102 protein-coding genes, 1 riboswitch and 1 other annotated feature (2 of these 104 cut by a window edge) are annotated in these 115343 nt (G+C 44.3%); of the genes, 82 read left to right on the plus strand and 20 right to left on the minus strand.

What is annotated here, in order from left to right; genetic code table 11:
• Both IGK85_RS01410 and rpmB read right to left on the minus strand, forming a co-directional pair.
• A protein-coding gene (locus IGK85_RS01410) for a YfhO family protein (RefSeq protein WP_008376355.1) crosses the window boundary here: on the minus strand, positions 1-2439 show its 5' portion. It extends 210 nt beyond the left edge of the window; only the first 2439 of its 2649 coding nucleotides appear in the window; the start codon lies at positions 2437-2439; its stop codon lies off the left edge, out of view.
• 162 nt (positions 2440-2601) lie between these two features.
• On the minus strand, positions 2602-2790 hold the full coding sequence (rpmB, locus tag IGK85_RS01415) for a 50S ribosomal protein L28 (RefSeq protein ID WP_005232504.1): 189 nt from the start codon (positions 2788-2790) through the stop codon (positions 2602-2604).
• 266 nt (positions 2791-3056) lie between these two features.
• Here rpmB and IGK85_RS01420 point away from each other — a divergent pair, with 266 nt between their 5' ends.
• The 14 genes from IGK85_RS01420 to ftsY all read left to right on the plus strand — a co-directional run bounded on the left by IGK85_RS01420 (position 3057) and on the right by ftsY (position 21298).
• On the plus strand, positions 3057-3419 hold the full coding sequence (locus tag IGK85_RS01420; RefSeq protein ID WP_005227125.1) for an Asp23/Gls24 family envelope stress response protein: 363 nt from the start codon (positions 3057-3059) through the stop codon (positions 3417-3419).
• A gap of 46 nt (positions 3420-3465) precedes the next feature.
• Positions 3466-5148: a DAK2 domain-containing protein gene (locus IGK85_RS01425; RefSeq protein WP_005232500.1), complete on the plus strand. Its 1683-nt coding sequence runs from the start codon at positions 3466-3468 to the stop codon at positions 5146-5148.
• A gap of 111 nt (positions 5149-5259) precedes the next feature.
• Positions 5260-7290, plus strand: coding sequence for an ATP-dependent DNA helicase RecG (gene recG / locus IGK85_RS01430; RefSeq protein WP_008376351.1), 2031 nt, complete (start codon positions 5260-5262; stop codon positions 7288-7290).
• Positions 7291-7335: 45 nt separating this feature from the next.
• On the plus strand, positions 7336-8355 hold the full coding sequence (plsX, locus tag IGK85_RS01435; protein ID WP_005232496.1) for a phosphate acyltransferase PlsX: 1020 nt from the start codon (positions 7336-7338) through the stop codon (positions 8353-8355).
• A gap of 110 nt (positions 8356-8465) precedes the next feature.
• The gene (gene acpP / locus IGK85_RS01440) at positions 8466-8708 is read left to right on the plus strand and encodes an acyl carrier protein (RefSeq protein ID WP_005227129.1); all 243 of its coding nucleotides are present in this window, start codon (positions 8466-8468) and stop codon (positions 8706-8708) included.
• 322 nt (positions 8709-9030) lie between these two features.
• A complete protein-coding gene (locus tag IGK85_RS01445) occupies positions 9031-10038 on the plus strand; it encodes an ABC transporter ATP-binding protein (RefSeq protein ID WP_005232494.1) in 1008 nt (335 codons plus the stop codon).
• The gene (locus IGK85_RS01450) at positions 10039-10983 is read left to right on the plus strand and encodes an ABC transporter ATP-binding protein (protein WP_005232492.1); all 945 of its coding nucleotides are present in this window, start codon (positions 10039-10041) and stop codon (positions 10981-10983) included. It abuts the gene before it with no gap.
• A complete protein-coding gene (gene opp4B / locus IGK85_RS01455; protein WP_005227132.1) occupies positions 10983-11939 on the plus strand; it encodes an oligopeptide ABC transporter permease in 957 nt (318 codons plus the stop codon). Before IGK85_RS01450 ends, opp4B begins: the two co-directional genes overlap by 1 nt.
• A gap of 63 nt (positions 11940-12002) precedes the next feature.
• Positions 12003-12872 carry an ABC transporter permease gene (locus IGK85_RS01460; RefSeq protein ID WP_153883525.1) on the plus strand — a complete coding sequence of 290 codons (870 nt, stop codon included), beginning with the start codon at positions 12003-12005 and terminating at the stop codon, positions 12870-12872.
• Positions 12873-12888: 16 nt separating this feature from the next.
• Positions 12889-14673 carry an oligopeptide ABC transporter substrate-binding protein gene (locus IGK85_RS01465; protein WP_008376345.1) on the plus strand — a complete coding sequence of 595 codons (1785 nt, stop codon included), beginning with the start codon at positions 12889-12891 and terminating at the stop codon, positions 14671-14673.
• Between the two features lie 213 nt (positions 14674-14886).
• Positions 14887-15579, plus strand: a complete 693-nt coding sequence (rnc, locus tag IGK85_RS01470; RefSeq protein ID WP_005227136.1) for a ribonuclease III — start codon at positions 14887-14889, stop codon at positions 15577-15579.
• Positions 15580-15594: 15 nt separating this feature from the next.
• Entirely contained in the window at positions 15595-19173 is a 3579-nt protein-coding gene (gene smc / locus IGK85_RS01475) for a chromosome segregation protein SMC (protein ID WP_008376343.1), read from the plus strand.
• Positions 19174-19185: 12 nt separating this feature from the next.
• Positions 19186-20004, plus strand: coding sequence for a Cof-type HAD-IIB family hydrolase (locus IGK85_RS01480; protein ID WP_008376341.1), 819 nt, complete (start codon positions 19186-19188; stop codon positions 20002-20004).
• Position 20005: 1 nt separating this feature from the next.
• Complete coding sequence (gene ftsY / locus IGK85_RS01485) at positions 20006-21298, plus strand: signal recognition particle-docking protein FtsY (protein WP_008376340.1); 1293 nt, start codon at positions 20006-20008, stop codon at positions 21296-21298.
• A 282-nt stretch (positions 21299-21580) separates the two neighbouring features.
• Here ftsY and IGK85_RS01490 read toward each other — a convergent pair whose 3' ends face one another.
• Positions 21581-21949 carry a BlaI/MecI/CopY family transcriptional regulator gene (locus IGK85_RS01490; RefSeq protein ID WP_005227140.1) on the minus strand — a complete coding sequence of 123 codons (369 nt, stop codon included), beginning with the start codon at positions 21947-21949 and terminating at the stop codon, positions 21581-21583.
• 244 nt (positions 21950-22193) lie between these two features.
• Here IGK85_RS01490 and gshAB point away from each other — a divergent pair, with 244 nt between their 5' ends.
• Complete coding sequence (gshAB, locus tag IGK85_RS01495; protein WP_008376336.1) at positions 22194-24458, plus strand: bifunctional glutamate--cysteine ligase GshA/glutathione synthetase GshB; 2265 nt, start codon at positions 22194-22196, stop codon at positions 24456-24458.
• A 71-nt stretch (positions 24459-24529) separates the two neighbouring features.
• On the opposite strand, the gene IGK85_RS01500 is transcribed toward gshAB, so the two are convergent.
• Positions 24530-24949 (minus strand): hypothetical protein, encoded by a 420-nt coding sequence (locus tag IGK85_RS01500; protein WP_005232469.1) that lies wholly within the window; start codon positions 24947-24949, stop codon positions 24530-24532.
• 14 nt (positions 24950-24963) lie between these two features.
• Positions 24964-25416 (minus strand): YueI family protein, encoded by a 453-nt coding sequence (locus tag IGK85_RS01505; protein WP_005232467.1) that lies wholly within the window; start codon positions 25414-25416, stop codon positions 24964-24966.
• Positions 25417-25523: 107 nt separating this feature from the next.
• Between IGK85_RS01505 and IGK85_RS01510 the strand changes: the two genes are divergently transcribed.
• From IGK85_RS01510 to IGK85_RS01535, 6 genes are all read left to right on the plus strand, one after another.
• A complete protein-coding gene (locus IGK85_RS01510) occupies positions 25524-26093 on the plus strand; it encodes a GNAT family N-acetyltransferase (protein WP_008376331.1) in 570 nt (189 codons plus the stop codon).
• Positions 26094-26108: 15 nt separating this feature from the next.
• Complete coding sequence (locus IGK85_RS01515) at positions 26109-26486, plus strand: iron-sulfur cluster biosynthesis family protein (RefSeq protein ID WP_005232463.1); 378 nt, start codon at positions 26109-26111, stop codon at positions 26484-26486.
• A gap of 1 nt (position 26487) precedes the next feature.
• Entirely contained in the window at positions 26488-27381 is an 894-nt protein-coding gene (locus IGK85_RS01520; protein WP_005232461.1) for a metallophosphoesterase, read from the plus strand.
• An 85-nt stretch (positions 27382-27466) separates the two neighbouring features.
• Positions 27467-27688: a DUF2829 domain-containing protein gene (locus IGK85_RS01525; protein ID WP_005227147.1), complete on the plus strand. Its 222-nt coding sequence runs from the start codon at positions 27467-27469 to the stop codon at positions 27686-27688.
• On the plus strand, positions 27685-28434 hold the full coding sequence (locus tag IGK85_RS01530; protein WP_005232459.1) for a 3-oxoacyl-ACP reductase: 750 nt from the start codon (positions 27685-27687) through the stop codon (positions 28432-28434). Before IGK85_RS01525 ends, IGK85_RS01530 begins: the two co-directional genes overlap by 4 nt.
• Positions 28435-28464: 30 nt before the next feature.
• Positions 28465-29031, plus strand: coding sequence for a nucleotidyltransferase family protein (locus IGK85_RS01535; protein ID WP_008376325.1), 567 nt, complete (start codon positions 28465-28467; stop codon positions 29029-29031).
• A 91-nt stretch (positions 29032-29122) separates the two neighbouring features.
• On the opposite strand, the gene IGK85_RS01540 is transcribed toward IGK85_RS01535, so the two are convergent.
• From IGK85_RS01540 to acnA, 4 genes are all read right to left on the minus strand, one after another.
• Positions 29123-29662: a biotin transporter BioY gene (locus IGK85_RS01540; RefSeq protein WP_008376323.1), complete on the minus strand. Its 540-nt coding sequence runs from the start codon at positions 29660-29662 to the stop codon at positions 29123-29125.
• A 105-nt stretch (positions 29663-29767) separates the two neighbouring features.
• Positions 29768-30622 (minus strand): helix-turn-helix domain-containing protein, encoded by an 855-nt coding sequence (locus tag IGK85_RS01545; RefSeq protein WP_008376321.1) that lies wholly within the window; start codon positions 30620-30622, stop codon positions 29768-29770.
• Positions 30623-30726: 104 nt separating this feature from the next.
• Complete coding sequence (gene icd / locus IGK85_RS01550; protein ID WP_008376319.1) at positions 30727-31977, minus strand: NADP-dependent isocitrate dehydrogenase; 1251 nt, start codon at positions 31975-31977, stop codon at positions 30727-30729.
• A complete protein-coding gene (gene acnA / locus IGK85_RS01555; RefSeq protein WP_005232449.1) occupies positions 31970-34666 on the minus strand; it encodes an aconitate hydratase AcnA in 2697 nt (898 codons plus the stop codon). Before acnA ends, icd begins: the two co-directional genes overlap by 8 nt.
• 235 nt (positions 34667-34901) lie before the next feature.
• On the opposite strand from acnA, the gene IGK85_RS01560 reads away from it, so the two are divergent.
• The 4 genes from IGK85_RS01560 (at position 34902) to spx (ending at position 39105) form a co-directional block, all read left to right on the plus strand.
• Positions 34902-36263 (plus strand): citrate/2-methylcitrate synthase, encoded by a 1362-nt coding sequence (locus IGK85_RS01560; RefSeq protein WP_008376316.1) that lies wholly within the window; start codon positions 34902-34904, stop codon positions 36261-36263.
• Between the two features lie 232 nt (positions 36264-36495).
• Entirely contained in the window at positions 36496-37917 is a 1422-nt protein-coding gene (locus tag IGK85_RS01565) for a peptidoglycan DD-metalloendopeptidase family protein (protein WP_008376314.1), read from the plus strand.
• 286 nt (positions 37918-38203) lie between these two features.
• Positions 38204-38605, plus strand: coding sequence for an Asp23/Gls24 family envelope stress response protein (locus IGK85_RS01570; RefSeq protein WP_008376312.1), 402 nt, complete (start codon positions 38204-38206; stop codon positions 38603-38605).
• A 50-nt stretch (positions 38606-38655) separates the two neighbouring features.
• Complete coding sequence (gene spx, locus IGK85_RS01575; protein WP_008376310.1) at positions 38656-39105, plus strand: transcriptional regulator Spx; 450 nt, start codon at positions 38656-38658, stop codon at positions 39103-39105.
• A gap of 149 nt (positions 39106-39254) precedes the next feature.
• Here the strand turns inward: spx and rpsD are convergent, their stop codons facing one another.
• Positions 39255-39866: a 30S ribosomal protein S4 gene (rpsD, locus tag IGK85_RS01580; protein ID WP_005227158.1), complete on the minus strand. Its 612-nt coding sequence runs from the start codon at positions 39864-39866 to the stop codon at positions 39255-39257.
• Positions 39867-40234: 368 nt separating this feature from the next.
• On the opposite strand from rpsD, the gene IGK85_RS01585 reads away from it, so the two are divergent.
• The 24 genes from IGK85_RS01585 to IGK85_RS01700 all read left to right on the plus strand — a co-directional run bounded on the left by IGK85_RS01585 (position 40235) and on the right by IGK85_RS01700 (position 66753).
• Positions 40235-41032 (plus strand): formate/nitrite transporter family protein, encoded by a 798-nt coding sequence (locus IGK85_RS01585; protein WP_005227159.1) that lies wholly within the window; start codon positions 40235-40237, stop codon positions 41030-41032.
• Between the two features lie 218 nt (positions 41033-41250).
• Positions 41251-42027: a Cof-type HAD-IIB family hydrolase gene (locus IGK85_RS01590; protein ID WP_005227160.1), complete on the plus strand. Its 777-nt coding sequence runs from the start codon at positions 41251-41253 to the stop codon at positions 42025-42027.
• 118 nt (positions 42028-42145) lie between these two features.
• Positions 42146-42568 carry a methylglyoxal synthase gene (locus IGK85_RS01595; protein ID WP_008376307.1) on the plus strand — a complete coding sequence of 141 codons (423 nt, stop codon included), beginning with the start codon at positions 42146-42148 and terminating at the stop codon, positions 42566-42568.
• 37 nt (positions 42569-42605) lie between these two features.
• A complete protein-coding gene (pepT, locus tag IGK85_RS01600) occupies positions 42606-43841 on the plus strand; it encodes a peptidase T (RefSeq protein WP_008376304.1) in 1236 nt (411 codons plus the stop codon).
• A 149-nt stretch (positions 43842-43990) separates the two neighbouring features.
• A complete protein-coding gene (locus IGK85_RS01605) occupies positions 43991-44788 on the plus strand; it encodes a TIGR00282 family metallophosphoesterase (RefSeq protein ID WP_008376301.1) in 798 nt (265 codons plus the stop codon).
• Positions 44789-44795: 7 nt separating this feature from the next.
• On the plus strand, positions 44796-45185 hold the full coding sequence (locus IGK85_RS01610; RefSeq protein ID WP_008376299.1) for a YlbF family regulator: 390 nt from the start codon (positions 44796-44798) through the stop codon (positions 45183-45185).
• Complete coding sequence (mutS, locus tag IGK85_RS01615; protein WP_008376296.1) at positions 45169-47721, plus strand: DNA mismatch repair protein MutS; 2553 nt, start codon at positions 45169-45171, stop codon at positions 47719-47721. The genes IGK85_RS01610 and mutS overlap by 17 nt, the downstream gene beginning before the upstream one ends.
• A gap of 15 nt (positions 47722-47736) precedes the next feature.
• Complete coding sequence (mutL, locus tag IGK85_RS01620) at positions 47737-49845, plus strand: DNA mismatch repair endonuclease MutL (RefSeq protein WP_008376294.1); 2109 nt, start codon at positions 47737-47739, stop codon at positions 49843-49845.
• Positions 49842-50402, plus strand: coding sequence for a Maf family protein (locus IGK85_RS01625; RefSeq protein WP_008376292.1), 561 nt, complete (start codon positions 49842-49844; stop codon positions 50400-50402). The genes mutL and IGK85_RS01625 overlap by 4 nt, the downstream gene beginning before the upstream one ends.
• Positions 50403-50404: 2 nt before the next feature.
• Positions 50405-50803 carry a GFA family protein gene (locus IGK85_RS01630; RefSeq protein WP_008376290.1) on the plus strand — a complete coding sequence of 133 codons (399 nt, stop codon included), beginning with the start codon at positions 50405-50407 and terminating at the stop codon, positions 50801-50803.
• An 88-nt stretch (positions 50804-50891) separates the two neighbouring features.
• Positions 50892-51323, plus strand: a complete 432-nt coding sequence (gene msrB / locus IGK85_RS01635; protein WP_008376288.1) for a peptide-methionine (R)-S-oxide reductase MsrB — start codon at positions 50892-50894, stop codon at positions 51321-51323.
• 182 nt (positions 51324-51505) lie between these two features.
• Complete coding sequence (gene ruvA / locus IGK85_RS01640) at positions 51506-52096, plus strand: Holliday junction branch migration protein RuvA (protein WP_005232405.1); 591 nt, start codon at positions 51506-51508, stop codon at positions 52094-52096.
• A 14-nt stretch (positions 52097-52110) separates the two neighbouring features.
• On the plus strand, positions 52111-53112 hold the full coding sequence (gene ruvB, locus IGK85_RS01645; RefSeq protein ID WP_005227171.1) for a Holliday junction branch migration DNA helicase RuvB: 1002 nt from the start codon (positions 52111-52113) through the stop codon (positions 53110-53112).
• Positions 53113-53464: 352 nt separating this feature from the next.
• Positions 53465-54376: an ABC transporter permease gene (locus IGK85_RS01650; RefSeq protein ID WP_005232388.1), complete on the plus strand. Its 912-nt coding sequence runs from the start codon at positions 53465-53467 to the stop codon at positions 54374-54376.
• An 11-nt stretch (positions 54377-54387) separates the two neighbouring features.
• A complete protein-coding gene (locus tag IGK85_RS01655; RefSeq protein ID WP_005227173.1) occupies positions 54388-55269 on the plus strand; it encodes a carbohydrate ABC transporter permease in 882 nt (293 codons plus the stop codon).
• A 14-nt stretch (positions 55270-55283) separates the two neighbouring features.
• On the plus strand, positions 55284-56885 hold the full coding sequence (locus tag IGK85_RS01660; RefSeq protein WP_008376282.1) for a sugar ABC transporter substrate-binding protein: 1602 nt from the start codon (positions 55284-55286) through the stop codon (positions 56883-56885).
• A gap of 274 nt (positions 56886-57159) precedes the next feature.
• Positions 57160-57303, plus strand: a complete 144-nt coding sequence (locus IGK85_RS01665) for a hypothetical protein (RefSeq protein WP_429972127.1) — start codon at positions 57160-57162, stop codon at positions 57301-57303.
• 13 nt (positions 57304-57316) lie between these two features.
• Positions 57317-57919, plus strand: coding sequence for a DUF624 domain-containing protein (locus IGK85_RS01670; RefSeq protein ID WP_008376280.1), 603 nt, complete (start codon positions 57317-57319; stop codon positions 57917-57919).
• Positions 57912-58826 carry an acetylxylan esterase gene (locus tag IGK85_RS01675; RefSeq protein ID WP_008376278.1) on the plus strand — a complete coding sequence of 305 codons (915 nt, stop codon included), beginning with the start codon at positions 57912-57914 and terminating at the stop codon, positions 58824-58826. The genes IGK85_RS01670 and IGK85_RS01675 overlap by 8 nt, the downstream gene beginning before the upstream one ends.
• Entirely contained in the window at positions 58823-59602 is a 780-nt protein-coding gene (locus IGK85_RS01680; protein ID WP_008376277.1) for an endonuclease/exonuclease/phosphatase family protein, read from the plus strand. Before IGK85_RS01675 ends, IGK85_RS01680 begins: the two co-directional genes overlap by 4 nt.
• 6 nt (positions 59603-59608) lie before the next feature.
• On the plus strand, positions 59609-61759 hold the full coding sequence (locus IGK85_RS01685; protein WP_008376275.1) for a glycoside hydrolase family 3 N-terminal domain-containing protein: 2151 nt from the start codon (positions 59609-59611) through the stop codon (positions 61757-61759).
• A gap of 15 nt (positions 61760-61774) precedes the next feature.
• On the plus strand, positions 61775-65065 hold the full coding sequence (locus IGK85_RS01690) for a GH36-type glycosyl hydrolase domain-containing protein (protein WP_008376273.1): 3291 nt from the start codon (positions 61775-61777) through the stop codon (positions 65063-65065).
• A gap of 13 nt (positions 65066-65078) precedes the next feature.
• Complete coding sequence (locus IGK85_RS01695) at positions 65079-66038, plus strand: LacI family DNA-binding transcriptional regulator (protein WP_005227180.1); 960 nt, start codon at positions 65079-65081, stop codon at positions 66036-66038.
• A gap of 457 nt (positions 66039-66495) precedes the next feature.
• Positions 66496-66753 (plus strand): hypothetical protein, encoded by a 258-nt coding sequence (locus IGK85_RS01700; RefSeq protein ID WP_008376271.1) that lies wholly within the window; start codon positions 66496-66498, stop codon positions 66751-66753.
• A gap of 24 nt (positions 66754-66777) precedes the next feature.
• Here the strand turns inward: IGK85_RS01700 and IGK85_RS01705 are convergent, their stop codons facing one another.
• The gene (locus tag IGK85_RS01705) at positions 66778-67671 is read right to left on the minus strand and encodes a hypothetical protein (protein ID WP_008376269.1); all 894 of its coding nucleotides are present in this window, start codon (positions 67669-67671) and stop codon (positions 66778-66780) included.
• Positions 67672-68136: 465 nt separating this feature from the next.
• On the opposite strand from IGK85_RS01705, the gene IGK85_RS01710 reads away from it, so the two are divergent.
• From IGK85_RS01710 to IGK85_RS01770, 13 genes are all read left to right on the plus strand, one after another.
• Complete coding sequence (locus IGK85_RS01710; protein WP_035006360.1) at positions 68137-68526, plus strand: hypothetical protein; 390 nt, start codon at positions 68137-68139, stop codon at positions 68524-68526.
• Between the two features lie 1026 nt (positions 68527-69552).
• Positions 69553-74421, plus strand: coding sequence for a hypothetical protein (locus IGK85_RS01715; RefSeq protein WP_008376262.1), 4869 nt, complete (start codon positions 69553-69555; stop codon positions 74419-74421).
• Between the two features lie 14 nt (positions 74422-74435).
• Positions 74436-74804: an LPXTG cell wall anchor domain-containing protein gene (locus IGK85_RS01720; protein WP_008376260.1), complete on the plus strand. Its 369-nt coding sequence runs from the start codon at positions 74436-74438 to the stop codon at positions 74802-74804.
• Positions 74737-75450 (plus strand): WxL domain-containing protein, encoded by a 714-nt coding sequence (locus tag IGK85_RS01725; RefSeq protein WP_016609549.1) that lies wholly within the window; start codon positions 74737-74739, stop codon positions 75448-75450. Before IGK85_RS01720 ends, IGK85_RS01725 begins: the two co-directional genes overlap by 68 nt.
• Before the next feature lie 45 nt (positions 75451-75495).
• Entirely contained in the window at positions 75496-76296 is an 801-nt protein-coding gene (locus tag IGK85_RS01730; protein ID WP_008376256.1) for a WxL domain-containing protein, read from the plus strand.
• A gap of 11 nt (positions 76297-76307) precedes the next feature.
• The gene (locus tag IGK85_RS01735; RefSeq protein ID WP_005232357.1) at positions 76308-77048 is read left to right on the plus strand and encodes a WxL domain-containing protein; all 741 of its coding nucleotides are present in this window, start codon (positions 76308-76310) and stop codon (positions 77046-77048) included.
• Positions 77049-77115: 67 nt separating this feature from the next.
• Entirely contained in the window at positions 77116-78198 is a 1083-nt protein-coding gene (locus IGK85_RS01740; RefSeq protein ID WP_008376254.1) for a DUF916 and DUF3324 domain-containing protein, read from the plus strand.
• On the plus strand, positions 78188-78988 hold the full coding sequence (locus IGK85_RS01745; protein ID WP_008376252.1) for a class A sortase: 801 nt from the start codon (positions 78188-78190) through the stop codon (positions 78986-78988). Before IGK85_RS01740 ends, IGK85_RS01745 begins: the two co-directional genes overlap by 11 nt.
• 44 nt (positions 78989-79032) lie before the next feature.
• Positions 79033-79524 carry a hypothetical protein gene (locus tag IGK85_RS01750; RefSeq protein WP_008376250.1) on the plus strand — a complete coding sequence of 164 codons (492 nt, stop codon included), beginning with the start codon at positions 79033-79035 and terminating at the stop codon, positions 79522-79524.
• On the plus strand, positions 79502-80962 hold the full coding sequence (locus tag IGK85_RS01755; protein WP_008376248.1) for a helix-turn-helix domain-containing protein: 1461 nt from the start codon (positions 79502-79504) through the stop codon (positions 80960-80962). The genes IGK85_RS01750 and IGK85_RS01755 overlap by 23 nt, the downstream gene beginning before the upstream one ends.
• Before the next feature lie 208 nt (positions 80963-81170).
• Entirely contained in the window at positions 81171-81740 is a 570-nt protein-coding gene (locus IGK85_RS01760) for a TetR/AcrR family transcriptional regulator (protein WP_016611448.1), read from the plus strand.
• 3 nt (positions 81741-81743) lie between these two features.
• The gene (locus tag IGK85_RS01765) at positions 81744-82202 is read left to right on the plus strand and encodes a low molecular weight protein-tyrosine-phosphatase (RefSeq protein ID WP_005232347.1); all 459 of its coding nucleotides are present in this window, start codon (positions 81744-81746) and stop codon (positions 82200-82202) included.
• Positions 82203-82309: 107 nt separating this feature from the next.
• Entirely contained in the window at positions 82310-82663 is a 354-nt protein-coding gene (locus tag IGK85_RS01770) for a hypothetical protein (protein ID WP_005232346.1), read from the plus strand.
• 63 nt (positions 82664-82726) lie between these two features.
• On the opposite strand, the gene IGK85_RS01775 is transcribed toward IGK85_RS01770, so the two are convergent.
• From IGK85_RS01775 to IGK85_RS01800, 6 genes are all read right to left on the minus strand, one after another.
• Positions 82727-83086 (minus strand): iron chaperone, encoded by a 360-nt coding sequence (locus tag IGK85_RS01775; protein WP_008376242.1) that lies wholly within the window; start codon positions 83084-83086, stop codon positions 82727-82729.
• Positions 83087-83446: 360 nt separating this feature from the next.
• Positions 83447-84952: a helix-turn-helix domain-containing protein gene (locus IGK85_RS01780; RefSeq protein WP_005232342.1), complete on the minus strand. Its 1506-nt coding sequence runs from the start codon at positions 84950-84952 to the stop codon at positions 83447-83449.
• Between the two features lie 118 nt (positions 84953-85070).
• On the minus strand, positions 85071-86423 hold the full coding sequence (gene brnQ / locus IGK85_RS01785) for a branched-chain amino acid transport system II carrier protein (RefSeq protein ID WP_008376239.1): 1353 nt from the start codon (positions 86421-86423) through the stop codon (positions 85071-85073).
• 204 nt (positions 86424-86627) lie between these two features.
• Positions 86628-87362, minus strand: a complete 735-nt coding sequence (locus tag IGK85_RS01790; protein ID WP_005227196.1) for an amino acid ABC transporter ATP-binding protein — start codon at positions 87360-87362, stop codon at positions 86628-86630.
• An 11-nt stretch (positions 87363-87373) separates the two neighbouring features.
• Complete coding sequence (locus tag IGK85_RS01795) at positions 87374-88963, minus strand: ABC transporter permease subunit (protein ID WP_008376235.1); 1590 nt, start codon at positions 88961-88963, stop codon at positions 87374-87376.
• A 115-nt stretch (positions 88964-89078) separates the two neighbouring features.
• Positions 89079-89252: riboswitch (Lysine riboswitch) on the minus strand.
• Between the two features lie 147 nt (positions 89253-89399).
• Complete coding sequence (locus IGK85_RS01800; protein ID WP_005232333.1) at positions 89400-89702, minus strand: hypothetical protein; 303 nt, start codon at positions 89700-89702, stop codon at positions 89400-89402.
• A 315-nt stretch (positions 89703-90017) separates the two neighbouring features.
• On the opposite strand from IGK85_RS01800, the gene IGK85_RS01805 reads away from it, so the two are divergent.
• Together IGK85_RS01805 and IGK85_RS01810 are read left to right on the plus strand one after the other, a co-directional pair.
• Positions 90018-90935, plus strand: a complete 918-nt coding sequence (locus tag IGK85_RS01805; protein WP_008376231.1) for an ABC transporter ATP-binding protein — start codon at positions 90018-90020, stop codon at positions 90933-90935.
• Position 90936: 1 nt separating this feature from the next.
• On the plus strand, positions 90937-91698 hold the full coding sequence (locus IGK85_RS01810) for an ABC transporter permease (RefSeq protein WP_008376229.1): 762 nt from the start codon (positions 90937-90939) through the stop codon (positions 91696-91698).
• Between the two features lie 73 nt (positions 91699-91771).
• On the opposite strand, the gene IGK85_RS01815 is transcribed toward IGK85_RS01810, so the two are convergent.
• Both IGK85_RS01815 and IGK85_RS01820 read right to left on the minus strand, forming a co-directional pair.
• On the minus strand, positions 91772-92677 hold the full coding sequence (locus IGK85_RS01815; protein WP_008376227.1) for a sensor histidine kinase: 906 nt from the start codon (positions 92675-92677) through the stop codon (positions 91772-91774).
• 14 nt (positions 92678-92691) lie between these two features.
• Positions 92692-93360: a response regulator transcription factor gene (locus IGK85_RS01820; protein WP_005232327.1), complete on the minus strand. Its 669-nt coding sequence runs from the start codon at positions 93358-93360 to the stop codon at positions 92692-92694.
• Positions 93361-93517: 157 nt separating this feature from the next.
• Here IGK85_RS01820 and IGK85_RS01825 point away from each other — a divergent pair, with 157 nt between their 5' ends.
• From IGK85_RS01825 to IGK85_RS01855, 7 genes are all read left to right on the plus strand, one after another.
• Positions 93518-94210: an NAD-dependent protein deacylase gene (locus tag IGK85_RS01825; protein ID WP_429972128.1), complete on the plus strand. Its 693-nt coding sequence runs from the start codon at positions 93518-93520 to the stop codon at positions 94208-94210.
• A 13-nt stretch (positions 94211-94223) separates the two neighbouring features.
• Complete coding sequence (locus IGK85_RS01830; protein ID WP_008376222.1) at positions 94224-95072, plus strand: chorismate mutase; 849 nt, start codon at positions 94224-94226, stop codon at positions 95070-95072.
• Positions 95069-95593 (plus strand): transcription repressor NadR, encoded by a 525-nt coding sequence (locus tag IGK85_RS01835; RefSeq protein ID WP_016611442.1) that lies wholly within the window; start codon positions 95069-95071, stop codon positions 95591-95593. Before IGK85_RS01830 ends, IGK85_RS01835 begins: the two co-directional genes overlap by 4 nt.
• A gap of 120 nt (positions 95594-95713) precedes the next feature.
• Positions 95714-95952, plus strand: a binding site (T-box leader).
• Between the two features lie 361 nt (positions 95953-96313).
• Positions 96314-97390 carry a methionine ABC transporter ATP-binding protein gene (locus tag IGK85_RS01840; protein ID WP_008376218.1) on the plus strand — a complete coding sequence of 359 codons (1077 nt, stop codon included), beginning with the start codon at positions 96314-96316 and terminating at the stop codon, positions 97388-97390.
• The gene (locus IGK85_RS01845; protein ID WP_008376215.1) at positions 97391-98071 is read left to right on the plus strand and encodes a methionine ABC transporter permease; all 681 of its coding nucleotides are present in this window, start codon (positions 97391-97393) and stop codon (positions 98069-98071) included.
• A gap of 52 nt (positions 98072-98123) precedes the next feature.
• On the plus strand, positions 98124-98963 hold the full coding sequence (locus tag IGK85_RS01850) for a MetQ/NlpA family ABC transporter substrate-binding protein (protein WP_008376213.1): 840 nt from the start codon (positions 98124-98126) through the stop codon (positions 98961-98963).
• 62 nt (positions 98964-99025) lie between these two features.
• Positions 99026-100234: a M20 family metallopeptidase gene (locus IGK85_RS01855; RefSeq protein ID WP_008376211.1), complete on the plus strand. Its 1209-nt coding sequence runs from the start codon at positions 99026-99028 to the stop codon at positions 100232-100234.
• Positions 100235-100327: 93 nt separating this feature from the next.
• Here the strand turns inward: IGK85_RS01855 and def are convergent, their stop codons facing one another.
• Positions 100328-100891 (minus strand): peptide deformylase, encoded by a 564-nt coding sequence (gene def, locus IGK85_RS01860; RefSeq protein WP_008376209.1) that lies wholly within the window; start codon positions 100889-100891, stop codon positions 100328-100330.
• 246 nt (positions 100892-101137) lie between these two features.
• On the opposite strand from def, the gene IGK85_RS01865 reads away from it, so the two are divergent.
• The 11 genes from IGK85_RS01865 to argB form a co-directional block, all read left to right on the plus strand.
• Positions 101138-102202 (plus strand): DUF871 domain-containing protein, encoded by a 1065-nt coding sequence (locus IGK85_RS01865; RefSeq protein ID WP_008376208.1) that lies wholly within the window; start codon positions 101138-101140, stop codon positions 102200-102202.
• A complete protein-coding gene (gene murQ / locus IGK85_RS01870) occupies positions 102195-103103 on the plus strand; it encodes an N-acetylmuramic acid 6-phosphate etherase (protein ID WP_429972129.1) in 909 nt (302 codons plus the stop codon). Before IGK85_RS01865 ends, murQ begins: the two co-directional genes overlap by 8 nt.
• Entirely contained in the window at positions 103103-105115 is a 2013-nt protein-coding gene (locus IGK85_RS01875; RefSeq protein ID WP_008376202.1) for a glucose PTS transporter subunit IIA, read from the plus strand. The genes murQ and IGK85_RS01875 overlap by 1 nt, the downstream gene beginning before the upstream one ends.
• A gap of 128 nt (positions 105116-105243) precedes the next feature.
• Positions 105244-106275: an LPXTG cell wall anchor domain-containing protein gene (locus tag IGK85_RS01880; RefSeq protein WP_008376200.1), complete on the plus strand. Its 1032-nt coding sequence runs from the start codon at positions 105244-105246 to the stop codon at positions 106273-106275.
• Positions 106276-106541: 266 nt separating this feature from the next.
• Positions 106542-107210 (plus strand): TetR/AcrR family transcriptional regulator, encoded by a 669-nt coding sequence (locus IGK85_RS01885; RefSeq protein ID WP_005232294.1) that lies wholly within the window; start codon positions 106542-106544, stop codon positions 107208-107210.
• On the plus strand, positions 107203-108930 hold the full coding sequence (locus tag IGK85_RS01890; protein WP_008376197.1) for an ABC transporter ATP-binding protein: 1728 nt from the start codon (positions 107203-107205) through the stop codon (positions 108928-108930). Before IGK85_RS01885 ends, IGK85_RS01890 begins: the two co-directional genes overlap by 8 nt.
• Entirely contained in the window at positions 108927-110807 is a 1881-nt protein-coding gene (locus tag IGK85_RS01895; protein ID WP_005232291.1) for an ABC transporter ATP-binding protein, read from the plus strand. The genes IGK85_RS01890 and IGK85_RS01895 overlap by 4 nt, the downstream gene beginning before the upstream one ends.
• 204 nt (positions 110808-111011) lie before the next feature.
• Complete coding sequence (locus IGK85_RS01900; RefSeq protein WP_087664812.1) at positions 111012-112157, plus strand: acetylornithine transaminase; 1146 nt, start codon at positions 111012-111014, stop codon at positions 112155-112157.
• 146 nt (positions 112158-112303) lie between these two features.
• Positions 112304-113326 carry an N-acetyl-gamma-glutamyl-phosphate reductase gene (argC, locus tag IGK85_RS01905; protein WP_008376191.1) on the plus strand — a complete coding sequence of 341 codons (1023 nt, stop codon included), beginning with the start codon at positions 112304-112306 and terminating at the stop codon, positions 113324-113326.
• A 78-nt stretch (positions 113327-113404) separates the two neighbouring features.
• On the plus strand, positions 113405-114595 hold the full coding sequence (gene argJ / locus IGK85_RS01910) for a bifunctional glutamate N-acetyltransferase/amino-acid acetyltransferase ArgJ (protein ID WP_008376190.1): 1191 nt from the start codon (positions 113405-113407) through the stop codon (positions 114593-114595).
• Between the two features lie 35 nt (positions 114596-114630).
• Positions 114631-115343, plus strand: partial view of an acetylglutamate kinase gene (gene argB / locus IGK85_RS01915; RefSeq protein ID WP_429972130.1) — the 5' portion only. It continues 49 nt past the right edge of the window; 713 of the gene's 762 nt are visible here — the first part of the coding sequence; its start codon is at positions 114631-114633; its stop codon lies beyond the right edge, outside the window.

Here is a 115343-nt window from a genome sequence, read left to right on the forward strand (position 1 = left end):
AAAGGCCGTGATTGGGACTTCTTTGCCGTCAAGCGTAGCAGTCCAGCCCTTGTCATAAGGGATGGTTGTTACAAGCTGCTGCTCTTTTTCAGTCGTGATGTCGGCTTTGGCACTGCGTTTGCCGACAGTCATAGCGACCCCTCGTTCTTGGATCGCATCAATTGCTTGTTGGTAGGCGTTGGTATCCAAGGTCACAACTTGCGGGTTTTGGAAGGAGATTTCAGGCGTTCCGTAGAAGCTGACGGTGAATTGAACCGTCGTATCGGTCTCATAATGTCCTAAGTCGTAGTATTGACCGTTGATACTGATTTGCGTTTCTCGCTGCTGACCGTTGACTGTCACGGTGGCAGATGAGCTTTCCAATTCTCCGAAGTTGGCAGGGAAGAGACTCAAGTACGCTTGCGAGTTCGCCGGAACCTCCACTTGCCAAGTCACTTCTTTTGCGACATTGCTTTCTTGCTCAGTAAATTTCATATACATGCCGTCATTGGTGATATCTGTATTTTTACTATGGATCACCGTGATCGGCTGAAAGGCAAAATACTCTAAATTTAAATCGGCCAAGCCATTGAAAAGATTTTTCTGGCTCGTCAAGTTGTCGTTTTGCGGCTGTTCAATCGATTCGATGGTCGGTTCAGCCAAGAAACCTAGAGGTAACGCATTTTGATTTTCATAGAGCTTGTATTCACCAGATTCTCCGACTCGTTGAAAGCCGTATTTGGTGAGATTTGGCTTGGAGATATTGTATTTGATTCCTGTAAAAGCATCCATCAGCAAGGTATTATTCGGATAGCGGATATTTAAATTGGTGCCGCGAGACCGAAAGCCCAGATTATCCAGGTAGCTTGAGGAATTGCGGTTACGAATTGAAGAAAACATGCTGACCCCGCTGTAGCCATAATTGATACTGTCGTTGGAAGAAACAGGATCAAGGTTTTCTAATCGGAAAAAGGTATCATTGTCTTCGTTGGCTTGAGTGACTAGTTTTTTGATGTCCGGATAAGGTTCTGTATACAAACTACGAGAAGCATAGTTCCAATCATTCAAAATTCCGCGAACCATGCCGCTCGTATTGACGGCCATTTCTCCGCAGACGAAGATCAGCATCAAGATCGTCACTCGTTTTTGTGTTAAAAGACCTAATTGCCCGAACCCAATACATAACAAGTAAAGAACAAAGAATACGATCGTTAGCGCAAAGGAAGTAGCGGAAACATATTCATAGGTTCCGGCTCCTTTCAATGCGTAGGAGAGGGCAAATACCACGATCGTAGAAAGACCAATAATGAGAAACAATCCGCGATCTTTTTGCTGCAGTTGCTCCCATCCGTATCCCGCCAGCATGATCACTAAGAAGGAGAACAAATAGGCATAGCGGAAAAGGAACATATTTGGGGCATGCATCCCATGCCAAAAAAGATTCATCGGCACGATATAAAAACTGGCGATCAAAACAGCAAACATGCCAGCGTATAAGAATTTATCTTTCAAGCGGATTTTCTTCGAAACAAAATATAAAATACACAACAGCAACGGCAATAAGCCGATATAGATGAAGGGAATGGAGCCGTATTTTGTCGTATCGTAAACACCGATCATGTTTTTCATCACGAGATCAAAGACATCGGTGGCTTCGGTTTTAAAGGAAGAAATCGTCGTCAATTCTTCCCCGTTCGACCGCAAATCTAATAAGGCAGGTAAGATGATCACCATTGAGGCGCCGCCAGCTAACAAAGAGGTGATGCCGTAAGGAATGATCGCCCCGCGAGCTTGCTTCCAGTTGCGACCCAATTGAACCAAGAAATACATCACGGAAAAGAGACCGATCATAAAGCCCATGTAAAAACTGGATAAAAATAACAGCAGATAACTGATAAATAACACGACTGGTTTTTTCTTTTTCACTAACCGGTCAATACCTAAAATCACTAGCGGTAGATAGATCATGGCATCAAGCCACATGATCAGCTCCGAATGGGCGGTGATGAAGGACATCAAGGCATAACAGACTGCTAAGGTCACATGCTGCCAACGTTGGATCTTAAAGGTTTGGCTGGCATAAAACCAAAACGCCAATCCTGCACTGCCGATTTTGATCAAGGTTAAAAAGTACAGGGCATCTGGCATTAGCTGATTTGGGAAAAATAAGACGAGGGGAGTGAAGATTCCCCCTAAATAATAGGAGATCAATGCCAGATAATTTAAGCCTAAAGAGGCGTTCCATGTATAAAAGATACTTTGCTTGCCTAAGAGCATATTGCGAAAGCTGGCATGAAAGTTTGAGAATTGCGAAAAGGCATCACTGGCTAAGACACTGCGGCTGCTGCCGGGGTAGATACCGATGGTCAAATAGATCACTGCCATGATAAGAAACGGCAAGAAGAAACTAGCAAGCATATAAGGCCAATGTTGTTTGGCAAATGTTTTTATTTTCGTCACAAGAAGTCACCTGTTCTTTATCAATTTTTTCTTAGTTTACCACAGGTGAATCGATTAAAAAAACAAAGACCTATTTTCTTTAATGAAAACCTAAGTGAAAGCGCACCAAAGAAAAAAGGGTACAAAAAAAGCCGTTCAAAACGAACGGCCGAAAAGGTCTAATTATACGCGCTCAACTTTTCCAGATTTCAAAGCACGAGTTGACACCCAAACTTTTTTAGGTTTTCCGTCAATCATAACGCGAACTTTTTGCAAGTTAGGTTTCACAGTACGTTTTGTCGCATTCATTGCGTGAGAACGATTGTTTCCACTTGCAGTTTTACGTCCAGTAAAGTAACAAACTTTAGCCATGTGGTTATTTCCTCCTTTGCCTTGATGTTGGAGCGCTATTTCAGCTCATACCATCTGAATTTATCACAGAAAGGTGAAAAAAGCAAGAGTAATTTTCAAGAAACATTGACTTTTCCCAGTAAACATTGTAAATTAAACAAGGTCGAAATGCAAGACGTTTGGTCAGAAAGCCCCTTTTCATATGTCTCATCCTTTTATTTGCGGTACAGCTATGATAAAATATGTAAGAAGAAAGATGGGTCATGCCCATTGAAGGAGGCTATAAAATGGCTGTAAAAATTCAAACCTCATCAGGTATTATTGAAATCAGCAATGAAGTCATTGCAACAGTGGTCGGAGGCGCAGCAACAGATGTGTTCGGCATTGTTGGTATGGCTAGCAAGAAACAAATCAAAGATAACATCAATGAAATTTTACGAAAAGAAAATTATTCTCGCGGTGTCGTTGTCCGCCAAGAAGAAAACGGCATTGCAGTGGATGTATACACGATTGTTAGCTATGGAACAAAAATTTCCGAAGTTTCCCGCAATGTGCAGGAAAAAGTGAAATACAACTTAGAAACGATGCTAGGTGTATCTGCGAACTCGGTAAATGTATTTGTTCAAGGCGTACGTGTACTGCCAGATTAGGCAAGGGATCCGTTCATGGCGGATGATTTTAAGGAGGACTATCTAAGTGAAGGTAACGAATATCAGCGCAAGTCAGTTTCAAGAAATGGTGCAGGCAGGCGCGGCTCGTCTACAAGTTAATGCAGAGTTTGTCAACTCATTGAATGTGTTTCCTGTTCCAGATGGAGACACCGGGACAAACATGAATCTATCCATGACCAGTGGAGCAAAAGCTGTCGCAGATGCGACTTCAGAAAACGTCGGCGATCTTGCCGCTACACTTTCAAAAGGACTATTGATGGGCGCACGTGGGAATTCCGGCGTCATTTTGTCTCAATTATTCCGCGGTTTTTCTAAAGCTATCCCGACCGCAGAAACACTCACTGCACCAGAATTGGCTCAAGCCTTTACTCATGGAGTAGAAACCGCCTATAAAGCAGTCATGAAACCTGTGGAAGGAACCATCTTGACTGTGGCACGCATCTCAGCTGAATATGGCGAGAAAAAAGCACAAACTACCGATGATTGTATCGAAGTGATGAAAGCCGTGGTTCACGGCGCAAAACGTTCATTGGCGAAAACCCCTGATCTATTGCCCGTCTTAAAAGAAGTCGGCGTGGTAGATAGCGGCGGTCAAGGATTGTTGTTTATCTATGAAGGCTTCTTAAATGCATTGACTGGGGAATACCCAGCCGATGAAATCTTCGAACCTTCCCCAGCGGCTATGGACGAAATGGTCAATGCCGAACATCATCGCAGCGTTCAAGGGCACTTAGCGACAGAAGACATCACCTTTGGTTACTGTACAGAAATCATGGTGAAGATCGGTGAAGGTCCGACTGTAGATAGTGAATTTGATTATGAAACATTCCGTAATTACTTAAACGAGTTAGGGGATTCCTTATTAGTGGTCAATGACGATGAGATCATCAAAGTCCATGTCCATACGGAACATCCCGGCGAAGTTATGAATTATGGTCAAAAATTCGGTTCGTTGGTGAAAATCAAAGTCGATAACATGCGTCTTCAGCATGAAACGATCTTGGAACACGATCAGCAAGAAGCAAAAACTGCACCAGTAAAACGTCCGCGGACACCATTTGCGATCATCGCGATCGCGGCTGGCGAAGGCTTGAAAGAATTGTTTACTAGCCTAGGCGCTTCTTATGTCATCAGTGGTGGCCAAACGATGAACCCAAGTACAGAAGACATTTTGGTGGCAATCAATGAAGTCAATGCTGATCAAGTGATCGTATTACCGAACAACAAAAATATCTTTATGGCTGCGCAGCAAGCAGCGGAAGTTTCCGAGATTCCAGTAGCGGTTGTTGAAACACGGACGATCTCTCAAGGGATGACGGCGATGCTAGCCTTCCACGAGCAATCCACACTAGCTGAAAACCAGCAAGCGATGACTGATGTCTTAGCAAGTGTTGTCAGTGGCTCAGTGACCCATGCGATCCGTAATACATCAATTGATGGCATCGAAATCACAGAAGGCGACTTCTTAGGAATGGTGGACGGCAAAATCGTTGTTTCTGTTCCCGATCGTTTCTCTGCTTCTATGACTACCTTAGAAAAAATGATCACAGAAGATACTGAGATCGTCACCATCATTATCGGTGAAGAAGGCAAAGCCAAAGAAGCAGCGAAAATCGAAGAAGCGATCGTTGAACTGCATCCTGAGATCGAAGTAGAGATCCATCAAGGAGATCAGCCGGTTTATCCATATCTTTTCTCAGCAGAATAAACAAATTAGGCGGCGGGGGCAAAAATCATAGATGATTTTTGGCTCCGTCTTTTTCTATGAATGCAGGAACCTCTGCAATAAACAAAATCACTTTGGAAAAGGAGGGTACCTATGCTAAATCAGCCACTTACGGTATTAAAGGGTGTCGGGGAAAAACGCGCCCAAGACTTGGCAAGTTTAGGGATCGAAACCATCGAAGACCTGCTGAAGTATTATCCGTTTCGTTATGAAGACATTCAAGAACGGCAATTAGCGGAGATTCAAGACCAAGAAAAAGTAACGATCAAGGGGATCGTCGTTTCCCCGCCAGTCGTCAATCGCTTTGGCTATAAAAAAAGTCGGTTGCAATTTCGCATGATGCAAGACCACGATGTCTTTAATGTCTCCTTTTTCAATCAGCCTTATTTGAAGGACAAAGTAGAGGTCTCAGAAGAGATCGCCGTCTATGGCAAATGGGACGCCAAACGCAAAGGACTGACGGGGATGAAGATTCTTGGTAGTAAAAGTGGCGAAGACTTTGCACCGATCTATCATGTCAATAAAGCCGTGCGTCAAAGTGTGTTGATCGAACTGATCAAACAGGCATTTCTTGATTTTGGTGATCAGATCACAGAGATCTTGCCTTTGTCATTGATCGAAAAATATCGCTTGTTGGATCGGAAATCCGCGATGTTTGCAATGCATTTTCCCAAAGATCCCCAAGAGAGCCATCAAGCGAAGCGTCGGGTGATTTTTGAAGAGTTCTTTTTGTTCCAAATGCAGATCCAAGGACTGAAGAAAAGCGAAAAAGCCGAGAAAAACGGCTTGGCGATCGATTATGATGTGCAACGCTTGAAAGAATTTACTCGTAAACTGCCCTTTGAATTGACGAATGCGCAAAAGCGCGTGACCAATGAAATCTGCCATGACCTGAAAAGTCCGCAGCACATGCAGCGGCTCTTACAAGGAGATGTAGGGAGCGGGAAAACAGTCGTTGCGGCGATCGCCCTCTATGCTACGATGACGGCTGGCTTTCAGGGCGCACTGATGGTGCCGACTGAAATTTTGGCCCAACAGCACCTAGAAAGCTTGAATCAACTCTTTGACCCCTTAGAAGTGACCACCGCTCTTTTGACAGGCTCGACCAAACCAAAAGAACGGCGGGTCATCTTAGAGCAATTAGCAGCCGGGGAGATCGACATCATCGTTGGGACCCATGCACTGATTCAAGAAGGGGTAGACTTTGCACATCTTGGCTTAGTCATCACCGATGAACAACACCGTTTTGGGGTCAATCAGCGAAAAGTATTAAGGGAAAAAGGCTATCTGCCTGATGTGCTCTTTATGACCGCCACACCGATCCCACGTACACTAGCGATCACCGCCTATGGCGAAATGGATGTTTCGGTGATCGATGAAATGCCGGCAGGACGGATTCCTGTAGAGACTCGCTGGGTCCGGCCACCGCAGTTTGAATCGATCTTAGAGTGGGCGCAAAAAGAATTGGCACAGGGGCATCAGATGTATGTCATCTGTCCTTTGATCGAAGAATCCGAAATGCTGGATGTCAAGAACGCCACGGAGATTTATGAGCAGCTGCAGAGTTATTTTTCCCCAACCTATCAAGTAGGGATGTTGCACGGGAAAATGAAGAATCAAGAAAAAGACACTATTATGGAAGCATTCAAAGAAAATCAACTGCAGATCTTGGTTTCCACGACGGTCATCGAAGTAGGGGTCAATGTTCCCAATGCGACAGTGATGCTGATCATCGATGCTGATCGTTTCGGATTAGCCCAGCTCCACCAATTACGTGGACGGGTAGGACGCGGCGCCGATGCTTCTTACTGTATTTTGATCGCGAACCCGAAAAATGAGACGGGGGTCGAACGAATGAAAATCATGACAGAAACCACCAACGGCTTTGTAGTCAGCGAAAAAGACCTGCAGTTGCGGGGGCCAGGAGAAGTCTTCGGCAATCGACAATCGGGCTTGCCAGAGTTTGCGGCTGCCGATTTGGTCGCGGATGCCCATATTCTAGAAGTGGCACAAGTCGAAGCTACCCAGCTTTGGCAAAAAAACGGCTGGCAGCTGTTGCCAGAATTTTCGGCATTGGCGAACTATTTGGCAGCAAAAAAAGCAGACAAACAATTTTTTGATTAAAGAATATGCTATACTGATTGGGAAAATGAAGGGAGTGGCAGCGAGATGCGGATTGCTGTTGATGCAATGGGCGGAGACAACGCCCCAAAAGCGATCGTAGAAGGAGTCATGCTGGCGAAAAAAGACTTTCCAGAGATTGAATTCCTCCTTTACGGAAAAGAAAATGAAATCAAAAAATACATGACGGATGATAAAAATGTCACTATCATCCACACAGATGAAAAAATCAATAGTGATGACGAACCCGTCAAAGCAATCAGACGGAAAAAAACCGCTTCAATGGTCTTAGCGGCACAAGCAGTGAAAAATGGCGAAGCAGATGCAATTTTTTCAGCTGGAAATACCGGTGCCTTGTTAGCGGCTGGTTTGTTTATTGTCGGTCGGATCAAAGGAATCGATCGTCCAGGATTGATGTCCACAATGCCAGTGATCGGCAAAGATGCTGGCTTTGATATGCTGGATCTAGGTGCCAATGCCGACAATAAACCAGAACATTTGGCAAACTATGCCGTCTTAGGATCCTTTTACGCCCAAAAAGTTCGTGGGATCAATCGACCACGGGTCGGCTTGTTAAATAACGGAACGGAAGAAACCAAAGGTAGTGAATTAACGAAAAAAGCCTTTGAACTGCTGTCAGCGGATCCTACGATCCACTTTATCGGCAATGTCGAAGCCCGGGAATTACTGGATGGTGCAGCTGACGTCGTCGTGACAGATGGCTTTACTGGGAACGCTGTTTTGAAATCGATCGAAGGAACCGCCTTGAACTTGATGGCGTTGTTGAAACAATCGATTCTTGATTCAGGTACCAAAGGAAAATTAGGCGCATTGTTACTGAAAGATGCATTGCGGAAAGTGAAAAATGAAATGGATTATGCGAAACATGGCGGGGCCGTATTGTTTGGTTTGAAAGCACCAGTCATCAAAACCCATGGTGCGACAGGACCAGAAGCGGTAGCGTACACCATCAAGCAGATCCATACGATGCTAGCAACAGATGTCGTGGCACAATTGGTCGCCCACTTTGAAGAAATGCCGGCTGCAAAAGACGAAACGCAATCATAATGCAATCATTGTAATGAAATTGCAAAAAAATCTAGACAAAAAGCATAGAAAGCAGTACAATGTTTGTTAGCCATTCTATGTTTTGTGCAAACGCGTGGAGGTGAAGCCAGTTGACACGAGATGAAGTATTCAAGAAAGTTGCGGTCGTGATCGCCAATCATTTTGAAATTGACGCAGAGAACGTAACGGATACGATGAGCATTAAAGACGACTTGAACGCTGATTCGATCAGTGTGATGGAATTCGTCCTTGAACTAGAAGATGAATTTGGTACCGAGATTTCTGATGAAGATGCCGAGCAGATCGAAACAGTCGGTGGAGCGGTTGATTATATTTCAAGCCATCTTGCTTAAGACAGACATAAGAGCTAAGTCCTAGATGACTTAGCTCTTTCTTTCTCATAATTGATCCGCTGTGATTTGGGCGGCTTTTCTTTAGAATCGAAATCAAAAAAACGATCGTTAAACCTGACATGACGGCGTTGGAAGCGTAATGTAAATTTTCTGAAAATTCAGTGTATTAAGTTTTCTGGGACTTGCATTATTGTTAGCATTTCTATATAATTATTAAGAATATATTATACAATGTTAAGAAAGCTTTTGGAAATGAAATGCATGTTCCTTCTTTTTTACATTAAAACGCAAGACATCTTAGAAAGTAGAGAGGGGTATTCGATTGTCCAGAGATAATCAATTACTAGATGTTCAAAACCTTCACACAGGTTTTCGTATCAAAGACGATTACTATGACGCAGTAGATGGTATTTCTTTTACACTGGATCGTAATGAGATCTTAGCAATCGTAGGAGAATCTGGTTGCGGAAAAAGTACGTTGGCTACAACGATCATGGGGCTACATGACCCAAACAACACGAAAATCACTGGGGAAATCTTATATAAAGATTTAAACTTGTCAAACTTAAATGAAACGTTATACAACAAAATTCGCGGAAATGATATTGGGATGATTTTCCAAGATCCGTTGTCTGCACTGAATCCGTTGATGCGGATCGAAGACCAAATCAAAGAAGGTTTGTCTTATCATACAGATATGAATGCCGAACAGCGCCAAGCACGAGCATTAGAATTATTAGAACAAGTTGGGATTCCAAATCCGCCACGTGTAGGACGTCAATACCCTCATGAATTGTCTGGTGGGATGCGTCAGCGGGTCATCATCGCGATCGCGATTGCTTGTAAACCGCCAATCATCATTGCGGATGAGCCAACGACAGCGTTGGACGTGACGATCCAAGCACAGATCCTTGATCTACTAAAAGATTTGCAAGAAGAAACGCAAACGGGGATCATTTTGATCACCCACGATTTAGGTGTCGTAGCAGAGATGGCCGACCGAGTAGCCGTAATGTATGGGGGACAGTTTGTGGAAGTCGCATCAGCCGAAGAGTTGTTTGCCAATCCGAAACATCCATACACCCGCTCATTGCTTAACTCGATCCCTCAAGAAAATTCTCAAGACAGTGAACTGCATGTGATCGAAGGGGTGGTTCCTTCCTTGAAAAATATGCCTCGGACTGGTTGTCGGTTTGCTGCACGGATTCCTTGGATCCCTGAAAGCGACCACGAAGCAAACCCAGTCTTGCATGAAGTAGCACCTGATCATTTGGTCCGTTGCACATGCTACAAGCATTTTCATTTTAGAGACGAAGAAGGAGAAGTGTAGATGACAGAATTAATTACAATCAAAGATCTGAAAGTCCACTATCCTATTCGCAGCGGATTCTTCAACCGCGTCACGGATCACGTGTACGCCGTTGATGGTGTGGACTTCGTCATTGAAAAAGGAAAAACCTACGGATTGGTTGGTGAGTCTGGTTCTGGTAAATCCACAACTGGGAAAGCTATCGTTGGGTTAGAAAAAATCACTAGCGGCGAAATCATTTATGATGGGCAAGACGTGACTAAACGTTCTGTCCGCAAGAAAATGAACTACAACAAAGATGTCCAAATGATTTTCCAAGATTCAATGTCTAGCTTGAATCCTAAAAAACGTGTGGTGGACATTATCGCAGAACCATTGCGCAACTTTGAACGCTTAAGCGATCAAGAAGAGAAAACACGTGTGAAAAGTTTGTTGGATATCGTTGGGATGCCAGAAGATGCCCTATACAAATATCCTCATGAATTCTCTGGCGGACAACGTCAACGGTTAGGGGTTGCCCGTGCGGTAGCTTCCAATCCAAAACTGATCGTCGCCGATGAGCCGGTTTCAGCTCTTGACTTATCCGTGCAAGCACAGGTACTGAACTTTATGAAACGGATCCAGCAAGAATTCGGCTTAAGTTTCTTATTTATCTCTCATGACTTAGGGGTCGTAAAACATATGTGCGACAATATCGCCATCATGTACAAAGGCCGCTTCGTTGAGATCGGGACTCGGGAAGATATCTACCAAGACCCGCGTCACATCTATACAAAACGTTTATTATCAGCGATTCCTCAAATCGACGTAAAAAATCGCGATGCTCACAAAGAAAACCGCCGCAAGGTCGAGTTGGAATATGTGACCCATCAAAAAGATTACTACGACGAATCTGGCAGAGTGTATGACTTGCGTAAAATCACCGAGTCGCACCAAGTCGCATTGAAAAACGGGGGTGCTGAATAATGTGGAAAACAATTCTACGTCGTTTGTTGTTGATGATCCCACAAGTCATTATTTTGAGTATCTTGATTTTCTTGATCGCACAAGCAATGCCTGGGGATCCATTTACTGGTTTGATCAATCCAAACCAAGATCCAGCTGTTATTGAGCGGATGCGTGAAGCCGCTGGTTTGAATGACCCATGGTATACCCAGTATTTCCGTTGGATCGGAAATGCCTTAAAAGGGGACTTTGGACAAAGCTTCATCTTTAAATTGCCTGTTTCAACATTATTAGCAGGACGTATCAGCAATACATTGTGGTTATCTTTATTGACGGTCATTTTGACTTACGTGATTGCCATTCCTTTAGGGATGTGGGCAGGACGTTACCAAAATTCATTGCTTGATAAAGTCGTCGTTGTTTACAACTTCTTCAGTTTCGCCGTACCGTTGTTTATCTTTGCGTTGATCGCATTGTTCATCTTCGGTTACCGATTGGCTTGGTTCCCAACGGGTGGTTCCGTTGCACCGGGGGTCAGCGGCATGGCTGAGTTTTGGAGTCGCTTGTATCACCTACTATTACCGGCAATCACTTCTGCATTATTAGGAACAGCAGTGACGATCCAATACTTGCGAAGTGAAGTCATTGATTCGAAATCATTGGATTTCGTTCGTACCGCTCGTTCAAAAGGGGTACCAACGAACAAAGTCTTCTCACGTCACGTTTTCCGGAATGCATCGTTGCCGATCGCATCACAAATGGGCTACGAGATCACGTCATTGATCGCAGGTTCTGTGGTCATTGAGAAAATCTTCGCCTACCCAGGTGTCGGAAAACTGTTTATCGATAGTATCGTCCAACGGGACTATGCCGTGATCACTTCACTGACATTGATCTTAGGACTAGCGACCTTGATCGGTACGCTGCTGTCAGATATCATCATGAGTATTGTCGATCCAAGAATCAGAATCCAGTAATAGGAGGGGATAAATGTGTCTGAAAAGAAAGAAAAAGTACTAAAACAAGAGAGCATCCCGCCTATGGGATTGAAAATGATTTTTCGCGAATTCTTAAAAGATAAAATGGCGATTTTTTCATTAGTTTTGTTAGTCGCAGTTTTATTATTCGTGTTTATCGGCTCGGCAGTTATCGATCAATCACAAGTGATGCGTGTCAGCATCCTTGATAAATACGCTGTACCTGGCGCGATTTCGCCAAACGGCGGCACCTACCTTTTAGGGGCGGATGAAGGTGGCCGTGATGTTTGGGGACAATTGATCATCGGTGCGCGTAACTCAATCTTGATTGGTTTTTCAATCACGATCATTACGTCGATCGTTGGGGTCGGATTAGGGATCATCTCAGGTTACTACGGCGGCATCATTGATAACATTTTGATGCGTATCGTTGACTTCGTTATGATTTTGCCGATCATGTTGATCATTATCGTTATCGTATCGATCGTACCTCGTTATAACGTTTGGACCTTTATATGGGTCATGAGTGCCTTTTACTGGGTCGGAAAAGCAAGGCTCTTCCGAAGTAAGACCCTTTCAGAAGGCCGTCGCGACTATGTTAGTGCATCGAAAACCCTCGGAACCAATGACTTTGTCATCATGTTCCGCGAAATCATGCCGAACCTTAGCTCATTGATCATCACCAACTTAACAATGAACTTTGCAGCGAATATCGGTATTGAAACGACACTAACATTCTTAGGTTTTGGTCTGCCGACCAATGTTCCAAGTTTGGGAACACTGATCGGATATGCCAGCAGCGGTGATGTGCTGGTCAACAGACAGTGGATCTGGTTACCCGCATCAATTCTAATTTTAGTCTTGATGTTGAGTATCAATTACGTTGGTCAAGCATTTAAGCGTTCAGCGGATGCGCGTCAACGACTAGGATAAACAAGGAGGATACAGGATGAAGAAAAATATTTTTGGTATGGTCACTCTTTTGTCAGTGTTAGCATTGGCAGCTTGTGGCAGCAACGGCGGCGGAACCGATTCTTCTGGTGGCGGCAATGCAGCAAACGATACGGAAGATGTAAGCAACTTCCCAATCGAAGTTAGCAATGATGCAGAGGCAATCGAAGGTGGTACTTTGGATGTTGCAGTAGTGATGGATACGCAATTCCAAGGGTTGTTCCAAACAGAATTTTATCAAGATAACTATGATGCACAATTTATGTTGCCAAGTAATGAAAGTTTATTCGTCAATGACGCTGATTTCAAAATTGTTGACGGCGGGGCTGCAAATCTTGAGCTAGATGAAGACAACAACACAGCAACAATTACTTTACGCGACAATCTGAAATGGTCTGATGGCGAAGATGTTACGGCAGATGATATCATCTTCACATACGAAGTAATTGGTAACAAAGATTATACTGGTATTCGTTATGATAGTAACTTTACTAACATTGTTGGTATGGAAGATTACCATGATGGCAAAGCTGATACTATTTCTGGTATCACCAAAGAAAGTGACAAAGTCGTTAAAATCGAATACAAAGAAGTTCACCCTGGTATGATGCAAGCAGGTGGTGGTATTTGGGCTTCTGCATTACCAAAACACGCTTTTGAAGGAATCGAAGTCAAAGATATGGAATCAAGCGATCAAGTTCGTAAAAATCCAATCGTCTTCGGACCATATGTAATGTCAAATATCGTAGCTGGTGAATCCGTAGAGTACGTTCCAAACGAATACTATTATGGAGATAAGCCAAAACTAGATAAATTATCATTTAAAGCAGTTCCAACTTCATCTATTGTTGAAGCGATGAACGCAAAACAATATGATATGGCTTTATCAATGCCGACAGATACGTATCCTACTTATAAAGATACTGATGGTTATCAAATCTTAGGCCGAACAGATACTGCTTACACCTATTTAGGTTTCAAATTAGGTAAATGGAATGCTGATGAAGGAAAAGTAGAATATAATCCTGATTCAAAAATGGCTGACAAATCATTGCGTCAAGCAATGGGGTATGCATTAGATAATGATGCTGTCGGAAGCCGTTTCTACAATGGCTTGCGTACAAATGCAACGACATTGATCCCACCAGTATTTGGCTCATTACACAATACAGATGTTGAAGGTTATACTTTAAACATCGACAAAGCAAATCAATTACTTGATGATGCTGGCTACAAAGATGTCGATGGCGACGGTATGCGTGAAGACAAAAATGGTGAGAAATTGACCATCAACTTTGCTTCAATGTCCGGTGGCGAAACAGCACAACCGTTAGCAGATTACTACATCCAACAATGGAATGAAATCGGACTTGATGTACAATACACAACAGGTCGCTTGATCGACTTCCAAGCATTCTATGACAAATTGGAAAATGATGATCCTGAGATTGATGTTTACCAAGGTGCATGGAATACTGGCTATGACCCATCACCAATGGGCTTGTATGGACCTAACTCTGCGTTCAACTACACTCGTTTTGAATCAGAAGAAAATACGAAATTGCTAGAAGCAATCGATTCAAAAGATTCGTTTGACGAAGCAAAACGTAAAGAAGCGTTTGATGCATGGCAAGAATATGCTGCTGATGAAGCATTTGTTATCCCAACACTTTACCGTAGTGCGGTGTTACCTGTATCAAATCGTGTCAAAGACTTCACATGGGCCTATGATGTGAATTACAATCCTTGGGCAACAATTTCAGTTACAGCTGAATCTCGTTAATCAATGATCGATGAAAAGACGTCCTTTCTGGGACGTCTTTTTTCTTGTTTTTTTGCAGGTATCTGAGGAAAACAGGCTTTTTTTATACAGGAGAAGAATAAGTAGATAAAATTTTATTACGGTCTTTCCAAGAATTTGGAGGAAACATTTCATAATTCGGCAAAAACCAGTATAATAGGGAAGTGTCGATAAACTAATGAAGGAATGTGACAAATGAATACACAATTAACGAAAGAACTAAAAGAAAAGTTTGATATTGTGTTCCATGATGTAGATCTGCTTGAACAAGCGTTTACGCATTCATCTTATGTGAATGAGCACCGCAACTTGCACTTGTCAGATAACGAACGTTTAGAGTTTTTGGGCGATGCTGTCTTAGAGTTGATCGTTTCACGGTATTTGTATCGTGAATTGCCAGATCTGCCCGAAGGTAAGCTGACGAAGCTACGGGCGGCAATCGTTCGCGAAGACAGTTTATCCATGTTTGCCAAAGATTGCCGATTCGATGAATACATTCGTCTAGGCAAAGGGGAAGAAAACTCTGGCGGTCGTAAACGACCTTCTTTGCTTTGTGATCTATTTGAAGCCTTTTTAGGTGCGTTATACTTGGACCAAGGACTGGAAAGTGTCAGCGGCTTTTTAACGAAAGTTGTTTTTCCAAAAGTAAAAGCAGGTGCTTTTTCCCATGAGATGGATCACAAGACCCGCTTGCAAGAAGTCTTGCAGCGTGGCGGCGATGTTTCCATCAACTATCGTTTGATCAAAGAAGCAGGCCCCGCCCATGAACGGATTTTTTGGACGGAAGTCTATTGCGATGATACCTTGATCGGAAAAGGACAAGGAAAATCGAAGAAATTATCAGAACAGGACGCCGCGGCGAATGCCTTGGCAGATCTTGAACAGTAAGAGAGGACTGGCGGAGTGTATTTAAAACGAATAGAGATTGCCGGCTTTAAATCCTTTGCCGACCGCACAGTCATTGATTTCGAACATCGTGTGACTGCAGTCGTCGGACCAAATGGCAGCGGCAAGAGCAATATTACCGAAGCGATTCGTTGGGTTTTAGGAGAACAATCTGCCAAAAATCTACGTGGTGGCAAAATGCCTGATGTTATTTTTGCAGGTTCTGACACCCGCAGAGCGCTAAATATAGCGGAAGTGACGATCGTTTTAGACAATAGCGATCATTACTTACCGATGGATTACAGTGAGATCAGCGTGACTCGCCGCTTGAGAAGAACCGGCGAAAGCGACTTTTTCTTAAATAAACAAGCTTGCCGCTTAAAGGACATCCAAGAGTTATTCATGGATTCTGGGTTGGGGAAAGAATCATTTTCGATCATTTCCCAAGGCAAGGTAGAAGCAATTTTCAGCAGCAAACCAGAAGACCGTCGTGGGATTTTTGAAGAAGCGGCGGGGGTATTGAAGTACAAACAGCGGAAAAAGAAAGCCGAGCAAAAGTTGTTTGAAACGGAAGACAATTTAAGCCGTCTACAAGATATCATTTATGAACTAGAAGATCAGTTGGTGCCTTTGGCAGCCCAAAGTGACGCAGCCAATCGCTTTTTAGCGTTAAAAGAAAAATTGACGACGGTTGATGTGGCCTATGCGGTCTTAGAGATCACGAAAGCAAAAGAAGCGTGGGAGACAGCCAAAGCTCAACTGAGTACCTTTAACCAAGAACTGGCGCAGATTTCCGAAAAGATCAATCAAGGGGAACTGTCGCTACATTCTTTGCGACAACAACGTACCGCCTTTGATGAAACGTTGGAGCGTTTGAATCAGCAGCTTTTAGAGGTTACCGAAGGACTGAAGCAAGCTGAAGGACAAAAAGAAGTCTTGGATGAACGATCAAAACATACGCAAAAAAGCTCCGCGGAATACCAAGAAACCTTAGAGGAAGTCACGGAACGGGTCACACTTTTAAATGAAGAAAAAGCAGAACTGATTGGCTTGCTTTCACAAAAGAATCGTAGTGTGCAGGAAGTTGAAGCAGCGATGCTGGCGTGTCAGCAAGAGCAGGAAAAGTACCAACGTTCAGCAAAAGAAATCATTGAAGAATTGCGTAGCCAATATGTCGAAGCCATGCAAGAGCAGGCAACGATCGGAAACGAATTGAAATACTTGGAGCGTCAATACCAGCAAGAAGCCGCGAAAAATCAAACGGCGTTAAGCAAGCAGACGCAAATGAATACGTCGTTGAAAGAAAAGACGACGGAAGCGCAAATCGTGGAAGAGCAGCTAACGCAGGCTAAGGTGATTTTAGAAGAACAACGCAAGCAATACATCCATCTTCAAGAAAAAGCTCAGACCAACAAAAAACGCTTTGATGAAGAACAAAAGAAAATGTATCAGTTAATGAGTCAAGTGCAGCAGGTACGAGCGAAACAGCGCAGTCTGCAAGACATTCAAGAAAATTATAGCGGCTTCTATCAAGGCGTTCGCTTGATTTTGAAAAACAAACAGCAAATCAGCGGCATCGTTGGCGCAGTAGCGGAGTTGATCGATGTGCCACAAGACTATACCGTGGCGATCGAGACCGCACTAGGCGCCGCTGCACAGCATGTCGTCGTTGAAAATGAACGAGATGCACGGGCAGCCATCACGTATTTGAAAGAAAATCGCGGCGGTCGTGCCACTTTCTTACCGTTGACGACCATCAAAGCCCGTCATTTGCCAGATTATGCCCGCAATCAAGCCAAGCAAGTGTCTGGCTTTATCGGTGTTGCCAGCGAATTGGTACAGTCGTCTGAACACGTTCAAACCATTACGGATAACTTGTTAGGTAGTATCTTGATTGCCGAAGACTTGCAAAGTGCCAATGCGTTAGCACGGGCATTGAACTATAGCTATCGGGTCGTTTCCTTAGAAGGGGATGTCATGAATGCTGGCGGTTCCATGACGGGTGGCGCAACGAAGAAAAATGCCGGTAGTTTGTTTAGCCAAAGCAATGAGCTGCAACAATTGACGGCACAAGCGGCGCAACTGGATGAGCGGCTTTTAAAAACGGAAAAGCAAGTCCAGCATTTTGAAGCAGCGACCAAAGAAGCACAAGCAGCACTAGAAGAATTGCGGACGCAAGGGGAACAGGCTCGCATGACGGAGCATGAGCTGCAAAGCCGCTTACAAAATCTTGAGAATGACCTGAGCCGCTTGAAGCAAGAGCAGCAAGTGTTTGATTTTGAACATCGCGAAGTGCAAGCCTTCTTTGAAGAATATGATGAGAAGAAGACGAGTTTGGAAGAACAGCAAAAGAATATTGCGGCGCAATTGGCGAAAATCGATCAAGATATTCATCAAATGAATGCCGAAGAAGACTTGATCGAGGAAAAACGCCAAACCTTAGCACAAGAAAGTGCGCGCTTGCAGGCAGCTTTCGCCGTTCAAAAAGAACAAGTGGCGCATTTGCAGCAAAAAATTGCCGCTACGAATCAAGCATTGGAAGAAAACGAAGCGCGTCAGCACTCCTTAGAACGGCAGTTAGCTGCCTTGACAAGTAACGTCAGCGATCATGAGTTCTCAGAAGAAAACATTCTTCAGCGAATTGAAGCATTCACAAAAACCAAGCAGCAGGTAACAGCGGAATTGACGGTGATTCGTGAACAACGGCAAGTGGTTCAACAAGAAATCGGCGCATTAGACGAAGCCCTGAGTGCTGAAAACTTAACGCAAAAAGAAAAGCTGTCAGAAAAAACTGAAGTTGAGATCGAAAAAAATCGCGCAGAATTGGTGATGGACAATCGCTTGTTGTATTTACAAGAAGAATACAATCTTACCTTTGAAAAGGCAGCGCAAGATTTTTCTGAAATCGAGGATGCAGATCAAGCCAAAGTCGACATTCAGGAACTAAAACAAGCGATCGAACAAATTGGTCCAGTCAATTTAAATGCGATCGAACAATATGAGCAAGTCAATCAACGGCATTTGTTCTTGACGAGTCAGCGAGACGATCTGCTGTCGGCTAAAGCACAGCTGTTTGATACGATGTCTGAAATGGATGAAGAAGTCAAAACCCGTTTCGGCGAAGTCTTCGATGCGATCCGTCTGCAATTCAAACAAGTATTTCCTAATATGTTTGGCGGCGGTCATGCGGAATTAGTCTTAACAGATCCGAAAGATTTATTAAACACTGGGATCGAGATCGAAGCCCAACCACCGGGCAAGAAATTGCAAAACCTCAGCTTGCTATCAGGGGGCGAACGGGCACTGACTGCGATTGCGTTATTGTTTTCCATTATTCAAGTTCGTCCAGTACCGTTTTGTGTGCTTGACGAAGTGGAAGCAGCATTGGATGAAGCCAATGTCTCTCGTTTCGGTCATTACTTGAGTGCTTTCCAAAATGATACACAGTTTATCGTCGTAACTCACCGCAAAGGAACGATGGAGGCAGCAGATGTGTTGTATGGTGTAACCATGCAAGAATCTGGAGTGTCGAAGACCGTGTCCGTGCGCTTAGAAGAAGTGCGTGAAGGCGGTAGTTTTGCAGCAGATCAAGCATAGAGGAGGAATGGTATGATTAAACTGATTGCGATCGATTTAGACGGAACGTTATTGAATGACAAAAAAGAAGTGACTCCTCGCAACAAAGAGGTACTTGCTCGTGCTAAAGCACAAGGCGTGAAAATCGTTATTTGTACCGGACGTCCATTGCGGGCGATCCGTCCCTATTTAGAAGAATTATCGCTGAAAGAACCCGGCGACTACAGTATCACCTTTAACGGCGGTTTGGTTCAAAAAAATGAGACCGGCGAGATCATTGAAAAAGCAGCGATGCAGCTGGCAGATATCCATGAATTGGTTTCAGTAGCGGAAGACTTGAATTTGCCTCTAGACGTGGTATCCGAAGAGATCGTCTTGAGTTTACCCACTTCAGCAGCGCATCCATCGATTTATGGCTCCTTGAATCCTTTATTGGATTGTCGTCCTTTTGCCGTAGCTGATCTGGATGAATCGATGCTCTATAATAAAGCGGTGATCGCCTACCATCAGGAAGTTTTGGATCCTAAGATCCCTGAGATTTCCTCAGAGATCCGCGACAAATATGAAATCATCAAAAGCCGGAATAACCTATTGGAATTTATGCCTAAAGGAATCACCAAAGCCTATGGTATCAGCCTATTGGCGCAAGATTTAGGGATCAAGCAAGAAGAAGTGATGGCGATCGGTGATGAAGAAAATGACTTGCCGATGATTCGCTATGCAGGGATTGGCGTAGCGATGGCCAATGCCGTGCCAATCATTAAAGAAGCGGCTGACGTTGTCACCCTTTCAAATCAAGAAGACGGTGTGGCAGCAGTGATTGAAGAATATGTCTTAAAAGGAGGTGCGTAAGATGGGATTTTTTGACAAAATCAAAAAAGCGCTGATTGGAGAAACCAAAGAAGCAGAGCAAGAAATCGACAAACCGATAGTCGATGCTGACTCACCAGAGGCACAGCGTTCAGAAGAAAGACAGCCAGCACAAACTCCTGCTGAACATGAAGCTTCAGAACCAGTGGCACCTGCAGACGCCGCCGACTCCAGTGATTTGGATGTAGAGCAAGAAACTGCGGAAACTTTTCCACAGCAAGAAGCAACGGTAGCGAATAAAGTAGAAGAAGCACCAAGTGTTCCAGTTGAAGTGGCTAAGGATACACCATCAGAGGAAGTACCAGCTTCTGAACCAATCCTTCAACCAGTGCCAGAGACGGAAAGTGTGCAGGACAAATACACCAAAGGGTTGACGAAATCACGGAAAACCTTTGGGCAACGGATGAACGAATTGTTTGCCAACTTCCGTACGGTGGACGAAGACTTCTTCGAAGAAGTGGAAGAAACGCTGATCGGCGCAGACGTTGGCTTTGATGCGGCGATGAAGATCGCGGATGCATTGAGACAAGAAGTCAAATTGCGTAATGTGAAGAAAACGGCAGATGTCCAAAATGTCATCATCGAAAAACTGGTTGACCTATATGGGGAAGCGGGTGTCGGTGAAGTCAACGAGTTGAACATGCAACCGGGGTTGACCGTCATTTTATTTGTTGGCGTGAACGGTGTTGGAAAAACCACCAGCATCGGGAAATTAGCCCATCAATTCAAAGCCGAAGGCAAGAAAGTCTTATTGGCTGCAGCGGATACTTTCCGTGCCGGTGCCATCGATCAATTAGTGGTCTGGGGTGAACGGGCTGGGGTTGAAGTCGTTCGTGGCAATGCAGGAGGCGATCCAGCAGCGGTTGTGTTTGATGCGATGGAGCGCGCAAAACGAGAAAATGCTGACGTTTTATTAGTAGATACAGCAGGCCGTTTGCAAAACAAAGTCAATTTGATGAACGAATTAGAAAAAATCAAACGGATCATTCAGCGAGTGGACCCAACGGCCCCTCATGAAGTCTTGCTCGTGTTGGATGCAACAACGGGGCAAAATGCCATGAATCAAGCAAAACAGTTTAAAGAGACGACGGATGTTTCTGGCCTCGTCTTAACCAAACTTGATGGCACAGCTAAAGGAGGGATCGTCTTGGCGATCCGTAACGAGCTGCGGCTGCCAGTCAAATTAGTGGGACTTGGAGAAGGCATCAACGATTTAGAACCATTTGATCCAAATGAATTTGTCGTCGGCTTATTCAAAGGCTTGATCAAAGAATAAAAAAAGAAGAGCCCTGTGTCAGGTCAAATACCTGCACATGGCTCTCCTTTATTGTTGCTTTTGTGAGATCAAAGGGAAGAGAAAACGGGTCGTCGTCTCTTTCCATGAGCTTGACTTGTGACGGAAAGCTGAGAACACTTGGCGTGGCAAATGTGGGTACAGCGATGCACGACTTTGCCAAAAATCAGGAAAAGCAGTTTGAACGATTCGTTTTCTTCTGCACTGTCTAAAAACTTTGGGAAGTATCAGGCAGAATACAACGAGTTGAACGAGGGGGAAAGATTATTTCTTAAGTTCCCCTTGGCGCTCAGTGATCATTTTTTCCAAGTTGTTCAACGTATCGATATCTTTGTTGGTTTCGATAAAGTTCGTAATCAAATTCAATAAAGATTGATCAGACAATTCTGCTGCTAAGAAGTCTTCTTGGGTCACATTCGGAGAATACAACCGAGTCAAAACAGTACCGCTGTAGCCGATATCTGCTACTTTCAATAAGTCGTGGTTTTTTAGTTTACGTACGACTGCTTGAATGGTATTCTTGCTTAGATCTTGCTGTTGGACAGCAATGTCATTTGCAGAAAGAGGTTTGTCTGAATTCCAGAAGATATTCATGATTTGACGTTCGCGTTTGGTAAGATTAAGTGGCTTCATTCACTATTCTTCCTTTCAAAAAGAGTAATATGGACATAATAATTTACTGTTCTATAAGCAGTATACTTTATTTTGAAGGTAAATATCAAATTTATTCAAGTATTTTATAAATTCTTGGTAATTTTAGTAAGAGATATTACAAGTGAAGAGCAAATTTCTGCATTTTTCACCATTTTTCACTATAATAGATGGAAAGAAACAGAATATAAGAAAAAAATAGTAGAAGAACATAGAGGGCAGTCGAATGAAAATAAAAACATTGTTATCACATAAAGAGCTTTTTCCCTATTTATTGAAAGGACGCTATGGGATTGAGCGTGAAGCGCAACGGGTGCGGCTCGATGGGACGTTCGCGGGAACCGATCATCCTAAAGCGCTGGGCAATCGGCGCTTCCATCCGTATATCCAAACAGATTTTGCGGAAAATCAACTGGAACTGATCACGCCGGTCGCTGATTCAGTGGATGAATTGTTCCGTTTTTTAGGGGCTATTCATGATGTGGCGTATCGTTCGATGTCAGCAGAAGAAATGCTCTGGCCTTTGAGCATGCCACCGGCTTTACCAGAAAAAGAAGAAGACATCGTCATTGCTAAATTAGACCAATTTGAAGATGTGCTCTACCGCCGCTATTTGGCCAAAACTTATGGTCGCCGTAAGCAAATGGTCAGTGGGATACATTTCAATTTTGAATTTGCGGAAGACTTTTTGCAGCAACTGTATGCTTTATCTGAAACGAAGGAAAGCTATCAAGCCTTTAAAACGGCGCTTTATTTGAAAGTAACTCGCAATTATTTGCATTATCGCTGGTTTTTGACGTATTTCTTTGGGGCGACCCCTGCATCAGAAGCCAATTATTTTACGACAGAAAACGGACCGCAAGAACCAGTCCGCAGTATTCGCAATAGCCGTTATGGCTACACGAATCACGAAGACGTCAAGGTATCTTATGCTTCGTTAGAGACCTATCTTGCGGATATTGCCAACTTAGTGGAGACAGGAAAGCTTTCAGAAGAAAAAGAATTTTATGCGCCAGTGCGTTTACGTGGGGGAAAACGGGTCGCAGATCTAGCCTCAGCTGGTATCCGTTATATTGAGTTAAGAAATATCGATATCGATCCCTTTGCCCGCTATGGCATTTCCAAAGAGCAAGTCGCGTTCTTACATTTCTTCTTATTGTTTTTAAGTACAAAAGAAGAAGGCAGCGATGCCGATGCGTGGATCGAAGAGGGCAATCAGAAAAATGATCAGGTCGCATTAGAACACCCACTTGCACCATTGACTTATCAGCAAGAAGCGCAAGCACTGATTGCTGAAATGATGGACTTTGCCCAAGCCCTTGAGCTGCCGCATCCGCCATTTTTGGATCAGCTTTCTGTGATGCTGGCTGAACCAGAAAGAACCTTCGCCGGACGTCTTTTCTCAGCGAGTCAAGCAACTAGCCAAGCGCAGACAGCAACATTGCTGGGACAAAAGTATCATCAAGCTGCTTGGGAAAAACCGTATCAATTAGCTGGCTTTCGAGCAATGGAATTGTCGACCCAGATTCTCTTGTTCGATGCGATCCAAAAAGGAATCGAAGTGACGGTACTGGATGAAACGGATCAGTTCTTGAAATTAGCCGTGAAAGACCACATCGAATATGTTAAAAATGCCAATATGACTAGTAAGGATCAGTACATCGTCCCATTGATCATGGCGAATAAAACGGTCACCAAAAAAATCTTAGCCGAAAATGGCTTTCATGTACCAGGTGGTGCTGAATTCGCTTCGACAGAAGAAGCGATCGCGTTTTATCCGCAAATCGCCCACAGCGGGTTTGTGGTAAAACCGAAAACCACCAACTATGGGATCGGTATCTCGATTTTCAAAGAAGGCGCCTCTTTAGCGGATTATCAAGCGGCGGTCGCCATTGCCTTTGCGGAAGATGATTCGATCCTCGTTGAGACCTTTTTATCAGGGACGGAATATCGGTTCTTCGTGATCGATGGGCGAGTCGATGCGATTTTATTACGTATCCCAGCCAATGTCGTGGGTGACGGCAAGCGTACGATCACGGAACTCGTCGCAGAGAAAAATCTCGATCCATTGCGCGGCACCCATCATCGGACTCCATTAGAGTTGATTCAATTAGGGGAACTGGAACAACTGATGTTAAAAGAGCAAGGGTATCAAGTTGATTCAGTGCCGGAAGAAGGGCAGATCGTTTATCTGCGAGAAAACTCGAATATCAGTACTGGCGGTGATTCTATCGATGTAACGGATGACTTCAACGATGACTACAAACAAGTAGCAGTCGATGCGGTCGCCGCATTACAAGCGTCTATCAGTGGAATCGATCTGATTATTCCAGATAAAACCAAGCCAGCCAATGAACCGGGGGCTTATGGAATCATTGAAGCCAATTTCAACCCAGCGATGCATATGCACGTTTATCCATACAGCGGGAAAGGCCGACGCTTAACTATGTCTGTTTTACGCCTGTTGTTCCCTGAAGTCTTCGAAAGCTGATGGAAGCTTAGAGAGCAAAGAACTGCACACTCTGGAAGGTGATTCCCTTCGAAAGTGTGCAGTCTTTTTTATTAGGATTCAAAAGCAGCGATCTCAATCGTTTGTTTTGTTTCTTCCACCTTGAGACCCGTTCGGGCTTCCCACCATTGTTTCATTTCTTTTTCATACGTGGTAGGAAAACGTTGGATCAAGGTCAATAACGGTACGCCTTGAATCGAGGCATAGGGAAAGTTTAAAACGAGATTGTACTTCAGTTCCGACAGGAGGCTATAATATTGAAACATCATAAAGTTCATTTCATTCTGATCCTCCAGTAGGAGTACTTTCGGAGCGCGATCCAGCATAAAACCCAAGCTGCGCATCATGAACAATACGCCATCCAGATGGCTCGATTCGATCGTAGGGGCCGTTTTCAACAAATCGATATGCAAATCCAAAGCATCAAGCAGTTCTTTCTTTAATGAAAGGTAGGGCGGTGTTGATTGTTCCATGATAGTTCCTCCTTTTAATGGAAAAGACGTTTCCAAAATGACGTTTTCTCTGGTTGTTCGTGCTCTTTATCTGATGGAGCGGCAGCTGCAGGGTATTTTTTTTCGATATCGATGACGTCTTGATTGACGGCTTCTTTCCCGGCAATCAGCAAGCCGATACTGTCTGGACCGGCATCTTGGGCATCGGAGACGATCCGAAATTCCATCTGTTGTTTGGTCAGTAAAGTGATGTAATCGGTCTGGATCGATTCTGGCAATTTTCCGTTGAGCAGCACGAGCGCACCTTGATAATCTGGTAAGGCGTTCAAGAGCGTTTTCTGGTTGTCCTTCTTCTTCATTTCTGTTACTGTCATACTAAGATAACACCGTTCACGAAACGTGCCTAAATACTTGCGCTGTTCATCTGGGTTGACGCGAGGCGTCCCATACATTCCTGTATCAAGGCGTTTTTCTAATTCGTCTGACATTGAAGTATCCTCCTCAAAGCGTTTACTTATGCTTATTATAGCATATCCAACAAATAGCAAAAGAGGGGTGCGATCGTGAGAGAGTTCTGATAGAAAGTAGGGATCCTATGACAACAAAAGAACGACATTTGCTATTATTAGCAGAAAATCAGCGGTTGGAGACACCGAGGCTGCTCTTGCGCCCCGTTTCCTTGGCGGATGCAGCAGACATGTTTGCCTATGCAAATGATGAAGAAACGACGACCTTCGTCTTTGCTAGACATGGGTCGGTTGACGAAACAAAACTGCGCATTGCCGAGTATTTTGTTGCTGCACCCTTAGGGAAATATGCGATCGAAGAAAAAGACTCAGGCAAAATGATCGGGACCATCGATTTACGGGTGGAATCTGAAAAAGAGATCGCTGAGCTTGGTTATACATTAAGTCGCGATTACTGGGGGCAAGGGATCATGCCAGAAGCGGCAATGACACTGCTGCATTTTGGTTTTGAAACACTCGAATTGATTCGGATTTTTGCTCGACATGATGCTCGAAATCCCAATTCTGGACGGGTCATGGAGAAAATTGGGATGAAATTGGAAGCAACGATCCCAGCTGCCCGCAAATCGGGTGAAGAAATCATCGATGAAGTCACGCGCGGCATCACGCTGGAGGAATGGAAAAAACGTATTATGTAAAGGAGGGCTCTCGTCATGGAACTGAACATTGAGCCAGCAGCAATTGAAAAAATAACCTCTTATGTACAGCCAGATGATCGTCTCTATTTGGATTTTGAAGACGGCGTCGGTCCGTTTCCTGCAACGGAGATCACCTGCCGTTTGGACATCCATTTTCGCCTGATCATCGTGCCACAGAGCTATCCAGAAGAAGGATTGGCGATCTACGACACCCCTTTAACGACACCCTTAGGCACGATTTGGTTGAAGCAAGGGGCTCAGGTGTATTTAGAAGAACAGACTCGGATGCAGGTGGAACCGACCTATCAACGGTTGCAATTGGTGGGAAATAGCGGGATCTTAGCTAATGATGTCCAATTGTTACGGATCGAAAAGCAGACGGCAGGCCGCTGATATGGGCACGCTGGCGGTTATTAGCGACTTGCACGTCGATATCAACCAATTATTCGACCCCCATCTGCAGCTGATCGCTGATTATTTGCAGCAAAATCAGGTGACCCATCTGCATCTGGCAGGAGATGTGGCGAATAAAAAGCAAAGGCTATTAGACGTGGTCGCATTTTTTCAAAGTCGACAGGTGCCAACGACCTTTCACTGGGGCAATCATGAAATGGTGGACTTGACGGAACAAGAGATCGAGGCTTTCGATGATCCCGCCTTTCTTAATTTTCAGACGTATCGCTTATCAGAAAAAACACTGCTGTTGGGAATCAATGGCTGGTATGACTACCAATATTCTGATCTGACCAGTGAATCTGAGATCTTGCGGCTGAAAAATTTGTTTTGGTATGACCGCATGATTCAGCGAAAGGGATCGGATAAGGAAATCAGCCAAGCCATCAATGAGCGTTTAGCGGAAACATTGGCCCGTTTGCCGCAAGACCAAGAAATTCTTCTTTCTACCCATTTTGTGCCCCAAGAAGCGTTTATTGTTCGTCAGACCGGCAAGTATGCCCGCTGGAACCACCTAAATGCGTTTTTAGGGTCGCCCGATTTTGGCGCAGTGATCGACCGCTACGCCAATGTTCGGGCAGTTGTCTTTGGGCATACCCATCGACGCTTTGAGAAAAAAGAACTTGCGGGAACCAGCTACTATTGCCGCCCCTTCGGCTACTATTATGAATGGCAGTTGACCCGCCGGTTCGTTATGGAAAATCACTTAGCAGAAGCATATTCGCCAACGAAAGTTCGGACGCTGCTGCGAAACCATCATGAGGCATTTGAGGACTATAAAACGACGCATCTTTTAGAAGAATTGGCGCAAGCGATCACACTACTGCCGTATTAGCGCAGCAACCGAGTCCTGCTTGTTTTCGTAATTGAATTTCCAAGCAATTTAAACCATTAGAAGAAAAACCCAAAGGAGAAAAATCATGACATTTGAAGAAATCTTACCAGAATTAAAAGCCGGCAAAAAAATCATCCGTGAAGGTTGGGGCGGTTTTGAACTTTATGTGACATTCGTTGAAGGGGAAGTGTACGACAATGCCCCAGTCACCCCTTACTTTTTGATCAAAACAGCAGATGAGGGATTCTCGAGTTTCGCACCGACTGTTTGCGACATTCTTGCGGAAGATTGGAAAATCGTGGAATGACAGCATCGTGGATCGATGACAAAACGATTGTGTTTGTCACAGGAGCTGCTTCAGGCATCGGCAGAGCGCAAGCAGAGGCGTTTCTTGCAGAAGGCGCTCAAGTATTTGGGGTTGACTGCCAATCGTTTCCTGATACGCTTTTAGCCCAGCCCCGCTTTTTCGGCACGTGTTGCGATTTAGCGGTGGAAGAAAATTGTCTTGCAGCGGTCCAAGCTTGTGTTACACACTTTGGTGGCATGACGATCTTGTTGAATACAGCCGGGAAACTAGATGGCTATCATACGATCGCTGAGACGACATCAATGGAGTGGGAGGAGATATTTCAAACCAATGTCTCCAGCATGTTTTATTTAACGAAAGAAATTTTGCCGCTGATGCAAGCCAATGGTGGCGGAACGATCATTAATATGGCGTCGATCGCTGGAATGGTCGCAGGTGGAGGTGGGATCGCTTATACAACCGCAAAACACGCGATCGTCGGGTTTACCAAACAGTTGGCATTGGATGTTGCAGATCAAGGGATCTCGGTGAAGGGCATCGCGCCAGGTGCGATTCAAACGCCGATGAATGCGGCTGATTTTGCCGGTGACGGAAAAATGGCGCAATGGGTGGCAGAGGAGACGCCGGTCAAGCGTTGGGCGCAACCAGAAGAAGTTGCAGCGCTGACCCTTTTTCTTGCCAGCCCGCAAGCTAGTTACTTGCAGGGGGCGATCGTGCCCATCGACGGTGGTTGGACCTTGAAATAACTAGCCTGAGCCCATTAGAGGAGGACGCCAATGAAGGAACAAGCGATCCAGAACTTGTTTGCAAAAAATCGTGAATGTCGACAACTGCTTACGATCATTGAAGCGTTACAGCTTCCGGATTGCTGGCTGTGTGCCGGGTACCTGCGGAATTATTTATGGGGTTTTCTCAGCGGAAAAATAGCGGAGGTGCCGATAACCGATATTGATGTCGTGTTTTATGATCCGACTGTAAGCTTAGAAGAAACAGCAGCGATCGAAGCGCAACTGCGCCGTTCGTTTCCCGAATTTCCTTGGGAGGTTCGAAACCAAGCGTTGATGCACCAGCACAACTTTGCCGAGGAACCCACTTATACAAGTACCTTCGATGCTTTAACGAAGTTTCCAGAGCGTTGTACAGCGGTGGCGGCACGAATGAAACAAGGCGAGATTGAATTGATGGCGCCTTTCGGTTGGCAGGATGTTTGCAGTTTTCGGGTGCGTCCAACACCGCATTTCGCCCAAAATGACCAGTACCTTGCGGTTTACCGACAACGCCAAGCGATGAAGCAGTGGCAGAAAGTTTGGCCGCAGTTGTTGATTGAAGAGATCGACAACTAAAAAAGAACACTCGCGTGATGTGGCGATTTCCAAAAGTTAGACGAAAAAGCTAACTGATGGGAATCGCTGCATATGACGCGAGTGTTTTTTATTAACGCAAAGCCAGTCGTTGCGCCAAGCGGTTTCTTAAAAAGATGCCTAGATAAGCTGCGGCAACGGCTTTGATGATCCCGGGGATAATAAACAAAACAAAACCACCGTTAAAAGCCGCCGGCCATGCCATGCCAGTGCTCCATTTCAGCCATAATGTACCAAACAACAAAGTTGCCAGCGCACCGACAATATTGCCGATCACTGCTCCTGTGTAGCGAAACGCCGTTTTTTCTACGACCAATCCAGTAAGCAATCCGTTAAAGAGGAAGCCGACTAAATAGCCTCCGGTTGGTCCTAACAAAACACCGATACCGCTGGAAAAACCAGCGAAAACGGGCAGACCGATCAATCCTAACAGCAAGTAGATGATGATCGCCATCGTTCCTGTTCGCGTGCCGAGGAAAGTCACCGCCAGTCCAATCGCAAAGGTTTGTCCTGTCAATGGGATCAAACCTAACGGAATCGTCAATTGGGAAAGACCAGCAATAATGATCGCAAATAATGCGGCATGGATTTGTTCACGTAATGATAATTTCATCGAATCCTTCTCTCTAGTAATAATTTCGTTAACCTAAAAAAGATTTATTTGGTTAACGAAATTATAAACGGTGGTTTACCAAAAGTAAAGAAGAATCTTGTTTTTTTAGTGTCCTTTTTTTAATAGGACAAGTAAGTTCTTTGAGGAGAGGAAAGGGGCGATTTCTTCCAATTCATCTGTTGAGAAGGGCAGTGCTTGAACGAGACAGCAGATCGTTGCTTCTGTCAGAAACGGCAGCAGTTCTTCGATTTCATCATAAGACAAGCGTTCTGATGCGGTAACGTTTGGCTGTTCCAGGGCCGTCAGCAGGAGTTCATCCAGATACGGTGCAGGTAAAAAGGGAAGCAGTTCTTCAATCTCAGAAAAGCGAAAGTCAGGGGTTTCAAGCCAACCTTTGATTTCTCCCGCCAAAAAGTTGGGGGTTAAAAAGGGCGCCGCCTCTTCCCAAAAAGCCATGGAATAGTGGTTGCCTTTAAGGAGCTCTTCTATTTGGGGCTTTTTCAAAAACGGCAAGAGTTCTTCCATGACATCTTCTGGGATATTTTCGGCGCCATTAAGCAAGTGCTGCAAGTCAGCACTATTCAAATGAGGTGCTAGTCTAGGCAATAAGTCTAGGTCTAAAGAAGATTCTTGAAACAGTTCTTCTTGAATCAGTGCCGATAGTTCTTGCGGTTTGATCAGCGGAGCTAGTTCGGCGATTTCTTTTGGCTGCGCGGTTCCTGCTTGATAATGTTGAACCGCAGCTGCTGGCTTCCCTAACAGCTCATCGATCGATAGGCCTAAAATCGCCGCTAGCTGCGGCAATTTTTCAATGTCCGGCAGTGAGTTGCCCCGCTCCCAATTACTGACCGCTTGATAGCTGACAAGTAATTGGTCTGCCAAGTTGCTTTGGGTCAGATTTTTTTCTTTGCGTTTGGTAGCGATCTGCTGACCAATTTTTCTCATGTTGAATTCACTCATAAATGAATTCCCCCTTTCATGCTCTAAGTATAGTTTCTCAAAAGGTGAAAACGCAATCAAGCTGTGATTGAGCAGGCAAATGCCGACTCAATCACAGCTTGAGTTTACGAATGGATCAGCTGAAGGAGGTGTTCACCAAACGCTTGTGTTGTTAAACAGACGGCTTCGGGCATCAACTGTGCAAAGTCGGCAGTGACGTGCTGACTTTGCAAGGCTTGTTCAATGGCTTGCGTCAGTATTGCAGCAGCTTCCGGCCAGTTCAAATGTTCTAATAGCATGCACGCCGATAGCAGCAGTGAACAGGGATTGGCTTTGCCAAGTCCTGCGATATCCGGTGCCGTTCCGTGGGTAGCTTCAAAGATGGCTGCCCCAGTATCGTAATTGATATTGGCGCCGGGGGCGATCCCGATGCCGCCAACTTGTGCAGCGAGTGCATCAGAAATGTAGTCGCCGTTCAAATTACAAGTGGCAATGACATCGAATTTTTCTGGATACAAAAGGATCTGCTGTAAAAAGTTGTCGGCGATCACATCGTTAACAACGATCTTTCCAGCCGTTTTTGCCGAGGCAAGGGCGGCTTCGGCTGCCTTTGAACCATTTTCTGCTTTGATTTTGTTGTATTGATTTATTGTAAAACACTGGTCGGCGTACGTGGTTTCTGCAAGCTGATAGCCCCAGTTTTTAAATCCGCCTTCTGTAAATTTCATGATATTGCCTTTATGCACCAGTGTCACCGTGGGCCGCTTTTGAGTAATCGCATACTCAATGGCAGCAGCGATCAAGCGCTGACTGCCTTCTAAAGAGATCGGCTTGATGCCAATAGCGGCAGTTTTAGGAAAACGAATCGCCTTGACGGCAAAGTCTGCTTGCAGTGTCTGGATCAAACGCTGTGTTGCGTCGTCGTCTTTGGCAAATTCGATACCAGCATAAACATCTTCAGTATTTTCGCGAAAGATCACCATATCGGTTTTTTCTGGCTGTTTTAAAGGCGAAGGGACCCCTGTAAAATAGCGAACAGGTCTGACACAGGCATAAAGATCCAGGGTCTGCCGTAAGGTGACATTCAAGGAGCGAAAGCCCTCGCCAATCGGGGTAGTCAACGGTCCTTTCAAGGCGTATTGCTGGGCCTTGATCGTATCGATGGTTGCTTGCGGCAGCCATTCCCCTGTCTGTTCAAAGGCGGCTTCTCCAGCGAAAACTTCCAGCCACTCGATGTGGCGCTGATTGTCATAAGCTTTATTCACAGCTGCATCAATCACAGGTTGCGCAGCCTGCCAAATCTCGGCACCGATGCCGTCTCCTGCAATGTAAGGAATGGTGATCGTCGTTGCTTCATGGGTTGTTTGGTTAGACATGGGCAGCTCCTCCTAATTCCGCTTTTTTTCGAATGACCATTGGCAAAATTCCTTGATGCTTCCAATAGCGAATATCTGCAGGGGCATCGAAGCGTAGACGGGTCATAAAGGAGACAGTCCCTCCGTCGGTCCGTTGCGCAGTGACTTCGACCAGCTGCTTGACCGCTGGCTCTTCTGGCAAAGCAATCGAGAATGTTTCGCTGCCATCTAAAGCAAAAGAGGCGGCACTTTCACCAGCCAGATATTCAAGAGGAATGATCCCCATCATGACCAAGTTGCTGCGATGGATCCGTTCGAAGCTTTCTGCTAAAACGACTTTAACGCCTAACAATTGTGTTCCTTTGGCGGCCCAGTCGCGAGAAGAACCCATGCCATAATCTTTACCGGCTAAAATGATACAGCTTTGGCCGGCTTTTTGGTAATTCATAGCGGCGTCAAATATAGACAAGGTTTCCCCAGTTGGAAAATAATGCGTGACACTGCCAGTGCTGCCAGGAACCAGCTGGTTTTGCAGACGGATGTTGCCGAAAGTCCCCCGCATCATAATCTGATGATTGCCGCGCCGCGAACCAAAGGAATTGAATTCACGATACGGAACTTCTTTTTCTTGTAAAAATTTTCCAGCTGCAGAATCCATACTGATGCTGCCGGCAGGAGAAATATGGTCAGTGGTGACGGAATCACCCAATTTTGCCAAGACTTTCAGATCGGCTAAGACATCTGGTTTAGGCAATTCTTTGGTCAATGTTTCAAAGTAGGGCGGATGAGCAATGTAAGTAGATTGTTCCTCCCATTCATAACATGCGCTCGTGGTGGTTTCGATCGCATTCCAGCGTTCATTGGCATCAAAAAGATGCTCATAGGCAGCGCGAAATGCTTCTGGTCCGACGTATTCTTGAACGTAAGCATTGACTTCTTCATTGCTAGGCCAAATATCAGACAAATACACCGGCTCGTCATTGACGATAGCTAATGGTTCTTTTGTAAGATCTTTGCGAGTGCTGCCAGCGATCGCATAAGCAACAACTAACGGCGGCGAAGCCAAATAATTGGCTTTGATCTGTGGATGGATTCTTCCTTCAAAATTCCGATTGCCTGACAGAACCGACGCCACCAGTAGATTTTCCGCCTCAATTGCTTCAGCGACCGGCGCTTCTAAAGGACCGGAATTTCCGATACAGGTGGTACAACCGTAGCCCACTAAATAAAAGCCGAGTTGCTCTAAATACGGCAGCAAACCACTGTTTTGCAAATAGGTGGTCACGATCTGGGAGCCAGGTGCAAGGGAGGTTTTGACTGTACGAGGGACGGTCAAACCTTTTTCAATGGCTTTTTTGGCCAATAAGCCTGCAGAGAGCATGACGAAAGGATTGCTAGTATTCGTACAGCTAGTGATCGCCGCCAAAACGATATCGCCGGTCTCTAATTTGTCTGCTGCAGCATCTGGCCAAGTAACGCTGGCTTCTTTTTGCCATTCATCCTCCGAAAGTCCAAAGCCCTTGGGACCAACGGCTGCCGTGACTGATTGTTCAAAATCCTGACGGACTGCTGGAAGCAAAATCCGATCTTGCGGGCGTTTGGGGCCCGCTAATGCCGGCTGAACTTCTGCTAGATCAATGGTGATCGCCTTAGTATAGGTCGGCACGGTCGTTTCATCATAAAAGAAATGGTTGGCTTTGGCGTAAGCGGTAACGAGTTCGATCAGCTCGCTGGAGCGCCCGGTCGTTGCCAAGTAGTTCAAGGTCTCTTGGTCGATCGGACAAAAACCGCAAGTGGCACCATATTCAGGGGCCATGTTCGCTAATGTCGCCCGATCGGCTAAGCTCAAATGACCATAGCCCGGGCCAAAGTATTCGACAAATTTTCCAACCACTTTTTCGATCCGCAGCACTTCGGTTACTTTTAGTGCTAAATCGGTTGCTGTGGTACCTGCAGGCATCTCGTTGATAAATTTCACCCCGATGACTTCAGGTGTAGGAAAGAAAGAAGGTTCGCCAAGAATCGCAGCTTCCGCTTCAATACCGCCAACCCCCCAACCGAGGACCCCCAAACCGTTGATCATCGTGGTGTGAGAATCGGTTCCTTGCAATGTATCAGGAAACAGCAGACGTTGGTCTTCGTGTGTTTTTTGCAAGATCACATCAGACAATGATTCGATGTTGACTTGATGAATGATCCCTGTTTCAGGCGGAACGACTTCGAAATTGTCGAAAGAACCTTGTGCCCATTTCAAGAATTGATAGCGTTCTGCGTTGCGTTCAAATTCCCGCTCCGTATTAAAAGCGATCGCCCCAGGCGTACCGGCTTGATCGACTTGCACAGAGTGGTCGACGACGAGTGTGACGGGGATCTCAGGATTGATGTCTTCTGCGGCACCGCCTAAAGCGACCATCGCATCCCGCATGGCAGCCAGATCAACAACTGCAGGCACCCCAGTAAAGTCTTGCAAGACGACCCGCTCTGGTTTGAATGGCACGACACCGGTAGGGCTTTCTGCCTGCCAATTCGCTAAAAATGGTAAATAATCCTCTGTAATTTCCTCGTCTTGATGACGAGCAACACTTTCCAATAAAACTCGAATGGAGTAGGGCAAGCGAGATAAATCAGCCCCTAAGTCTTGGGTGATTTTCGCTAAGTCAATATACGTGTATTGCGTGTCATTGACGGTGAGTTGAGTTTGCCACTTCATAAGAATCCTCCTTTTTACGAAGATAATCGTACTTATTAGGAATAATTATACGTTGATAATTTAAAAAATCAATTAAATTTATGAAAAATATTTCATTTTCTAAACATCGTGCTATAATGTGTGAAAGTTTGTTAAAAAGCAACGATTTTATAGGATGACTATTTTAACGATGTTTGTATACGGTTAAATAACATTATAGTCGATAGTTTGTAGAAAGATTGGAGGTAACATCACCGTGGAAAGATTAGAAAAGAAAGAGAAATTGTCCTATCTTGCATCGCAATGTCAGAAATACAATTTGATAGATATGAATCTTTATTCAGAATATGATGTAAAGCGTGGACTGAGGGATTTAAATGGCACGGGGGTCTTAGCAGGTCTTACGACGATCTCCACCATTTATCCAGAAAAAATCATTGCCGGCAAGCCAGTTGAAGCTTGTGGCGAGCTGCGTTATCGCGGAATTGACATCAATGAGTTAGTAGCAGGGTTCGTCAATGAAAAACGTTTTGGCTTTGAAGAAATTGCATATTTATTACTTTTCGGCGAACTGCCAAACAAAACAGAACTTGCGGCATTTCATTGCCTATTAGCAGAAAAACGTACTTTGCCGACCAATTTTGTTCGTGACGTCATTATGAAAGCACCTTCTTCTGATATCATGAATAGTTTATCTCGCAGTATCTTGACACTGGCAAGTTATGATCCGCAAGCAGATGACATCAGTATTGAAAATGTGTTGGAACAAAGTCTGATGCTGATCAGTGTCTTTCCACTCTTGGCAATCTACGGCTATCATGCCTACAATCATTACAATCAAGGGGAGAGCATGTACATCCACCGCCCGACCGAAGAGTTGAGTACAGCTGAAACGATTTTGACTATGCTGCGTCCAACGAAAGAATATAGCTTCCAAGAAGCCCAAACATTGGATATGGCACTTGTTTTGCATATGGAACATGGCGGCGGGAATAATTCGACCTTTACGACACGAGTCGTTACCTCCAGTGGGACGGATACCTATTCAACGATTGCTGCAGCGCTAGGTTCTTTGAAAGGACCTAAACACGGTGGCGCCAATATCAAAGTGACGGAAATGATGGGAGATTTGAAGCGCAACGTTGCTGATATTACCGATGAACAGGCCATCCGCACTTATTTGGAAGCAGTCCTAGATAAAGAAGTATTTGACCGTAAAGGATTGATTTATGGCATGGGCCACGCGGTTTACAGCGACAACGACCCCCGTGCGGCGATCTTTAAAAATTATGTAGCCAAACTGGCACAAGAAAAAGGATCAGAAGCTTGGCAAGAATATCAATTGTATACGATGGTCGAACGCATTGCTCCTCAAGTCATCAATGAAAAGCGCAAAATCTACAAAGGAGTCAGTGCCAATATCGACTTTTTCAGCGGGTTTGTTTATAACATGTTGGATCTGCCAGAAGAACTGTATACACCAATGTTTGCTATCGCGCGGATCGTCGGCTGGTCCGCCCATCGGATCGAAGAGCTGGTCAACGCACAAAAAATCATGCGCCCCGCCTATAAAGAAGTGTCAAATGATCGCGAATATATCGATATAGAGTCAAGATAGATCAAAACAGCAGGGAGGACGCTCGCTGCTGTTTTTGTTTTGGACATTTGAAAAGATGGTATTGAGCTGTTTTTGCGTATTTTTACTAGAGAGCAAATGAATGGCTTGGATCATTCATTCGTTAGAAAAATCAAGTATTTCTCCTTTTTCATATAGGAATGCAAAAATTGATTACAAAGTTTCTTGCATTTTTTGTATGATAGAGGGAGGAATAAAGGAGGAAAGTTCACGAATGAAAATAAAGAAATGGATGGCAATTGCCATTATTACCAGTCAATTTTCAACATTGCTGCCAGTATCAGCGGCTGCGGCTGTTTTAACGAGCGAGTCTACTGCTGGTCAAAATACAGCTGAGTCAACGGTTCCGGGAGTGAACGGGCCAACAATGGGCTTGGTCCCTGAAGATGCCGCAACGGTACCAGGAGAAAACGGCGAAGTAGTTCCAGGAGAGTCAACACCTGTTCCTGAACAGCCAACACCAGAACCATTGCCAGAACCGGAACCAACCCCGACGCCAGAACCAACACCAGAAGAACCGGTACCAAATCCTGATCCAGAGCCGAATCCAGAGCCAGAACCAACACCTGAGCCGGCGCCAGAACCAGAAGAACCAGCACCAAACCCAGAACCAGAGACAACACCAAATCCAGAGCCAGAATCAACACCAAGCCAGCCTTCGCCTGACATCAAAGAAGTACCGAACGTACCAGAGTTGACGGTAACGCCGCCGCAAGAAGATGAGCCAGCAAAATTTGAAGTCACGCCAGTCAAAGAAACGTGGGACTTTATTATGGAGATTGGAGAAGATGCTCGTAAAGTTGGACAAGAAGAAGATCTTTACGCATCGGTCATGATTGCACAAGCGATTTTAGAGTCTGGTAGCGGAAGAAGTCGTCTGAGCCAGGAGCCTTTTTATAACCTATTTGGTATTAAGGGACTTTATGAAGGGAATGGGATTTCCTTCCAAACGCAAGAAGACGATGGTTCCGGTAATTTATACACAGTTCATGCCACGTTTCGCCAATATGACAGTATCGAATCTTCTTTGAAAGATTATGCGAAATTGTTGAAAGAAGGATTGGACCACAATCCGAATTTTTATAAAGGTGTTTGGAAATCAGAAACGGAGTCTTATGAAGATGCCACGGAATATCTGACCGGGCGTTATGCATCAGATACACAATACAATGAGAAGCTAAATGCGCTGATCGAAGCATATGCTCTGACGAGTTATGACAAAGAGAAACCAGAATTACCGACAGGCAGCGAACAGATGATCTATCCTGTCAGCAATCCAGTTGTCTCTTCTGTCTTTGGTCCACGAGGCAATGGGTTTCATCGTGGAGTGGACTTCGCCGCCCCGCAAGGAACGCCGATCATGGCTAGTCTTTCAGGAACGGTGATCCGCTCAGAATATCATTCTTCATGGGGGAATTATGTTGCTATCGAGCACAAAGATGGGCTGACGACATTGTATGCGCACAATCATCGCAATTTAGTGGAAGTCGGTCAAACGGTCGAACAAGGCGAAGTGATTGCTTCCATGGGAAGTACGGGGAACAGTACAGGTCCTCACTTGCATTTTGAAGTTAGTCTTTCACCTAGTTTAGCCCGGCATCAACTGGTTGATCCATTAGATGCCTTGTCAAAATAACAAAGAATAAAAGAGAGCAGTGTAGCTGCTTTCTTTTTTTTGTCAAGAAAAACGAATCATTTCAAGAAAATTATGCTTCGAGATTTTTTTAGCGCATTCATTTTATCTTGCACGATAAATTTATTCCGAAAACAAGTGTTTTTCTTTGTAAAAAAAACAAAAAGAATTTATGCTAGAAAGGTAGGGAAAAAAACTCCCAAGAGGAATGTCCACTTTAGACAAGGTCGTGTATGCGACTTTGCGATGTCTCTAGTATCCTTTCTTATTTAACCAAGGAGTGTGAAAAATGACTGACGATCAGCAAACAACGAATTTGTCTAATGAAGCAGCGCAAGCAAGTCCACTGTCCTTTGAAGAAAAAGTCATTGAAACAATTGTTGGTGTCGCTTTGCAGTCAATTGATGGCTTGATTAGTGTAAATGGCAGATTTCTTTCAGATATGACCGAAAACCTTGAAGAACAGCCGCAAGTCGCTTCTGGCATCGATGTGGAAGTTGGCAAAGAAGAGGTTGCAGTTGATTTGGAAGTAATCGTGGCTTACGGCAAAGATATCCCTAAACTCTTTGCGCAAGTCCAAGAAGTGGTTTTAGAAGAAATCAGTCGCTTGACTTCTTTAAAAGTTAAAGAGATCAATATTCGAATCGCCGATATCGTCAAACAGGAAACGATCGATCAAATCGAAGGTTGAGCACCACGCAAAAAATCGAAGTACATCAAAGAGAAAGGAAGAATAAACAAATGATATCACTATATACAACACCCAGCTGTACGTCATGTCGTAAAGCCCGTGCATGGTTGACCGAAAATGAACTGCCATTTAAAGAGAGAAACATTTTTAGCGATCCATTAAATAGTGATGAACTAATGGAGATTCTTTCTTTAACAAAAAATGGAACGGAAGACATTATATCTACTCGTTCGAAAGTGTACCAAAAGTTAGACATCGATTTAGAAGAGTTGAAGCTAGAAGAGCTGCTTTCATTGATCGAACAATACCCGAACTTATTGAAACGGCCAATTATCTTAGATGAGAACAAGCTCCAAGTGGGGTACAATGAAGAAGACATTCGTAAATTCGTGCCACGAAACTTACGAAAGATCATTTTCAAACGACGCCAAACAGAGCTGCTCATGTTTAATTATCGCCAAAAGCAAGAAGAAGGCGAATCTGTTGCGAACTTTATCTAATAATAGGAACAAAACCGGCAAATGAATACAGCGATGTATCATTGTCGGTTTTTTTGGTATTTTTTCAAGGGTCTTCTTAAGAGGATCAGTAAATCCGTTGATTCCACAAAAAAACACGATTCCAAAAAGGAATCGTGTCGGTTGAAATCTTAAAGTTTTTGGTTGTAGAATTCAACGACTAGTGCTTCGTCAACTTCTGCAGACAATTCATCACGCTCAGGTAAACGAGTTAATGAACCTTCTAATTTTTCGCTATCAAAGCTTACAAATGACGCGCGGCCAGCTGTTGCTTCAACTGCTTCTTTGATTGTTGAGATGTTTTGTGATTTTTCACGAACGCTGATGACTTGTCCAACTTCAACGTGGTATGAAGGGATATCAACGCGTTTGCCATCAACTAAAACGTGACCGTGGTTTACTAATTGACGTGCTTGACGACGAGTAGTTGCTAAACCTAGACGGTAAACAACGTTATCTAAACGTTGTTCTAGCAAGATCATGAAGTTAACACCGTGTTTACCTTCTTTGATTTTGCTTGCTTTGATAAACAATGTACGGAATTGACGTTCGTTCATGCCATACATATGACGCAATTTTTGTTTTTCAGTTAATTGCATGCCGTATTCTGATTTTTTGCCACGGCTGTTTGGTCCGTGTTGTCCTGGAGCGTAAGGGCGACGTGCCAATTCTTTTCCAGTTTCTGATAAAGAAATTCCTAAACGACGAGAAATTTTCCATGATGGTCCTGTATAACGAGACATAATTTAGTTCCTCCAATAAAATAGTTTGGAGTAAAATAATCCGTTGAAAAACTCACATTCGTGCAGTTCGTTCTTCAATCTTCACCTTTGCAGCCGCGGTTACGCAATTGCACCCGAGGGGCAACGAACTGGTGACGAGCTGTTATTTTCCTGCTGCATTATTTTACACAAGGAATAGTATACGACAAACTAGGGGCAAAAGTCAAGATGGAGCTGGCTTTGGATTTGATGAAAACAAATCTTGAAATTTTTCATTAATTACTTATATTTTCAAATATCTCTTTACAAAACAGCTTTTCGTCATTAGAATATGAAAGTATTGTGCAAATGATAACGAAGTGAAATTATTCATAAAAGGAGTAGAAAAAATGAATCCAGTATCCCCATTATTTGAGAAGATCGATTCTTCCATAGAAAAGAAAATCGATCTGATCAAGAGTAGTTATTTGCGTTACGCTGTACGTGCGATGATGGCTTGTTTATTCTTGACCCTCGGAACAGCTATTGCTTTTGCGATCGCTATGAAAGGTGAATCGATGGTTCACGGGTTAGGGAAAATTCTATATGCATTTATGTTTAGCTGGTCTTTAGTCATGATTCTTTATATGAACGCAGAATTAGGAACATCAAATATGTTGTATATGACTGTTGGGGTTTATCGTAAACGTCTAAGTATTCCTTTGGCATTGAAAATTTTGCTTACGTGTGTCTTGTTCAACTTGATCGGCGGGGTGATTTTCGGCTCAATCGTTGCACTGACAGGTCCTTTTCAAGGGCTGACCGCAGACAACTTTATGCTGACCTCGATCACTGCGAAATTAGAAAAATCGACCATCCAAATTTTAGTAGAAGCGATGTTCGCCAATATCGTTGTAAACACAGCTGTGCTAGTAAGCATGCGGATGAAAGACGATGCCGGAAAAGTTGCAGCAATCATTTTCATCATCTTCATCTTTGCTTTCTTAGGATTCGAACACGTTATTGCTAACTTCCCAGCGTTTACCTTAGCTTTCTGGGCTTCAGGCGGACACTTGGCAGGTATGACTGTCGGCAGTGTGATCCATAATTTAGTTTTTGCCTTTATCGGTAACTATATCGGCGGTGGCTTGGTCATGGGGCTGGGCTATGCATGGTTGAACAACTCAAAATCGACCTATGTCGACTAATTAGAACCTACCAAAAGAAGCAGCGATGCTTCTTTTTTTTCTTTTCTCTAACATTTCTCCAGGAAGAAGCCATCATCCCTTAACGGAGCGTTGAAATCAGCGCCTATTTATGTTAAGAATAAGTATGTACGGTTTTTCTTGCTGTTTTTTGTAAAAATGACCGCAACCAAGACCAAAATCTTAGTTACTTCTTAATAGAAAGCGAGCCTTAACCTTTTATGAATCGGAAATTCTTTGCCTTTGATATTGATGGAACCTTGCTTGACTCGAACAAACAGCCACTCGACAGTACGCTAAAAGCCCTTGATCTTTTACGAGATGCTGGCCATTTCGTGACCGTTGCCACTGGACGCAGTCGTTTCCACGCTCAAGATATTATTCGTTCGTTGTCCTTTGATAATTACATTTTATGTAATGGCGCAGCTGCTTTTCTTTCGCATCAGCAGGTGTATAAAAACTTACTCGATGAAACGCAATTGGCTGCTTTCGTGGCAGAAGCCCAAGAGCTTGGGATCGACACGGCATTTGTCGGGATGGATACAGCGAAACGAGCGTCTTCTTTGGATATTGCTAAAATGGAAGCAGCGATGCATTCTTTTGGTGCCCAACTTCCTGAGTTGGACATGGATTTTCCCGAAGAAAAAGAAGTCTATCAAGCATTGGCTTTTTACGGAAAAGAGTATGAGCATTTCTTTGACGAGAAATACAGCAAACTGCGTTTTGTGCGTTGGCATGAAAACAGTGTGGATGTCGTTCCAAAAGAAGGCTCCAAAGCAGCAACGATCCTGTGCGTCGCGGAACAATTAGGGATAGCGCAAGAAGATGTGATCTGTTTTGGTGATGGCCAAAATGATCGTGAAATGCTGACTGCCGCAGGTGTCGGTGTGGCAATGGGCAATGCGGTCCCTGAGATCCAACAAGTCGCAGATATGGTGACCGCTAGCAATGATGAAGATGGCATCTGGTTAGCCTTGAAAGAATTACAACTGATTTAAAAAGGAATCCTTTAGACATAGCACAGTCGGTTTACGGCATCTGTGCTATGTTTTTTTGTTTTTTCTCGGTCGCAAAGAAAATAAATTGGTACAATAGAAAAAAGGGGGAATGCAGCAAATGAAAATCGCATTGATTGCTCATGATCGAAAAAAAGATGTAATGGTAAAATTAGTGACTGCCTATCGAGAAATTTTAGCGCAGCATGAACTTTTCGCAACAGGAACTACGGGGAAGAGGATCGAAGAAGCAACCCAGTTGCCTGTCCACCGCTACAAATCAGGGCCGCTGGGAGGAGATCAGCAAATTGGCGCCATGATTTCGCAAGATGACTTGGACATGGTGATCTTTTTGCGCGATCCTTTAGCCGCGCAACCCCATGAACCAGATGTAACGGCATTGATTCGCTTGTCAGACGTGTACGAGATTCCTTTAGCTACCAATATGGGAACGGCAGAAATCTTGTTGCGGGGGTTAGCAGCTGGCTTTGCTGATTTTCGACAAGTGATCCACGAAACGGACAATCGTCCCTTGTCGTTATAAAGATAGTAGAAGAATTGAAGAAAAAGGACGTGCAGAATTGAAAGCAATCTTAAAGGATTTTTTGACCTATGCAAAAATGAATACTCGCTCAGATGCGACGAGTCAGACCATCCCAACGACGCCGGGACAAGTTGAGTTGGCTCTTTTATTGAAAGATCAGTTGATCGAGATGGGGGTAGCGGATGTTGCTTACTATGAAAAGAATAGTTTTGTGATCGGACGTCTACCTGGTAATCCTGAAAAAACGGCGATTGGCTTTATTGCCCATGTAGACACGGCAGATTTCGAAGCTGAAAATATTCAGCCGCAGATCCATGAAAATTACGATGGTAAGGATGTTTGTTTAAATAAAGAAAAAGCCATTTATATGACAACTGCTGAATTTCCTAATCTCAAAGACTATGTCGGCGAAACGCTGATCACAACGGATGGAACGACCCTGCTGGGTGCAGATGATAAAGCTGGTATCGCAGAGATCATTGACGCGCTGCGAATCTTACAAACGATGGATGCGCATAAACGTGGCGATGTCTGGGTCGCTTTTGGGCCTGACGAAGAGATCGGGACTGGCGCTGATCGCTTTGATGCGGCGGATTTTCCAGTGGCATTTGCTTACACGATGGACAGTGGTCGTGTGGGGCATATGGAATATGAAACCTTTAATGCTGCTCGTATTGATATAACGATTGATGGTACGAGTGTGCATCCTGGAACTGCTTACGGTCGTTTGGTCAACGCCTTGAAAATCGCGCATCAAATCGACGATGCCTTACCAGCAGAGGAAGTTCCTGAACGCACCCGCGGGTATGAAGGTTTTTACCTACTGCACAATTTGACGGGACATATTGGTCGAGCAGAAGTTTCTTATATCATTCGTGATCACGATCATATGCTTTTTGAACAGCGAAAAGCCAACATCGTGGGGATCATTGACGAATTGAACACAGCCTATGGGCAAGAACGCATCACCTATACGCTGTATGACCAATATTACAATATGGGGGATTTGATCAAGAAAGATCCCCGCAGTATCGAAGCTGCCCGAGCAGGGATGCAAGCGATTGGTGTGACACCGATCGAAGCGCCGTTTCGTGGCGGGACCGATGGCTCGAAAATCACCTATAAAGGCATTCCAACACCGAACTTATTTGTTGGCGGTGAAAACTTCCATGGCCAGTATGAATTTATTACCGTGGAAGCGATGGAAAAAGCCCGTGATTTGATCGTGGCGATCGTGGAACATGTCGGGAAAGAAGACACTACCGTTTCCTAGAGAACGCGGCAACACGCTAGACTAAAGCGAAAAAGTCTAGCGTGTTTTTTTGTTTTGCTGCAAGGAAGAACAGCAAGTGAAAGAACCTTTTTTTTCTGGACCAAAACCCTTATAATAGAAAAGAAGCTAAAAGAGAAGAGGAAAAATGTGTGCGGGTATTATTCATTGGAGATGTAGTTGGTTCATTAGGAAGAGAAACAATCACGGAGTACCTTCCCAAATTAAAGAAGGCGTGTCGACCACAGGTGACGATCGCGAACGGCGAGAATGCGGCGGCGGGTCGTGGGATCACTGGTAAAATTTATAAGAAATTTTTGCAAGATGGTGTCGATGTCGTGACATTAGGCAATCATACATGGGACAACCGTGACATTTTTGAATTTATTGGCGATGCGAAGAAAATGATTCGTCCAGCCAATTTTCCAGAGGGAACACCGGGGGTCGGCATGGTGTTTGTGAAAGTCAACACCATTGAGTTGGCGGTGATCAACATGCAAGCTCGCTCGTTCATGGTAGACCTTGATGATCCGTTTCGCAAAATGGATGAATTGGTTGCGATTGCCCGCAAACGTACACCGTTTATCTTTGTGGATTTTCATGGGGAGACTACTAGCGAAAAACAAGCGATGGGCTGGTATTTGGATGGCCGAGTTTCGGCAGTCGTCGGCACGCATACCCACGTCCAGACCAACGATGCGCGGATTTTGCCCCAAGGAACGGCTTATTTGTCAGATGTCGGCATGACTGGTCCTTATGATGGGATTTTGGGAATGAAACGCGAACCAGTCATTGAAAAATTTTTGACGGCGTTGCCGCAACGGTTTGAAGTGATTGAAAAAGGCCGCAGTATTTTGTCGGCTTGCTTGCTTGAGATTGATGAAGCCACTGGTAAAGCAAAATCGATCCGTCCGATCCAAATCAGTGAAGATCGCCCGTTTACAGAATAGGAGAAGCATGGAAGAGCAATTAACCAAAGAATCAAACGTTGCCCAAGAGTTGGCTGCTTTGCAAAAGCTTTTGTCTAATCATCCGATCGTTCAAGAATTTCAAGAAATTCAAGTACGAGCCTTGCAAAACCAAGGGCTACTGGAGTTGGAAGAAGCGCTGAAGCAAGCGCAAAAAGAAATCGTTCAATTTGAGCATTATGAGAAACCCGAAGCAAAAAAAGCTGCGGAGCAGCGTTATGCGTCATTGACAAACGAATACGAGCAGCACCCCTTAGTGGTTGCTTATCGCCAAGCGTTACTGCAAGCAGATGAATTGCTGCAATATGTCACGACGGAGATCCAAAAGAAAATGAATAAAGCCATCGAGGAGGATGAAACCAATGCCTCAAAAAACTAAAAATACCCCGATGATGGAACAGTATTTAAGCATCAAGGCTCAGTACCAAGATGCTTTTTTATTCTATCGTTTAGGGGATTTCTATGAATTATTTAATGAGGATGCTGTCAAGGCAGCACAAATTTTAGAACTGACGTTAACCAGCCGCAACAAAAATGCGGAGGAACCGATCCCTATGTGTGGGGTGCCTTACCACGCCGCCAGCAATTACATCGACACCTTGATCGAGCAAGGCTACAAAGTAGCGATTTGTGAGCAAGTGGAAGACCCAAAAACCACCAAAGGAATGGTCAAACGCGAAGTCGTTCAACTGATCACGCCGGGAACGGTGATGGACAGTAAAGGCCTATCCGCCAAAGAAAACAACTTTTTAACAGCTGTTTTGCAGCAAGGGGAGCGTTTTGGCTTTGCCTATGTCGATCTAAGTACCGGTGAATTAAAAGCAGCGCAATTGGAAGATGAAGAAGCCGTCGTCAATGAGGCCGCCGCTCTGCAAACGAAAGAAGTCGTTTTGTGCAGCGAGATTCCTGAATCATTGCAAACGATGCTGACCAATCGCTTGAATGTCGTGTTTTCTAAGCAAGAAACGTTGGAAGAAAATGCCGAATTTCAATTTTTAACGGAACCTCTCTCCCAAGGGTTAGAAAAAGTAGTCACAGGGAAATTGCTAAGTTATTTGGCGATTACCCAAAAACGCAGTTTAGCCCACATTCAGCAAGCCGTGGAATATCAGCCGGATCATGCCTTGAAAATGGATCATTATTCCAAATTCAACTTAGAATTGACGCAGTCGATTCGAACCGGAAAAAAACAAGGGACTCTTTTGTGGTTGCTGGACGAGACAAAGACCGCAATGGGGGGACGTTTGTTAAAGCAATGGTTGGATCGTCCCTTGATCCAGCCAAAGAAAATCACTGCCCGCCAAGAAATGGTCCAATCGTTACTGGACAGTTTCTTTGAGCGAGCGGATCTGCAAGAAGCGTTGACGAAAGTCTATGACATGGAACGCCTAGTCGGACGGGTCGCCTTCGGAAATGTCAATGGCCGCGATTTGCTGCAGTTGAAATCTTCTTTGGAGCAAGTGCCTTTGATCGCGCAATTGCTGCAGGGGATCAACCGTGGCGAGTGGAATGACTTGCTGCTGGAATTAACGCCCTTAGATGATTTGGTTGCACTGATCGAAGCGGCGATCGATGAAGATGCCCCGTTGCAGATCACAGAAGGCAACATCATCAAAGACGGGTTCCATCAACAATTAGATGAATACCGTACGGCGATGCGTAACGGCAAGCAATGGTTGGCGGAATTAGAAGCCAACGAACGTCAAGCGACGGGGGTCAAAAACCTGAAAGTTGGGTTCAACCGCGTCTTTGGCTATTACATTGAGATCACGAAAGCCAATCTAGTGAATTTAGATACCTCTCGCTACGAGCGCAAGCAAACCTTAGCCAATGCGGAACGCTTTATTTCACCCGAGTTGAAAAAACTGGAGACTTTGATTTTAGAAGCCGAAGAAAAATCGGTGGATTTGGAATATCGCCTCTTTCTTGACGTTCGTGAAGAAGTGAAAAAGAGTATCACGCGTCTACAAAAGTTAGCCAAAGCCGTTAGTGCGGTCGATGTCTTACAAAGTTTCGCCACGGTTTCGGAACGCTACCAATACGTGCGGCCGACAGTAGCGAAAAAACGAGCAGTATCGATCATCGATGGCCGTCATCCTGTAGTGGAAAAAGTCCTTGGTCACCAAGAGTACATTCCAAATAGTATCGTGATGGATGAAGAAACAGAGATCCTGTTGATCACAGGACCAAATATGTCTGGGAAAAGTACGTACATGCGGCAGTTTGCCTTGCTAGTCATCATGGCGCAGATCGGCTGTTTCGTACCCGCACAATCTGCAGAGATGCCGATTTTTGATCGGATCTTTACTCGCATCGGTGCCAGCGATGACCTGATCGCCGGTCAAAGCACGTTTATGGTGGAGATGATGGAAGCCAACCAAGCGCTGCGTCATGCAACGCCTAACAGCTTGATTTTGTTTGATGAGTTAGGGCGTGGGACTGCGACCTATGATGGGATGGCATTGGCACAAGCCATCATTGAATATATCCACAAAGAAGTTCATGCCAAAACACTTTTCTCCACCCATTATCATGAGCTGACGGTTTTAGATGAGGAATTGGCACACTTACGCAATGTCCATGTCGGTGCCGTTGAAAAAGAAGGCGAAGTCGTCTTCTTGCATAAGATGATGGAAGGGCCCGCAGATAAAAGCTATGGGATCCATGTAGCCAAAATCGCTGGACTGCCAAGTGCACTCTTACAGCGCGCAGCCACGATCTTAAAAGCGCTGGAAGAACATGAACCGACGGTACAACCAAAACCCGTCGTCGAAGAAAGTCAGCAGTTGTCGTTGTTTAGTGAAGTATCTACGGAAGAAATCGGCGTCATCGATCAATTGAAGAAATTGAATCTGTTGGAAATGACCCCGATGGATGCTCTGAATACATTGTACGAGCTGCAAAAACGAATTTAGAAAGAAGGTCAGCAGATGGGAAAGATCCAAGAGCTATCCGAACGTCTGGCGAACCAAATCGCGGCAGGAGAAGTTGTTGAGCGACCGGCTTCTGTCGTCAAAGAATTAGTTGAAAATGCCGTGGATGCCGGCAGTACCCAAATCGATATTTTTATTGAAGAAGCAGGCTTGCGTAAAATCCAAGTCATCGATAATGGCGAAGGAATTGCAGAAGAGGATGTCTTGACTGCCTTTAAACGCCACGCCACCAGTAAAATCCACAATCGAGATGACTTGTTTCGAATACGTACCCTCGGGTTTCGCGGGGAAGCTTTGCCTAGTATCGCTTCGGTTTCGATCCTCTCGATTGAAACGGCAGTCAAAGGCGCCCAACAAGGCTCCTTTGTGCGCTTAAAAGGCGGCGCTGTTGAGGAGCATCTGCCTGCCAACTTGCGACAAGGAACCAAGATCACTGTCGAAAACCTCTTTTACAATACACCGGCACGTTTGAAATATGTCAAGACGCTGCAAACGGAACTTGCGAACATCGGCGATATCGTCAATCGGATCGCCCTGAGTCATCCAGAAGTGGCTTTTCGCCTCGTTCATGAAGGCAATAAGATGTTGAGCACCACTGGAAGTGGGCAGTTAAAACAAACCATCGCCGGGATCTACGGAGTGGAAACGGCCAAAAAAATGATTGCGATCGATACTGAGGACCTCGACTTTAAAGTCACTGGCTTTGTGTCACTGCCAGAAGTCACCCGAGCCAGCCGCAACTATTTATCCACGATCATCAATGGTCGTTATATTCGCAACTTTGCTTTGAATAAAGCGATCGTAGCCGGTTACGGGTCAAAATTGATGGTCGGTCGTTTTCCATTAGCTGTCCTTGAAGTCAAAATGGACCCCTTATTAGTCGATGTCAATGTCCATCCGACTAAGCAAGAAGTTCGTTTGTCAAAAGAAGAAGAGCTAACGAAACTAATCAGTAAAGCCATCAATGAGGCGCTGCGGGAAATCAATTTGATTCCTAACGCGGCTGACAATCTGCGGTTTAAGAAAAAAGTTGCCGATCAGCCAAAAGCCCAGCAGCTTGGCTTGGAACTGGAGTCAGCAGGAAATTCGACTTCTGGGTTGTCTTATAATCGCGAAACCGGGAAATTTGAGGTTCAGGGCAGTACTTATCAACAGACTGTGGATAACTCTGTGGAAAAACCTGTGGAGGAAGGTGGAAAACTTCCAGAAATGCCACAGGAATCTAGCGAAAACCTGTTGGAAGAAACCGAGGAAACCTTTCGCAGTTTGGAAGAGACGCTGCCAAATAAGCCTGTCCGAAAACCATTTGTGGAAGACCAGACGGAAACAAAAGCGCCGCTGCCAGAAGCGCCAGCCTTTCTCCCAAATGAGACACCAGAGCTTACGGCGCAAGATCTGCAAAGTCAAGCGACTCTGCACCCTGAAATGCATGGGGATGACCGCAACTACCTGAAAACGGTCGAACGGTTGCTGGAAGAAGAACCAGCGAAGGAGCGTTTTCCCCAACTGGATTATTTTGGGCAGATGCAGGGGACCTATTTGTTTGCCCAAAGCGAGGCGGGGCTCTATATCGTCGACCAGCATGCGGCACAGGAACGAATCAAATATGAGTATTACCGCGAAAAAATCGGCGAAGTGACCAATGACCTGCAAGAGTTGTTAGTGCCGATCGTTTTGGATTATCCCAACAGCGATGCACTGCAATTACAAGAACAAAGCGACAAGCTGGCAGAAGTCGGGATCCATCTGGAATCTTTTGGGACCAATAGTTTCATCGTCCGGGCGCACCCGACGTGGTATCCTAGCGGTGAAGAAGAAGCCATCATCCGCGAAATGATCGATATGTTATTGACCACAGGAAGTGTCAGTGTCAAAAAGTTTCGTGAAGCAACCGCGATCATGATGAGCTGCAAACGATCCATCAAAGCCAATCATTATTTGAATGAAGCACAAGCCCGGATCTTGTTGCAAGATTTAGCGAAATGCGAGAATCCCTTCAACTGTCCCCATGGTCGCCCGGTGCTGATCCATTTCACCAACAGCGACATGGAGCGGATGTTCAAACGGATTCAAGATCCTCATCGAGCAAGGAGTGGCATGGAATGATTATTTTGGCTTCACAGTCGCCGCGACGCAAAGAATTATTAGCGGAGTTAGTCCCGGAATTTGCGGTCATACCAGCGGATATCGACGAGTCGGTCCGACCAAACGAAGCGGCGATCCCTTATGTCCAACGGATGGCAGCAGAAAAAGCGGCGGCTATTACGCAAGCATATCCTGAAGATCTGGTGATCGCGAGCGATACCACGGTCGTGGTGGATGAAGAAATCTTAGGAAAGCCAGCCGACCGTGAAGATGCTCGGTCGATGTTACGAAAAATGAACGGACGGACCCATTGGGTGCAAACCGCCGTCGTTTTACAAAAAGGCAAACAACAGCGCCAAGCAGTGGTTTCGGCGGAAGTTGTGTTTCGTCCTTTGACGGATCAAGAGATCGACCAATATCTTGTCTTAGATGAGTACCAAGACAAAGCGGGCGCCTATGGGATCCAAGGGGCGGCCAAAGTATTTGTCTCATCGATAAACGGCGATTTTTATACAATTGTAGGGTTTCCTGTCACTACGGTCTATCAGTTGTTGCAAGAGTTTATGGAGGAGGAATAAGGATGGATGTTTCTGGTAGTTGTCTTTGCGGCAAAGTCACGATTGACTTGACTGGAGTTTCGAAAGAAATCACGGTTTGTCATTGTAGTCTCTGCCAGAAATTTCACGGCGGACCGATGTTTGCTCTTGCGCCATGTTCTGAGAACCAGATGGCTCTTCAAGGAGCGAAGTGGCTGCGACGTTATGATTCTTCTAAGTGGGCACAGCGAGGATTTTGCAGTCAATGCGGCTCGAGTCTGTTCTTTTACCTCAAAGAAGCACACACCTATTTTTTTGCGGCCGGGTTATTTGGCAACTTGCCAGAAGCTGTCTTAACCGAAGAAATCTATACAAAAGACCAACCGCAGTTTTACCATTTTGCGGAACCAACGACTCGTTGGGAAAAGCTGCAAAACCCTTAAATAATTTGAGCAAGTCATTTTACATTCGCTAAGAAAAAAGGCATGATAGAGCATACAGGATGAGTCTAGAGGGAAAGCAGGTGAAAAAATGACAGATAAAAAAGAATTAAAAGAAAAATTGTCACCGATCGAATATGCGGTGACCCAAGAAAATGCAACTGAACGCCCCTTTACTGGCGAGTATGATGATTTTTATGAAAAAGGGATCTATGTTGATATCGTCAACGGAGAACCATTGTTTGCTTCTACTGATAAATATGACGCCGGTTGTGGCTGGCCTTCCTTTTCGAAGCCGATCAGTCGCCAAGATATTCAAGAAAAAGCCGATTTTTCTCACGGTATGCATCGGGTAGAAGTCCGCAGCAAAGAAGCTGACTCTCATTTAGGACATGTTTTTTCAGACGGTCCTCAAGACAAAGGCGGTTTGCGCTATTGTATCAACTCGGCAGCATTGAAGTTCATCCCTTTAGCAGAAATGGATGAAAAAGGCTATGGCGAATTCAAATCACTCGTTGAGTAAGTATTAGGAACTGTGTGCGAAAAAAAAGATGCAGCAGCATGTCTCGTTTGAAAAAATGCGACTGAAACAACGGTTTTTCCTCCGTTTGTTTCCTGCTAAGCCTTTTCCTTCGTTCACAGTCCTTTTTTTGCCCTCTCGTCTGTGCTACAATAAAGGGAACGTATGTACAGAAAGGAAAGCACATGTACGAATATATCATAGGGAAAGTAACGGATATCTTTCCGGCGTATATCGTCGTTGAGACCCATGGCATCGGCTATCAGATCGCTTTTGGCAATCCGTATTCATTTAGCGGCAAGTTAAACCAAGAAGTAAAAATCTATCTGCACCAAGTGATTCGTGAAGATGCCCATAGTCTCTACGGCTTTGCCACGATCGAAGGCAAGCAGTTGTTTTTAAAATTGATCAGTGTCTCAGGCATTGGACCCAAGAGTGCGTTAGCAATTATGGCCAATGAAGACCATACAGGGTTGATCACAGCAGTCGAAAATGGGGACGTCAACTATTTGACTAAGTTCCCAGGTGTCGGTAAAAAGACGGCGCAGCAAATGATCCTAGACTTGAAAGGCAAAGTGGCTGAACTGGTTGGAGAAGAAGCGATCGTTCCTCTAAGCGTGGCAACGACTGCTTTAGATGAAGCGATGGAAGCCTTGAAAGCATTGGGTTATAGCGAAAAAGAAGTCAAGAAAGCCGAAAAACAATTAGCGGCGAATACGACAAAATCGACGGATGAGTACTTGCGGGAAGCTCTCCGATTGATGATGAAAAAGTAAGGAGCAAGTAGACGATGGATGAACGAATTGTTTCGCCAGAAAGTACTGAACAAGAAGAGATCATCGAAAAATCCTTGCGTCCGCAAACCCTTGCCCAATATATCGGACAAGACAAAGTCAAGCAGGAGCTTTCGATTTATATCCAAGCGGCGAAAAATCGAGAAGAAGCGTTGGATCATGTCCTCTTATATGGTCCGCCAGGCTTAGGGAAAACGACGATGGCAATGGTGATCGCCAACGAGATGCAGGTCCAAATCAAGACGACCAGCGGTCCTGCAATCGAAAAACCAGGGGATTTGATTGCGATCTTGAATGAGCTGCAGCCAGGGGATGTTCTGTTTATCGATGAGATCCATCGCTTGCCTCGTGTCGCCGAAGAAATGCTTTATTCGGCAATGGAAGATTTTTATGTGGATATCATGGTGGGGCAAGGGACAACGGCTCACCCAGTTCATTTTCCGCTCCCGCCATTTACCTTAGTCGGCGCAACGACACGGGCGGGGATGCTCTCGGCGCCACTACGGGATCGCTTCGGAATCATTTCTCATATGCAATATTATGAAGACCATGATTTAAAAGAGATCGTGCAGCGGACTGCGTCGATCTTTGAAACGGATATCGTGGAAGAAGGGGCGATCGAAATCGCCCGCCGATCTCGAGGCACTCCACGGATCGCTAACCGTTTGCTTAAACGAGTTCGCGATTATGCGCAAGTGCAAGCAGATGGATTGATCGATCGAACCGTTGCTGACCAGGCATTGGCGCTTTTGGCAGTCGATCATGCTGGCTTGGATTATATCGATCAGAAATTGATCCGCACGATGATCGAATTGTATCAAGGCGGCCCGGTGGGATTAAGTACGATCGCTGTCAATATCGGGGAAGAAACCGAAACAGTGGAAGATATGTACGAACCGTTTTTGATCCAAAAAGGATTTTTGAAACGCACCTCGCGTGGGCGGATCGCAACACCGTTAGCCTATGACCATTTTGGCTATCCCCAAAGAAGTGAATAGAAGGAAGCAGCAATCAGCGATGATTGCTGCTTTTTTGTGCTTTTGGTGAAACGTTTCTTTTTATTTTTTAATGATTCCTGAGGATCAATAGATGTTGAAAAAATACATCATTTGTGAAATTTGATTAAAAGGAAGTGTTTGGAAAAATGATTTCTTATAAAAATGTTGATATAATAGCTTTTATGTTTGTGAGGAACTCAACGAAATTTGTGAAAAAAGAAAACCTGAAAAAAATAATTGGAAAGGCTTGCATTTTCGAATGGCAGCGGATATAATCTTTTTGTAGAAACGTTTCACCAAGGTGTGGAGATATACGTAGTGTTGCGAGGATAGAAAGAAGGAGATTTTGTGTATGAGTAAACTGCAAAAGTTTTATAGTCAACGGCAGCTTCACTGGATGGTTTTTCCCGGCGTGGCATTTATGATCGTATTTAATTATATTCCGATCTACGGAATTATAATCGCTTTCAAAAACTATACGGTGATTGACACGATTTCATCAGCACCATGGGTTGGGTTAGAGAATTTCCGTATCATTATGAATGACAGTTTTTTCTGGGAAGCAGTTAGAAATACGTTAGCCATCAGCTTATTGAAATTAGGATTAGGTTTTGCGATCCCGATTGTGTTAGCCATTATGATTTTTGAAATGCAAGATGGCCGCTTGAAGAAATTTATTCAAACGGTTTCATACATTCCCCATTTTTTCTCATGGATCGTGCTAGGTGGGATGATGATCTCTTGGCTGTCAACGAACGGCTTTATCAACCAAGTGTTGATGTCCGTAGGATTGATGGACAAAGGGGTCAATCATCTATTGGATCCAAGCAAATATTGGTGGATCGCGGTCCTTTCTGATCTATGGAAAGAAGTCGGCTGGGGAACGATTCTTTACTTGGCAGGTATGTCGCGGATCGATCCAACGTTTTATGAAGCCGCACGAATCGATGGTGCCAGCAAGCTAAGACAGATTCGTTCGATCACATTGCCATTACTGACACCGATCATCTCCTTAAACTTGATTCTGAATGTGAGCGGTATCTTAGGGTCAAACCTAGATCAAACATTAGTTTTGATGAATTCACAGAACCAAAACCGTTCAGAAGTTATCAACTCCTTTGTTTATAAAATGGGGTTGACGCAAGGTGATTTCTCTTATGCAACTGCTGTCGGCTTGGGGATCGCGGTCATTTCCGTCATCTTATTGGTGATCACGGATCGAGTGACCCGCAAGTTGAACAACGGCAATTCAGTTATCTTATAGGAGGAAAAAACATGATCAAAAGAAAAGCAAAAGAAAACACGTGGTTTTACTTCTTCAATACCGTGATCTTGATTTTATTCTCGTTAATGATCATTGTACCGATTTGGAATATCTTGGTTTCCTCCGTGTCTTCTAGTTCTGGATTAGCGGGCAACGGCCTCGTGTTATGGCCCAAAGGCTTTACCTGGGAAAACTATCGGAAAGTTTTTTCCGACGCAAGTATCCCCCGTGCCTTCTTGATCTCAGTGTTAAAAACGGTTCTTGGGGCTGCAACCCATACCTTGTTTTGTGCGATCGTGGCTTACGGATTGAGTAAATCACGCTTGGTTGGCCGCAACATTTATACAACGATGGGGGTCATCACCATGTACTTCAGTGGTGGGATGATTCCAACGTACTTGCTGATTCGCTCGCTAGGATTACTGGATTCTTTCTGGGTCTACATTATTCCAGCTTTGTTCAGCTATTATGATGTCGTGATTTTAATGAACTTTTTCCGTGAGATTCCGCCTTCACTCGAAGAATCGGCGAAGATCGACGGTGCAAGTGAATTCCAAATCTTTTATAAAATCTTCTTACCATTAACGAAACCGGCATTGGCAACCATCATCTTGTTCAACGGGGTTGGCCAATGGAACGATTTTATGACAACAAAACTGTATATCACAAAAGAGTATCTTTATCCGCTGCAAATGAAGATTTATGAAATCATCGTCCAATCCAACTTGAGTACGATGACTGAAAGCGGTAGTACCGACTTTATCGTCCAAGCAACGACCCGTGGGGTTCAGTTGGCTACGATCGTCATCACGACAGTGCCAATTTTAATTATATATCCATTGCTTCAAAAACACTTTATCGGCGGTATGATGGCCGGTGCAGTAAAAGAATAGAAAGAGGGATAGACATGAAAAAAGTAGTAGGCGGTTTATTGGCAGCATCAGCATTACTTAGCTTAGCAGCATGTGGCGGCAGCTCAGACAATGCCAGCAGTTCGGATTTTTCTATCAAAGATCGGTATGAGTTAGATGAAAAGACACCAGCATGGAAACTCGATACCAAAGAAGAACCAACCAAGATCACATGGTACATCAATTCAGACTGGACAGCTTTGCCATTTGGTGAAGATGTGACGACAGCCCAAATCAAAAAAGATTTGAACATTGATATTGAATTTATTTCAGGTGATGATTCGAAATTAAATGCTTTGATTTCAAGTGGTGATATGCCTGATATCGTGACGTTGATGGATAAAACCAGTCAAGCAGCCACAAAAGCTGATAGCTGGGCATACTCATTAAACGATTTAGCGGAACAATACGATCCGTATTTGATGAATGTCGTGACCGAAGATACCTTCAAATGGTTTGCTTTAGATGATGGCAAAACTTATGGCTATCCAAACTATTCCAACACAGCAGCGGACTACGAAAGCGGCAATATTCCCGTCAACGATAACTTTGTGATCCGTGAAGATGTCTATGAAGCATTGGGCAAACCAGATGTTTCAACTCCAGAAAACTATGTGAAAGTCATGAAAGAAATCAGCGAGAAATTCCCTGATTTGACACCGATGGGCTTCACAACGATCGGCGAAACAGCAGGACCATTCTTAGATAAATTGCAAGACTTCTTAGGTGTTCCGTTAGAAGATGAAGATGGTGCTTTCTACGATCGTAACTTAGATGAAGAATATATCTCATGGTTGAAAACCTTTAATCAAGTGTATCGTGACGGCAACATCAGTGATGACAGCTTTACCGATGACGGTCCAACCTATGATGAAAAAGTAAAACAAGGGGACTATGCAACGATCTTAGTAGCAGGAACGAGCGGACAAGGTGGGAACTTCACCGAATTCATGAAAAACTCTGACACGCGTTACATCGCAATCGACGGACCTGCCAGCACTTCTGGTCGTGAAGCAACCTTGAACCAAACAGGAATCTCTGGCTGGTTGATCAACTACATCACAAAAGATGCGGCGGATCCAGCAAAAGTAACTCAACTCTTCACGTACTTGATCGATGAACCAGGACAAATTTTGACAAAATTCGGTGTTGAAGGCGTGACGTATGAATACAACGATGAAGGCAAAATCGATTACTTGCCAGAAATCAAAGAAATGGAACAAACCGACAACGAAGGCTACAACAAAAAATATGGTATCAGCCGTTTCAACTACTTTAACAACGACCGTGTCAATGCACTGAAAGTCAAAACCGAAAATGCGTTGACTCAAATGCAAGAATGGGGCGAAGGCAAATTGTATCCACACTTTGTGATCGAAAATACGGATCCAGATGCCGGAACTGCAGAAGCACGTTCAAACACAGCCATCAAAACCAAAATCAACAGCACGATCATCTCATTGATTCGTTCAAAAGATGAAGGAACATTTGACAGCACACTAACCGACTTTGAAAGCTTCTTAGATTCAAACAACTGGGACGCAATCAAAGACATTAAAACTGAAAAAATGGCCGAAAACCGCGAACGACTAGAATAACCCCCATAGGAGAGGAAAGGAAGCCAAAAAAAGACCTTTCCTCTCCCTTTACTTTGAATCACTGCGATTGGCTCACGTAGTGAGACAGAGCAGATGATGAAAAGTACTAGGCGACCGCAGGGAGCGTAGTGTCCATACAAAGAATCACTGCGATTGGCTCACGTAGTGAGACATGCAAGCTGCACTTAGTGTGTTTTACTTAGTGCAACTGTAGGCGAAGCGAAAGCGGAGACGAGCAGATGATGAAAAGTACTAGGCGACTGCAGGGAGCGTAGTGTCCATACAAAGAAGCACTGCGATTGGCTCACGTAGTGAGACCTGCAACCCAGAAACCCATACGTTGAGAAACGACCCAAAATCACAAGAAGGCAAGAAACAGGTTTACGCAGCACCCGCAGCACAAATCAGCAAGTTTTGATTGGAGGATCATAATGAATCGACTATTTTCTTATGAAGGATGGTACTATCGGGTCTTTGCTTTTCTAGCAGATATGATCATTGTTAGTTTTCTCTTTATGATTCCAGCAATGACGCTGATTCTCGCAGGGCCAGCATTGATCGCGCTGTATCAGACGATCGATCAATTGTACAAGGAACGAGATGTCCCGATTTGGCAACGATACAAGCAAGCATTCTTAAGCAACCTCAAACGTGGTCTCTTCTTAGAAGGTCTTGTTATGGCGTATGTCGCAGTCTTTGCCGGTTTGATCTATTCCTTGATGATGCTTACACCTTACTTTGGCGTTTTAGCCGTGATTCTCGTCAGCTTGGCTGCGCTGTATCTCGTCGTGTTCGTTCTCTTGTACAGTTTGTTTGCGCAATCATTGCAAGAAACAGCGAAAGAAACGGCGTATGCGGTTCTTAGCAGTACGGCGAATGCGATCATTTTACTGGTGATCCCAATCATTGTTTTTGTATTGTGCAGCAAAGTAAACCTATTCTTATTTGTTTGTTTAGGCATTTCAGGCTCAGCCTTTGTACAGGTGTTGTTTTTCAATAAAGTATTAGCGAAGGGGGGAGAGGCAAATGACTGAATCGACCGCAACTGATCGATCCTGTTTTTGGGCTTCGGTCCAACAAGAACTTGACGCCCTTCCGCTAGCCTTTGAAAGAACCAAACAAACACCTTTGCTAAAAGGGATCGATTGTTTTACGATTTCTTTTCAAAGTCTTGGTAATGAAACGATCTATGGGCATCTGCTGCTGCCAGAACAAGCGGCAGATTGTCCAATCGTGATTGATTTTTTAGGCTATATGAATCATGTGCAAGAACCGTTCCAATTCGCTCATTGGTTACTGATCGGCTGCGGCTGTCTTGTCATCGACAATCGCGGACAAGGGGGACGCACGCAAGATCAGGTTCCCTATGAAACCACGCAGCATGAAGCACCTTTTGGACGCGGCATCTTGAAAAAAGAAGATTTTTATATGAAGCGATTGGTCGCAGATAGTTTGCGCACACTAGAAGTCCTTCAACAGATACCGGAAATCGATCCGCAGCGGATTATTTTAAGAGGCGGCTCGCAAGGAGGCGGCATCGCCTTATTGGTCAACGCATTAACGAACGTCCCGATTTTTGCGACGTTTGCTGATGTGCCAAGCCACTCCAATCTTGTCCATCGGATCGAACAAAAAACAGGAAGTTACCATGTGATTCAAGAGTATATCGAACAATTTCCAGAAATGCGGGAAACGATCTATCAAGTCATGAGTTATTTTGATTTGAAGTATTTTGCTCATCAGATAACTGGTCCTGTTTATACATCGGTCGGCAGTGCTGATCCGATCTGTCCCATGGAAGATTTCTTCGTTTCCTATAAAAAGATTCCTGGACCGAAAGAATTGCGTATTTACTTAAATAAAGGGCATGGCGGCGGCGAAGCGAAACAAATCCGTCGTGAAATGCAGCAAATCAAAAAATTACTCAAAGGAAATGAATGAAGATGAAAGTAGCAACCTACAATCTACGAGTCGATACCGACTATGACCAAGAATGGCAATGGCACTATCGATCGGAGGCGGTTTGCTCCTTGATCGATTACTACGACTGGGATGTTCTGGCGATCCAAGAAGCTCGTCCCAGCCAATTTGCAGATTTAGCAAAGTTAGCGCAGTATGCTTCCGTCACGGCTGAACGAGATGGTGATGGCTTAGGCGAAGGCATCGGACTGTATTATCAAAAAGAGGCTTTCGAGTTATTAGCTTCAGGTTCGTTTTGGTTGTCATTGACACCGACTGAACCAAGTATTCATCCAGAAGCTGCCTATTCACGCTTATGTGTTTGGGCTGTCTTACAGGAAAAAAAGAATCCGCCGTTTCTTGTCATCACGACCCATTTAGATAATATTTCAGAAATGGCTCGTTTTGAAGGGATGAAAGTGATCTTTGAGCAGCTGGCAGATCAGATCGAACGCTATCCTGTATTGCTGATGGGCGACTTGAATGCGGAGCCAACCGAGCGGGTGCATCGGTACTTAGAGCAGCATTTTCGAAATGCCAAAGAACACGGACAAAAGCCTCATCACGGACCCAAAGGCTCCTATCAAAATTTTATTTATACGTTACCATGGCAAGAACTAGAAGAAATTGATTATATCTATACGAAAGGCTTCACGGTGGTCAAAACCGCCTGTCTAACGGATTCTTGTGATCGTCGTTTTCCTTCCGATCATTTCCCTTTAGAAGCAGAAGTCCAATTTGAAGAAAGCAAAGGATGAATAAAAATGGAACAGCAGAAATTAACCGAACTACTTTCAGAAATGACCTTAGATGAAAAAATCGATCAGTTGCTGCAACTGGCAGCGGCTTTTTATTCAGATAAAGCAGAAGAGAAAACCGGCCCAATGGGCGACTTAGGACTGACACAAGAGAACATCAACAATGCGGGAACAACGCTAGGTGTTTCTGGTGCAAAAGAAGCGATCCGCGTCCAAAAAGAGTATATCGAAAATAACCGCTTGAATATCCCGACGATATTGATGGCGGACATCATTCACGGCTTTCGGACGATTTTTCCGATTCCATTAGGATTAGGTAGTTCATGGGATTTGGCAGCAGCGGAGAAGATGGCGGAAGTATCTGCCAAAGAAGCGGCTGTTTCTGGCTTGCATGTGACCTTTTCACCGATGGTGGACTTAGTAAGAGACCCACGTTGGGGCCGTGTCATGGAATCGACGGGGGAAGATCCTTACTTGAACAGTCGCTTCGCTGAAGCCTTTGTCAAAGGCTATCAAGGGGATAATCTGCGAACGGATTTCAACCGCGTGGCTGCGTGTGTCAAACATTTTGCGGCTTACGGTGCGGCTATCGGCGGTCGCGATTACAACACGGTCAATATGTCAGAACGCCAACTGCGAGAAAGTTATTTACCGGGCTATAAAGCGGCCCTTGATGCCGGTGCCAAACTGGTGATGACCTCCTTCAATACGGTGGACGGTATTCCAGCAACAGCCAATCGCTGGCTTTTCCGCGATGTTTTGCGAGAAGAATTCGGGTTTGAAGGCGTTGTGATCTCTGACTGGGCAGCAATCAAAGAAGTGATCGCTCATGGCGCAGCGGAAGATGAAAAACACGCCGCTGAATTAGCCATCAAAGCTGGGGTCGATATCGAGATGATGACGACTTGCTACACTGATAACTTGAAAGAGCTGATCGCAGAAGGCACCGTTGAGGAAGCCTTAGTCGATGAAGCCGTGCTAAGAATCTTGACCTTGAAAAATGAACTAGGTCTATTTGAAAATCCATACCGCGGCGCTGATGAAGCCGCTGAAGCAGCCATTGTTCTGTCTCAAGAACACCGAGAGATCGCCAGCGATATCGCAAAGAAATCAATGGTGTTGTTGAAAAATGAAGGTGTCCTGCCGTTGCAGAAAACCGAAAAAGTGGCGATCGTAGGGCCGGGTGCTCACTCCCGTGATCTATTAGGTGCTTGGTCTTGGCAAGGGAAACAAGAAGAAGTGGTGACATTAGTGGCGGGTGCTCAAGCCTTGGGTGCGGATCTGTTAATCGGTCAAGAGCCCTTTGATTATTTTGCACCGTCTGAAGCAGCGATCCAAGAAGCGATCGAATTAGTGAAAGAAGCGGATAAAGTTGTCTTAGCGCTAGGAGAGCAAGAATGGATGAGCGGTGAAGCTGCCAGTCGCAGCGACATTCGATTGCCGCAAGCCCAATTGTCCTTGGTTGAAACCTTGAAAGAATACAACGAGCAATTGATCGTAACCCTTTATAACGGTCGTCCTCTTGACTTGCAAGGGGTTGATGCAGCCAAAGCGATCGTCGAGGCTTGGTTCCCTGGAACCGAAGGCGGAAACGCACTTGCTCAGATCTTGTGGGGAGAATACAATCCAAGCGGCCGCTTGAGTATGTCATTCCCGGAAACCGTTGGACAAGTCCCAGTGTATTACAACGTTGACAATACCGGTCGTCCATATGAAAGTGCACCGGATGAAAAATATGTCTCAAAATATTTGGATGTCTCCAATTATGCCAAATATCCATTTGGCTTCGGCTTGAGCTATAGCCCAGTTGCGTATTCTACGGTGACGTTGGATCAGCCGACCATGACCAAAGATCAAACAGTCACGGCATCCATCACTGTTACGAACCAAGGAACAGCAGCGGTCTGGGAAACGGTCCAATGCTACATTCGCGATTTAGTCGGTGAAGTGGTTCGCCCAGTGAAAGAACTGAAAGGCTTTAAGAAAATTTGGCTAGAAGCTGGCGAATCAGCCACCGTTCAATTTGAGATCACGGAAGAACTGCTGCGCTATGTTCACAGCAACCAACAAGCAAGCAGTGATCCAGGGAAATTCCACATCATGATTGGTGGGAACAGCCGAGACACCCAACAAACAACCCTGCAATTAGTTAGGTAAGATAGGAAGGTTTCTATGACGAAAAAAATAGTGATGAATAATGAAAATACGACCGTGACGTTTTTACCAAACGGTGATTTATATGAGATCCAAAGTCACGATGTGATGATCAATCAATTGAATGGGAATGCGCTAGATGGCAGTTTGAATCAAATCTATCTACGACTGCGTGAAGCGGGGGAATGGCACTTCATTCCCTTGATCGGCTCAAATGCTGACAGTGCCTTTGCTTACTCAGACAAACAGCTGACTTGGACTGGAACGTACCAGTCTATCAGTTACCAAGTAGATTTCCAATTGGCACAAGATTGCTGGTTCTGGCGAGTTCAATTGAGTGGTTCTGGGGAAGCGGAATTGGTTTACGGACAAGATCTTGGTAACGCAGCCAAAGGTGCTGTTCAATCTAATGAAGCCTATGTTTCGCAATATATCGACCATCATGTTAGCCATCATAAGGATCGAATCGTGCTATCTTCTCGCCAAAATCAACCACAAAATGGTCAATTTCCATTGGTGGAACAGGGCAGCTTCCAAGCCTTAAAAGGCTTTTCGACGGATGGCTATCAATTTTTCGGTCGCAGCTACAAAGAAACGAATCAACCAGCTGCACTCAGCCAAGAGACATTAGCCAATGAAGTGTATCAATACGAATTTGCCTATACGGCACTGCAAACGCAATGGTTGACAATAAGTGAGACACCTACGGAAATCGTTTTTTACGCAGCGGTCAAAGCCAATCAAGCGACGGCAGTCAATGAACCGCAGTTTGCACTTGAAACGTTGAAAGAAACGTATCAAGCCTTGTCCTTTGACTCGTTGCAGGCAACGGCGCAGGCTCGAAAAAACTTCGGTCGACCGCTCACAGGGCTTACATTTACCACAGAAGAAATCAACAAGCGATTTCCTCAGCAAGAAGCAGTGGAAATCGTTGACCAACAGCTTTATTCCTTTTTTACCCCTGATTATCACCATGTCGTGTTGAAAGAAAAGGAAGGGCAGATGGAACGCTCCCATGGGCATATTTTGATGAGCGGACAAGAGTTGATCGTCGATCAACCCATTTTGAGCACGACTGTTTACATGACGGGGATGTTTAACTCCCAAATCGTATTAGGCAATACGAACATGAACAAATTGTTGAGCAATAGCCGTAACTCATTGAATCTTTTCAAACGTTCCGGTCAGCGGATCTATCTGAAAGACGGCGATCAATGGCGGATTTTAACGATGCCATCTGCCTTTGAAATGGGCTTGAATTCGGCGACGTGGTACTACAAAACAGCGGATGATGTCATTCAAGTAACGACCTTCACGAAAGCAAATGGACGCACGATTGCAACCACCATCACTAGTGAACAAGGTCGTGCTTACACCTGGGCCATCACTAATCAATTTGTGATGGGGATCGATGAAGCGGTACCGACTGTTACCATTACGCAAGACCAGCAATTGCTCACCATCAAAGGATCAGCGGATTCACCGATTGCGGAAACTTATCCAGAATTGACGTATTATCTCCATGTAGCACAACCTTTTGAACTGACCGATGAAACGATTTTCAATGTGGCAGCCGACGATAGCACGACCGTATTGACCTTTGCAGAACAGGCGACGGTTTCCTTCGTGATCCAAGGCACACTGACTGGTGAACCCTTTGTTTCCGAAACGTTAGATCGCCAGCAAGAAGACACTGCCTATACGGCCTTTGTCGATGATTTGTTGAATCAGTTTGAATTGAAACATTCGCAGGCGGATGTCGCATCCTTCAATCACTTGGCACGTTGGTACACCCACAATATGCTTGTTCATTACTTGTCTCCTCATGGTCTTGAACAGTACGGTGGTGCTGCTTGGGGGACTCGAGACGTTTCCCAAGGACCGACTGAGTATTTCTTAGCACTTAATCGTCCTGAGATGGTGGCGTCCATCATCGAGCATTTGTTTGAAAATCAATTTGCAGATGACGGCAACTGGCCACAATGGTTTATGTTTGATCGCTATGAGAAACAAAAAGCCGATGAGAGCCACGGAGATGTGATCGTCTGGCCAATGAAAGTCGTTAGTGACTATCTCGAAAAAACCAAAGATTTTGCGATTTTGGAAAAAGAATTGCCTTATACGGATCGCGCAACCTTCTTGAAAACCAAGACCAAAGCTTCTTTGTTTGATCATTTGAAAAAAGAAGTGGCGTATATCGAAGCGAACTTCTTGGAAGGAACGTACCTGTCTTGTTATGGTGATGGCGATTGGGATGACACCTTGCAGCCAAATAACAGCAAGTTGAAGAAACAAATGGCCAGCAGTTGGACCGTTGCCTTGACCTATGAAGTATTGAAAAAATTAGCCAGCCAGTTGCAGTCAGTTGACCCAGAGTATGCCAAACATCTAACGGAACTATCTGCGGGAATCAAACATGACTTTGAAAAATACATGTTAGCTGATGGGACTTTGCCAGGATTTGTCTATATGGAAGATAGCGAGCACGTGGAACTGATGGTCCATCCGACTGACAAGAAAACCGGTATCCAATACCGCTTGTTGCCGATGCAGCAAAGCATGATCGGGGAGCTGTTATCTCCCGAACAAGCCGAGCATCATGTGGCGATCATCAAGGAGCATTTGCAATTTCCAGATGGGGTGCGCTTGATGAATCATCCAGCGACTTATGCGGGTGGTGTCAGCACCAATTTCAAGCGAGCAGAACAAGCAGCCAACTTTGGACGAGAAATCGGTTTGCAGTACGTTCATGCCCACATCCGCTTTACCGAAGCGATGGCGAAATTAGGCCGAGAAGAAGAGACTTGGCAAGCGCTTGGGGTCATCAATCCGATCCAGATCGCTCAACGGGTCGAAAACGCGGAGATCCGTCAAGCAAATGCGTATTTCAGCAGTTCTGATGGCGATTTCAAAACAAGGGTTGAAGCCCAAGAAAATTTTGGTAAACTTAAGGAGGCAGCAGTCGGCGTCAAAGGCGGCTGGCGCATCTATTCTAGTGGACCGGGGATCTATATGAATCAGTTGATCAGCAATGTGTTAGGCATTCGGACCTTTGTTGATCACGTTGAACTTGATCCCGTCTTGCCAGCGGAATTAGCAGGATTGACACTGACGTATCGACTCTATGATCGGCCGGTCGAAATCGTCTATCATTCGTCAAGTACGCCGAAAATATTGATCAACGGCGAAGAAATGTCCACTGGGTTTGCGGAAAATCGCTACCGCCAAGGTGCGTTTGTCCTGAAGAAAGCAGCGCTTTGCGCCAAATTAAACGAAAACCAAACCAATACGATCGATATCTATCGTTAAGAAAGGAGAAGCCATGGTAGGAATCAAAGATATTGCCCAAAAAGCGGGTGTCTCCATATCCACCGTTTCGTATGCATTGAATGGCAGTCCAAAAGTGACCGAGGAAACCCGTGCGCGGATTCAAGCGATCGCAAACGAATTGAACTATGTTCCGAACATGGCTGCTCGCACACTGAAACGCAGACAAACCAACATCATCGGTGTTTATCTCGCCGATTATGCCGGAAGTTTTTATGGGGAATTGCTAGATGGCATCAAGAAAGGGTTGGAACTTTTCGGCTATGAAATGATCGTCTGCAGCGGCAAGAAATCACACTTGTTTATTCCTGAGCGGATGGTGGACGGTGCCATCATTTTGGATTGGACGTTTCCAGCAAAGGAAATCGAGCAATACGCCCAACGAGGGCATCAAATCGTCGTGTTAGACCGTGTCTTGTCTCATGAAAATATCCATCAAGTCTTGTTGGACAATAAAGGAGGGGCGGCGCTGGCGATCGATCGCTTGATCGCTGGACAAAGCCAAAAAGTCTTCCTCTTAGCAGGGCCAGAAAAAGGCTACGACAGTCGGGAGCGCTTGGAAGCCAGTACGAAAGAATTGACGCGCTTTGGTATTCCTTATGAAGTCATTCCTGGTGACTTCACGGAACCTTCTGGTTATCGAGCGGCAAAACAGCTCTTAGCAAATGATCCCCAGTTTCCCATTGATATCTTTGCCTTCAATGATGAAATGGCGATCGGTGTCTACAAATATGTCCGCGAGACCGACTATCGCATCGGAAAAGAGATCCGCATCATCGGGTTTGATAACACGGAATTAGGCGCTTTTGTGCAGCCGCGCTTAGCGACGATCTCCTATTCGAAACATCGATGGGGGATGGTTGCAGCTGAGAAAATCGTACAATCGATCCAAGGGGAACCAGTGGCGGACGAGCATATTTATACCACTTTTGTGGATGGTGGATCATTTATTTAATTGATCCATTAAAGGAAAAATAGTTGAAAAAGGAATGGTGAAATGGGGAGGATTTTATCTTACAGAACATACCAAAGCAATTGATGGAGAAAGAACTATTGAAAGAAGTAAACCAATTCAAAAGTTCCAGATGGATGTTAATGAGATCGCCGAAACTTTAAATCAGGCAACACTCAAGAACAAATCAGTAGCTATCTAAATTGAAGCGCATGATCGAGATGGAAATTACTTTCCTAATATAGTTGGCCATATTTAAGGGGCATGATGAACTAGAAATATATGTTGGTGGTAATAAGGTTGGCTATGATAAAATTAGGAATATTAAAATAGCTAACATAACCAAGTGGTCGGGCAAAAGTAACCTCTTATAAAAAGTACTCACAAATTATTAAATTATATTAGCGATAATTATTTAAAGTTAGCTTTCTGATATAATAGTTTGCAAAGGAGTGCTAAGATGATTAACTTTTTAAAAGGTTTAAAAATAAGAATCCTATATATATATTCAATGATTTCGCTACTTATAGGTGTCTATTTAAGTGTAAATTGGATTCCTGTAAGCGTTGAAGGACTAAGCAAATCCCAAAAACAGGAGCTTTTAAGAGAAGGATCAATCAACTGGGAACTTGGTGTAGTTTTTAAGGTATTAGCCCTGATACTTTTCTTGGGTGCACTAGTAAAATCCATTATATATATCTTAAACAAAAAGAGATAAGCGTAGAGCTCATCTCTTTTTATACTATCTAGAAACTTCGTGGATCACTTCGATTTTATAAGGAATGATAAAGCCTGCTCTTTGCATTGCATAACAATAATTGTTTCCAAATCCCACCTCGAAGTTGCCATCATAACCATTTAGCTCCCATTTGAAATCAAATATATCCGTAACCTTTACTTGAGTCCAATAATTTCCATTGGCTTGTTTCTTATAAGTTACTGTGTAACTAACTCCACGTAATGCTGTGTGAAGTTGGCCGCTTAGAAATGTATAACTTCCTGAGAAAGAACCAGATTTTTTACCTGTAGAAAATGCTTCTTTTTTAAGTCTAGAATAATAAGCGGTCATTAACTCCTCGCCGTCTACAGTCTTTGCCCAGCTATCGTTTTTATTAACATATGTCGAAGGCTTCCATGTTGGATTCCAATAGTAATTCTCAGCAGAAATAATGGCGTGCTTCATATAAGCAGCAGTCTGATTGTGACCTTTTTTCTTAACCATTGATATACCTTTATTGTATGCAGCAATTGCAGCCGCATAAACTGGATTTGCAGGAGTTACCGATGATCTAGCACCTATCTTAGACTTTGGTTCAACATAAAAAGGATCAACTGATTCGGCAACGTCCGCTTTATACTCTTCCAACAATGCATCTTGTTCGGCATCATAGGAATTTAAAACTGTTAAACTCTCATTTAAAGATGCGTTGAACTCGTCAGCACTATCAGAATCTTCAAACATTCTAATTACACCATCAATATAATCTCTATTGGACTCTTCATTGGATATTGCCTCATTAATTAATGATTGATTAGTTTCATCTATCTCAAAACCATTCTCATCTGCATAACCATTTATTTGACCAAAACTTAAAACTGATATACCAAACACTACACTAATTAAAAACTTCTTCATTGTTTTAATCTCCTTTTTAATTATTATTTTACTAACAAACTTAATATACCATACTATAATATATAAAAATCATTTTAATTTATATTTATATCCTAAAAATTTTGTAATACGTAGGAAAGGATGTAAAATTGAACAAAGTTGAATACGATAATATGCAAGTAAATCTTCGTTCTTTGGGGCACAAACTTGATTTTCAATGCATAATATTCGTTATACTGTATTATTAAAAAAGGAACATAATAGGGGGTTTATGAAAAAAGTATAAAAATATTAGGGTTTATCTTGTTGGTTATAATTGGATTTGTAGGGGGCTATTTTCTATCTGTAGATCCAGCTAAAGACTTCTATGGTGATTGGTATGGTGTTGCTAACGAGGGGAAGGAGAGTTTTCTTTTAGAATAGATAAAGAAAAAAATAATCGATTATGGAAATGATGATTATAATTCACCTGGTTTTCCTTACACAGTGAAAAAGTCTGGAAATGGATTTTATATTGAAGTGTCTGATGATGAGCTAAAAAATATTTTTCCCGAATTAATAAAATTTAAGTATAAAAACAATATGACATTTTTCCTGAATGATGATGAAGAATCAATTGAGTACTTTGTAGCTATAGATGGTTTTTTGAATAATGTAAAACTACATAAAACATCCTTTGAAGATTCGTATAACAAAACCGAAGAGTCAACCTCACAAAGTCTAATAGCAAGTGAAACAGAAACTTCTTGCAGTTCTTTGCTTAATGAAACTCATTCATCAGAAACGACATCATCAATTGATTCTCCAAAAGTATCAGATCTAAGTGAAAAAATTGATTCATTTATTGCGAATTATACATCAATTCCACCAGATTAGATTATGGAAAAGGAACTTGATGGAATTACAATAAGAGCAACAAACTTTACTGCAACAAATGAAGCCGAGGCATCATCTATTCAGTATCATTTGCTAATGGAGAGGCAACATCTTGCAACGATGTATACGCACAAGTCATTGGAGAATAATAGCTATTTTCAATAGAGGCTAATATGCAAAAAGATAAATCTGAGCAGGATGAAACTCATTCTAGCTCAGATTTTTTTGAATATTACTTTCCTTGTTTTGTATTCATATTTGATAGAATCATTCATACCACTTATCGTCCTCTTAGTTTGTTTATTTTGTCGTGATTTAATCATATTAGAGAACGATATGTTTTTTAATACCGAAAATGAAAATGAGGCTGAAGAATCAATTTTGACTCATCAGTCCCATAAATTATAGAGCCTTTCTTGCGGCTTTCTTTTATGGGCTTTTGTCACAGTCTCTTTTTTGCGTTATTTCAAAAATAACTTTACTTATTTTATCGAAATCAGTGATTTATAAAAAAAATAATATTTTTTATTTTGTTATTTTATGTGTGCTGAAATTTTTAAATAACGTTTTTTATTCATTTTTTGATTATAACATTATCATTAACTACGGAGAGAAGACGGGAAGCGTTCTTTTAACTTACTATTTTTGGCTTATATAAAAGACCTTTGGAACATTAGTTTTTGTCAAATATTTTAACTTTCTATTTATTTTTCTCATCTTAATTTAATTTATAGTGTTGATTTATCCCTCGTTTTTTGTATGATTTATGAAAGAGAAAAGCATTTTTTTGAAAAGAGTCGATGATTCATCTTGATAATTTGAGCTTTTTTTAATTGATGAGTAGTTAATAGCTGTAAGATGTGGAAGTTACAAAAATTGGAATTATGAAAAAACAATTATAATCATAATTTTGAATGGAAGAAAAAAAGAATTATAATTCTCTTTCGTCAACTCGCTAAACTAAGAGTTGTAACACAGGGCGTGCACTGCGCGATACGTTTATTTTTTTAAGATAGGAGGGATAAAGTGAAACGGTTTTTAACAACTTTACTTGTTTTTCTACTAACATCAGGTCCGTGTTTTTCATATGCAATGGTAGTGGCACAAGCCGAAAGTGTTACAAAAACAAGTGAAGAACAAAGTATGTCTTCTTCTGACCCTGTCGTTTCATCGATCGACAGTCTGGAAGAGACGAACGAAACTGAAGTGCAAGCATCTAGCGAACCTGCTTCGACAGATTCATCTACAGGAGCCACTGACACAGCTTCAGCTGAAACAGAAGCTTCATCGGAAGCTGCAGAAGAAGTACAGGTGACCTTTCTGACAGACACGGAGCATGTATTTGCTAACGGGGAAACCCGCACTCAGATCAGCAAAAACAAAGGGGAAGCACTAAAAGAAAGTGATTTACCAGTTTTTGAAGATGATACTGCTTTTGAAGGTTGGTCGTTAGATGGTACGGTCTATACAAGTCAAGCGCTGACCGAATTGATTCTCACGGAGAATCAAACCTTGACCGCTGTTTTTAAACCGACTGTTAAGGCAAGAGCGGCGGACATCTCGTTGGCAGAACAATCGATCAAAGAGATCATTGCAGAAGCCGATAAAACGAAAGTGATCGCTGTACCAAGTCCAGCTGGAGATGATTCAGCATATGCAGAATACACCAATAGTGCTGAAGGGATTCGTCAAGCGTTGTTCGATATGTATCAAAACGGCAATGGCCAAGAATTTGCTTTGTATGTTGGTTCGGGTGGATCGTTGTCACTGCCAACGAATCTGACTTCAAAGACGATTCCAGCCACAATTGATAATACCAACATGACTTTCTATGCACTACAAGGAAAAGTCAGCCGCTTGATCATCACAGGTCATGGCGATGATCCCATCACAGATGCGACAACGTTGACTTCTGGTAGTCGAACAGTTGCACTTGGCACGGACATCTACTTCGGTTCTGATGTAGTGATTCGAAACCTCAACTATACGGGGACGAGAATGTACATGAATGGGCATAGTCTTTCCTTGAACGGTGGTTCCACCGGCAATGGCCTTTCTATTTATGGGGGAAGCAACAATGGCGACCTTACTGGAAATCCGACGATCACTGTAAATGCGACAGGCTCTGGAACTTGGAACATCTATGGTGGGAATCAAAGCGGTGGTACATTGACTGGGAATACAGCGATTGTCGTAAATAATACGGTGGGCGGCATCAGTACGATTGCAGGAGGTGCCAATATTGGTACGATTGATGGGAACACGAATGTTGCAATCAATCGCTTGAATGGGACATTAGGCAGTTATTATGGCGGTGGTCTTGGAACAAATGCTTCCAATACAGCCAATGTGACAGGAAATGTTGAAACGACGATCCAGACGACCAATACAAGCTTTCGCTTAAGTGCTTTTACTGGTGGCGTTCAATATGGAAATATCGGTGGTACAATCCGCAGTACGATCTCTGGTGCAGGCGGTTGGTCAGGCACAGCCAATCGTTTCATAGGGGGTTCATTTTATGGCAACATCGGCTCTGATCGTTCTAAGGATGCCATCGTGACTAACCTAGATGCTAGCAGTTATTCCACTGGACGTAGTGAATTTGAAGGTGGCAATCGGAATACTGGTACCATCACAGGGAACATCGTCAACACCGTGAAAGCAGGACCGAGTGCCAGCGTCGGGGGGATTGGTGATTTTAACGGCGGCGGGGGAAACAACGTTAGTACCTTGACTCAAAGTTCAATGGGGGCTTCGAATACGACGACGTATGACAATTATACCCCGGAACAACGAGCAGCACTGGCAGAAGCAGCGGCAAGTTTTAAAGTTTATGGCGATATCACTTCTCATCTAGTCAGTGGTTCCTTTTCAAATGGTGCGATTTATTCGACGGCAGCTGGTCGAGGCGGCTATGTTGAAGGAAATACGACGATTGAAGTTGGCACGATCACTTCGGATGGTAGTCCTGGTGGAGATGGGATTGCTTACACAGGAACCAGACCAACGAATCTAGATTACTCAACAACCAACAAAACAAGAGGAAACGCCTCTGGTTGGGACATCGTTGGTGGCGGTGGTTATCCTGGTACGGCTTGGGATATCTATATTAAAGGAAATACCAAAACGATCTTAAATAACACGGTTGCTCGCTGGACCTACGGTGGCTCCTTCTCAGGTGTCATTGAGGGGAATTCTTCCAATACTTTGAATTCGGGGATCGTCGATACGCTAGAAGGAACAGGGTATACTGGACGCCGCGTTTACGGAGATGGACGAACGACAGTAAATAATGGGCAAGTAGACTGGTTTTTATCTGGTGGCGGCTGGGATGACTTATTAGTGACCGGCAATGTCGCAGTAACGGTTTATGATGGGGTGATCAATGCTTCACTCGGTGCCTCTTATGGTGTCGCTTCTTCCCACACTATTAACGGAAACTCAGATAATCGAGTGTTTGGCGGGAACTTCTCAGGCACCCCGCGTACAGGGTCTAATGGTTTTTCAGGCGGTGTTACGAACAATGGACGGTTATTAGGAAATGCTAGTTTGACATTGGATTTGAGAGATTACGATGGTGAGTTTGCCCTTCCTTCAGGAACGAATATCTCAGGAGGTAATCCGTTTAACAGTACGAATATCGTTGGGACCGACAGCTCCAATACGATTACATTGAACATATACACAAAGCCGGGCTCAGATGCACTGAATGGTGCAACGATCTATGGCGATGGTGGACGGACTGCTAGCAATACAAGAAGCGGCAAAATTTATATGAATATCCAGGCAGAAGGATCAAGTATCGGGAATTTATACACCACGTACTATTCCAATATTTCTTCCAGCCAAATTTTAAGAGATGTCGAAATGCGGGTTCAAGGAGCCAAAAGTATCAATGGGATTTCAGGCGGAAATGCGTCAGACAACTTTACGAACACGATCGTAGCCAACAGCAGCAATCAAGTGAAGATGAGCTTTGGTGAAAATGTCGATGGGACAGCTTCTTATCAAACTGATCCAATCGCTGTGACGGGTCTGGGAATCGTCAACTTTACCGAATTGAATGTGACAAACGGCATCAAGCTAATGGCCAATGGGGGAGACATCAAAAATGGCCGTTCAGCCACTGCTGTCAATCACGCAACGACCTATCATCAGTTCGGTGACATCCATCTTTCCAAGGATGCCGGTATCGGTATTTCTTCTGCAACGAATTTGATTTCAGGCGCGAAGTTAACGGTGGAAGACAAAGGGACGATTGAGTCACCGCCGGGAACGGGGCGAATCAATCTTTCAGATTTCGCAACACCAGATACGGACAAAGATCATTTAACGTGGCTGAAAACGACGACCAATGATGCAGGTTCTCGAGTCAACAGTCAAGGGACGTGGTTTGGAGCGGTTAGTGCCTATCAAGTACTGACTATAAATCCAACTGCTGCTAATGCTGCAGCGATCACGCCAATCAACTTCAGCGGGATCGAAAAAGCGACTGGGAAAACCTTCATCGGGGACAACGATGTGACCAATGCAGCCAACGGGTACGGTATTGCGATACCAGGTTCGATCATTAACTACGAAGTCGAAACACCGGGAGTCGCTAACGGGATTGGCGCCATTAGTCACAATGTAACGGCAGTCAAAGAGAACAATACGCCGCTGACCTTGCAAGCATGGGGAACTGAGCAGGCGGGGACACAGGTGCAAAAAGGGCGTTTATTGATTCCCTACACGGTAACGGAATTGCCAACATTGACGTTTACACCAGAAACCCAAACGTCCGGTTCATGGGTCTATGCGGGGCAAATCAAATCCAGCAAGCTGGATAGCACGGATCAGCAGTTGACGGAACAACCAGATTCAGAGCCAGTTGACTGGACGAGTCCTGATGGGGAGTATAGTTACGATATTAGTGTCCGCTACTCAAATAAGGCGGAAGTCCAAGCCCGCAATGTGATCCTTACAGAGCAAGAGGCACAATCGCTGACCAAAGAACAAGCCGTGACTTATCTCGAAGCCAGCGGGCGTCCTTTCTTTAAGGATACGCTGACAGATGAGGTCTTAGCTGCGATTCAAGAACCGTTAGAAACAGCGGTCTACCGCAAACAAGCGATCACTTTTTCAGTAGGGGAAAACGATCAGAATCAGGAAGAAACTACCGTGAATCTGGTGGTGGTCAAAAATGAAAGTGTCATTTCTGCTGATCGGCAATTTGCCGTCTATGCAAAAGATGTCCGTTTGAACTTACCAGAAGCAACGGCGCTGACAGATGAAGCCGCTTTGGCAGACTATACCCAAGCAACCACGATTTTTGCAGATAATCGGGCAAATATACCACCGACTGTCGATCCGCAAGCTTTTGCCGCGATCCAGCAAGCAACGGAAGATGAGCTGTTGAAAAATGTATCAACGGCTTACCATTATGAAGCAGGCAGTCAACGGGCAGAAAAAGTCGTCAATGTCGCAGTTGCCGGCGAGCTTATTTTAAGCAGTGTGCCAACAGACTTTGATTTTGGGCAGCAGAAAGTTGCCACAGAAACACAAGATTATTGGCCAACGATCACAGGTGAGCTAGCGGTGAAAGATACGAGAGGGTCCGAACGGAGTCCATGGCGCTTGACGGTCAAAGAGCAACAGCCATTAACGGATGGGACAGATCAATTAACCGATGTCTTCCGCTTTGTGACAAACGGTCAAGAACAGATGATAACCAGTGGGGAAATGATCATCGAGGAAACGGAATTGACAGAAAATGGCACATACGTCGTGAATCAGCACTGGGGCGAAAGTCAGAATGAAGGAATCAAGCTTACCGTTCCAGTCGAACAGCAAAAAGTTGGGGACTATCAAGGAACCCTGAGCTGGCAGCTGGTTTCGGCACCTGGCAACCCATAAAGGCAGGAAAACAAATGAAAAAAATCATGATCGGTATTATTGCTGGCTGTCTATTAATATTTCCTCAGCTCGTTTCAGCAGCCGAAGCAGGTGCTTATGACAGCAATGGCATTACTTCCTTTTTCGGCGTCTATGAAGAACCAGTTGAGGAGCCAGAAGAGCCCGTAAAAGAACAGCCAGGGAATAAACAAGTTAATCAAAAAGGCAACAATATTCTGCCGGCAACAGGATCAGATCACTTCAATAGCTATCAAAGCAGTGGTCTTGTCGTTTTGTTGGCAGCAGGAATCATTTTAATCAAAAGGAGAACAAAAAATGAAAAAACTTTTCTTGACGGCAGGCATTCTATTGATGAGCACTGCTCTGTTACCAACAACCGTTAATGCCGCTGAATACACTTCAAATGGAGCAATCACTTTTGAAGCGGACCCGAATCCAACCAATCCAGTTGATCCGACCGATCCAGAAAAACCAGTGGATCCCGTCGATCCAACCGATCCAGATGGACCAAATCCTGGAACAGCTGGACCATTATCGATTGATTTTGCTTCAAGTTTTCAATTTGGCAACCAACTGATTACTTCTGAAACAAAAGATTATTACGCACAGCTGCAAGAGTTCACAGCTGGCGCTGCTGGACCAAACTATGTGCAAGTAACAGATAAACGAGGAACGCAAGAAGGTTGGTCATTGAGTGTTGTGCAAAACGGACAATTCAAAACGGCTGATGACGAAGAGCTAGTCGGCGCTTCATTATCGATCGCCTCAGGTGCAGCAACTTCAGTCACCGATATGCAGTATGCACCAACAGTTACTGCAAGTCATACCTTTGTACCCGATAGTGAAATCACCTTGGTCAATGCACCTGTCGGAAAAGGAATGGGAACTTGGATTTACAAGTTTGGGAACGATGCAACGGAAGGGTCAACGGCAGTAAAATTAAACGTACCAGGCAGTTCCGTAAAATTAGCCAAAGAGTATCGGACGACATTGACTTGGAATTTAAAGAATGTCCCTGAAAGCAATTAAAATCACTGATTTTCAGTAAAAAAGATAAAGGAGTGTCAAATAGAAATGAAAAAAACAGCATGGGTCTTTTTAAGTCTTGCCGTATTGGCAGCAGCGAGTGCAGCAACCGAGGTTTCAGCAGCCGAAGCGGCTTCTTACACCTCAAATGGGGCGGTTGATTTTATTCCAAATACCGATCCGACGAACCCAGTCAATCCAGAAAACCCAGATCCAGAAAACCCGGTCAATCCTGTGGATCCAACCGATCCCGATGGACCAAATCCTGGAACAAATGGCCCGTTATCGATCGATTATGCCTCTAGCTTAGATTTTGGTGTCAATAAAATCTCCAATAAAAACGAAGTTTATTATGCACGAGCACAAGGGTACTTGAATGACGATGGCACAGCTTCTACATTAAAAACTGCCAATTATGTCCAAGTAACTGATAATCGCGGTAGTAATGCCGGTTGGCGGTTGTCTGTGAAGCAAAATGGACAATTTAAAAATGAATCGACGTTGAATCAAGAATTGACTGGTTCTGTCATCACCCTAACAAGCCCTGCCGTTAAATCAAATGCGATTGGCGTCACTGCTCCAGTGGCAGAAGCAACGATCACGTTGGATGCAGCCGGTGCTGAATCAGTGGTGATGACCGCAGCAAATCAAACAGGTGCTGGGACATGGGTCAATGCTTGGGGAAGCGTTGAGTCGATCACTGAAATAGACAAAGATGATCAAGAAGTACAAGCCGATATTACCAAAGCAGTCGCACTTTCTGTACCAGGCAGCACCCCAAAAGATGCCGTTAGCTACACGACTACATTGACTTGGGTATTATCAGATACACCAGGAACGGAAGGATAAGGAGTATAGACATGAAAAAAACACTAGCATTTCTCTCAGTATTAGGCTTAAGCCTAGCAGCACCAGTGCTGGCACAAGCAGCGGACAGTGCAGAATACAACTCAAATGGACAAATCACCTTTGAACCAAATACGGATCCAACTAATCCAATCAGCCCAACGGATCCAGATCCAGAAAATCCAATCAAACCAGTGGATCCAACGGACCCAGATGGACCAAATCCGGGAACGAACGGACCGCTATCGATTGATTTTGCTTCAAGCCTTTACTTTGGCACACAAAAAATCACCTCAAAAACAGAGATCTACCATGCGGAAACTCAAAAATATGTGGATTCAGTTGGTGATAATCAAGAAGGACCGAATTTTGTCCAAGTGACAGACAATCGGGGAACAGAGAGCGGTTGGACATTGAATGTTCGCCAAAATGGTCAGTTCAAAACAGCGGAAGATCAAGAATTGACTGCTGCGCAAATTCGTTTGACGAAGGGAACTGTGGTAACTCCTTCATTGTCACCAAAACCATCAAATGTGAGCGCAACGATCACATTGAATCCAAATGGTGCCCAATCCTTAGTGATGAGTGCCCAAGATGGCGAAGGGGCAGGGACCTATTTAATGAGCTGGGGCGATAGTTTAGCTGCAGCCATGGATAGCATTGAGTTGGAAGTTCCAGGCTCAACGACGAAATATGCCAGCCAATACAACACCACATTTACTTGGTTACTAACAGACACACCAACCAACCCATAAGTACCAGCTTTCTCCTTGAACCTCGAAAGGGTTCAAGGAGAATACATAGAAAGAAGGGACATCCATCATGAAAAAAATCAAACAGCTTTTGGCGCTCCTATTCGCAAGTATTTTCTTTTTTGTACCAACCATAGGAACCGCTTCTGAATTTAACTTTGCCGTCAATCCAGTGATTCCAGAGAATCAAATCGATAAAGAAAAGACTTATTTTGACTTAAAAATGGAGCCGGGAGCGGTTCAAACTGTAGAAGTCCAATTGCGCAATGACACCGATCAAGAGGTCGTCATCGCGCCAGTGATCGCTTCAGCTACCACGAATCTAAACGGGGTCGTGGAATATGGCGAAAACGACATCGAAGCGGACGAAACCTTGCCTTATGATATGGCTGATTTGATTGAAGTGGAGGAAGAGATCACGATCCCGAAACAATCCCAAATCACCTTACCCTTAAAGATCAGTATGCCCTCAGAACCGTTTGAAGGGGTTATTGCCGGTGGTTTGACCTTGAAAGAAACGACAGCGGAAACCGATACTGCTGACAGTGAAGAAGACCAAGGGTTAGCCATCAAGAATGAGTATGCCTATGTCGTTGCGATTTTACTCCGTCAAAATACAACAGAAGTCACGCCGGATCTAAAACTGCTGGATGTTGGACCGGGACAAGTCAACGCCCGCAATACCATCAATGTTACGTTGCAAAATCCTGAAGCAGCTTACTTAAATTCCTTGCGGTTGATCAATGAAGTGAGGAAGAAAGGTGATAGTGACGTCTTGTATGCTTCAGATACCTCACGAATGCAAATGGCACCTAATTCAAACTTCTCGTACCCAATTTCCTTGGAAGGACAACGTTTAGAAGCAGGGACCTATGTGTTGACTTCCGTGGCCTACGGTGGGAAAAGCGATGAAGGACAATACAAAGTGGAGAATGAAGAAGGCGAGGAAGAAAGCTATCTCTATAAATGGAGCTTCGAAAAAGAATTCACAGTGACGGGAGATGTCGCTCGTGATCTTAATAAGAAAGATGTGACGATCGAAACAGATTACACGTGGCTTTACTTCTTGATCGGCGGTCTGTTGCTGCTGCTCGCCTTACTGCTGCTTTTATGGTACCGACGAAAGAAAAAAAATGAAACGGATGAAGCGTGAGCACCTTGAGAAATACTTGATCGATGGCTTGATCATCGCAGGTATCCTCTTGTTGGCACTTCCTTTTTTAAAAGAAAGCATCGTCAGTTGGCAATTACGCACAAGCGAATTGACGATAGCGACCCAGCTGCCGACAACGATTCCAGAAGAAGAAACGATTCAAATGCCGGCTCTAGGGGATGTATTGGCTCCGCAGTCGGCAACGATCACCGGGTACGGCTTTGTTGCAATTGAAGCGATCGAGTTCCAGCAGCCACTATTGGTGGGGCTAACCAATCAGCAGCTGCTGAAAGGCGGTGTCGTGATGTTTCCGGAACGTTTGTTAAAAAATAACAATTTTGTCGTTTTAGGGCATCATCTCGGTAGACAAAGTTTGTTATTTGGTCAATTGCTAGAAGCACAGGTGGGGATGGAAGTGTCCGTAACCTACCTCGAGGAACGCCAGCAGTATATTATTATCGATAAAAAAGTCGTAGATGAATCCGACTTGTCGGTTCTAACAGATGACCAGACACCAAAGTTGACATTGATTACTTGTCCCACACCTACTCGAACAGAAGAACGCTACGTGCTGACAGCGATTCCTGTTGAGCAAGCAACTGCCGGACAGTCGCAAAACACAGCGACCATGGGCAGTACGTCACAAGGCGCGAGAGTGATGGCTAAAAAACAAGAAATGTTATGGAGACAACAATCTAAAAAAAATTGGTTTCTTTTATTTGTTATTTTATTTATAATTAGTGGATGTCTGCTTGGCGTTCACAAACTGTTGAAACGTTCAGCGCCGTAGAAAGAGCATCAAAAAGAAGCTCTGTTGATAAGGAGGGTGAAGAAATGAAACGCAGATTTGGTTTTGTCATTGGTGCCTGCATGATTATTGGAATGATCGATCTTGTCACAGAACAAGTTGTTTTTGCGACTATCTATAATCCGCTAGACCCCTCAGAAGAAATCGTCCCAAAGGATCCGCCAGAAGAAATTACGGAGAAAGCAGATGAACCGCCTGCAGAAAAGGAAGAATCCAAAGAATCACCGGCTCCTGAACCGGAACCTGTTCCGAAAAAAGAACAGGAACAATCCGCATTTCCAGAAAGCAGTTTTTTGGAAAAACAGAAGCACTTAGCACAACGAGTCATGTTGGAAGATGTTTTTGCGTCGGATCGTTTGGCTGTCGATTTAGCACTGCCGGGAAATAATACGGATGGTGACGGGGATGACAAACCTTCGTATCTTGCCAGCTTATGCTATTTATTTTCAGGAAACGTTCTTTATGGCCAAAAAAATAACGGAGGCTTGAAAACGCATGTTTGTGACATTTTTGAATAAGGCGGACAAACGAAAATTGATGATGCTACAATATTTGGAAAACGCAGTCGCTCTTTCTGAAACGAAGGAAACATTGATGGATCAATTGACCATGTCGGAATTTCTGATCAACAAAACCGTTCAAGAATTGAATCTTGATTTTTATGAACTAGGATTGAATGAGGAATTTGAGATCGTGACCGATGGGACGGTCATTAAATTGAATGCCTCCGGGCTGGCAACTTCTGACACACTACTGACCTATTATCTAGATCAAGCGTTAAAATTTTCTATGTTGAAAGAATGCTTTTTTGAGCAATTGTCTTCTTTATACGAATTTGCTACCAATCACTATCTAAGTCATAATCCCGTCTATAAAGAATTTAAACAATTCAAACTGATCTTGAAAGAATACGACATTGAAGTGACGAAAGAGTTTCAGCTGGTTGGTGAAGAAAGTGAGATTCGGGAGTTTATTTTTCTCTTTTTTATGAAGGAATATTATTTGAACCATTCCCCTTTCCCAAAAGGTATCTTGGACAAAGAAAAGACGTTTGATCGATTCAATGAAAGTACTTGGCTGAATCCAGAACAGTCTGCCCGCATGCGGATTCGCAAGAAACATTATCTAGGCATTGTTTTAGCGCGGATGTCTAAAGGACATTACATGCAAAACAATGTGGAAAATGATTTAGTCTTACCCAAACATTTAGTGATTATTGAAGAATTGAAGCGCTGGTTACAAGAGATCTTGACGATCACCGATCAAGAAGTCCTAGAACGTGAGGCACGAGATATTTTGCGCTTCTTGATCGTTGAAGGCTGGTTGATCGACAACAATAGCTACATCGACCAAGAACAAACCTATATCCAACAATTAAACGAGCAGTTTATTCAGGCAGTCCAACAGCAGTTTTCGCTAGCCACGGACACGTTGGCACTGCTTCATGCCGAAACGACTACGATTCATTACCAGCTCCTGTCGTTTTCTTTTAGTTCTCGCTATGAGTACCAATACATGGATGTCACGTATTTTCTTGAGACGTATCCTGAATATGCTGCCTTTTGCCGCAACTATCTGGAAGAAAGTCGTAATCGACCGATCTTATGGAACAATAAAGAGTTTTTGTTTTTTAGATACCTAATTTTATTAGTTTCTACGATTCCACTAAAAGAGATTTTGGTTCCTTTATATGTCTGTGTTGATTTTTCGTTTGGTGATTCCTACAACCAGATGATCAAAAAGAATATTGAAAAAATTCTCGATTTGAATGTGCAATTCCAGAGTTACCCAGATGATCATACGCACCTGATTCTTTCAAACCTGCCATTTTATGGTGCGTTGGGGATCGACCATATTTTATGGCTAGCACCACCTAGACCCATCGATTGGGCCAATTTTACTGAAAAAATCAGCGTGATTCGCAGAGAACAATTTCAAACCAAAACGGCACAGTGAGCATCTTGCCGTTTAACTATCGAAAGCAGCGTCTGCCTCAAATGAAGGCAGGCGTTTTTTGCAGAAATCTACCATATGCAAAAAGCACACAGGGATCTATTGCCCTGATGAAGTGTTCGGATAAGGTCTGTGAAAAAGGACCATTTGATAGGATTTTTTTTTAGTAGAAAATTTGGTATGATAGAAAGAGAAGAAAAAGAGGTGCCCTATGATGGATGGGAAACAAACGAAGGCTGTGATTGGCCAGACATTGATCACCCTTTGTGAGACCAAAGAAGTGAATAAAATCAGCGTACAGGAGATCGCCGAAAAGGCGCAAGTCAATCGGCAGACGTTTTACTACCATTTTCCTGATAAAAAAGCTTTGATCCAATGGATCTATCGGCAAGATGCCCTGATTTTTTTGACGACAGAAGATGTCTCCCTTGATAACTGGGAAGAAGCCGCCTTGCGCATGCTGAAAGCAATGAAACAAGCGCCGGCCTTTTACCGCAAATCACTGGCTTATGACCGCGAGATCTTAATGAACGGTTTTTTACAGATCACAGAACCGCTTTTTCAGCGCTTGTTCTTGGAGGTCGATCAAGAGCAGCAATTGACGAAACAAGACATTCTATTTTATAGCCGATTCTTTTCCTACGGCTGCGGAGGCATTTTGGAAAATTGGATTCACAACGACTTTCCAGAGACCCCATTAGAGATTGCGACGCAATTGTTTCGTTTGGCGAAGGATGTGGAATTTTTTGGCTACCAAATCTATGAAAAAGAGGAGCAGTAAGCGATGACGAAAGTTTTATTTGTTTGTTTAGGTAATATTTGCCGTTCCCCCATGGCAGAAGCTATTTATAAAGCAGAAATAGCAAAACACAAGTTGGATTGGCAGATCGATTCGGCAGCGACCAGCTCATGGGAAGTCGGACATTCTGCTCATCCCGGAACCAAAAAAAGACTGCGTCAAGCAGGGATCTCTAGTGACGGTCTTATTTCACGGCAGATCACTGAAGCGGATTTTGCCACATTTGATTGGATCATCGGCATGGATGCGAACAATGTTGAAACACTTCAAGCGCTAGCACCTGCCGATACGACCGCAAAGATCCGTTCGTATTTGAGTGTTGTTCCTGGCAAAGAGGCTGAGGAAGTACCAGATCCTTATTATACAGGAGATTTCGAAGAGACCTATCAACTGCTGCAAGAGGGGATTCCTTATTGGCTAGAGGTTATTTCTTCTGAAAAATAAGGCGTTTTCGCTTGTATTTTATCAAAAATTTGCTAAAATAGAACCATGGAAATGCGAACGTATGTGTGGTTTTAGAAACTGCTGCAACGCGCAGAAAGGAATGTCCAATGGAAAAGAAACCATCGCCCATCAAACAATTGGGCAAACTCATTGTGATGACATCCACAACGTTGCTGGATACCTTTTTCAGTGATGATGCTGACAAGAAGAATCAGTCTGAGAAAGTCAAAGAAATCCGGCGAACGCTGCAAGAGGCAGCCGCTGCCAAGCATCTGGTCGTGCTGCAAGTAAAAACAGAGAAATTGGGTGGTTTTGAAACCGTTACCGGCTGGATCGTCGGCAAAACGGTAGCAAAAGAACAAGTTGTCTTGAAATTACAAAGCGACCGTCAGCAGCTGCGGATTATTCCCCTGCATCATGTGCTGAAAGTTAGCACCTTGAATACAAAACCCGGCTTGTAAACAAGCCTGTGCATAGCAAAAAAACCGCTGCGTCATTAGACATAGCGGTTTTTTAATTGCTAGTTACGCGTGCTTGTTTTTGACTTCTGCGAGTCGCCAAGCGGTCATCACAGCGATCAGTTCGTAAGGGATCGGCTGTGCAAAAGAAAACTGGACCGCCCCTTTACTGGTCTTGTATGGTTGTAAGTCCTCTTGGAAGGCCGTGATCGCAGAAGGCGTGGGATAAAAGCCTAGATGCTGTTTGGCGCAGGCAAAATGTACGATATTTTCTCTCTGATGATAAGTAGGCATTTGATAACTGATCTTTTCAACCGCTTCAGGTAAAACGGCTTTGATGGTTTGACGGACCTTTCTTAAAATCGCTTGTCGTTCTGCTGGAGCTGCTGCAATGTATTGGTCAACTGTCGTAATGGCTGTTGTCATAGGCCACCTCCTGCCTTTAGTATACGGCAAACCCCGTAAGAAAAAAAGGAGCCTGTCAGTGGGTAGCTGACAGGCAAGGAGTAAAAATGAAAAGTGTTAGTTAGGGTTGTTTGTTGGGTTATGTATACTATACTGTCCAAATATGAATTTTTTGTGGAGAAAAGATTGGAAAGTGTTTAAGTTTGCTGGCTGCGAAAATAAGTAAAAAAAGACCCGTCGGTGGGTGGCCGACGGGAAGGAGTTAAAAATGAAAAAGTGTTAGTTAGGGTTGTTTGTTGGTATACATAGAGTATACGAGATAAATATGAATATTCTGTGACAAATCTTTTCGGAAGTTCTTAAGAAACCGTAACGGTTTGGTTACAGAGAAAGGTTCTTTTCATCAAAACGGTTTTTCAACGTACGATACAAATCAATGTATTGCCGATCGTCTGCCGCATAATCCCAAATATAACTCATTTTTTCTGGTTTGAGTTTTTTCATCAACTGATTGGAACTAACGATGACATCATAATTTTCTTGCTGGTTTAGATCATAAGGTTCTGCTGCTACGAAGGTCAAGTCATGTAGGAATTGATTCAATCCTTGAACGACTAAGAAATTATCTTCTAACGCAACCCCTACCCGTAAACGATTCGAATAACGGATTTGATCATAAAACGGCAGCAGGGCGTGGGTATACATCGTTGCCATCTGCTCTTGGTTTTCATCATTGATATAGTCCACCGCTGATTCTTCGCGATAGTTCGTTAAGAATTCATCGATTTTTTGCTGCAGCTGCTCTTCAGCAGACCCGCGATTGATCGAGGGTGTCAGCAAGCGATAGATATTTGGAAACGGCTGACGGAAAACGTAGTTGCCGAAAGTCACATTGATTAAATTACCCACGACCAATGGCTCGTCTAACAGGCCAGGTTGTGAAGCAAAGAAGGTTGCTTTCATCTCTGCTAACAAGTCTGCGACTAACGGATAAACTGGGTTTTGTTTGCTTGAAAAGAATTGCAAGGTTTGTTGCAAAGCTTCTTCTTCAGGACTCAAGTAGAATGGGAAGATTTGCGCCATCAAATAAATAAACCCTGATTCGCCTTTTAATTGTTTGTCTGTCATTGAAACTTCAGGATCAACGACTTGTGTCAAACGCTCAAAATCGAAATATGGATTATTTTTCATCAGGAAATTGTACCGCTTGTCGTATTTGGCAAAATTCCCTTTTTTGATTCGTAAAAGAATCAAGGCGGCGAAATACTTCAACTCTAATCGGCCAAGATAAGAATGAGTCATTGGGAAATACTCCGTGAATCGATCCACCATTTTTTCTGTCTCACTCTCAGCGATCGCAAATGGCCATTCTATTCCACGAGTACCTAACCAAATGATATTGAATAGGGAGAGCCGCACAAGACGCTCATCGCCCACTAAGTTTGATTCAGTGTACGTAAAGCGAAGCTGAAATTGCTTCAAATGTTTTTTTAGATGTTCAAATTTGCGAGACACCGTTGAACGACTGACATCGTATTTTGCACAAAAATCCGTGATCGTAGGATTGTCTTCATTCAGCATGTAAAGAACATATAAGAACGGAACGCTTTTATTCAATAAATAGAAGCGGTATTCATCGATCGTTACCGCGATATTCTGAGGCTGTAATTTACCGCCACGACCGAGTATCGACATATGATCCGGAGTTAACTCAGTTAGATCTTGGTCGATCTCAGTCAACTCTATAAAAGCTTGTTGGTAGCTTAACTCCATTTCCTTTGCCAATTGTGCGATTGGGTGGCTAGGGTTTTGCAGAGTCAGCATACGCCGGAATATTTTAAATTTAATTAATGTTTGCGGGTCCATCATAAGTTCTTCATAAAACATAGGTATCCTCCTTTGTGGCTCTATTGTATCTTTTTTTTACGAAACTGTCAGTCTTTTTAATCAAAAAAATAGCCTACCCTTTAAAAAAAGGTAGGTTATTTTCATCTTTTTAACTAATTTAGGCTGAAACAGGGTCTTTTTTGAACCACGACCATAGCAAACCGATCAAAAATCCGATCGCAGCTGGTACGACCCACCCCATCCCGATTTGGAAAAAGGGCAGATAATCTGACGCAAAAGACAAGATTCCTTGCACGAAAGCGTTGTTGGTAATCACTGCAGGACTTGCATTTAAGCCGTCGATGATTGCAGCGATCAACGTGAAGTATGTCGTCATTCGATAGACACTGGCACGATGGTTAAATAATGGACTGATGATCGCCAACAAAATCAAAGTGATCGCCAGTGGATAGATAAACATCAAGACTGGAATAGAAAACTCGATGATATTGGTCAAGCCGACATTAGCGAAGATCGCTGGTAAGATACTTGTCAAAGCGATAAAGAATCCGTAGCTTTGCTTTGGAAACAATCCAGCAAAGGTTTCGGAAAAGGCCGTGATTAAACCAATGGCGGTTTTTAAACAGGCAGAGATGACGATCAATGCCAATAGCAGACTGCCGACAGTGCCAAGGTAATGGTTGGCGATTTGTGCCAAAGCGATCCCACCGTTTTCGCTGATGGGAAACTGGCCTAAACTTTTGGTTCCCATATAAGAAAGTAAGGTATAGATGATCCCCATCAACACGATGCTGACAGAGCCGGAAAGGATCGTGTCTTTTGCGACCGTCGCAGGTTTCTCAACCCCCATATTGCGAATCGTTGAGACGATGATGATCCCGAAGGCTAAAGATGCCAGCGCATCGAGAGTATTGTAGCCGTTGGTGAAACCAGTAAAGAAAGCATCGCTTTGATAGCTAGGATAGATCGGCGCATCGCTGATGGTTCCTAGTGGTTGCCAAAAGGCAAAAAAGAGCAAAACTCCTAGTAAGACCAGAAACAAGGGATTTAGAAACTTCCCTACATAATCTAAGATTTTGCTAGGTTTGCGTGAAAACCACCAGGCAGCTCCAAAAAATAGGGCAGAGAACAACGCCAATAACCAAGTTTGCATGTCTGATGAAACATGGGGAGCGATCCCGATCTCATAAGAAGTAGTAGCCAAACGAGGCAGAGCAAAGAATGGCCCAATCACTAAATAAAGCAAAATCGTAAATATCATTGCATAGCGGCGATTGATCCGAGAAGCTAATTCAAAAACACCGCTGCTTTGGGAAACGCCAATAGCAATGACCCCTAAAAATGGCAAGCCGATCCCTGTAACTAAAAAGCCAAGGTTGGCTAAGCCGACATTCGCGCCAGCTTCTTGTCCCATGTGAACGGGGAAAATCAGATTTCCGGCACCAAAGAAAAGACCGAAAAGCATTGATCCAACATACATATAATCCTTAAACTGTAACTTTTTTTCCATAAATGAAAGCTCCTATAATTCCTTAGTTTTAAAAAAAATAACAAAGTTTCTAACAAATAGCAATGGTTTTTTGTGATTTTTTGATAAATTCTGACAATTCCTCCTCCTGCAATAAAAAAACACTTAGCATTGAATTCTTCCAAGCTTACTGAAAAAGGACGAAAAAGCTCGGAAGAAGACCGCTAAGTGTTTCAAGACAGAAAATTAATTCAACACACGGGAAAGGAATTCTTTGGTGCGTTGCTCTTTTGGATGAATAAAGATATCTTCAGGCGTCCCTTGTTCGGCAATGACACCTTGATCCATAAAGATGACCCGATCAGACACTTCTTTGGCAAAGCCCATTTCGTGGGTAACGATCACCATCGTCAAGCCAGTATGAGCTAACGTATTCATGGTCTTCAACACTTCACCGACCATTTCTGGATCTAGCGCAGAAGTCGGCTCATCAAACAACATGACATCTGGATTCATCGATAAGGCACGGGCAATGGCTACCCGTTGTTTTTGTCCACCTGAAAGCTGGGAAGGCTTGGCATTGGCATATTGAGCCATACCGACTTGCTCCAGATTTTCTTTGGCAGTCGCTTCTGCTTCTTTGCGATCACGTTTCAAAACAGTGACTTGGCCCGTCACGCAGTTTTCTAATACATTCATATTGTTGAATAGGTTAAAGGATTGGAAAACCATTCCTAGATGCGTACGGTATTTCGGCAAGTCATAGCCTTTTTCCAGCACATTTTCACCTAAGTAGATGATTTGCCCACTGGTTGGTTTTTCTAATAAGTTGATGCAGCGAAGAAGTGTAGATTTTCCTGAACCAGAAGAACCGATGATCGTGACAACTTCTCCTTTATTAACAGACAAACTGATGTCTTTTAAGACTTCGTTGTCGCCAAAACTCTTTTTTAAATGGTCAATTTCAATGATTGCTGACATGTTCTTCCTCCTTATTCGTTCGGGTTGATGTCTTCTAATTTGACATACGCACTGGGACCATCCATTTTGCGTTCAACAAAGCGCAAGATCTGGGTGGCACTGATGGTCAAGACTAAGTAGATCACACCGATGATCGCAAATGTTTGGAAGTATTGGAAGTTCGTTCCAGCGGCTGATGTACCTTGGAAGAAGAGGTCTGCAACACTGATAACACTTAAGACGGCAGTATCTTTGATATTGATAATGATCTCATTCCCGGTAGCTGGTAAAATGTTGCGCATCACTTGCGGCAACACGACCTTGATCATGGTTTGCCAATGGGTCATTCCGATGGCTTGAGCTGCTTCAAATTGACCGTCATCTACAGCAAAAATCCCCCCACGAACGATTTCAGACATGTAGGCACCCGTATTGATAGAAACGATCAGCACGGCTGCCAGCGTGCGATTCATGGAGACGCCAAAGGCTAGAGCAGTTCCGTAGAAAATAACCATTGCTTGAACCATCATTGGGGTGCCGCGGAAAACTTCGATATAAATGGTCAGTAAACCATTGACGATGCGTTGGAAGAAACGTCCTACTGGATTTTCTGAAAGCGGCAATGTCCGGAAGATACCGACTAAAAGACCGATGATCAATCCGATGATCGTTGAAAGGATCGCGATGAATAAGGTCAAGCCAGCGCCTCGTAAAAAGAGCATGCCGTAATCATCAATGATTTTTTTAAAATCAGCGACCAGACCTTGATCCGCTGTTTCTCCGCTGGCATCTGCAGGTTGATCTAAGACTGCTTGATCCATCAGGGAAACCCGTTCTTCTTCAGAAATTCCTGCAAGAATCTCATTGACTTTTTCAACATCGGGATCGCCTTTGCGCATTCCGACTGCTACTTGGACGTCTTCTGGGTTGGTTTCAAAACCGGCGCCTTCATCGAACTCGACCATCTTCAAATCAGGATTTGCACCGACGGCAGTGACGCCTTCTGGACGTTCGCTGACGTAGCCGTCAATGATACCCGAAGCTAAAGCAACGCGCATGGAGGAGAAGTCCCGCATGGCTTGTTCTTTTTGGACCTCAGGGATTTGATCTATGACCGTATAATGGAAAGTATTCAGCTGGGCAGTGATTTTTGCCCCCGAAAGATCAGCGAGGCTTTTGGCATCGGCGAACTCGCCATCTTTACGAACCACTACCACCAAATCTGATTCATAGTAAGGATCGGTAAAATCAATTTGCTCGCGACGTTCGGCAGTTGGTGACATACCAGCGATCACAGCATCGATAGTCCCCGCTTGCAAAGCTGGCGGCAAACCGTCCCATTGAGTTTTGACGATCACTAATTCTTTGCCTAAGCCTTCAGCGATTCGTTTGGCGATCTGGACATCGTAACCGCCGGCAAACGCCGAGCCTTCTTCCCCAGAAATCGGCACGGCACCATTGGCGTCCGTCGTTTGCGTCCAGTTAAATGGGGCATAGCCTGCCTCCATACCGACACGGAATTGTTCCGCAGGTGTTTGGTCATCCGCTTGCACGGTTAGGGGCAGCTGAATGAGGGTTAGACAGAGGGCGAAGACTGCCCAGATCCAATTATTTTTTTTCATTTTTTCTCTTTCCTTTCACGAGTTGGACAAGCAGGTAAGGATGAAAAAGCAAAAAAACAGCCGTACTCCATGATTGGAAAACGGCTGTTGACAGGTCATCGTCGACAAACCTTTCACAAAACATAGCGCAACTTAGACAAGCTAAGACAGTCCGCAAATTGTTCATTTGCGGCCCAACAAAATCGATGCAAGCAAAACCGACCTTGTTTCGGCGATGTTCCCTAGCTCTGCTGTAAACGTGTTGCTTCACTCAGCAGGATTAATGAACCTCGCGACCTCTACCTAAATGTTAAAGGGTACTCGTATTTAATTTGATTCTTCTCAGAGTTTAGAAGAAAAGCACCCAAATGTCAATTCTTTTTAACAAAAAAACGACCATTTCCCTATTTTTATCAAAGAGAAAGCGGATCGTTTTTACGAGTGTCTATTGGAACCCTTAAGCGACTTTCGCTTTTGGTTCACGGCCTAAAACAGCTTGGATGACTGTCAAAGCAAGCAATAAGCCAAGTGCTAGATAGATGAGGCTTGAGTATTGTGTAACGCCCCAATCTTGTCCGAAGGTACGGTAAACCACAAGGACGATGGCTTGAATGATTGCTGTGATGACATTTAAAAAGCCGAATGCCCATAAATTGCCATTTTCTTTACGTGCTAAATAGAAGATAGAGAAATATAAGCTGACTGCCAACCAACCGAAACTGATAATGATCATTGCCCAATAAATAATAGCTGCTACCAATGTATTTCACCTCACTTTGATTCGTGACTAGTTTACCACGTTTTTTGTTCCTTGTCATGAAGGAATCTCTTTCTTTGTGAGGCAAAAAACAAAGAGCAAGAGCAGTAATGAAAAGATCATCTACTACATTTGCTATTGGTGGGTTTACTGAAAAGAGACGATTTTTCTAGATCGGTTCATTTTCAGCTGTGTATAATAGAAATAAACTGTTTTTTGCAGAAAACTACGAGTTAAGAATCAATTAATAATTAGTTAATAGCTGATTTAGATCTGCTTGCTAGAATGAGCACAGAAGCAAGCAAGGAGGAAGTAAAAATGGAAAATGTTCTTAAAATCAAAGGATTAAACAAACGTTACGGCAAACAGCAGGCGTTACATGATGTCGATCTAACGATCGCTAAGGGAGATATTTATGGATTGGTGGGGAGAAATGGTGCTGGGAAGACGACCCTATTAAAAGCGATCGTTCAGTTGATCCAACCAACTAGTGGCAGTCTGCAGTTGTTTGATGTTGAAGGCGGCAAAGTATACACTCAGATGCTGAAACGGGTCGGTAATGTGATTGAGACCCCAGTTGCTTACGACCAATTGACCGCAGAGCAAAATTTGAACTATTATTGCAAAATCAGCGGGGTGGTGGAACCTGAGGCGGTCAGTAAAGCATTGGCGTTTGTCGGATTGACCAATGTTGGCCACAAGAAATACCGTGATTTTTCTTTGGGTATGAAACAAAAGCTAGGCTTAGCCATCGCTTTATTGAACCAACCGGATTTTCTAATACTAGATGAGCCGATCAATGGCCTGGATCCTGTAGCGATCGTTGAGTTTCGGGAGCTGCTTTTACGATTGAATCAAGAACGCGGCATGACGATTTTGATTTCCAGTCATATTTTAGAAGAGTTGTACTTAGTGGCTACACGTTTTGGGGTCATTAGTGAGGGGCGTCTGATCAAAGAGATGACCAAACACGAATTCGATCTGATGGCGAAACGGTTTATTCAATTAGAAGTGGATGATGTAGCCACAGCTAGCCGCTTGCTAGAGAGTCAGCTGATTTCCGAATATAAAGTCGTCAGTGACCACAAAATTCATATTTATCAAGAGAATGTGTTGATTCGTGACCTGGTCCGTCAGCTGGTTTATGAAGGGATCGCTATCGACCGGATTTCTTTTGAAGGGGAAAATCTAGAGTCGTATTTCAAAGAGTTAGTAACAAGTGAAGGGGGAAATTAAGATGTTGAATTTTATTCGAGCCGATTTGTATCGTTTATCAAGAAGTAAAAGTTTTTGGATCACAGAAGGAATTATTTTATTGTTGGTGATTTTATCCGTTGTTTCCAATGGTAGTGTAGGGGTCACTCTTGGGGATAGTACGCAAACAGCAGGCAGCCTTACGGAAATGACTGGCTTTCTGGCGATCCAGACCAGTTTGTCTTCCATGTTGCTGTATTACTCCTTGCCATTGGTGATGCAGGTCTTAGGCAGTGAGTACACGAAAGGGACCATGAAGAATATCATTACCGTTGGTGTCTCCAAACCCGCTTATCTTTTTGGGAAATTCTTGGTTTATACATTGGTGCTGGTCTTACAGATCGTCGCGATTTGTTTGGTGAGCTTTGTAGCGGGAACGGTTATTGGGGGGATTGGTTATAATGACCTTTCACAGATAGAAAACTTGTTGTATTATTTCGTTAGTTTTGTACTGATTTTATTAGCGACTTCCTCTTTTGCAGTGCTAGTTTTGTATTTGACCAAAAATACAGCGGTCAGCGTGTTGGCGACGATTTTTATTCCGATGGCCTTTGCGATTGCCCGAATCTCTTTACCCAACTGGAAGTTTTTACAATACTTGGACTTTCAAGGCGGGTTAGAGATGGTGACCATGACTACTTTCCAAACATGGGAAACAGTCCAACCCATTTTTCTTGGGAGCCTGATCAGTTTATTGCTTTGCCTCTTGGCTGCGCATCTGGTGTTTAAGAGACAAGAATTGTAAGAGCAGAAAAACGCCCAACCGTATCGACTAGTGAAGGTCGAGCGATTGGGTGTTTTTTGTGTATAGCCATGAGTTAGTGGGGTTCAACGGACTGCTGCCAAAAAAGGGTCAAACGAAACGTCTCTTCGGTTGTATCCAATTGGATCTTGCCGTCTAATGCATTAGTCAATGCCGCGATGATATACAGACCAAGTCCGGCTTGCTGTTTATGCCGTGAAAGGTCTTCGGTATAAAAGCGGTGGGTCAATTTTTCTGGGTGCTGGATCGGTGATCTCAGCTGATTTTCCTGTTGGAAAACGATGCGACCTCCTTGCTGATTCAAGCGGATCGTCCCCGTTTCACTGCCATGTTCCAGCTGGTTACCAAGGACATTTTGGAAAATTCGTTGCCAGCTTTTTTTATCTGAAATGATCATGATGTTGGGTTGGATCGCAACCGTCAGTGATAAATGGTTTTCCTCAAAAGAAGGATAAAGCTGGAGCAGTTCTTCTTCCAATAAACGAGACAGATTGAATTCTTCCAAAGTCAAAGCGAGCTGATTGTCTTTGAGACGCTGATAGGTCAACAACTGTTCCAGATGATTTTCGACTTTTTCTAGGTTGCTGCTGACTTTATCCAACAGCTGTAGCTGTTGCGGGGTGAGGGTCGCATCGGCTTGCAGCAGTTGTGTGTAGCCGCTGGCGACCGTCAAAGGTGTGCGTAAGTCGTGAGAGATATTTTGAATGGCTTGTTCCAACTGCTGGTTTTCTTGCAGCATTTGATAGTGTTGCTGCTTATTTTTTCTAAGTATCTGATTGTTTAACAAGGCGATCGCTTTTAAAGCGGGGACGCGGGTCTGTAAATGGATCTCTTGATTTGTTTCGATTTCGCTGATTCTTGTTAATTGCTGGTGGTACTTTTTTAGATCATATAGTAAGAAAAACCAATAGCCCAACAATAACACAACGATCAGAGCGGCGAAAAACTGAAGTATATGCATGAGGTTCCTCCTTTTTAAGCTAGCTTGACGCCGATGCCCCAGACAGTATCGATATACGCTTCATCTGGATCGAGTGTTTTGATTTTGCTGCGTAAATGGCTGATATGGACATTGATCGTGTTTTCTTCACCGTAGTAAGGTTCTTGCCAAACAGCTTCATAGAGCATTTCTTTGGTATAAACTTTTTTGGGGTTCGCTAAGAGCAGGGAAAAAATCTCAAACTCCTTTTTCTTTAACTGAACCGTTGCCTCTCCTCGTTGCAGCTGAAACGAGTCAGGCAACAGTTGAATGTTTTTATACGAGTGGCTGCTGGCAACTGGAGGGGGTTGTTTATTTGTTCGCAATTGAACAATGATACGTGCCTTTAATTCTTCGACATTGAAGGGTTTGGTCAAGTAATCATTGGCCCCCGCCAGCAAAAGGGTGGAAACATCAGCTGGTTCATCTAAGGCAGTCAAGATAATGACGGGGACCGTGGAGGTTTGGCGAATCTCTTGCAAGACTTGTGTCCCATCTTTACCGGGGAGCATTCGATCTAGCAAAATCAAGTCGAAAGCATCTTGCTGAAAAAGCAGCAGACCTTCCGTGCCTGAATAGGCTTGCTGGACGGTATAGTCAGCTGCTAAAATAGTAGCCAACATTTCGCTGATCTCATTGTTGTCTTCGATAATCAAAATTTTCATTTGGTTTTCCCATTCTTCTTGTATTTATTGCATTTATTATAAGCAATTCCGCAAGAAAAAGCATTAGTTGCTTTTAAAAAAGAAAATGGCTGATTTTTCGCAAAAACGGTTCTTTTTCGGTTAGAATAAGAGAAAAGCCATAAAGGAAGTTAGAACGATGAAGGTATCTATTGAGCAAGCAATCGCAACGGTCACCGCCGCATCATCCGTGACCTTTTTGACGGGTGCCGGTGTTTCAACCCCATCGGGCATTCCTGATTACCGTTCCTTAAAAGGGGTCTATCAAGGACTGGCCCAGCCAGAGTATTTGTTAAGCCATGACTGTTTAGAAAACGAACCGGAAACATTTTATCAGTTCGTCAAGCACCTCTACCATCCTCAGGCCCAGCCGAACATCATTCATCAAAAAATGGCTGCGCTGCAAACGAAAAAAACAGTTTCGGTCGTTTCACAAAACATCGATGGACTGCATGAAAAAGCGGGGAGTCACCAAAGAATCGATTTTCACGGCTCCTTGTACAACTGTTATTGCCGAAAATGCGGTAATCCGGTACCTTGGCAAGCGTATTTGCAGGATTGGCACCATGCAGGATGTGACGGTCAGATTCGGCCGGCGATCGTGCTTTATGGGGAAGGATTTACGGATGAAACCATTGAAGGAGCCATTCAGGCCGTTGCTCAAGCCGACCTGACGGTGGTCGTGGGGACTTCGCTGCAAGTCTATCCTTTTACAGGGCTAGTCGATTACAGCCAGCAGGTGTTGGTCATCAATAAGGAACCATTGGCGATCCCGAATGAATATGGCATGTTGACCGCAGCAGCCGAAACGTTTTTCCAGAAAATTGAATGAAGGAGTTTATGATATGACACAACGTACCGAAAAAGAGAAAATGATTGCTGGCGAATTGTACTTTTCCCCAGATCCAGAATTGGTGGCAGACCGGAAATATGCCCGTGAACAAATGAACCTGATCAACCAAGAAACTGATACAAAAATCAAAGAGCAGTTACTAAAAGAAACTTTCGGCTCTGTGACTGGTCGAATCTATATCGAACCGAATGTCCGCTTTGATTATGGCTACAATATTTCTGTCGGCAAAAACTTCTATGCTAACTACGACTGTGTGCTATTAGATGTTTGTCCAATTACCTTTGGTGACAACTGTATGCTGGCACCCAATGTTCGGTTGTTTACGGCGACTCATCCATTGCATCCGGTCAAACGAAATAGCGGCTTAGAATTAGGGGCACCGATCGTGATTGGCGATAACGCGTGGATCGGTGGCGCGGCCACGATTTTGCCGGGGGTGCGCTTAGGTAACAATGTCGTGGTGGGGGCTGGCAGTGTCGTTACCAAATCATTCCCAGACAATGTTGTGCTGGCGGGAAATCCGGCACGGGTCATCAAGACGATCGACTTGGAAGAAGAAAACAACCAGCAAGATCCTTTGGCTGTTCAGCGAGCGGCGATCGATGACATTGATTGGCAGCTCACGCATCTTTTAGAAAAACGCATGAGTACAGTTAATGAAATCGTGCAATTGAAGAAAAGTAGTCAGTTGCCGGTTTTAGATGAAAATCGTGAAGAGAAAGTGCTGGAAAATATTCGGCAGGCGATTTCAAATCAAGCCTATGAGGAAACGATTTTAGCCATGTTTCAATCAATTATGAAACACTCAAAAACCTATCAAGAGAATCAATTGGAGGAATGAGTATGGATGGAGCAACACGTCGAGAAACGATTTTAGCGGCATTGAAGCAAGCGGACAAAGCGATCAGTGCCAGCAAACTGGCAGAATCACTAGGAGTCAGTCGCCAAATCATCGTTGGGGACATTGCCTTGCTGCGAGCAGCCGGTGAAGCGATCGCGGCCACTGCTCGCGGCTATCGACTGCAAGCACTGTTGAATGAGGCGGGGCATGTCAGCAAGCTAGCGGTGCAGCATCGGCCTGAACAAACCGAAGAAGAATTGCGGATTTTTGTCGCTTGTGGCGTGGAAGTGGTCGATGTCATCGTTGAACATGAAATCTATGGAGAGATCACTGGCAATTTGCAGATTCAAACAGACCAAGACGTGACTGATTTCATCAACAAAACCAAACATGCAGAAGCCCGCTTGCTCTCAGATTTAACCAATGGGGTACACTTGCATACGTTGCGTTACACCGATCCTGCGGCTCTGGAAAAAGCCAAACAACAGTTAGCAGAAAAAGGCATGCTCTATCAAAATTGAGGCGTAAACCATTCTGGCAAGGACGCTATCGGCAGTCTTGGGGAACACTTAGATGAAAAAATTGTGATTTTTTGTTGACAAGGCGTTCATTTTCCAGTAAAGTACAACTCAACAAGAATAATGAATCTGTTGAGAAGGAAAGTAACCGCGGATACTTTAAAGAGAGACTCTGGTTGGTGGAAAGAGTCAAGTCAGAAGCGATGAAAAATGGCCTTGGAGGATTGATTGTCGATAAGTAGGCAATCACGGATGCGCACTACCGTTACAAAGTGCACCAATCTCTAGCACGGCTAGACGTTGGGTTGAGGGAAGGGAAACCTTCTAAACAAAAGGTGGTAACACGAGTATTCGTCCTTTTACTAGCAAACGCTGGTAAAAGGACTTTTTTTATACACAAAAATCAAATAGCACCACACACGAAGAATTGGTAAGTACAAAAGCACGTTTTTTCAACAGAGAGCTTCGGTAGCTGAAAAGAAGCATCAAACGACTTTTAGAAAATGGCCAAGGAGTGATTCGTTCCGAGCAGTAGTTTGCAAGGCGACGACGGTAGCGACCGTTATCTGGCTAGAGTATGATCGTACTCGAAAAGGAGCTGTATGCGAGTACAGCTTAAACTGAGGTGGTAACACGCAAAAAGGCGTCCTCAAACAAGTCACAGGTGACTTGTTTGAGGATGCCTTTTTTTTATTGAAAAAGACAAGAACTAGGGGGAAGACGATGATTTCATTAAAAGATATATCAGTAACATTCAATCAATCAAAGAAACCCGCGATCCAAGCGGTCAAAAACGTATCGATCGAGATCGACAAAGGGGACGTGTACGGCATCGTGGGTTACTCAGGCGCCGGGAAAAGTACACTCGTCCGTGTGATCAACTTATTGCAGCGCCCAAGCAGCGGCAGCGTCGTCGTCAACGGCACGGAGCTGACCACACTTTCTGCGAAAGACCTGCGAGAAAAACGGAAAACGATCGGAATGATCTTTCAGCACTTCAACTTGATGGACAGCCGCAATGTTTTTGATAACGTGGATTTTTCCTTGAAATATGGGGGACGGTCCAAACAGGAACGTCATCAAAAAGTAACCGAGCTGCTGGCGCTTGTTGGATTGGAAGAAAAAGCCCAAGCGTTTCCTAGCCAACTATCTGGAGGACAAAAACAGCGGGTCGCCATTGCCAGAGCTTTGGCAAATGATCCAGAGATCTTGCTGTGTGATGAGGCAACTAGCGCCCTTGATCCGAAAACGACCTTACAGATATTGGCTTTGTTGAAAAAATTAAATCGGACTCTCGGTTTGACCATCGTGATCATTACCCATGAAATGCAAGTTGTCAAAGAAATCTGCAACAAAGTGGCAGTGATGGAAGACGGTGAAGTTATTGAGCAAGGTTCGAGCGTTCAGATTTTTAGCCAACCAGAAAAACCATTGACCAAAGATTTCATCCGAACGGCGACGCACATCGACCAAGCCTTAGAAACGATCCTCGGCAGTTCGAAGTTTTCTTCCTTGGCACCGAATGAATGGCTGGTGGAGCTGTCCTACGTGGGGGATCAAACCAATGAACCACTGATCGCCCAATTGTACAGTCGCTACAAAGTGACCACCAATATTCTTTACGGTAACGTGGAGATCTTGCAAGAAGTGCCGATCGGCAGCTTGGTCGTTAGCTTATCCGGAGAGTACCAACAGCGCAAACATGCCTTAGAATATTTGAAGTCTCAAGGAGTGTACACCAATATTTTAAAAGAAAATCATGCAGAACCATTAAACAATGTGATTAAAGGAGGATTTTAGATGGCTGCCTTATTAGAAAGATATTTTCCCAATGTTGTTGCGATCCAAGATGAATTTGTCGCAGCAACGATCCAAACCTTATATATGGTTTTTTGGACCTCTTTGATTGCGGGCATCTTAGGTATCTTGTTAGGGATCGTCCTAGTAGTGACGCGACCGAACGGGATTTTAGAAAATCGACCGCTCTTTGAATTTCTCGATAAAGTCATCAATGTGGTCCGCTCGATCCCTTTCATTATCTTATTGACGTTACTAGGAACCTTTACCCGATTTCTTGTGGGAACGACGATCGGCGAAACAGCAGCATTGGTTCCTCTGATTGCTGGGATCATTCCTTTCTTTGCTCGGCAGATCGAGATTGCCTTGCTAGAAGTTGACCCCGGTGTCGTGGAAGCAGCCGAAGCGATGGGCACCAGTCCTTTCGGCATCATTTTTCGGGTCTATTTGCCAGAAGGCGTGGCGGGAATCATTCGGGTCTCTGCATTGACCGTGATCAATGTGATCGGATTGACCGCCATGGCAGGAGCAGTTGGCGCTGGCGGTTTAGGTAACTTAGCCATCACCCGCGGGTACAACCGATTCCAGACCGATGTCACGATCATGGCGACCTTGATCATCTTAGTATTCGTTTTTATCAGTCAATTTGTCAGCAACCTACTCATTAAACGAGTATCTCACTGACCACCACTTACGTACAAATAAAAAAACAAGCAAGTCTATGGAGGAAGAAAAAATGAAAAAAATCGTACAATCAATCGTCTTAGGGGCAGCATTATTATTTATTACCGGATGCGGAAACAATGGCAGTGCCGCAGCCACTGATCAAGAAGAAGTCACTGTGAAATTAGGAGTGATTGGCGCGGACACCGATGTCTGGGATGATGTCAAAGATCGTTTAAAAGATGAAGGCATCAATTTAGAATATGTCCAATTCTCTGATTACAATCAACCCAACGCAGCATTAGCTGATGGTTCCATTGACCTCAATTCATTCCAACACCAATTTTTCTTGGACAATTATAATAAAGAATTTGGTACCGATCTCGTATCGATCGGCAATACAGTCAACGCGCCATTAGGCATTTATTCCGACAAAGTGACGGATGTCAACGACTTGGCTGAAGGAGCTAAAGTTGCGATCCCGAATGATGTGACCAATGGTGGTCGGGCATTGCTCTTGTTACAATCAGCTGGATTGATCAAAGTGGATGAAGCAGCCGGACAAACACCAACGGTCGCGGATATTACTGAAAACCGTTTGAATTTAGAAATTTCGGAACTTGATGCAGCGCAAACAGCCCGGGCACTTTCCGATGTCGATGTTTCTGTTATCAATAGCGGCATGGCGGTAGATGCAGGATTTGTGCCTACCGAAGATGCAATCTTTTTAGAGCCTGTTGATGAAACGGCCCGTCCTTACGTCAACATCATTGCCGCCCGTAAAGAAGATGAAGACAATGAAGTTTACCAAAAAGTGGTTGCTGCTTACCAAACAGAGGATACGAAAAAAGTCATCGAGGAAACGTCAAAAGGATCAAGTGTTCCTGCTTGGGAAACCTTTGGAGCAAAATAAGTGCTATGTAATTTGATAAAAACACTGAAAAAAACCATGTAAGAAAAAGGAGAGATTTGATTATGACAACAGCAACTATTACAAAAGCAACGATTAAACCATTTATCCAAGAGCGTTTAGCCGCTTATCAAGCCTTGGCATTAGATATCCATAATCACCCAGAAGTCAGCAACTATGAGTTTTACTCAGCCGATGCCCTGATCGCCCAATTAGAAAAAGAAGGCTTTGCTGTTAAAAAGGATGTCGCAGGACATCGTACCGGCTTTGATGCCCGCTATGTCAGTGGAAAACCGGGCCCAACGATTGCCTTTTTAGCTGAGTACGATGCGTTACCAGGGATCGGTCATGCTTGTGGGCACAATCTCTTCGGGACTTATTCCGTCTTAGCAGCCAGTGCCCTGCAACCTTTCATCGATGAGCTAGGCGGGGAGATTCGAGTCTATGGGACGCCAGGAGAAGAAGGTGGGGAAAATGGTTCCGCTAAAGGCAGTTTTGTCCGTGAAGGGTTCTTCAATGATGTCGATGCCGCTCTTTGTGTCCATCCAGCCCATCGCTATGGCAAAACGACAGCGTCATTAGCCAATGATCCAGTGGATATCAAGTTCTATGGTCGAGCTTCCCATGCGGCAGCTGCACCAGAAAAAGGCATCAACGCGTTAGAAGCATTGCTGCAAGTCTTTAACGGGATCAATGGATTGCGTCTGCACTTACCAAAAGACGTCAATATTCATGGTGTGATCACCGATGGTGGCGTGGCAGCCAATGTCGTGCCAGAATATGCAGCCGGTCGTTTTTATTTACGAGCAGCCAATCGAGCGACCTTGAACGAAGTCTACGAGAAAGTCGAAAACATCGTCAAAGGAGCCGCTTTAGCCACGGGAGCGACCTATGAATTCGGCTTGTTCCAAAACTCCGTCGATGATGTGATCGTGACACCAAGTTTTGATGAGATTTTCTTTGCCCATGCCCAAGAAGCGGGCGTACCTGCCGATGAGATCGATACGGAAGCCAAAACAAGTCTTGGTTCTTCTGATGTCGGCAATGTCAGTCAAGTGATCCCGACGATCCAACCCACCGTTTCGATTTCAGATGACTACATTGCGGGTCATTCGGAAGAATTCAAAGCCGCTGCCAAGAGTGAAAAAGGCTTGCAGTCGATCGCTATCGCGGCTGAACTTTTAGCGCTGACCGCGTTAGATCTTTTTGAACAACCGGCGTTATTAGAAAAAATCAAAGCCGATCATCAAGAAAGCCTAGCAAAAGGCAATTAACGCCAAAACCGTGAAGGAAGATATCCAGAGGATACTCAATAATATAGAAGAAAAAAAAGTCTCTGCCGCAAAATGTCGGTAGAGACTTTTTAGTTAGTCGATGACTAAAATGCCTTCTTTCAATGAAAAAGGATTTTGTTGATTGATATGATCGTAGAACATGACCCCGTTCAAATGATCGATCTCATGCTGAACGACGATCGCAGGATAGTTCTTTAAACGAACTTTTTTCTTTTTGCCGTTGATGTCGTAATAGCTGATCGTGATCCGGGCATGGCGTACCACGTAGCCAGGGACTTCACGGTCCACGGACAGGCAGCCCTCGCCTTCACCCAAACAAGCTTCTTGCACGGAATGACTTAGAATTTTAGGATTGTAAAGAACATCTTTAAAATCAGGTTCTGCTTTTTCTGGGTCGCTGCTAGGGACGAGGACCGCTGTGATTCGTTTTGAAATATCTAATTGAGGAGCTGCTAGACCAACACCACCTCTTAATTCGAGTTCTTCTGCCTTGACTGGGTCTTGGCTGTTTTCTAAAAAGGTCATCATTTCTTTTCCTAGTGCGATATCTTCTTCGCTCAAAGGAAATGGTACTTCTTTTGCTACTTCACGCAAGGTTGGATTGCCTTCGCGAATAATATCATCCATTGTAATCATTGATGATGTGATTCCTCCTACTATGTAAAAATGACGAAAGCAAGTTTCGTTCCTAATAAAGTGTACCACAAGTGCAGAAAGAAGGGCATAAGAAAGTTTAAACGGTAAAGCTTTCTTATTAAATGAAACGATATTTCTATATTGATGGTTTAATTATGAAATATAGTTGCGAACAGGAAGAGAATCAGTTATAATGCTTTTATAGAAAACGGTATCACGATAGTGACTCACCAAGGAGGCAAAGAGATGTTCGGCTTTTCTGTATTTATGAACGAAGACTTGACGGCAGCAGAACTTGAGCAGATGACTGCGATGGTATCAGGCTTTAAAGGGATTTTCACCTCCATGCACATACCAGAAGACGATCGCAGTACCTATCGGCAGCGTCTGACGGACTTGGGAGGTTTCGCAAAAGACCATCAGCTGTCTTTAATGGTAGATATTTCTGGAAACGCCTTAGCAGAAGCGGGCTTTTCCATCGACAATCTGGGGGAACTAAGGGAGATCGGTGTCACTGGTTTACGAATGGACTATGCCATCGACAATCAACAAATCGCTGCTTTTTCAAAAGAAATGACCATCAGTTTGAATGCCAGTACATTAACGGAAAAAGACATTCGAGAGCTGCAGGCGTATGGAGCCGATTTTACTCGTTTGGAAGCTTGGCACAATTATTACCCCCGGCCAGAAACAGGACTAGATGCTGACTGGTTTCAGGAGAAGAACCGCTGGTTGAAAGCACAAGGCTTTTTCGTCCAAGCCTTTGTTCCAGGAGATGCCAAGAAACGCGGACCGTTATTTCAAGGATTACCCACACTGGAAAGACACCGCAACTGGTCGCCTTTTGCCGCAGCAATCGACTTGTTGGCTACTGGCTCAGTTGATGCTGTTTACATTGGCGATGGCATGGTTTCTGCAAAAAGTGCGCAGCAGTTTGCGACGTATCTGCAAGAAGCGCGGATCGTTTTGCGGGTCAAAGATCTTGGTTCTACTTACTTTGAACACGTACTAGGGGATCACCAGAATCGTTACGATGAAGCTCGAGATGTCTTGCGTAGCACCGATGCCCGTTTCAATGCCATTCCAGAAGTCAAACCTGAACTTAGTCAAGAGCGGCCAATGGGTGCTGTGACGATCGATAACCAAGAGTACTTGCGTTATATGGGAGAGATTCAAGTGTGCAAACGACCATTGCCTGCAGACCCCAAAGTCAACCTCGCCGCTCAGGTGATACCAGCCGATCTGCCTTTGATCCAACAAATCAAAGCAGGGATGCGATTTAAATTAGAAAGAGATGATTCCAATGAATAAAATCAATTTAGACAAATTAACGACTGAACGACGCAATAGCGAAACGAGCAATTTAGATGAAATGACGATTTTAGAAGCGTGCCAAAAAATGAACCAAGAAGATCAAAAAGTTGCCTATGCAGTGGAAAAAGAAATTCCTAGTATTGAAAAAGTGATTGAACAAACTATCGCTGCTTTTAAAAAAGGCGGACGCTTGATTTATCTTGGCGCTGGGACAAGTGGTCGATTAGGCGTCTTGGATGCGGCCGAATGTGTCCCAACCTTTGGGGTATCACCTGAGATGGTGGTTGGTCTGATCGCCGGTGGTGAAGAAGCGATGACGGTCGCTGTCGAAGGAGCAGAAGACTCCTTAACGCTAGGGAAACAAGACCTTGTCGATCTGAAGTTGAACCCAAATGACATGGTGATCGGGATCGCTGCCAGTGGTAGAACGCCTTACGTGATTGGGGCTCTTGATTACGCCAATGAGCTTGGTGCCACAACGGCTACGATCGCTTGTAACAAAGATGCGGAGATCTCTCAACATGCCAGCTTTCCAATTGAAGTCGATTGTGGCCCAGAGTTTCTGACGGGTTCGACTCGTTTGAAATCAGGAACTGCCCAAAAATTGATTTTGAATATGATCTCGACGTTATCGATGGTAGGGATCGGTAAAGTCTACAATAATTTGATGGTCGACGTGAAAGCGACCAACGAAAAATTGGTGGAACGCTCAAAACGGATCATCATGCAGGCAACTGAAGCTGATTATGAAACAGCCGCTGCAGCATTTGAAGAAGCAGATCAGAATGTCAAATTGGCGATCGTGATGCTGTTGACGGATAGCACGAAAGACGAAGCACAAGCAAAACTTGCCACGGCACAAGAGTTTGTCAAAACGGCGTTAGGAGGAGAAAAGTAATGGCAAAAGAAACACTGACGGTAGAAGAGTTAGCGGAGAAGATTTTTCAAGAAGCCGGCGGAATGGACAACGTAGAAACAGTCAATCACTGTATGACTCGCGTACGAATGACCGTCCGCGACCACGACAAGGTCGATCAACAAGGGTTAAAAGAGATTCCCGGCGTGATGGGTGTCGTCAATGACGAGCAGCTGCAAGTCATTATCGGACCAGGGAAAGTCAACAAAGTAGCCAACGCAATGGTGGCAAAAGCCGGTGTTGATTTAGGGCAAGAGATCCCGCAGCAAAAATCAGGCAAAGAGGCGTTATCAGAAAAAACGGCAGAGATGAAAGCAGCCCAAAAAGCCAAACAAAAATCATCACCATTGAAGTCGCTGCTGAAAGACATTTCAAATATCTTTGTTCCAATGATTCCAGCCTTCGTTGGTGCAGGACTCGTTGCAGGGATCGCCTCCGTTCTGACCAACATGATCACTGCTGGAAATTTAGATGGAGACACTTGGAATTATTATGTCATGATTTTAAACGTCCTAAGAAATGGGATGTTCACCTATTTAGCAATCTTTACTGGGGTCAATGCTGCGCAGGTCTTTAAAGCCAATCCAACCCTTGGTGGAGTGATCGGTTCGATCATCTTGCTGACCGGTATGAACCCAGAAGCCCCGATCCAAAACTTGTTCACCGGCGAAGCTTTAGCTGCCAACCAAGGAGGGATCATCGGTGTGATCTTCGCTGTATGGCTTTTGGCGAAATTAGAGGCAGTGCTGCATCGAGTGATTCCTGAAGCGATCGATATTATCGTGACTCCGACGTTGTGTTTGTTGATCATCGGTTTGACGGAGATTTTCTTGATCATGCCATTGGCAGGTCTGATCTCTGACAGCTTAGTCGGTTCAATCACTTGGGTCTTGAATGTGGGCGGTGCGTTTTCTGGGTTTGTCTTAGGGGCGGCCTTCCTACCAATGGTCATGTTTGGTTTGCATCAAATTTTAACCCCGATCCACATCCAAATGATCGAAGCAACAGGCAGCACGCAATTATTACCGATTTTAGCCATGGCTGGTGCCGGTCAAGTCGGAGCAGCTTTCGCCTTATGGGTACGACTACGTAAAGACAAAGAGCTTTCTGAAATGATCAAAGGTGCATTGCCAGTTGGGATCTTAGGTATCGGCGAACCATTGATCTACGGAGTGACATTGCCATTAGGTCGACCATTTATCACTGCTTGTATTGGTGGTGGGATCGGTGGTGCGGTCATTGGCGCTTTGACAAATATCGGCGCAACGGCGATTGGACCATCAGGGCTAGCTTTGATTCCATTGATTGCCAACGGCCGTTGGATGGGCTATATTTTCGGCTTGTTAGCAGGCTATGCTGGCGGCTTCGTTGCCACCTACTTCTTTGGGATTCCTAAAGATCGCTTAGAAGCAGTCAAAGGGATTGAGGCAGAGGAGGCAAAACCAGCTGCAACCGTCACTGTGCAACCGCAACCAAAAGAAACGAGTGAAACGGCTGCAAAGGAAACGGCAGCAAATTCATCAGCAACAACGATCGATACACCCTTATACGCAGTAGCAACAGGTACGACAAAATCGATCAGCGCGTCAAGTGATCCGGTATTTTCGCAAAAAATGATGGGCGACGGGTATTTCGTCTTGCCAGACAATGGGGCGATCTTTGCACCAGCAGCAGGAACCGTCACGACGATTTTCCCAACGAAACATGCATTGGGGATCAAGACTGCTAGCGGGCTAGAGATTCTGCTGCACATGGGTGTCGACACCGTCGAATTGCAAGGAGCACCTTTTGAGATCCTGGTGGAGGAAGGCCAAGCGGTGACACCAGCCACCCAAGTTGCCCAAGTCGATTTGGCGCAGCTGACAGCCAAAGGCAAAGCCTCTGAGATGCTCGTTATTATCACCAATATGGACCAAGCAGCCAACGTTGAACTATTACCGATCGCGGAAACAAAAGCGGGTCAAGCAGTGATGCACGTGGCAACGATAAAATAATGATAAAACCTCTATCTGATAAAGATGGAGGTTTTTTTTAAGAAGTTACTAAATTGATTGCGGAAACGAGGCCTTTATGTTACAGTTTCGTTACAAAGGGAGAAATCCCATACGAGGAGGCAATGACGATGAAAAAAATAATTTGGCTCGGACTAATGACGTTGGCATTTTCACCATTGATGGTTCATGCAGATGAAACGGCTACGAGTGGAAGTGACAATCCGGCTGCCGTTAGCGAGACACTTTCATCAGAAGGGCAAACAGACAGTGAGCAGATCCAAAATTCTGCCCAAGAAAGTACAGCGGAAAACCAAGAAACGGATCAATCCGCTACTTCAGAAACTACAGCTGACGAGAATCAAGAGCCGGTCGATTCCGAAGCCGTTATTGCCTCGATCCAAGCAGAGACAGGAACGCAAAACGTCAATGAAATCAATACATTAGCCGATGAACCTAGTTCGTTGCGTAGTGCGTTAACCCAAGGGATCACTGAAGGCAGTGTGACCGCATTTACCCAAGAACAGTTGGACCAGTTGACAGATGAAGAATTGACCAATGGCAATCGCCTAGCGCTACGTTATTCTAGTGATGCGATGGGCTTTGATATTGCTTACTTGGCAAAAATCATCGGTGCCTTGTTTGTCGATCAGACGTTATCCTGGGAAGCCATTGAGCCGCAACTGGCTTTTGATGCGAATAGCTACGCCAGTTTTGCTGACTTGATTCCTGTCGTGGATCAGTTGCAGGAATATTTACGGGGCGTCTATCCAGCAGACGGAGTCTTTTTACATTTGAATCAAGCCGTTTCCAACGAATGGATGATCTCAATTTTGACCAATTTGAATCAGATGGAACAAGAGATGCAAGTTGATCCAGGTGCCTTTGTCCCCGGACGGATCTCTTATATCATTCAAGCGGCAAATGATTCCATGTATCTGCCTACAGGCACGCAAACGAGTACGACTGAAGAAGCGACGGCAACTTCGACGACAGCCCAAGAAACAGCGACAACGACTTCTTCGAAAGAGGCAGACGCAACTGCCGATGGCGAAAAAACATTACCTAAAACCAATGAAGCGCCAAGTTATACCTTATTGATCGCCGGTGTTATCCTGCTGCTGATCGTTTTCTTGATTTTATGGCGCCGAAAGAAAAAATGACCGTTATTTATAATCGGCGGAATGAAAAAATAGCAACCTTCGTTTTCCATCAGGGAAACGAAGGTTTTTTGTTTTCAGAAATTTCACTCGTGATTTCTTTTCAAATAACGCCTTTTATAAAAAGACCAGAATCGATTCCTTCATAAAAAAGTCAAATTTAAATTCTTGCATTCTCTGGTGAGGGGTGTATAATGACACAGTGTCATATGACAACGTGTCATATCGAAAGCTGTGATTTATTTTAAATTAGAAAGGAGTTGCTTGTGATGCCGACCGATACATTTTTTCACTTGCCGCCAGAAAAACAAAAGCGCATCTTAAATGCGGCGAAAAAAGAATTCTCAAGACTGCCGCTGAAAGACGCCTCGATCGCCAACATTATCAAAGATGCCGAGATTCCTCGCGGGAGTTTTTACCAATACTTCGAAAACAAAGAAGATCTTTATTACTATTATTTCCATACGTTGAAAAAAAATAGTCAGCGAGATCTGCTGAAATCGATCCAACATGAAAACGGGGATCTGTTTGCGGGGTTCGAATGGTACTTTTCACGGATGATCGCCGAGGTTTTCAAAGGCAAAAACGCAAACTTTTACCGCAATTTATTTATGAGTATGGATTATCGTTCCTTCCATAAAGTCGTTCCAGAGATGCAGCACAAGATGCATCAAGAACACAAAGCCGATCGGCAGAAGCAACAAGCCATCTTTTTGTCAGAGGTCGACAAAGATTTATTGAAAGTCAAAGACGACCATGAGTTGAAAATGCTGATCCAGCTGCTGATGCATACCGTCTTTTCGACGATTGCCGAAGCCTATCGCCAATCAGCATTTGATCCAGACTATGATCCTGCCGAAGCGATCGCTGATTTCAACAGTAAAGTCCGCTGGTTAAGAGAGGGCGCAAAAAAAGAAAGAGGGGAAACCTATGATTAAGCTGATAAAACGCGTATCCGTCATTTCCATAATCATGGCAGTGGTGTTTATGGTGATCCAAGTCGTTTCTGATTTGTATCTACCGACATTGACTTCCAATATTATCAACAATGGTGTGGCGACAGGGGACATTGATTACATTTGGAAAACCGGCTTTTACATGATCGGCTTTTCATTGATCAGTATCATCGCTGCTTTAGGAAATACGTATTTCGCAACAAGAGAATCACAAAAATTAGGACAAAAACTACGTTCGGACATTTACCAAAAAGTTGAGAATTTTTCTTCTCGTTCTTTCGATAAATTTGGGACCGCATCATTGATCACACGAACCACTAACGACGTCAACCAAATTCAAATGGTGACGCAAATGTTTTTACGTATGATGATCAATGCACCGATCACACTGATTGGGGCGAGCTTCTTGGCCTATCAAAAAGATGCCCAATTAACACGAATCTTTTTAGTCGTTATTCCTATCATGCTAGTATTAGTTGGCGGTATTATGTATTTTGCCGTTCCTTTATTCAAAAGTATGCAAAAGAAAACTGACCGTTTGAACTTAGTCTTTCGTGAAGGCTTGACGGGGGTCCGCGTTATTCGGGCATTTGACAAGACGGATTATGAAGCGAATCGCTTTGATCAAGCCAACAAAGATTACACCCACACCGCGATCAAAGTAAATACCATCGTGGCCTTGATGATGCCTTTAATGACGTTGATCATGAGTGGAACGAACATTGCCATCACATGGTTTGGTGGTCATTATATTGCCGAAATGACCTTAGAAGTCGGGAACCTGATTGCGTTTATGACTTATGCGATGCAAATTTTGATCAGCTTTATGATGCTGTCCATGATCTTCGTGATGGTGCCAAGAGCCCAAGCATCAGCTGACCGGATCAACGAAGTCTTAAATGAAGAAGATGAAATTCTCGATCCAAAAACACCAGCGACATTGAGCTTACAAGGGGATCAAGCAACCTTGACTTTTGACCATGTGGCGTATCGCTACCAAGGCGCTGAGAAATTGGCGTTGGAAGATATCGACTTCCAAGCAAAATCTGGTGATTTTGTTGCCATCATCGGTGGGACGGGCTCAGGGAAAACGACCCTAGTCAATCTCTTGCCTCGTTTGTACGATGTGGAGTCTGGTGCAATCAAAATCAATGGGGTCAATATTGCAGAAATCACCCAGCATAATCTACGAGAAGTCGTGGGCTTTGTTCCGCAAAAAGCGGTACTGTTTTCCGGTACCATTCGTGAAAATATGAAATACGGAAAACCTGATGCGACAGACGAAGAAATCTGGCAAGCATTAGAGATCGCCCAAGCCAAAGATTTTGTCTCCGAACTGGCAGATGGCTTAGATAGCCGTGTAGAACAAGGCGGCGGCAACTTCTCTGGTGGACAACGTCAACGTTTAGCGATTGCTCGTGCGTTAGTGAAACAAGCAGATGTCTATGTCTTTGATGATTCCTTCTCCGCATTGGACTTCAAAACCGATGCAAACTTACGAGCAGCGCTGAAACGCGACATGCAAGACAGCATCATGGTCGTGGTTGCCCAACGGGTCAGCACCGTCATGGATGCCGATACGATCTTAGTATTGGATGAAGGACAACTCGTAGGGAAAGGGACCCATGAATCATTAATGGCAGACAATGAAACCTATCAAGAAATCGTTTCTTCACAATTGAGAGAGGAGGATCTTGCATGAGTGAAAAGAAAACAACAACACAACACCGTGGCGGACCAATGGGTGGCGGCCCGGGCCGTAACATCGGTGCCAAAGGACCAAAACCAAAAAACTTTTGGGGGACGGTCAAACGGCTTTTCGGGTACATGTCGAAACGCTCCCTCGCTATCATTGCCGTCTTCGTTTTAGCGATCGCAGCCGTGATCTTCCAAATCCAAACACCGAAAATTTTAGGGGAAGCGACCACTGAAATTTTTAAAGGGGTCATGATCGGTACGCAGCAGATGCAAGCCGGCCAACAGGTGACAGAATTTCCTATCGATTTTGAGAAAGTTGGTCAAATCATTTTGATCGCGATCGGCATGTATGTGATTTCAGCCGTCTTCAACTTTCTACAACAGTTTATTATGACCCGTGTCTCTCAACGAACGGTTTATGAGCTGCGTCGAGACTTAGATGAAAAAATGAACCGCTTGCCGATCTCTTACTATGATACTCACTCAAATGGGGATATCATGTCACGGGCAATCAATGATATGGATAATATCGCAAGTACCCTGCAACAAAACTTGACCCAATTTATTACGAGTGTCGTGACCTTTATCGGGGTTTTGTGGATGATGCTGACGATCAGTTGGCAACTGACTTTGATTGCTTTAGCAACGGTTCCTTTAAGCTTGATCGTCGTGATGATCGTCGCACCAAAATCGCAAAAATTCTTTGCGGCCCAACAAAAAAGTTTAGGATTGCTCAATGACCAAGTCGAAGAAACTTACGGCGGTCATACAGTAGTCAAAACCTTCAACCATGAAGCTGCCGATCAAGTCGTTTTTGAAGAAGAAAATGACCGTCTGTATTCTGCTGGTTGGAAAGCCCAATTTATTTCAGCGATCATTATGCCCTTGATGAACTTCATTAAAAACTTAGGCTATGTCTTCGTGGCTGTCCTTGGTGGAATCAAGGTAGCGAATGGGAACATGACGTTAGGGGATGTGCAAGCATTCTTGCAATACACCAATCAATTCTCTCAACCGATCACTCAAATCGCTAGCTTGCTAAACACCATCCAATCAACCGTTGCATCTGCCGAACGGGTCTTTGAAGTCTTGGATGAAGAAGAAATGAATGATGAGCCTTCTGGTTTACCTGTGGAAGACAGTGAATACAAAGTTCGTTTCGATCATGTTCAATTTGGTTATGCCCCAGACAAATTATTGATGACCGATTTTAATTTGGATGTCAAAGCTGGTGAGATGGTGGCTATCGTAGGACCAACCGGCGCTGGGAAAACCACGCTGATCAATCTCTTGGAACGTTTTTATGATGTTTCTGGCGGTAGCATTCGTTATGATGGCAGAGATACCCGAGACTTGACTCGTGATGAATTGCGTAGTAATATCTCGATGGTGCTGCAAGATACGTGGTTGTTTACCGGCTCCATCTATGACAACATTCATTATGGAAATGAAAAAGCGACCAAAGAACAAGTGATTGCTGCGGCGAAGGCTGCCCATGTGGATGATTTTGTTCGCAAATTGCCAGAAGGCTATGATACGGTCTTGAATGAAGAAGCCAGCAACATCTCCCAAGGTCAACGTCAGCTGATCACGATCGCCCGCGCCTTCTTAGCGGATCCAGACGTCTTGATTTTGGATGAAGCAACTTCTAGTGTCGATACGCGGACTGAGATCTTGATCCAGAAAGCAATGGGGCGTTTGTTAGAAAATCGGACCAGCTTTGTGGTTGCTCACCGTCTCTCTACGATTCGTGATGCTGACAATATCATCGTGATGAATCACGGATCAATTGTTGAAACTGGAAACCATGAGGAATTGATGGCGCAAAACGGTTTCTATGCAGACCTTTATAACAGTCAATTTTCAGAAGAAGTGGCGTGATCCACTGTTTGTAATGAAAGAAATTCTTCCCCAAATGATGATAAACAGATCGCCAAAGGTTGACTGAAAGAAAGCAGTGATTGTCACTGCTTTCTTTTTTTTATGAATTTATATGGCTTTATTTTAAATATTTATTGCAATTATCTAGATAAAAATGTATATTAATACATAATTTCGAATGATCCAAGACAAGGAGTGAAATCAATGAGCCATCTTTTTCCTAATTACAGTCGTTTGCCCATCGATATCCAGCAAGGCAACGGCAGCTATGTGGTAGATTCGCAAGGGAACCAATATTTAGATTTAACAAGCGGCATCGGGGTCGTTAATCTCGGTTATGGTCATCCCAAAGTGCAAGCCGCGTTGATGACCCAAGCAGAGCAGATTTGGCATGTGCCGAATTTGTATGACAGCCAGCTGCAAGAAGAAGTTGCCCAAAAGCTGACCCAAAATCAAACGAGCGCCTCAGACGAGCCGTATCTGGCTTATTTTTGCAATAGTGGCGCTGAGGCGAACGAAGCTGCTTTAAAGCTGGCTCGCAAAGCGACTGGCCGTAGCAAAGTCATCAGTTTTGAACAATCTTTCCACGGTCGGACCTTTGGCGCGATGTCTTTGACTGGGCAAAGCAGTATTCACGATGGGTTTGGTCCGCTGGTACCAGAGATGGTTTATGTACCCTTTAATGACCTTGAGGCATTGCAAGCCGTTTTAGATGAGCAGACGGCAGCCGTGTTTTTAGAATTGATCCAAGGCGAAGGCGGCGTGATCCCTGCCGAGGTGGCGTGGGTCCAAGGGGTGGCAGCCCTTTGTCAGGAGCAGGGAGCACTGCTGGTGGTGGATGAGATCCAAACCGGGATGGGACGGACAGGAACACTGTTTGCTTTTGAAGGATATGGCATTGAACCTGATCTTTTTACCGTAGCAAAAGGGCTTGGTAACGGGATCCCTGTCGGAGCAATGCTAGGCAAAAGTCATTTGCAAACGGCTTTTGGACCCGGTAGTCACGGTTCGACCTTTGGTGGCAATAAATTAGCGATGGCCGCTGCTAGTGCCGTCTGCAGTGTGTTGCAAGAAGAGGACATTCAAGTCAATGTTCAATTGCGTCAGCAGCAGTTTTTCGACGGATTGCAAGGACTATCTAAGGTGCAGGCGATTCGTGGGAAAGGATTGATGATTGGTATCGAATTAGCAGATTCGGAAAGCTTGCAATCCGTGTTGACTCAACTGCGGAACCAAGGCCTCCTCGCATTAAAGGCGGGTACCAAGGTTTTGCGCTTGCTGCCACCCTTAACGATCTCGCAAGAGGAAACGAAAGCAGCCTTGGCGATTTTACAAGCGATCTTAGCATAATTGTATAAAAATAGATTTTTTGGGCATTTTTTCTTATAAAAACCGAATAACAGCGAATTTATTTTAAATAGTTTTATAAATAATCATTGACAGAGCAATGGGAGTTTCTTATAATCTTAAGTAAATTCTTTTGAGGAGTGACGTGTTTGAAGGCAGCAATCGTTGGTGTAACAGGGTATACCGGAATTGAATTGATTCGTTTGATCCAGCAACATCCCCAATTGGAGGTGGGCACCTTGCATAGTCATTCTATGCATGAAAATTCATCAGTTTTGTATCCTCATCTAGTTGGGCTGACAGAGCAGCTGATCGAACCTTTTGATGCAGAAAAAATCCAAAAGGAAAATCAACTCGTGTTTTTTGCGACTCCTGCTGGAATCAGCAAAGAACTCGCAGCGACTTTTGTCGCAAATGACTTTCCAGTGATTGACCTTTCTGGTGATCTGCGATTGAAGGATCGGGATAGCTATCAAAAATGGTATCACCAAGAAGCTGCCCCTGCCGAGTTGTTGGCACACGCGACCTATTCGCTGCCTGAGTTTGCAACGACTCCTGGCAATTTGATCGCCAATCCAGGCTGTTATGCGACTGCTGCCATTTTAGCTGCTGCGCCGTTGGTTCAGCAAAAACTATTCAGCGGTACGTTGATTTTTGATGGCAAGTCGGGTTTGTCGGGTGCTGGTAAGAAATTGACGGACAGCAGTCACTTTGCAACCGCTGCGGATAACATGACGATGTATAAGCCAAATCAGCATCAGCATATTCCTGAGATCATGCAGCAGTTTCAGCAATGGGATCAGGCAATGCCGCCGATCCAATTTTCTACCAGCTTACTGCCTGTCAAAAGAGGGATCTTTATGACGCTTTATGCGCCTATCAAAGACGCGATTTCGCAAGAGGACATCTATGAGCTGTACGTAAAAACGTATCAAGACCATCCGTTTGTCCGAGTGCAACCGTTAGGAAAGCTGCCCGAGCTGCGGCAAGTGACGGGAACGAATTTTTGTGACATTGGCATATGTTTCAATCCGCTGACCCAAGTGTTGACCGTTGTCGCAGTGATCGATAATTTGGGCAAAGGGGCTGCTGGCCAAGCGATCCAAAACTTCAATCGATGGGCAAAGATACCAGAAACGACTGGTCTTATGCAAGCACCGTTATATCCATAAAATAGCCAACAGACGCGTGAGGATACTCGTGTCAGCCAGTGGACAATCCGCAAAAAGGTGGCAGTAGGAGGAAAGAAAATGAAAGAAATCGAAGGAACGATCGCAACCCCCAAAGGTTTTTTTGCCGACGGTCTGCATTGCGGTCTGAAGAAAGAGAAAGTCGATCTTGGTTGGATCGTCTCTGAAGTGCCAGCCAGTGCTGCGGCAGTCTTTACCACCAATCAAGTACAAGCGGCACCCATTCTCGTTACAAAGGAAAAAATGCAAGCAGGCACCTTGCAAGGCGTGATCGTCAATGCGGGCAATGCCAATGCTTGTACCGGGGAGCAAGGTTTAAAAGATGCACAAGAGATGGCAGAATTGGCAGCAGCCCAGCTGCATACGAGTCCCGAAGCCTTTGCGGTAGCCTCCACCGGAATCATTGGCAAGAGCTTACCGATGGAAAAAATCACTGCAGGGATTCAGCAACTAAACAGGCAAGGGGATGCCCACCAATTCCAAAGAGCGATTTTGACGACGGATCTGACTGAAAAAAGCAGTGTCATCCAATCAACGATCGCTGACAAAACGGTGACTGTTGCGGGCTGTGCCAAAGGGTCTGGTATGATCCATCCTAATATGGCCACGATGCTGGCCTTTGTTACGACGGATGCAGCGATCTCGTCAGCACTCTTGCAAACACTGCTGAAAGAGTTGACCGATGTCACCTTTAATCAAATCACGGTCGATGGTGATACATCTACCAATGATATGGTGTTAGTTTTAGCCAACGGGTTAGCCAAAAATCCAACGATCGAAGCCGATACGCCAGCTTATCATGAGTTTAAAGGGGTGCTTAAAGCAGTTCTGACCGCGCTAGCCAAAGCAATTGCGAAGGACGGAGAAGGCGCCAGCAAATTGATCGAAGCTCACACGAGTGGAGCTGTGACAGATGAAGCAGCCCGAATGATCAGCAAAACCATCGTCGGTTCGCCGCTGGTCAAAACAGCCCTCTTTGGCAAAGACCCAAACTGGGGGCGTATCTTATGTGCAGTGGGTTATAGTGGGCAACCCATCGATCCAGCAACGGTATCGATCGCATTAGCCGACATTCCCGTCTTTGTCCAAGGGACGCCGGTAGCTTTTGACGAAACCATCATGCAAGAACAGTTGGCGGAAAATGAAGTCAAAGTCGCTGTTGAGCTGAAAGAAGGGGCAGGTGTTGGCACCGCTTGGGGCTGTGATCTGACGTATGACTATGTGAAAATCAACGCACTATATCATACCTGAAACAAATCAGGTACTAGACAAAAAGGAGCGAGTAGATGGAAACGATCGTAGTAAAAATCGGCGGTGTCGCCTCAGAAAATTTAACCCCGTCATTCTTTGAGACGATAGCAGATTGGCAAGCTGCGGGCAAAAAAGTGGTCATCGTCCATGGCGGTGGTCACTACATCTCAGAAATGATGGAGAAAATGGCGTTGACAGTCAAAATCAAAGACGGCTTGCGGGTGACCGATCCCCAGACGCTTGAAGTGACTAGAATGGTCCTTTTGGGACAAGTTCAACCGCTGATTACGACTGCTTTCCAGCAAGCTGGCTTCCATGCCGTGGGACTGAATGCTGGCTGTGATCAGCTGATCCAAGGAGAAGTTATCGATGAGGAGAAATTAGGGCAAGTAGGGAAAGTTCAGCGAATCAACGCTGCTTTCCTGCAGCTCTTGACAGAGAAAAAACATGTTCCGATTTTGGCCCCACTAGGAATTACGCCAGATGGGCAATGGTTGAACATCAACGCGGATGAAGTGGCTTGTCAGGTCGCAGCCAGCTTACAAGCCGAAAAACTGTATTTGTTGACGGATGTTCCTGGCATCAAACAAGAAAGCAAGTGGTTGTCGGCTGTTTCTTTTGAGGAGATCCCCCAACTGATCGCCGAAGAAGTAGTCACGGGCGGCATGCTGCCAAAACTAAAAAGTGCTCAGAAAGCCTTAAAAGCAGAGGTAGCTGCCGTTTGTATCACCGATCGGATCGATCGTTT

The organism is Enterococcus sp. AZ015 (genome assembly GCF_050499225.1).
Lineage (GTDB): Bacteria > Bacillota > Bacilli > Lactobacillales > Enterococcaceae > Enterococcus_D > Enterococcus_D entomosocium.

Coding starts and splice junctions, on each gene's coding strand:
- rpmB (WP_005232504.1), bottom strand. CDS start 2,790: ATGGCTAAAGTTTGTTACTTTACTGGACGTAAAACTGCAAGTGGAAAC.
- IGK85_RS01420 (WP_005227125.1), top strand. CDS start 3,057: ATGGCTGTAAAAATTCAAACCTCATCAGGTATTATTGAAATCAGCAAT.
- recG (WP_008376351.1), top strand. CDS start 5,260: ATGCTAAATCAGCCACTTACGGTATTAAAGGGTGTCGGGGAAAAACGC.
- plsX (WP_005232496.1), top strand. CDS start 7,336: ATGCGGATTGCTGTTGATGCAATGGGCGGAGACAACGCCCCAAAAGCG.
- IGK85_RS01450 (WP_005232492.1), top strand. CDS start 10,039: ATGACAGAATTAATTACAATCAAAGATCTGAAAGTCCACTATCCTATT.
- opp4B (WP_005227132.1), top strand. CDS start 10,983: ATGTGGAAAACAATTCTACGTCGTTTGTTGTTGATGATCCCACAAGTC.
- IGK85_RS01460 (WP_153883525.1), top strand. CDS start 12,003: ATGGGATTGAAAATGATTTTTCGCGAATTCTTAAAAGATAAAATGGCG.
- IGK85_RS01465 (WP_008376345.1), top strand. CDS start 12,889: ATGAAGAAAAATATTTTTGGTATGGTCACTCTTTTGTCAGTGTTAGCA.
- rnc (WP_005227136.1), top strand. CDS start 14,887: ATGAATACACAATTAACGAAAGAACTAAAAGAAAAGTTTGATATTGTG.
- IGK85_RS01480 (WP_008376341.1), top strand. CDS start 19,186: ATGATTAAACTGATTGCGATCGATTTAGACGGAACGTTATTGAATGAC.
- ftsY (WP_008376340.1), top strand. CDS start 20,006: ATGGGATTTTTTGACAAAATCAAAAAAGCGCTGATTGGAGAAACCAAA.
- IGK85_RS01490 (WP_005227140.1), bottom strand. CDS start 21,949: ATGAAGCCACTTAATCTTACCAAACGCGAACGTCAAATCATGAATATC.
- gshAB (WP_008376336.1), top strand. CDS start 22,194: ATGAAAATAAAAACATTGTTATCACATAAAGAGCTTTTTCCCTATTTA.
- IGK85_RS01500 (WP_005232469.1), bottom strand. CDS start 24,949: ATGGAACAATCAACACCGCCCTACCTTTCATTAAAGAAAGAACTGCTT.
- IGK85_RS01505 (WP_005232467.1), bottom strand. CDS start 25,416: ATGTCAGACGAATTAGAAAAACGCCTTGATACAGGAATGTATGGGACG.
- IGK85_RS01510 (WP_008376331.1), top strand. CDS start 25,524: ATGACAACAAAAGAACGACATTTGCTATTATTAGCAGAAAATCAGCGG.
- IGK85_RS01515 (WP_005232463.1), top strand. CDS start 26,109: ATGGAACTGAACATTGAGCCAGCAGCAATTGAAAAAATAACCTCTTAT.
- IGK85_RS01520 (WP_005232461.1), top strand. CDS start 26,488: ATGGGCACGCTGGCGGTTATTAGCGACTTGCACGTCGATATCAACCAA.
- IGK85_RS01525 (WP_005227147.1), top strand. CDS start 27,467: ATGACATTTGAAGAAATCTTACCAGAATTAAAAGCCGGCAAAAAAATC.
- IGK85_RS01530 (WP_005232459.1), top strand. CDS start 27,685: ATGACAGCATCGTGGATCGATGACAAAACGATTGTGTTTGTCACAGGA.
- IGK85_RS01535 (WP_008376325.1), top strand. CDS start 28,465: ATGAAGGAACAAGCGATCCAGAACTTGTTTGCAAAAAATCGTGAATGT.
- IGK85_RS01540 (WP_008376323.1), bottom strand. CDS start 29,662: ATGAAATTATCATTACGTGAACAAATCCATGCCGCATTATTTGCGATC.
- IGK85_RS01545 (WP_008376321.1), bottom strand. CDS start 30,622: ATGAGTGAATTCAACATGAGAAAAATTGGTCAGCAGATCGCTACCAAA.
- icd (WP_008376319.1), bottom strand. CDS start 31,977: ATGTCTAACCAAACAACCCATGAAGCAACGACGATCACCATTCCTTAC.
- acnA (WP_005232449.1), bottom strand. CDS start 34,666: ATGAAGTGGCAAACTCAACTCACCGTCAATGACACGCAATACACGTAT.
- IGK85_RS01565 (WP_008376314.1), top strand. CDS start 36,496: ATGAAAATAAAGAAATGGATGGCAATTGCCATTATTACCAGTCAATTT.
- IGK85_RS01570 (WP_008376312.1), top strand. CDS start 38,204: ATGACTGACGATCAGCAAACAACGAATTTGTCTAATGAAGCAGCGCAA.
- spx (WP_008376310.1), top strand. CDS start 38,656: ATGATATCACTATATACAACACCCAGCTGTACGTCATGTCGTAAAGCC.
- rpsD (WP_005227158.1), bottom strand. CDS start 39,866: ATGTCTCGTTATACAGGACCATCATGGAAAATTTCTCGTCGTTTAGGA.
- IGK85_RS01585 (WP_005227159.1), top strand. CDS start 40,235: ATGAATCCAGTATCCCCATTATTTGAGAAGATCGATTCTTCCATAGAA.
- IGK85_RS01590 (WP_005227160.1), top strand. CDS start 41,251: ATGAATCGGAAATTCTTTGCCTTTGATATTGATGGAACCTTGCTTGAC.
- IGK85_RS01595 (WP_008376307.1), top strand. CDS start 42,146: ATGAAAATCGCATTGATTGCTCATGATCGAAAAAAAGATGTAATGGTA.
- IGK85_RS01610 (WP_008376299.1), top strand. CDS start 44,796: ATGGAAGAGCAATTAACCAAAGAATCAAACGTTGCCCAAGAGTTGGCT.
- mutS (WP_008376296.1), top strand. CDS start 45,169: ATGCCTCAAAAAACTAAAAATACCCCGATGATGGAACAGTATTTAAGC.
- mutL (WP_008376294.1), top strand. CDS start 47,737: ATGGGAAAGATCCAAGAGCTATCCGAACGTCTGGCGAACCAAATCGCG.
- IGK85_RS01625 (WP_008376292.1), top strand. CDS start 49,842: ATGATTATTTTGGCTTCACAGTCGCCGCGACGCAAAGAATTATTAGCG.
- IGK85_RS01630 (WP_008376290.1), top strand. CDS start 50,405: ATGGATGTTTCTGGTAGTTGTCTTTGCGGCAAAGTCACGATTGACTTG.
- msrB (WP_008376288.1), top strand. CDS start 50,892: ATGACAGATAAAAAAGAATTAAAAGAAAAATTGTCACCGATCGAATAT.
- ruvA (WP_005232405.1), top strand. CDS start 51,506: ATGTACGAATATATCATAGGGAAAGTAACGGATATCTTTCCGGCGTAT.
- ruvB (WP_005227171.1), top strand. CDS start 52,111: ATGGATGAACGAATTGTTTCGCCAGAAAGTACTGAACAAGAAGAGATC.
- IGK85_RS01650 (WP_005232388.1), top strand. CDS start 53,465: ATGAGTAAACTGCAAAAGTTTTATAGTCAACGGCAGCTTCACTGGATG.
- IGK85_RS01655 (WP_005227173.1), top strand. CDS start 54,388: ATGATCAAAAGAAAAGCAAAAGAAAACACGTGGTTTTACTTCTTCAAT.
- IGK85_RS01660 (WP_008376282.1), top strand. CDS start 55,284: ATGAAAAAAGTAGTAGGCGGTTTATTGGCAGCATCAGCATTACTTAGC.
- IGK85_RS01670 (WP_008376280.1), top strand. CDS start 57,317: ATGAATCGACTATTTTCTTATGAAGGATGGTACTATCGGGTCTTTGCT.
- IGK85_RS01675 (WP_008376278.1), top strand. CDS start 57,912: ATGACTGAATCGACCGCAACTGATCGATCCTGTTTTTGGGCTTCGGTC.
- IGK85_RS01680 (WP_008376277.1), top strand. CDS start 58,823: ATGAAGATGAAAGTAGCAACCTACAATCTACGAGTCGATACCGACTAT.
- IGK85_RS01685 (WP_008376275.1), top strand. CDS start 59,609: ATGGAACAGCAGAAATTAACCGAACTACTTTCAGAAATGACCTTAGAT.
- IGK85_RS01690 (WP_008376273.1), top strand. CDS start 61,775: ATGACGAAAAAAATAGTGATGAATAATGAAAATACGACCGTGACGTTT.
- IGK85_RS01695 (WP_005227180.1), top strand. CDS start 65,079: ATGGTAGGAATCAAAGATATTGCCCAAAAAGCGGGTGTCTCCATATCC.
- IGK85_RS01700 (WP_008376271.1), top strand. CDS start 66,496: ATGATTAACTTTTTAAAAGGTTTAAAAATAAGAATCCTATATATATAT.
- IGK85_RS01705 (WP_008376269.1), bottom strand. CDS start 67,671: ATGAAGAAGTTTTTAATTAGTGTAGTGTTTGGTATATCAGTTTTAAGT.
- IGK85_RS01720 (WP_008376260.1), top strand. CDS start 74,436: ATGAAAAAAATCATGATCGGTATTATTGCTGGCTGTCTATTAATATTT.
- IGK85_RS01725 (WP_016609549.1), top strand. CDS start 74,737: ATGAAAAAACTTTTCTTGACGGCAGGCATTCTATTGATGAGCACTGCT.
- IGK85_RS01730 (WP_008376256.1), top strand. CDS start 75,496: ATGAAAAAAACAGCATGGGTCTTTTTAAGTCTTGCCGTATTGGCAGCA.
- IGK85_RS01735 (WP_005232357.1), top strand. CDS start 76,308: ATGAAAAAAACACTAGCATTTCTCTCAGTATTAGGCTTAAGCCTAGCA.
- IGK85_RS01740 (WP_008376254.1), top strand. CDS start 77,116: ATGAAAAAAATCAAACAGCTTTTGGCGCTCCTATTCGCAAGTATTTTC.
- IGK85_RS01745 (WP_008376252.1), top strand. CDS start 78,188: ATGAAGCGTGAGCACCTTGAGAAATACTTGATCGATGGCTTGATCATC.
- IGK85_RS01750 (WP_008376250.1), top strand. CDS start 79,033: ATGAAACGCAGATTTGGTTTTGTCATTGGTGCCTGCATGATTATTGGA.
- IGK85_RS01755 (WP_008376248.1), top strand. CDS start 79,502: ATGTTTGTGACATTTTTGAATAAGGCGGACAAACGAAAATTGATGATG.
- IGK85_RS01760 (WP_016611448.1), top strand. CDS start 81,171: ATGATGGATGGGAAACAAACGAAGGCTGTGATTGGCCAGACATTGATC.
- IGK85_RS01765 (WP_005232347.1), top strand. CDS start 81,744: ATGACGAAAGTTTTATTTGTTTGTTTAGGTAATATTTGCCGTTCCCCC.
- IGK85_RS01770 (WP_005232346.1), top strand. CDS start 82,310: ATGGAAAAGAAACCATCGCCCATCAAACAATTGGGCAAACTCATTGTG.
- IGK85_RS01775 (WP_008376242.1), bottom strand. CDS start 83,086: ATGACAACAGCCATTACGACAGTTGACCAATACATTGCAGCAGCTCCA.
- IGK85_RS01780 (WP_005232342.1), bottom strand. CDS start 84,952: ATGTTTTATGAAGAACTTATGATGGACCCGCAAACATTAATTAAATTT.
- brnQ (WP_008376239.1), bottom strand. CDS start 86,423: ATGGAAAAAAAGTTACAGTTTAAGGATTATATGTATGTTGGATCAATG.
- IGK85_RS01790 (WP_005227196.1), bottom strand. CDS start 87,362: ATGTCAGCAATCATTGAAATTGACCATTTAAAAAAGAGTTTTGGCGAC.
- IGK85_RS01795 (WP_008376235.1), bottom strand. CDS start 88,963: ATGAAAAAAAATAATTGGATCTGGGCAGTCTTCGCCCTCTGTCTAACC.
- IGK85_RS01805 (WP_008376231.1), top strand. CDS start 90,018: ATGGAAAATGTTCTTAAAATCAAAGGATTAAACAAACGTTACGGCAAA.
- IGK85_RS01810 (WP_008376229.1), top strand. CDS start 90,937: ATGTTGAATTTTATTCGAGCCGATTTGTATCGTTTATCAAGAAGTAAA.
- IGK85_RS01815 (WP_008376227.1), bottom strand. CDS start 92,677: ATGCATATACTTCAGTTTTTCGCCGCTCTGATCGTTGTGTTATTGTTG.
- IGK85_RS01820 (WP_005232327.1), bottom strand. CDS start 93,360: ATGAAAATTTTGATTATCGAAGACAACAATGAGATCAGCGAAATGTTG.
- IGK85_RS01825 (WP_429972128.1), top strand. CDS start 93,518: ATGAAGGTATCTATTGAGCAAGCAATCGCAACGGTCACCGCCGCATCA.
- IGK85_RS01830 (WP_008376222.1), top strand. CDS start 94,224: ATGACACAACGTACCGAAAAAGAGAAAATGATTGCTGGCGAATTGTAC.
- IGK85_RS01835 (WP_016611442.1), top strand. CDS start 95,069: ATGAGTATGGATGGAGCAACACGTCGAGAAACGATTTTAGCGGCATTG.
- IGK85_RS01840 (WP_008376218.1), top strand. CDS start 96,314: ATGATTTCATTAAAAGATATATCAGTAACATTCAATCAATCAAAGAAA.
- IGK85_RS01845 (WP_008376215.1), top strand. CDS start 97,391: ATGGCTGCCTTATTAGAAAGATATTTTCCCAATGTTGTTGCGATCCAA.
- IGK85_RS01850 (WP_008376213.1), top strand. CDS start 98,124: ATGAAAAAAATCGTACAATCAATCGTCTTAGGGGCAGCATTATTATTT.
- IGK85_RS01855 (WP_008376211.1), top strand. CDS start 99,026: ATGACAACAGCAACTATTACAAAAGCAACGATTAAACCATTTATCCAA.
- def (WP_008376209.1), bottom strand. CDS start 100,891: ATGATTACAATGGATGATATTATTCGCGAAGGCAATCCAACCTTGCGT.
- IGK85_RS01865 (WP_008376208.1), top strand. CDS start 101,138: ATGTTCGGCTTTTCTGTATTTATGAACGAAGACTTGACGGCAGCAGAA.
- murQ (WP_429972129.1), top strand. CDS start 102,195: ATGAATAAAATCAATTTAGACAAATTAACGACTGAACGACGCAATAGC.
- IGK85_RS01875 (WP_008376202.1), top strand. CDS start 103,103: ATGGCAAAAGAAACACTGACGGTAGAAGAGTTAGCGGAGAAGATTTTT.
- IGK85_RS01880 (WP_008376200.1), top strand. CDS start 105,244: ATGAAAAAAATAATTTGGCTCGGACTAATGACGTTGGCATTTTCACCA.
- IGK85_RS01885 (WP_005232294.1), top strand. CDS start 106,542: ATGCCGACCGATACATTTTTTCACTTGCCGCCAGAAAAACAAAAGCGC.
- IGK85_RS01890 (WP_008376197.1), top strand. CDS start 107,203: ATGATTAAGCTGATAAAACGCGTATCCGTCATTTCCATAATCATGGCA.
- IGK85_RS01895 (WP_005232291.1), top strand. CDS start 108,927: ATGAGTGAAAAGAAAACAACAACACAACACCGTGGCGGACCAATGGGT.
- IGK85_RS01900 (WP_087664812.1), top strand. CDS start 111,012: ATGAGCCATCTTTTTCCTAATTACAGTCGTTTGCCCATCGATATCCAG.
- argJ (WP_008376190.1), top strand. CDS start 113,405: ATGAAAGAAATCGAAGGAACGATCGCAACCCCCAAAGGTTTTTTTGCC.